109 protein-coding genes and 1 pseudogene (2 of these 110 cut by a window edge) are annotated in these 115,343 nt (G+C 43.7%); 62 read left to right on the forward strand and 48 right to left on the reverse strand.

What is annotated here, in order from left to right:
- The 3 genes from pruA to ACO067_RS09820 form a co-directional block, all read right to left on the reverse strand.
- Window positions 1-434 carry the beginning of an L-glutamate gamma-semialdehyde dehydrogenase gene (gene pruA / locus ACO067_RS09810; RefSeq protein WP_421873540.1) on the reverse strand. Its footprint begins 1,198 nt before the window's first position, so only the first 434 of its 1,632 coding nucleotides appear in the window; the start codon lies at window positions 432-434; the stop codon falls past the left edge of the window.
- 61 nt (window positions 435-495) lie between these two features.
- Window positions 496-1,188: a YjjG family noncanonical pyrimidine nucleotidase gene (locus ACO067_RS09815; RefSeq protein WP_421873541.1), complete on the reverse strand. Its 693-nt coding sequence runs from the start codon at window positions 1,186-1,188 to the stop codon at window positions 496-498.
- Window positions 1,185-1,568: an ArsR/SmtB family transcription factor gene (locus tag ACO067_RS09820; protein WP_421873545.1), complete on the reverse strand. Its 384-nt coding sequence runs from the start codon at window positions 1,566-1,568 to the stop codon at window positions 1,185-1,187. Before ACO067_RS09820 ends, ACO067_RS09815 begins: the two co-directional genes overlap by 4 nt.
- A gap of 134 nt (window positions 1,569-1,702) precedes the next feature.
- Between ACO067_RS09820 and ACO067_RS09825 the strand changes: the two genes are divergently transcribed.
- The gene (locus ACO067_RS09825) at window positions 1,703-2,326 is read left to right on the forward strand and encodes a carboxypeptidase-like regulatory domain-containing protein (RefSeq protein WP_421873547.1); all 624 of its coding nucleotides are present in this window, start codon (window positions 1,703-1,705) and stop codon (window positions 2,324-2,326) included.
- 57 nt (window positions 2,327-2,383) lie between these two features.
- On the opposite strand, the gene ACO067_RS09830 is transcribed toward ACO067_RS09825, so the two are convergent.
- Window positions 2,384-3,646, reverse strand: a complete 1,263-nt coding sequence (locus ACO067_RS09830; RefSeq protein WP_421873549.1) for a dipeptidase — start codon at window positions 3,644-3,646, stop codon at window positions 2,384-2,386.
- 23 nt (window positions 3,647-3,669) lie between these two features.
- A complete protein-coding gene (locus ACO067_RS09835) occupies window positions 3,670-4,599 on the reverse strand; it encodes a hypothetical protein (RefSeq protein ID WP_421873550.1) in 930 nt (309 codons plus the stop codon).
- Between the two features lie 115 nt (window positions 4,600-4,714).
- Between ACO067_RS09835 and ACO067_RS09840 the strand changes: the two genes are divergently transcribed.
- Window positions 4,715-5,659: a pyocin knob domain-containing protein gene (locus ACO067_RS09840; RefSeq protein WP_421873552.1), complete on the forward strand. Its 945-nt coding sequence runs from the start codon at window positions 4,715-4,717 to the stop codon at window positions 5,657-5,659.
- A 67-nt stretch (window positions 5,660-5,726) separates the two neighbouring features.
- Here ACO067_RS09840 and ACO067_RS09845 read toward each other — a convergent pair whose 3' ends face one another.
- A complete protein-coding gene (locus ACO067_RS09845; protein WP_421873554.1) occupies window positions 5,727-6,698 on the reverse strand; it encodes a hypothetical protein in 972 nt (323 codons plus the stop codon).
- Between the two features lie 373 nt (window positions 6,699-7,071).
- Between ACO067_RS09845 and ACO067_RS09850 the strand changes: the two genes are divergently transcribed.
- Window positions 7,072-7,806, forward strand: coding sequence for a hypothetical protein (locus ACO067_RS09850; RefSeq protein WP_421873556.1), 735 nt, complete (start codon window positions 7,072-7,074; stop codon window positions 7,804-7,806).
- Window positions 7,807-7,859: 53 nt separating this feature from the next.
- Here ACO067_RS09850 and ACO067_RS09855 read toward each other — a convergent pair whose 3' ends face one another.
- Window positions 7,860-9,284 (reverse strand): aldehyde dehydrogenase, encoded by a 1,425-nt coding sequence (locus ACO067_RS09855; RefSeq protein ID WP_421873558.1) that lies wholly within the window; start codon window positions 9,282-9,284, stop codon window positions 7,860-7,862.
- Window positions 9,281-10,054, reverse strand: a complete 774-nt coding sequence (locus ACO067_RS09860) for an SDR family oxidoreductase (protein ID WP_421873560.1) — start codon at window positions 10,052-10,054, stop codon at window positions 9,281-9,283. The genes ACO067_RS09855 and ACO067_RS09860 overlap by 4 nt, the downstream gene beginning before the upstream one ends.
- 98 nt (window positions 10,055-10,152) lie before the next feature.
- Here ACO067_RS09860 and ACO067_RS09865 point away from each other — a divergent pair, with 98 nt between their 5' ends.
- Genes ACO067_RS09865 through ACO067_RS09875 form a run of 3 tightly spaced genes read left to right on the forward strand, consistent with a single transcriptional unit; the run spans window position 10,153 to window position 13,273 of the window.
- The gene (locus tag ACO067_RS09865) at window positions 10,153-10,680 is read left to right on the forward strand and encodes a 3-hydroxyanthranilate 3,4-dioxygenase (protein ID WP_421873562.1); all 528 of its coding nucleotides are present in this window, start codon (window positions 10,153-10,155) and stop codon (window positions 10,678-10,680) included.
- Entirely contained in the window at window positions 10,681-11,961 is a 1,281-nt protein-coding gene (gene kynU, locus ACO067_RS09870) for a kynureninase (RefSeq protein ID WP_421873564.1), read from the forward strand.
- Window positions 11,903-13,273, forward strand: coding sequence for an FAD-dependent oxidoreductase (locus ACO067_RS09875; RefSeq protein ID WP_421873566.1), 1,371 nt, complete (start codon window positions 11,903-11,905; stop codon window positions 13,271-13,273). The genes kynU and ACO067_RS09875 overlap by 59 nt, the downstream gene beginning before the upstream one ends.
- Here the strand turns inward: ACO067_RS09875 and ACO067_RS09880 are convergent.
- Entirely contained in the window at window positions 13,245-13,712 is a 468-nt protein-coding gene (locus tag ACO067_RS09880; RefSeq protein WP_421873568.1) for a hypothetical protein, read from the reverse strand. The two genes, ACO067_RS09875 and ACO067_RS09880, sit on opposite strands and share 29 nt — an antisense overlap.
- Window positions 13,713-13,865: 153 nt before the next feature.
- Between ACO067_RS09880 and crtD the strand changes: the two genes are divergently transcribed.
- Window positions 13,866-15,329 (forward strand): 1-hydroxycarotenoid 3,4-desaturase CrtD, encoded by a 1,464-nt coding sequence (gene crtD, locus ACO067_RS09885; RefSeq protein ID WP_421873570.1) that lies wholly within the window; start codon window positions 13,866-13,868, stop codon window positions 15,327-15,329.
- Here the strand turns inward: crtD and ACO067_RS09890 are convergent.
- Both ACO067_RS09890 and dxs read right to left on the reverse strand, forming a co-directional pair.
- On the reverse strand, window positions 15,322-16,797 hold the full coding sequence (locus ACO067_RS09890) for a transglycosylase SLT domain-containing protein (RefSeq protein WP_421873572.1): 1,476 nt from the start codon (window positions 16,795-16,797) through the stop codon (window positions 15,322-15,324). The two genes, crtD and ACO067_RS09890, sit on opposite strands and share 8 nt — an antisense overlap.
- 46 nt (window positions 16,798-16,843) lie before the next feature.
- Window positions 16,844-18,763, reverse strand: a complete 1,920-nt coding sequence (gene dxs / locus ACO067_RS09895; RefSeq protein ID WP_421873574.1) for a 1-deoxy-D-xylulose-5-phosphate synthase — start codon at window positions 18,761-18,763, stop codon at window positions 16,844-16,846.
- Window positions 18,764-18,904: 141 nt separating this feature from the next.
- Here dxs and ACO067_RS09900 point away from each other — a divergent pair, with 141 nt between their 5' ends.
- Window positions 18,905-19,684 carry a segregation and condensation protein A gene (locus ACO067_RS09900; protein ID WP_421873576.1) on the forward strand — a complete coding sequence of 260 codons (780 nt, stop codon included), beginning with the start codon at window positions 18,905-18,907 and terminating at the stop codon, window positions 19,682-19,684.
- A gap of 42 nt (window positions 19,685-19,726) precedes the next feature.
- Here the strand turns inward: ACO067_RS09900 and ACO067_RS09905 are convergent, their stop codons facing one another.
- A complete protein-coding gene (locus tag ACO067_RS09905) occupies window positions 19,727-20,146 on the reverse strand; it encodes a nucleoside-diphosphate kinase (RefSeq protein ID WP_421873578.1) in 420 nt (139 codons plus the stop codon).
- Window positions 20,147-20,294: 148 nt separating this feature from the next.
- Here ACO067_RS09905 and ACO067_RS09910 point away from each other — a divergent pair, with 148 nt between their 5' ends.
- The 11 genes from ACO067_RS09910 to ACO067_RS09960 all read left to right on the forward strand — a co-directional run bounded on the left by ACO067_RS09910 (window position 20,295) and on the right by ACO067_RS09960 (window position 31,036).
- Complete coding sequence (locus ACO067_RS09910) at window positions 20,295-21,299, forward strand: DHH family phosphoesterase (RefSeq protein WP_421873581.1); 1,005 nt, start codon at window positions 20,295-20,297, stop codon at window positions 21,297-21,299.
- An 11-nt stretch (window positions 21,300-21,310) separates the two neighbouring features.
- Complete coding sequence (locus ACO067_RS09915; RefSeq protein ID WP_421873584.1) at window positions 21,311-22,234, forward strand: FKBP-type peptidyl-prolyl cis-trans isomerase; 924 nt, start codon at window positions 21,311-21,313, stop codon at window positions 22,232-22,234.
- Window positions 22,234-22,812: an FKBP-type peptidyl-prolyl cis-trans isomerase gene (locus tag ACO067_RS09920; protein ID WP_421873586.1), complete on the forward strand. Its 579-nt coding sequence runs from the start codon at window positions 22,234-22,236 to the stop codon at window positions 22,810-22,812. The genes ACO067_RS09915 and ACO067_RS09920 overlap by 1 nt, the downstream gene beginning before the upstream one ends.
- Window positions 22,812-23,390 (forward strand): non-canonical purine NTP diphosphatase, encoded by a 579-nt coding sequence (locus ACO067_RS09925; RefSeq protein ID WP_421873588.1) that lies wholly within the window; start codon window positions 22,812-22,814, stop codon window positions 23,388-23,390. The genes ACO067_RS09920 and ACO067_RS09925 overlap by 1 nt, the downstream gene beginning before the upstream one ends.
- Window positions 23,387-24,007, forward strand: a complete 621-nt coding sequence (udk, locus tag ACO067_RS09930) for a uridine kinase (RefSeq protein WP_421873590.1) — start codon at window positions 23,387-23,389, stop codon at window positions 24,005-24,007. Before ACO067_RS09925 ends, udk begins: the two co-directional genes overlap by 4 nt.
- A 93-nt stretch (window positions 24,008-24,100) precedes the next feature.
- Complete coding sequence (locus ACO067_RS09935; RefSeq protein WP_421873592.1) at window positions 24,101-24,415, forward strand: hypothetical protein; 315 nt, start codon at window positions 24,101-24,103, stop codon at window positions 24,413-24,415.
- A gap of 108 nt (window positions 24,416-24,523) precedes the next feature.
- A complete protein-coding gene (secDF, locus tag ACO067_RS09940; RefSeq protein WP_421873594.1) occupies window positions 24,524-27,514 on the forward strand; it encodes a protein translocase subunit SecDF in 2,991 nt (996 codons plus the stop codon).
- A 119-nt stretch (window positions 27,515-27,633) separates the two neighbouring features.
- Window positions 27,634-28,359 (forward strand): hypothetical protein, encoded by a 726-nt coding sequence (locus ACO067_RS09945; protein WP_421873596.1) that lies wholly within the window; start codon window positions 27,634-27,636, stop codon window positions 28,357-28,359.
- A gap of 57 nt (window positions 28,360-28,416) precedes the next feature.
- The gene (locus ACO067_RS09950; RefSeq protein ID WP_421873598.1) at window positions 28,417-29,175 is read left to right on the forward strand and encodes a carboxypeptidase-like regulatory domain-containing protein; all 759 of its coding nucleotides are present in this window, start codon (window positions 28,417-28,419) and stop codon (window positions 29,173-29,175) included.
- 77 nt (window positions 29,176-29,252) lie between these two features.
- Window positions 29,253-29,786: a hypothetical protein gene (locus ACO067_RS09955; protein WP_421873600.1), complete on the forward strand. Its 534-nt coding sequence runs from the start codon at window positions 29,253-29,255 to the stop codon at window positions 29,784-29,786.
- Window positions 29,787-29,890: 104 nt separating this feature from the next.
- Window positions 29,891-31,036 (forward strand): transporter, encoded by a 1,146-nt coding sequence (locus ACO067_RS09960; RefSeq protein WP_421873602.1) that lies wholly within the window; start codon window positions 29,891-29,893, stop codon window positions 31,034-31,036.
- 134 nt (window positions 31,037-31,170) lie between these two features.
- Here the strand turns inward: ACO067_RS09960 and ACO067_RS09965 are convergent, their stop codons facing one another.
- The 3 genes from ACO067_RS09965 to ACO067_RS09975 all read right to left on the reverse strand — a co-directional run bounded on the left by ACO067_RS09965 (window position 31,171) and on the right by ACO067_RS09975 (window position 32,550).
- Window positions 31,171-31,338 carry a hypothetical protein gene (locus ACO067_RS09965; protein WP_421873604.1) on the reverse strand — a complete coding sequence of 56 codons (168 nt, stop codon included), beginning with the start codon at window positions 31,336-31,338 and terminating at the stop codon, window positions 31,171-31,173.
- A gap of 69 nt (window positions 31,339-31,407) precedes the next feature.
- On the reverse strand, window positions 31,408-31,950 hold the full coding sequence (locus ACO067_RS09970; RefSeq protein ID WP_421873606.1) for a GAF domain-containing protein: 543 nt from the start codon (window positions 31,948-31,950) through the stop codon (window positions 31,408-31,410).
- A gap of 81 nt (window positions 31,951-32,031) precedes the next feature.
- Window positions 32,032-32,550, reverse strand: a complete 519-nt coding sequence (locus tag ACO067_RS09975) for a mechanosensitive ion channel domain-containing protein (protein ID WP_421873608.1) — start codon at window positions 32,548-32,550, stop codon at window positions 32,032-32,034.
- A gap of 133 nt (window positions 32,551-32,683) precedes the next feature.
- Here ACO067_RS09975 and ACO067_RS09980 point away from each other — a divergent pair, with 133 nt between their 5' ends.
- The 4 genes from ACO067_RS09980 to ACO067_RS09995 all read left to right on the forward strand — a co-directional run bounded on the left by ACO067_RS09980 (window position 32,684) and on the right by ACO067_RS09995 (window position 36,080).
- Window positions 32,684-33,367: a TonB family protein gene (locus ACO067_RS09980; RefSeq protein ID WP_421873610.1), complete on the forward strand. Its 684-nt coding sequence runs from the start codon at window positions 32,684-32,686 to the stop codon at window positions 33,365-33,367.
- A 148-nt stretch (window positions 33,368-33,515) separates the two neighbouring features.
- A complete protein-coding gene (locus tag ACO067_RS09985) occupies window positions 33,516-34,016 on the forward strand; it encodes a DoxX family membrane protein (RefSeq protein ID WP_421873612.1) in 501 nt (166 codons plus the stop codon).
- A complete protein-coding gene (locus tag ACO067_RS09990) occupies window positions 34,009-35,631 on the forward strand; it encodes a Gfo/Idh/MocA family protein (protein ID WP_421873614.1) in 1,623 nt (540 codons plus the stop codon). Before ACO067_RS09985 ends, ACO067_RS09990 begins: the two co-directional genes overlap by 8 nt.
- Before the next feature lie 98 nt (window positions 35,632-35,729).
- Complete coding sequence (locus ACO067_RS09995) at window positions 35,730-36,080, forward strand: hypothetical protein (RefSeq protein WP_421873616.1); 351 nt, start codon at window positions 35,730-35,732, stop codon at window positions 36,078-36,080.
- Window positions 36,081-36,127: 47 nt separating this feature from the next.
- Here ACO067_RS09995 and clpB read toward each other — a convergent pair whose 3' ends face one another.
- The 4 genes from clpB to ACO067_RS10015 all read right to left on the reverse strand — a co-directional run bounded on the left by clpB (window position 36,128) and on the right by ACO067_RS10015 (window position 41,581).
- A complete protein-coding gene (gene clpB / locus ACO067_RS10000; RefSeq protein WP_421873617.1) occupies window positions 36,128-38,743 on the reverse strand; it encodes an ATP-dependent chaperone ClpB in 2,616 nt (871 codons plus the stop codon).
- 115 nt (window positions 38,744-38,858) lie between these two features.
- Window positions 38,859-39,701 (reverse strand): hypothetical protein, encoded by an 843-nt coding sequence (locus ACO067_RS10005; protein WP_421873619.1) that lies wholly within the window; start codon window positions 39,699-39,701, stop codon window positions 38,859-38,861.
- Window positions 39,702-39,767: 66 nt separating this feature from the next.
- Entirely contained in the window at window positions 39,768-41,069 is a 1,302-nt protein-coding gene (locus tag ACO067_RS10010; RefSeq protein WP_421873621.1) for a TRAP transporter large permease, read from the reverse strand.
- Window positions 41,066-41,581 carry a TRAP transporter small permease subunit gene (locus tag ACO067_RS10015; RefSeq protein ID WP_421873623.1) on the reverse strand — a complete coding sequence of 172 codons (516 nt, stop codon included), beginning with the start codon at window positions 41,579-41,581 and terminating at the stop codon, window positions 41,066-41,068. The genes ACO067_RS10010 and ACO067_RS10015 overlap by 4 nt, the downstream gene beginning before the upstream one ends.
- A gap of 132 nt (window positions 41,582-41,713) precedes the next feature.
- On the opposite strand from ACO067_RS10015, the gene ACO067_RS10020 reads away from it, so the two are divergent.
- Genes ACO067_RS10020 through ACO067_RS10035 form a run of 4 tightly spaced genes read left to right on the forward strand, consistent with a single transcriptional unit; the run spans window position 41,714 to window position 48,458 of the window.
- Window positions 41,714-42,436, forward strand: coding sequence for a hypothetical protein (locus ACO067_RS10020; protein WP_421873625.1), 723 nt, complete (start codon window positions 41,714-41,716; stop codon window positions 42,434-42,436).
- Window positions 42,433-45,195, forward strand: a complete 2,763-nt coding sequence (locus ACO067_RS10025; RefSeq protein ID WP_421873627.1) for a TonB-dependent receptor — start codon at window positions 42,433-42,435, stop codon at window positions 45,193-45,195. Before ACO067_RS10020 ends, ACO067_RS10025 begins: the two co-directional genes overlap by 4 nt.
- The gene (locus tag ACO067_RS10030; protein ID WP_421873629.1) at window positions 45,196-46,350 is read left to right on the forward strand and encodes a DUF4249 domain-containing protein; all 1,155 of its coding nucleotides are present in this window, start codon (window positions 45,196-45,198) and stop codon (window positions 46,348-46,350) included.
- Entirely contained in the window at window positions 46,347-48,458 is a 2,112-nt protein-coding gene (locus ACO067_RS10035) for a hypothetical protein (protein WP_421873631.1), read from the forward strand. The genes ACO067_RS10030 and ACO067_RS10035 overlap by 4 nt, the downstream gene beginning before the upstream one ends.
- Here ACO067_RS10035 and ACO067_RS10040 read toward each other — a convergent pair.
- Both ACO067_RS10040 and ACO067_RS10045 read right to left on the reverse strand, forming a co-directional pair.
- Window positions 48,436-48,819 carry a hypothetical protein gene (locus tag ACO067_RS10040; RefSeq protein WP_421873633.1) on the reverse strand — a complete coding sequence of 128 codons (384 nt, stop codon included), beginning with the start codon at window positions 48,817-48,819 and terminating at the stop codon, window positions 48,436-48,438. The genes ACO067_RS10035 and ACO067_RS10040 overlap by 23 nt on opposite strands.
- Complete coding sequence (locus ACO067_RS10045) at window positions 48,819-49,373, reverse strand: hypothetical protein (RefSeq protein WP_421873635.1); 555 nt, start codon at window positions 49,371-49,373, stop codon at window positions 48,819-48,821. The genes ACO067_RS10040 and ACO067_RS10045 overlap by 1 nt, the downstream gene beginning before the upstream one ends.
- A gap of 122 nt (window positions 49,374-49,495) precedes the next feature.
- Here ACO067_RS10045 and rlmN point away from each other — a divergent pair, with 122 nt between their 5' ends.
- Together rlmN and ACO067_RS10055 are read left to right on the forward strand one after the other, a co-directional pair.
- Window positions 49,496-50,539, forward strand: a complete 1,044-nt coding sequence (gene rlmN, locus ACO067_RS10050) for a 23S rRNA (adenine(2503)-C(2))-methyltransferase RlmN (RefSeq protein WP_421873637.1) — start codon at window positions 49,496-49,498, stop codon at window positions 50,537-50,539.
- A gap of 34 nt (window positions 50,540-50,573) precedes the next feature.
- The gene (locus ACO067_RS10055; protein ID WP_421873639.1) at window positions 50,574-51,014 is read left to right on the forward strand and encodes a hypothetical protein; all 441 of its coding nucleotides are present in this window, start codon (window positions 50,574-50,576) and stop codon (window positions 51,012-51,014) included.
- Between the two features lie 4 nt (window positions 51,015-51,018).
- Here ACO067_RS10055 and ACO067_RS10060 read toward each other — a convergent pair whose 3' ends face one another.
- The 6 genes from ACO067_RS10060 to ACO067_RS10085 all read right to left on the reverse strand — a co-directional run bounded on the left by ACO067_RS10060 (window position 51,019) and on the right by ACO067_RS10085 (window position 57,018).
- Window positions 51,019-51,636, reverse strand: a complete 618-nt coding sequence (locus ACO067_RS10060) for a hypothetical protein (RefSeq protein WP_421873641.1) — start codon at window positions 51,634-51,636, stop codon at window positions 51,019-51,021.
- A 93-nt stretch (window positions 51,637-51,729) separates the two neighbouring features.
- On the reverse strand, window positions 51,730-53,091 hold the full coding sequence (locus ACO067_RS10065; protein WP_421873643.1) for an NAD(P)H-binding protein: 1,362 nt from the start codon (window positions 53,089-53,091) through the stop codon (window positions 51,730-51,732).
- Window positions 53,092-53,136: 45 nt separating this feature from the next.
- The gene (locus tag ACO067_RS10070) at window positions 53,137-54,051 is read right to left on the reverse strand and encodes a rhomboid family intramembrane serine protease (RefSeq protein WP_421873645.1); all 915 of its coding nucleotides are present in this window, start codon (window positions 54,049-54,051) and stop codon (window positions 53,137-53,139) included.
- Entirely contained in the window at window positions 54,051-54,845 is a 795-nt protein-coding gene (locus tag ACO067_RS10075; protein WP_421873647.1) for a rhomboid family intramembrane serine protease, read from the reverse strand. The genes ACO067_RS10070 and ACO067_RS10075 overlap by 1 nt, the downstream gene beginning before the upstream one ends.
- Window positions 54,842-56,680: a DNA mismatch repair endonuclease MutL gene (mutL, locus tag ACO067_RS10080; protein ID WP_421873649.1), complete on the reverse strand. Its 1,839-nt coding sequence runs from the start codon at window positions 56,678-56,680 to the stop codon at window positions 54,842-54,844. The genes ACO067_RS10075 and mutL overlap by 4 nt, the downstream gene beginning before the upstream one ends.
- Window positions 56,680-57,018, reverse strand: coding sequence for a hypothetical protein (locus tag ACO067_RS10085; protein WP_421873651.1), 339 nt, complete (start codon window positions 57,016-57,018; stop codon window positions 56,680-56,682). The genes mutL and ACO067_RS10085 overlap by 1 nt, the downstream gene beginning before the upstream one ends.
- 140 nt (window positions 57,019-57,158) lie before the next feature.
- On the opposite strand from ACO067_RS10085, the gene ACO067_RS10090 reads away from it, so the two are divergent.
- The 3 genes from ACO067_RS10090 (at window position 57,159) to ACO067_RS10100 (ending at window position 61,410) form a co-directional block, all read left to right on the forward strand.
- Window positions 57,159-59,528 (forward strand): serine hydrolase domain-containing protein, encoded by a 2,370-nt coding sequence (locus ACO067_RS10090; protein ID WP_421873653.1) that lies wholly within the window; start codon window positions 57,159-57,161, stop codon window positions 59,526-59,528.
- Window positions 59,529-59,568: 40 nt separating this feature from the next.
- Window positions 59,569-60,717: an N-acetyl-alpha-D-glucosaminyl L-malate synthase BshA gene (gene bshA, locus ACO067_RS10095; RefSeq protein WP_421873655.1), complete on the forward strand. Its 1,149-nt coding sequence runs from the start codon at window positions 59,569-59,571 to the stop codon at window positions 60,715-60,717.
- Between the two features lie 78 nt (window positions 60,718-60,795).
- Window positions 60,796-61,410, forward strand: coding sequence for a sterol desaturase family protein (locus tag ACO067_RS10100; RefSeq protein WP_421873657.1), 615 nt, complete (start codon window positions 60,796-60,798; stop codon window positions 61,408-61,410).
- 8 nt (window positions 61,411-61,418) lie between these two features.
- On the opposite strand, the gene ACO067_RS10105 is transcribed toward ACO067_RS10100, so the two are convergent.
- Window positions 61,419-61,571: a hypothetical protein gene (locus tag ACO067_RS10105; protein ID WP_421873659.1), complete on the reverse strand. Its 153-nt coding sequence runs from the start codon at window positions 61,569-61,571 to the stop codon at window positions 61,419-61,421.
- Between the two features lie 148 nt (window positions 61,572-61,719).
- Between ACO067_RS10105 and ACO067_RS10110 the strand changes: the two genes are divergently transcribed.
- The 4 genes from ACO067_RS10110 to ACO067_RS10125 all read left to right on the forward strand — a co-directional run bounded on the left by ACO067_RS10110 (window position 61,720) and on the right by ACO067_RS10125 (window position 66,438).
- On the forward strand, window positions 61,720-62,817 hold the full coding sequence (locus ACO067_RS10110) for a vWA domain-containing protein (RefSeq protein WP_421873661.1): 1,098 nt from the start codon (window positions 61,720-61,722) through the stop codon (window positions 62,815-62,817).
- A gap of 9 nt (window positions 62,818-62,826) precedes the next feature.
- A complete protein-coding gene (locus ACO067_RS10115) occupies window positions 62,827-64,347 on the forward strand; it encodes a magnesium chelatase (RefSeq protein ID WP_421873663.1) in 1,521 nt (506 codons plus the stop codon).
- An 11-nt stretch (window positions 64,348-64,358) separates the two neighbouring features.
- Entirely contained in the window at window positions 64,359-65,012 is a 654-nt protein-coding gene (locus ACO067_RS10120; protein WP_421873665.1) for a helix-turn-helix domain-containing protein, read from the forward strand.
- An 85-nt stretch (window positions 65,013-65,097) separates the two neighbouring features.
- The gene (locus ACO067_RS10125; RefSeq protein WP_421873667.1) at window positions 65,098-66,438 is read left to right on the forward strand and encodes a PhoH family protein; all 1,341 of its coding nucleotides are present in this window, start codon (window positions 65,098-65,100) and stop codon (window positions 66,436-66,438) included.
- On the opposite strand, the gene ACO067_RS10130 is transcribed toward ACO067_RS10125, so the two are convergent.
- A complete protein-coding gene (locus ACO067_RS10130; protein ID WP_421873669.1) occupies window positions 66,439-66,684 on the reverse strand; it encodes a hypothetical protein in 246 nt (81 codons plus the stop codon). It lies immediately after the preceding gene.
- Window positions 66,685-67,063: 379 nt separating this feature from the next.
- Here ACO067_RS10130 and ACO067_RS10135 point away from each other — a divergent pair, with 379 nt between their 5' ends.
- Complete coding sequence (locus tag ACO067_RS10135) at window positions 67,064-67,933, forward strand: DUF4382 domain-containing protein (RefSeq protein WP_421873671.1); 870 nt, start codon at window positions 67,064-67,066, stop codon at window positions 67,931-67,933.
- Window positions 67,934-68,058: 125 nt separating this feature from the next.
- Here ACO067_RS10135 and ACO067_RS10140 read toward each other — a convergent pair whose 3' ends face one another.
- On the reverse strand, window positions 68,059-68,832 hold the full coding sequence (locus ACO067_RS10140; protein ID WP_421873673.1) for an AMP nucleosidase: 774 nt from the start codon (window positions 68,830-68,832) through the stop codon (window positions 68,059-68,061).
- Between the two features lie 48 nt (window positions 68,833-68,880).
- Between ACO067_RS10140 and ACO067_RS10145 the strand changes: the two genes are divergently transcribed.
- Entirely contained in the window at window positions 68,881-69,180 is a 300-nt protein-coding gene (locus ACO067_RS10145) for a hypothetical protein (RefSeq protein WP_421873674.1), read from the forward strand.
- On the opposite strand, the gene ACO067_RS10150 is transcribed toward ACO067_RS10145, so the two are convergent.
- From ACO067_RS10150 to ACO067_RS10165, 4 genes are all read right to left on the reverse strand, one after another.
- Entirely contained in the window at window positions 69,164-70,060 is an 897-nt protein-coding gene (locus ACO067_RS10150) for a patatin-like phospholipase family protein (protein WP_421873676.1), read from the reverse strand. The genes ACO067_RS10145 and ACO067_RS10150 overlap by 17 nt on opposite strands.
- Window positions 70,061-70,163: 103 nt before the next feature.
- Window positions 70,164-70,559: a type VII toxin-antitoxin system HepT family RNase toxin gene (hepT, locus tag ACO067_RS10155; protein ID WP_421873678.1), complete on the reverse strand. Its 396-nt coding sequence runs from the start codon at window positions 70,557-70,559 to the stop codon at window positions 70,164-70,166.
- Between the two features lie 68 nt (window positions 70,560-70,627).
- Window positions 70,628-73,549: an FAD-binding and (Fe-S)-binding domain-containing protein gene (locus ACO067_RS10160; protein WP_421873680.1), complete on the reverse strand. Its 2,922-nt coding sequence runs from the start codon at window positions 73,547-73,549 to the stop codon at window positions 70,628-70,630.
- 13 nt (window positions 73,550-73,562) lie between these two features.
- Window positions 73,563-74,393 carry an endonuclease/exonuclease/phosphatase family protein gene (locus tag ACO067_RS10165; protein WP_421873682.1) on the reverse strand — a complete coding sequence of 277 codons (831 nt, stop codon included), beginning with the start codon at window positions 74,391-74,393 and terminating at the stop codon, window positions 73,563-73,565.
- A gap of 162 nt (window positions 74,394-74,555) precedes the next feature.
- Between ACO067_RS10165 and ACO067_RS10170 the strand changes: the two genes are divergently transcribed.
- From ACO067_RS10170 to ACO067_RS10185, 4 genes are all read left to right on the forward strand, one after another.
- The gene (locus tag ACO067_RS10170; protein ID WP_421873684.1) at window positions 74,556-74,759 is read left to right on the forward strand and encodes a hypothetical protein; all 204 of its coding nucleotides are present in this window, start codon (window positions 74,556-74,558) and stop codon (window positions 74,757-74,759) included.
- 70 nt (window positions 74,760-74,829) lie between these two features.
- Entirely contained in the window at window positions 74,830-75,960 is a 1,131-nt protein-coding gene (locus ACO067_RS10175; RefSeq protein WP_421873686.1) for a hypothetical protein, read from the forward strand.
- On the forward strand, window positions 75,957-76,676 hold the full coding sequence (locus tag ACO067_RS10180) for a hypothetical protein (RefSeq protein WP_421873688.1): 720 nt from the start codon (window positions 75,957-75,959) through the stop codon (window positions 76,674-76,676). Before ACO067_RS10175 ends, ACO067_RS10180 begins: the two co-directional genes overlap by 4 nt.
- Window positions 76,677-76,727: 51 nt before the next feature.
- The gene (locus ACO067_RS10185) at window positions 76,728-77,189 is read left to right on the forward strand and encodes a DUF4268 domain-containing protein (RefSeq protein WP_421873690.1); all 462 of its coding nucleotides are present in this window, start codon (window positions 76,728-76,730) and stop codon (window positions 77,187-77,189) included.
- On the opposite strand, the pseudogene ACO067_RS10190 reads toward ACO067_RS10185, so the two are convergent.
- Window positions 77,190-77,417: pseudogene (locus ACO067_RS10190) on the reverse strand (Txe/YoeB family addiction module toxin); the annotation flags it as partial.
- Between the two features lie 74 nt (window positions 77,418-77,491).
- On the reverse strand, window positions 77,492-79,507 hold the full coding sequence (locus ACO067_RS10195) for an alpha amylase C-terminal domain-containing protein (RefSeq protein ID WP_421873692.1): 2,016 nt from the start codon (window positions 79,505-79,507) through the stop codon (window positions 77,492-77,494).
- A 262-nt stretch (window positions 79,508-79,769) separates the two neighbouring features.
- On the opposite strand from ACO067_RS10195, the gene ACO067_RS10200 reads away from it, so the two are divergent.
- From ACO067_RS10200 to ACO067_RS10215, 4 genes are read left to right on the forward strand one after another with little or no spacing between them, the layout of a single operon-like run.
- Window positions 79,770-80,348: an RNA polymerase sigma factor gene (locus ACO067_RS10200; protein WP_421873694.1), complete on the forward strand. Its 579-nt coding sequence runs from the start codon at window positions 79,770-79,772 to the stop codon at window positions 80,346-80,348.
- 2 nt (window positions 80,349-80,350) lie between these two features.
- Window positions 80,351-81,136 carry a HEAT repeat domain-containing protein gene (locus tag ACO067_RS10205; RefSeq protein WP_421873696.1) on the forward strand — a complete coding sequence of 262 codons (786 nt, stop codon included), beginning with the start codon at window positions 80,351-80,353 and terminating at the stop codon, window positions 81,134-81,136.
- 21 nt (window positions 81,137-81,157) lie between these two features.
- On the forward strand, window positions 81,158-82,003 hold the full coding sequence (locus ACO067_RS10210) for a hypothetical protein (protein ID WP_421873698.1): 846 nt from the start codon (window positions 81,158-81,160) through the stop codon (window positions 82,001-82,003).
- A 32-nt stretch (window positions 82,004-82,035) separates the two neighbouring features.
- Window positions 82,036-82,851: a DUF4097 family beta strand repeat-containing protein gene (locus ACO067_RS10215; RefSeq protein WP_421873699.1), complete on the forward strand. Its 816-nt coding sequence runs from the start codon at window positions 82,036-82,038 to the stop codon at window positions 82,849-82,851.
- Window positions 82,852-82,887: 36 nt separating this feature from the next.
- On the opposite strand, the gene ACO067_RS10220 is transcribed toward ACO067_RS10215, so the two are convergent.
- Both ACO067_RS10220 and ACO067_RS10225 read right to left on the reverse strand, forming a co-directional pair.
- Window positions 82,888-84,072, reverse strand: a complete 1,185-nt coding sequence (locus ACO067_RS10220) for a carboxypeptidase-like regulatory domain-containing protein (RefSeq protein ID WP_421873701.1) — start codon at window positions 84,070-84,072, stop codon at window positions 82,888-82,890.
- Entirely contained in the window at window positions 84,065-85,255 is a 1,191-nt protein-coding gene (locus ACO067_RS10225) for a hypothetical protein (RefSeq protein ID WP_421873703.1), read from the reverse strand. Before ACO067_RS10225 ends, ACO067_RS10220 begins: the two co-directional genes overlap by 8 nt.
- Window positions 85,256-85,564: 309 nt before the next feature.
- Between ACO067_RS10225 and ACO067_RS10230 the strand changes: the two genes are divergently transcribed.
- From ACO067_RS10230 to ACO067_RS10255, 6 genes are all read left to right on the forward strand, one after another.
- Window positions 85,565-85,927: an STAS/SEC14 domain-containing protein gene (locus ACO067_RS10230; RefSeq protein WP_421873705.1), complete on the forward strand. Its 363-nt coding sequence runs from the start codon at window positions 85,565-85,567 to the stop codon at window positions 85,925-85,927.
- Between the two features lie 6 nt (window positions 85,928-85,933).
- Window positions 85,934-86,299, forward strand: a complete 366-nt coding sequence (locus ACO067_RS10235; RefSeq protein ID WP_421873706.1) for a hypothetical protein — start codon at window positions 85,934-85,936, stop codon at window positions 86,297-86,299.
- A 64-nt stretch (window positions 86,300-86,363) separates the two neighbouring features.
- A complete protein-coding gene (eat, locus tag ACO067_RS10240) occupies window positions 86,364-87,683 on the forward strand; it encodes an ethanolamine permease (protein ID WP_421873708.1) in 1,320 nt (439 codons plus the stop codon).
- A gap of 30 nt (window positions 87,684-87,713) precedes the next feature.
- A complete protein-coding gene (locus ACO067_RS10245) occupies window positions 87,714-88,856 on the forward strand; it encodes an iron-containing alcohol dehydrogenase (RefSeq protein ID WP_421873710.1) in 1,143 nt (380 codons plus the stop codon).
- A gap of 1 nt (window position 88,857) precedes the next feature.
- On the forward strand, window positions 88,858-89,616 hold the full coding sequence (locus tag ACO067_RS10250) for a gamma-glutamyl-gamma-aminobutyrate hydrolase family protein (RefSeq protein WP_421873712.1): 759 nt from the start codon (window positions 88,858-88,860) through the stop codon (window positions 89,614-89,616).
- On the forward strand, window positions 89,616-90,980 hold the full coding sequence (locus ACO067_RS10255) for an aldehyde dehydrogenase family protein (RefSeq protein ID WP_421873714.1): 1,365 nt from the start codon (window positions 89,616-89,618) through the stop codon (window positions 90,978-90,980). The genes ACO067_RS10250 and ACO067_RS10255 overlap by 1 nt, the downstream gene beginning before the upstream one ends.
- A gap of 2 nt (window positions 90,981-90,982) precedes the next feature.
- Here ACO067_RS10255 and ACO067_RS10260 read toward each other — a convergent pair whose 3' ends face one another.
- Window positions 90,983-93,169 carry an ATP-binding protein gene (locus tag ACO067_RS10260; RefSeq protein ID WP_421873716.1) on the reverse strand — a complete coding sequence of 729 codons (2,187 nt, stop codon included), beginning with the start codon at window positions 93,167-93,169 and terminating at the stop codon, window positions 90,983-90,985.
- Between the two features lie 234 nt (window positions 93,170-93,403).
- Between ACO067_RS10260 and ACO067_RS10265 the strand changes: the two genes are divergently transcribed.
- Window positions 93,404-94,315, forward strand: coding sequence for a bile acid:sodium symporter family protein (locus ACO067_RS10265; RefSeq protein WP_421873718.1), 912 nt, complete (start codon window positions 93,404-93,406; stop codon window positions 94,313-94,315).
- Complete coding sequence (locus ACO067_RS10270) at window positions 94,312-95,358, forward strand: 1-acyl-sn-glycerol-3-phosphate acyltransferase (RefSeq protein WP_421873720.1); 1,047 nt, start codon at window positions 94,312-94,314, stop codon at window positions 95,356-95,358. Before ACO067_RS10265 ends, ACO067_RS10270 begins: the two co-directional genes overlap by 4 nt.
- Here the strand turns inward: ACO067_RS10270 and ACO067_RS10275 are convergent.
- From ACO067_RS10275 to ACO067_RS10295, 5 genes are all read right to left on the reverse strand, one after another.
- Window positions 95,355-96,224, reverse strand: coding sequence for a toxin-antitoxin system YwqK family antitoxin (locus ACO067_RS10275; protein ID WP_421873722.1), 870 nt, complete (start codon window positions 96,222-96,224; stop codon window positions 95,355-95,357). The two genes, ACO067_RS10270 and ACO067_RS10275, sit on opposite strands and share 4 nt — an antisense overlap.
- A gap of 35 nt (window positions 96,225-96,259) precedes the next feature.
- Entirely contained in the window at window positions 96,260-98,809 is a 2,550-nt protein-coding gene (locus ACO067_RS10280) for a M14 family zinc carboxypeptidase (protein WP_421873724.1), read from the reverse strand.
- Window positions 98,810-98,823: 14 nt separating this feature from the next.
- Window positions 98,824-99,681, reverse strand: coding sequence for an aldose 1-epimerase family protein (locus ACO067_RS10285; protein ID WP_421873726.1), 858 nt, complete (start codon window positions 99,679-99,681; stop codon window positions 98,824-98,826).
- A 133-nt stretch (window positions 99,682-99,814) separates the two neighbouring features.
- Complete coding sequence (locus ACO067_RS10290) at window positions 99,815-100,690, reverse strand: M57 family metalloprotease (RefSeq protein WP_421873728.1); 876 nt, start codon at window positions 100,688-100,690, stop codon at window positions 99,815-99,817.
- 120 nt (window positions 100,691-100,810) lie between these two features.
- Window positions 100,811-101,647 (reverse strand): M57 family metalloprotease, encoded by an 837-nt coding sequence (locus ACO067_RS10295; RefSeq protein WP_421873730.1) that lies wholly within the window; start codon window positions 101,645-101,647, stop codon window positions 100,811-100,813.
- Between the two features lie 309 nt (window positions 101,648-101,956).
- Here ACO067_RS10295 and ACO067_RS10300 point away from each other — a divergent pair, with 309 nt between their 5' ends.
- Complete coding sequence (locus ACO067_RS10300; RefSeq protein ID WP_421873731.1) at window positions 101,957-104,506, forward strand: S8 family peptidase; 2,550 nt, start codon at window positions 101,957-101,959, stop codon at window positions 104,504-104,506.
- Window positions 104,507-104,571: 65 nt separating this feature from the next.
- Complete coding sequence (locus ACO067_RS10305; protein ID WP_421873733.1) at window positions 104,572-105,942, forward strand: hypothetical protein; 1,371 nt, start codon at window positions 104,572-104,574, stop codon at window positions 105,940-105,942.
- A gap of 57 nt (window positions 105,943-105,999) precedes the next feature.
- Here ACO067_RS10305 and ACO067_RS10310 read toward each other — a convergent pair whose 3' ends face one another.
- Window positions 106,000-106,749, reverse strand: a complete 750-nt coding sequence (locus ACO067_RS10310) for an SDR family oxidoreductase (protein ID WP_421873735.1) — start codon at window positions 106,747-106,749, stop codon at window positions 106,000-106,002.
- 87 nt (window positions 106,750-106,836) lie between these two features.
- Complete coding sequence (locus ACO067_RS10315) at window positions 106,837-107,403, reverse strand: TetR/AcrR family transcriptional regulator (RefSeq protein WP_421873737.1); 567 nt, start codon at window positions 107,401-107,403, stop codon at window positions 106,837-106,839.
- A gap of 143 nt (window positions 107,404-107,546) precedes the next feature.
- Between ACO067_RS10315 and ACO067_RS10320 the strand changes: the two genes are divergently transcribed.
- Window positions 107,547-107,849 carry a type II toxin-antitoxin system HigB family toxin gene (locus tag ACO067_RS10320; protein ID WP_421873739.1) on the forward strand — a complete coding sequence of 101 codons (303 nt, stop codon included), beginning with the start codon at window positions 107,547-107,549 and terminating at the stop codon, window positions 107,847-107,849.
- Between the two features lie 13 nt (window positions 107,850-107,862).
- On the forward strand, window positions 107,863-108,243 hold the full coding sequence (locus tag ACO067_RS10325; RefSeq protein ID WP_421873741.1) for a helix-turn-helix domain-containing protein: 381 nt from the start codon (window positions 107,863-107,865) through the stop codon (window positions 108,241-108,243).
- A gap of 106 nt (window positions 108,244-108,349) precedes the next feature.
- On the opposite strand, the gene htpG is transcribed toward ACO067_RS10325, so the two are convergent.
- Together htpG and ACO067_RS10335 are read right to left on the reverse strand one after the other, a co-directional pair.
- Window positions 108,350-110,242 (reverse strand): molecular chaperone HtpG, encoded by a 1,893-nt coding sequence (htpG, locus tag ACO067_RS10330; protein WP_421873742.1) that lies wholly within the window; start codon window positions 110,240-110,242, stop codon window positions 108,350-108,352.
- Window positions 110,243-110,476: 234 nt separating this feature from the next.
- Window positions 110,477-110,965 (reverse strand): DUF4293 domain-containing protein, encoded by a 489-nt coding sequence (locus ACO067_RS10335; protein WP_421873744.1) that lies wholly within the window; start codon window positions 110,963-110,965, stop codon window positions 110,477-110,479.
- Between the two features lie 25 nt (window positions 110,966-110,990).
- Between ACO067_RS10335 and truA the strand changes: the two genes are divergently transcribed.
- The 4 genes from truA to ACO067_RS10355 form a co-directional block, all read left to right on the forward strand.
- Window positions 110,991-111,785, forward strand: a complete 795-nt coding sequence (gene truA / locus ACO067_RS10340) for a tRNA pseudouridine(38-40) synthase TruA (RefSeq protein WP_421873746.1) — start codon at window positions 110,991-110,993, stop codon at window positions 111,783-111,785.
- A gap of 9 nt (window positions 111,786-111,794) precedes the next feature.
- A complete protein-coding gene (locus ACO067_RS10345; protein ID WP_421873748.1) occupies window positions 111,795-113,564 on the forward strand; it encodes an ABC transporter ATP-binding protein in 1,770 nt (589 codons plus the stop codon).
- The gene (locus tag ACO067_RS10350; protein ID WP_421873750.1) at window positions 113,561-114,106 is read left to right on the forward strand and encodes a hypothetical protein; all 546 of its coding nucleotides are present in this window, start codon (window positions 113,561-113,563) and stop codon (window positions 114,104-114,106) included. Before ACO067_RS10345 ends, ACO067_RS10350 begins: the two co-directional genes overlap by 4 nt.
- Window positions 114,107-114,210: 104 nt before the next feature.
- Window positions 114,211-115,343, forward strand: the 5' portion of a protein-coding gene (locus ACO067_RS10355) for a hypothetical protein (RefSeq protein WP_421873752.1). The gene runs 394 nt beyond the window's last position; the window shows 1,133 of its 1,527 coding nt (coding positions 1-1,133); the start codon lies at window positions 114,211-114,213; its stop codon lies beyond the right edge, outside the window.

Here is a 115,343-nt window from a genome sequence, read left to right on the forward strand (position 1 = left end):
AGCTCACAAGCCGCATCTATCTCTGCCTGGAAGGCATTTTTGGACTGAGCGAGCATGGTAGCGGCGTTAATCTTTGCCCGGTATGGACCAGCGATCAGGTCTGCAGCTTTCAAAAAAATACTTGCTCTGTGCTCCCAGGCCATGTCTTCCCAGGCTTGCTTCGCATTCATAGCGGCATCAATGGCCTGCCGCACATGAGATGCATCTCCTTCATGAAAATGTCCCAACAAGTGTTGGTGATCATATGGAGGAGACATGGGTATTTTGTTTCCTGTGCGTACTTCCTTACCACCAATGTACATCGGGATGTCCTTCTCCTCTTTGCGAGCTTCAGCAACCGCCGCCTTCAGAGCTTTTCTTTCTGATGTACCCGGTGCATAGGTCAACACCGGCTCATTGGATGGTGCCGGAATATAGTAATTTCCTTTAGGCATATTTTTCGTCGTTTATTTGTTTCTACTAGGCCAACAAAACTAAAAAAGCCATGGTTCTTTTTCAGAGCAAAGTCATTAATTCTGACAGACTTTTGATCTCCAGCTCACATTCAGACTTGATCCGACCGGTGGGATTGTAGAGCACAGGTGTGATTCCTGCATTGGTTGCTCCCTGAATATCCGTCTTAGGATTGTCACCAATCATCAATACCGATTCTTTGGGAATGCCTAGTACCTGCAATGCATATTCAAATATTTCGGGGTTGGGTTTTTTCACACCGATAGTCTCAGAGGTAAACACATGATCAAAGTAACCATGGAGCCCGCAGGCTTTTAACTTGACCTCCTGCACGTCATCAAAACCATTCGTAATGATGCTCATCGGATATTTCTTCTTCAGGTAATCCAGGGTCATTTTGGTTCCTGGCATCACTCCTGGTTGTCTGGGGCAATTGGTTAGAAAATAATCGCTCATCTCCAGTGCTCGGGAATGATCAGCCCCACCGCAATTACTCAATACCATTTTGAATCGATCATTGCGAATCACTTCTTTGGTGATCCTACCCTGGTTGTAATCGTGCCAAAGACCGTCATTAGTTTTGAAATAGATCTCCAGGAAGCGATCAGGACCATGTTTGATCTGGCTGTTCAGTTCAAACTCATGATACAGTGCCGTTAATACTTTACGGGCGTTGGTATCATAGTCCCATAATGTATGATCCAGATCGAAGAATAAGTATGAAAATTGTTTCAAGATCGATATCCTTTTGCAGCCAGCTTATTGGCAGCTAGTTCTCGATTGGAGTTCATGACATTACAGATTTGTTGATCTTTTTGGAGTTGTACATCCTTATTGAGAAACTCAAAAATCTGAGCTACCATATCATACACCTCATCTTTGATGCTATAAAAGATCCACTGATCCTTCTTGGTGGCGTTGACCAACCCAGAATTCTTTAGATAAGTGATATGGCGTGAAGTTTTTGTCTGGGTATAGTCCAGAATAGCTTCCAGGTCTGATACCGCTAACTCATCATTTTTGTATAATAAATGTATGATCCGTACCCTTGACTCATCGCCGAAGGATTTGAAGATTTGAGTTCCATAGGTTAAACTAAAGTTCTTAAGACGCATAGTTCCAAATTGGCTAGTCCTTTTTCGTGATTACCTTTGATCTTAATACAGACGTTAAAAAACGTTAGGAGGTCTAATTTATGAAAACTTTTTACGTTTATTGCGTCTTATTGTAATACAGGAGCAATATCATCTTGATTAGAACAATACTATATATAAGTCTTATCCTTTTTGGACTAGCTGCCAATGCGCAGGAATTTACAACCTCCAATGGCAAGCGAATCGTCCAGCTCACTGGAGTTATTTTCACCCCTGATAGTTCGTCGGTGATTCCCGGTGTACACGTCTACGTGCCCAAGGCAGGTCGTGGTACCACCACCAATCCCTATGGCTATTTTTCTATGCCAGTACTAGAAGGAGATAGCGTGATTTTCAGTTCTGTTGGCTTCAAAAGGCAGTATTACATCGTGCCGGAGCACAAGGACGACAACAGCCTGAAACTAATATTCACGATGGAAGAAGACGTCACTTTACTTAGTGAAGTGGAGGTATTTCCCTATCCAACCGAAGAGATGTTCAAAGCGGCCATTCTGTCCATGGAGCTACCCAATCAAAGAAACTACAACAACCTGAACGAATGGATCAGCGCGGACTATATGAAAAGTTCGTACATGCCCATGACTCCTGATGTGGCCAAACGCAAATACTATGAACAAATGCAAGGCCGTCAGTATCAGGATAATTACATGCTGCCTGCCAATAACCTCCTTAACCCCTATTCATGGGCTAGTTTCATTAGAAGTCTGAAAAAGAAATAAAAAAACCCTGACAGTGGTATCAGGGTTTTCTGGTATTTATCTCGTGTGCCGGGGGATTTAAGACCCTTGCAGTTTCTCTGCTGTGGCAATTACCTCATTCCACACTCTAAAGGTATTCTTGTAGCAGATTTTCTCGATATCCTCTTCAGTATATCCTCTTTTCAACAACTCAGCAATGACATTCGGGTACATAGACACATCTTTAAGTCCTACAGGAAGGCTGTTACCTACACCGTCAAAGTCCGAACCGAACCCTACATAGTCAATACCAGCCAGCTCTACCACCCTGTCGATGTGATCTGCCACGATCGGCACGTCAGCAAATACGTTGTTGTCCGCAGCAAACTTTTCAGCGTAAGCCTGATAAGCTGAATCTCTTCTAGACAGTCCGGTTTCTGCCCGGTAGTTGGTCATTACTGAATCCATCAAGTCAAACTTATCTCTAGACGCTTTAGACAAAAATGTGGAGCCAAAATTGATGTGAATAACACCGCCATCAGCTGCCAAATCCTTGATCATCTGATCAGACATATTTCTCTGGAAACCAGGAGTGAAGTGTCTGCATGAGGAGTGAGAGGCAATCACCGGTGCTTCGCTCAGTCGAATGGCGTCATAGAACGCACTGTCTGTCACGTGTGAGATATCGACCATGATACCGTACTTATTCATCTCAGCGATTACCTTTTCACCAAATGGGCTGACACCATTCCAGGTATAGGTGGTATCGTAAGAAGAGTCACTGATCTGGTTGTCTTTTGAGTGAGTCAAAGTAATGTATCGGATACCTCGCTCAAAAAAGTATTTTACATTGGCCAGATCGTCTTCAATAGGAGCACCGTTTTCCATCCCCATAGGAAGAGAAATCAGCCCCTTCTCGAAATTGGCCTTGATTTCATCTGGTGTGTTGGCAGGCGCAAATTTATCTGGAAAGGTGGTAGTCACATCCATAGTCATGGTGATCAATGAATCTGCAAACTCCTTAGCACCTCCATCAAAATAATATGACGAAGGAATATAGATGGACATAAATGGAGCATCCAGGCCTCCCGCCTTTGCTTTAGGATAATCGAAATTTCCTTCGGTCTCAATAGAAACATCTTCCACCTGCTTCTTCAGCATGAATCCTTTAACCTCCATTCGATAAGGTAGATCTACGTGACCGTCCACGATGATAAACTTGTCTGCCAGTTCCTTGGCGTATGCATTGAGTTCATCCTCGGTCATGGTGGAGACATCCTTTTTTTCTTTGGGAGTCTCCTTCGGTGTGGTACAGGCCACAAGCAAAGCAAGGGCCAGGCAAAAACTTAACGTTTTGTACATAATGATATGGTTACTGATTTTGGTTATTGTTCTATTTTAAGATCAAAAGTGATCAAGCGCTCCTTTCTCTTGTCCCCTACAATACTAGTGATGTGCATCAAGGCAAGTTTACTCCCTTTGGCGGCATCCAATTTCAGAGCGATTACCGCCCCTTGGTACAGGCCAGTCACTACACTGCTAGAAGTCCCTTCAAAAAAATCGGCCATTTGTGCGGCTGTGACAATCTCGTCAAACTTCACCGCACCAGTATCCAGCTCAATCATTCGAGTACTGTTGATCTCTAGAAAAGGCCAGGAAAAATTAACATTGTGATTCCAGATGCTATCTGCATTCACATCATTGGGTGAGTGAAGCAAATAGCCCGCTGCTGCATCATAGGCAAAAATGATGTCTACCCCTTTCTGATTATCTGTATTGCTTTTCACATTGATCGGAAAGTAGAGCGTGTCCGAGGATACATCGTATAAATTGCCGTAGGTCAGCTGATTATACGGTGATGCCACCTTACCCTGCCTTTGAACAATTGGAGATTCATTTACCTGAAGGCTAAAAACCTCCTCATCCTTGACTCCAAGTGTGTCGGTGAGAACAAAGGAGAAAGTGATCGTCTTTCCAGCCATGGTAAAGTCTACCGGAAACTGAAAAGTGGACATGATATAACTGGTGGTGATTGTATCTGGCTCGAAGATATCAATTGTTGTGGAAGCGTCATCGACAGTGTATTCAGCACGAAAAGAGCTAATACCTGCTGGAGCAGTCATGCTCGCATTGAACCTGACCACTGTATTGAGATCTACTGTCAACTCCCCAGGATTATCCAGACTATCTACCAAGACTGTTAGAGTTGGGTCTTCCGGAATTGGGTCTTCACTGGATCCCTCATCTTTTTTACACCCAGTGATCAGCAAGAAAATGACCAGCAGACTGGCCAGAAAGGAACTGGTAGTATTCATTGACTGAAGTTTAAGGAATTAAAAGTACATACAGTGGAGGGGAAATAAAAAAAGTGACTTATTGATATACAACTGATAATCACTAGATTTAAGTATCAGATAACCAACCTCAGCTATGAAAATGAGTTTTGACAAGTCTTCGATTACCAAAGGTATTCTTTACCTAGTTTTTATTGCAATTATCCAAAAGGCAAATGCACAAAATGATGGAGTAGGAATCGGCACCACCACCATTGAACCTGATGCAATCCTACAAGTGGAAGCCGAAGACAAAGGAATGCTTATTCCGAGAGTAACTACAACGGCAAGAACTTCACTTATTAACCCTTCTTCCCCAGGACTAATAGTTTATGATTCTGATATTAGGGCTTTTTATTATTACGACGGAAACAGCTGGATTAGACTGATTGCCTCTCCTTCAAAACTTGATCTGGACCTTAACTCTCAAAAGATTGTCAACTTAGCTAGTGGCACGAGCTCTTCGGATGCTGTCAATAAAGGACAGCTTGACACAAAACTCAATTTATCCGGTGGCACCATGACGGGCGATATTAATATGAACGGAAATTCCATCCTGAATAGCCCAGCAAGTGGTTCTCTAACTGGATCATTTCCAAGTCCGACCATTGCAGCAAATAGCATTGGTGCAAATCAATTGGTATCAGGATCAGTGGGGACCTCAGAACTTCAAACCGATGCAGTGACTACTGCAAAGGTTGCTGATCTAGCAATAACCAGTGCTAAAATCGCCAACGGAAGCATAGATGCAACTAAGGTATCAAAAGAGAGGAATGGAGGTGTTTTGACTACTGATTACGTCGTTGTATCAGGGTTAACAAATGGCTGGAACAATACCTCTATTTTTCAGGAACCCGGATTGATGGGAGTCTTTCAGACCAATACCACTCCAAATCGACCCCCTGGAACAGATTCCAACAGTAATATGCTCTCAATAGTTTATCAGGTAACTTCTTCAATTAGATATCAAGTGGTATTCGTTCTGGATAATGGAAATTTATATACTAGAGTGTATAACGGAAGCTGGGGTGGATGGCAGTAACAATTCAATAAAAAATCCCACCCAAATCGAGTTTGGGTGGGGTTTCAAATTTTCTTGTGAGAATATTTTACTCTTGAATTTTAACAAGGATAGTGATCGTTCTGTCAGCACCAGCAGTTCCGCCAGTAGATACCACTTTCACAAGTCCTTTCTTAGAGCTTCTTCCTTCTGCTAGTTCGAAAGCAAATACAGCATCCGTTGCTAGCTGATTCACTTTAGTCGATGAAGCGGAAACGTCTCCATAAGCATCTAATAAAGCGGACTCATTGCTGATCGCATCAAATTCTTCAGGACTCAACGCTGTAGTGACAAATCTAGTTTCGTTTCTTGTTTCAATGATACTTGCACCAAGTGCGTCATCAGTTCCATCAATAGCAGATGAGAAAGCTGTGTTAGCATCAGCATCATCAACTGCTGAAATTGTGTATCCATTCGTATTTCCATAGAAGAAAAGGAAATCCGTACTTGCAGAGTTCTCATCTCTGAAGCTAGCATAACCGTAAGTCATATTGTCGACTGCATTATAGAAACTTTCCTCATCTGGATTCAATTGACCTCCAAGTAAAGTTTGCTCGTGTGTTACAATAGGGTTATAAGTAACTTCGAAAGTCCATGAGGCTGTGCCTAACTGATCCTGTTTATCAACTACTTCAAAATCAATTGTTACAGTCTTGCCTCCTAGTTCTTCAGAAAGAGCAGAAGAAAAAATGAAGTTGAAACCACCACTAACATCGGTATCAGTGTAACCTATGTCTGTAGGACCTTGGAATACTTTTGTTTGCACTGACTCATCGGCAGAATCTTTGTTAACTGTTACTTGGTAATTGAATCCACTTAACTCACCAGGAGTTGCGAAAGTAACAGCCACTGCTACTGAATCACCAACTTCAAAGGAAGTTTGAGATGATAATTCGCCAGAAAGAGTAAGTGAAGGCAAATCCGGTAGTGGTTCTTCTGTGTCATCATCACCACAGCTGGCTAGAAATGTCATTGACGCTACGGCCAATAAGATAAATGAGCTTTTAAGTAAATTTTTCATTTGTTTCGATTTTTGATTGATTATTAGTTTTAGACGATTTCGTATGTATTCAGCGCAAAATAAACACACCTTTCATTAAATTCTTCTAAAAAAATCTTAGAAAAACTAAATTTGATAAGAATAACGTTTTGTCAACAACGCAGGGTGCAAATAGTTTGATACACCTGCTTGACACCTTTTTTTTAAAAAGGGTTGGAATCACGTGGATTATTGATAAATTGATCTCTTAATTGCCAGAAAGTATTAATTTTCATATTTTAATGGTTGTTTTCGACTCAGTACGGTCTCTTGAAAAAGAGATATTGTATTTTCGTAGAATTATATCATTTTTGTAAACGGAGTATAACCGCTTAATCTAACAGAAAAAACTGCTATGACCGATCCAATTTCACCTAGTTTGCTCGAAGCCTGGAATACTTATGGGCAATACTTAGCTTATGCAATCGCCGGTGTTGGGGTGCTGATCTTAATAGGTCATTACCTAAAACTCCTGACAACCTCAGACTACAAATCACGATACGATTATATCAACATGCATGAAATCAACCTGCTGTGGTACGGTTTTGTGTTGATCATGATTGGTGCAGCTCTGTATGTCAATACATTCCACGACAAAACAACCTGGCTGTGGTTCTTTGTATGGGTGTTCGTGAGCATCATGGTGGCAATGATTGTGGGCGTAATTGTTCAAAACGTTCTCAAATTCTACTACCCATTCTTCATCGAAAAAAGATTGAAGAAACTAAGATATACACCACGTGTATCTCCTGAAGGTCGCAAAATGAAGCTTCTCAGTGAAGAAGAAGAAGATGTGTACCTCGATGAAGGGATGCAGGCAGAGGAAGATGCCTTCTCAGTGGATTACGATGTGTGGATCGACGAAGTGTCAGGTTACACCAAAATCGAGAAGTACAATGGTCGTCTTCACGCACTTCAGTGCCCTGAGTGTAACTACCAGACATTGAAAGTGGATAAGGAAGAAGTGGTTCAGGAAGCTACTGAAACCGAAGAAGGCGAATTGATGAAGTACTTCACTTGCGGGTATTGTGGACATAAGGAAAGAAAGTCCTTCAACATCGCTCGACTTAGAAGTCAAGAACCAGTCTGAGGAAGCAAAAAAGATATTTAAAAGCCTCTCCCTCTGAGAGGCTTTTTTTATGCCTAGAGTTTGATACAGATGTTTTGAGGCTCAGTAAAGAAGCGCAAAGCCTCCTCTCCACCTTCCCTTCCTACACCTGATGCTTTCATCCCACCAAATGGTGTTCGTAAGTCACGGAGCATCCAGCAATTGACCCAAATAATCCCGCTTTGGATCTGATGAGCTACCCGATGCGCACACTTGAGATCATTGGTCCAGATAACAGCGGCCAAACCATACACTGTAGAGTTGGCCTTGGCAATGGCATCTGCTTCATCTCGAAATGGAACCAATGTCACTACAGGACCGAAAACCTCTTCCTGGTTGATGGCGCAATATTCGTCCATTCCTTCAATGACCGTCGGTTCAAAATAATAACCCTTACGCTCAATTTTCTCACCTCCTGTTAAAATAGTAGCACCTTGCTTTTTGGCTTGATCTACATGATTTTTTACTTTTTGCAAGTGCTCGCGTGAAACCAAAGGACCCATATCTACAGTGGTGTTGGGGTCACCTACTTTGAGCTTTTGCACCTTGCTGACAAAGGCTTCCTTAAACTCATTATAGATGGATTCTTGCACAAAAATACGAGAGCCACAGAGGCAAATCTCCCCCTGATTGGTGAACGCACTCCGCACGCTCGTAGCCACCGCCTCTTCAAATTCACAATCATCGAAAACGAGCACCGGGTTTTTTCCTCCAAGCTCTAACGAGACCTTTTTGAACTGCTCTGCAGCAGATCTGGCGATGACCTTTCCGGTGGATGTACCTCCAGTGAAGGAGATTGCTTTGATGTCTGCATGGTCAACGAGCATCTGGCCAATACCAGCTCCACGTCCATGAAGTATATTCAGCACACCGGCGGGAATACCTGCCTCTTGTACCAGCTCACCAAGTAAATGAGCTGTATATGGAGTCACCTCTGATGGTTTAGCAATAACACAATTGCCAGTTGCCAACGCAGGAGCAATCTTCCAGGTGAGCAAGTACAGTGGCAGGTTCCATGGAGAGATACACCCCACCACACCCAGTGGAGCTCTGCGGGTGTAATTGACCGCCTGACCTTCCATGATGTGCGCACTGGTGCCATCATTTACTATAGCTGCGGCAAAAAACCGAAAATTAGCAGCTGCACGAGGGATATCCACCTTTCTGGCCAGACTAACCGGTTTGCCATTGTCCTGACTCTCAGCAGCAGCCAGCTGATCCAGATTGGCTTCTATCAAATCTGCAAGCTTCATCAGGTGTTTCGAACGTTCTCCAATAGGCAATTGACTCCACATTGGAAACGCTGCATTCGCAGCATTGACGGCAGCATGCAAGTCCTCTTGAGAAGAATCTGGAATCTGTGCGTAGACTTCACCTATGCTAGGGTTGTAATTGTCCAGATAGTTGCCATGTGCAGGATCGCACAATTCACCTCCAATGAAATTTTTAAGCGTGATCATAATGAACCTGTTCTTCCTCCATCCACTGGGATACTTACCCCGGTGATATAAGCAGCTCGGCTAGAGGCCAAAAAAGCAGCCAGATCTCCCAACTCCTCAGGACGACCAAACCTTCCGGCAGGTATGGTATTCATCATACTTTGCGCTGATTCCTCTTTGGTGACTCCCTTTTTCTTGGCCCCATTTTCAATGATGGCATCCAGGCGAGTGGTACTCACTGCACCAGGCAATATATTATTAACGGTGATGCCATAGGCTGCCACTTCATTGGATAATGTTTTAGCCCAGGAAGCCATCGCTCCTCGCGTGGTATTGCTTACTCCCAAACCATGAATAGGAATTTTTACACTGGTAGAAATAACGTTGATAAATCTCCCATAATTCTGCTGCTTCATATGGGGAAGAACCGTTTGCATGATCTGGTGACTCACAAAAAGGTGCATTTCCAAAGCCTTCTGAAATTCTTCTAAACCAGCTTCCACAATTGGTCCTGGAGGTGGCCCACCGGTATTGTTGACCACTATCTCCATTGGATCTTTTTTTAGGTAGCCCAAGAGTCTCTGGATATCCTCTGGTTGGCTCATATCCACAGCCAGATATTGATGACCTTGCCCGGATAGTTCTCCCAGATGATTGGCAAGTTCCTCTGCATTTCGTGCCACGATGGTCAAACGTGCTCCTTCATTTGACAAACTTTTGGCTATGGCACCTCCAATACCTTTGGAACCACCGCAAACCAATGCATGCCTACCTTCTAATTGTAAATCCATATCCTTAAGGTCAATTCGTTCTGGCGCCTGCCTTTGCAACACGCTCTTCGTTGTTTATTTTACATCACTAAAGTAATTCATTTAAAAAACAACATAACATGAGTATCAGCAGACCTTTCAATCTTCAGGAATGGATTGAGAACAACCGGGATTTACTAAAGCCACCAGTGGGAAATAAGAATTTATACGCAGATGCTGGTGATTACATTGTGATGATTGTAGGTGGTCCTAACGCAAGAAAAGATTACCACTACAATGAAACCGAAGAACTTTTCTATCAACTGGAAGGAGATATCAATGTGCGAATCCAGGAAGATGGTGAGGCTGTGGATATTCCCATACGAGCCGGGGAGATGTTTTTACTGCCAGCCAAAGTGCCTCACTCTCCAATGCGCTCCGCTGGTTCCGTCGGGTTAGTGGTGGAAAGAAAAAGACCAAATATGCAAGACGGCCTGCTATGGTTTTGCGATAATTGCAACCATAAATTACACGAAACCTATTTCCAGCTTTCCAATATTGAAAAGGACTTCTTACCCCGATTCAAAGAGTTTTACAATTCAGAGGAATTGAGAACCTGCGACAACTGTGGGCAAGTGATGGAAACAGACTCAAGATTTACCGATTAAATGAACTACGAAAACACCCCAACTTTTGCTGCAGCACAAGATCAAATAGACCCATTAAATACGTTTAGATCACAGTTTCACATTCCAAAGCGCAATGGTGAAGACTGCATTTATTTCTGCGGCAACTCACTTGGCTTACAGCCCAAACTAACCGAGCAGTACATACAGCAGGAACTAGACAACTGGAAAGCGAATGGTGTAGAAGGTCATTTTAGTGAGGATCGTCCGTGGGTCAACTATCACGATCTATCCAAAGCTTCACTCAGCAGACTGACTGGTGGCAAAGAGCACGAGGTGGTGTGCATGAACAACCTGACCACCAATTTGCACCTGTTGCTTGCCTCGTTCTACCAACCAAAAGGCAAACGGGTAAAGCTCATGATAGAAGGTGGTGCTTTCCCATCTGATCACTATGCTGCAGAGAGTCATATGAAGCGCATGGGTGTAGATCCCAAAGAGCACCTGATTACGCTCAAACCAGCCAAAGGAGCGATTTTTAGCACCCAAGAAATCGAGGATGCTGTCAGACAATATGGTGAGGAGCTAGCACTCGTCTTGTTTCCTGGGGTGCAGTATTATACTGGCCAGTTTTTTGACATGAAGGCCATTGCTAAAGCTGCACATGAGGTAGGCGCCTATGCGGGTTTTGATCTGGCACATGCTGTGGGAAATTTACCGCTTACCTTGCATGATGATGACGTAGATTTTGCGACGTGGTGTAGTTACAAGTATGTAAACTCAGGACCTGGTGGAATGTCTGGTATTTTTGTGCATGAGCGACACAGCAATGACCCTGACTTCCCCAAGCTCACAGGTTGGTGGGGCCATGATCGCAAAACCCGGTTTAAAATGGACAACCATTTTGTGCCAAACCAAGGAGTAGACGCATGGATGCTCAGCAATCAAAACATTATTTCCTCAGCTGCCCATCTAGCGTCATTGGCTGTATTTGATCAAACATCCATGCAGGAATTAAGGGCGAAGAGCATCAATTTGACAGGCTATTTGGAGCATCTCCTACTCACAGACCCCATCATAGCAGAGCACATAGATATTCTCACCCCATCGAACCCAGCAGAACGTGGCTGTCAGTTATCCGTTTTTATTGATCAAAATGGAAAAGCGATATTCGATGGGCTGATAGAAGCCGGAGTGATCCTGGACTGGCGCGAGCCAAATGTAATTCGGGTAGCTCCAACACCACTATACAATTCTTTCACAGATGTTTGGAACTTCTGTGACATTTTTAAGAAACTCATCCAACAACATGCCTCAAAATGAGATCTCCGTACTTGGTGCCGGCCTGGTCGGCTCCTTACTTGGTTCACTTATCAAAGAAAAAGGGTTTTCTGTTGATGTATACGAGATGCGCACAGACCCAAGATCCAGCGAGGTAAAGGGTGGGAGATCTATCAACCTGGCGCTCAGTCATAGAGGAATACGCGCACTGCAACTTGCCGGAGTATATGATCAAATAAAGAATGAACTGATCCCTATGAAGGGCCGCCGCATGCATGACCTGAATGGGGAACTCTACACTCAGCCATATGGCAAAGAGCATGAGTTTATCAATTCTGTTTCCAGAAATGGCCTCAATCAGCTGCTCATTAGTCATGCGGAAAATCGTGGTGTAAATTTTCATTTTGATCACAAGTGTACCGACATCAATCTGGATGAAACTATTATCTCATTTACCAACGGCAAATCGGTCCATTCTAAAGTACTCTTAGGGTCGGATGGTGCTTATTCCATGCTCAGGCAAAAAATGGAGCACAAGGATCGGTTTAACTTCCAACAGCACTACATAGAGCATGGGTACAAAGAGCTCCGAATGGAGCCCAGGAACGGAACTTTTGCCATGGAGCCTAACTTCCTGCATATCTGGCCAAGAGGTAATTTCATGCTGATCGCTTTGCCCAATCCAGACTGTAGCTTCACCTGCACATTGTTTTTCCCATTTGAAGGCCATCTTTCTTTTGAATCACTACGGGAACCAAATAAAGTTGAAGGTTTCTTCAAGCATTACTTTCCAGATGTCATCGACTTAATACCTGATTACCTGGAGCAATTCCAACAAAACGCTACCTCTTCATTGGTCACGATCAGGACCAGCCCCTGGTGCTACAACAATTCAATGTTAATAGGTGACGCAGGACATGCCATCGTACCATTTTATGGACAGGGAATGAATGCAGGTTTTGAAGATTGCAGACTGTTTATGGAATGGGGCGAAAAACTTGGTTTTGATTGGGACAAGTTACTGGTGTTTTTTTCACAGCACCGAAAAGCAGATGCAGACGCTATAGCAGATCTGGCACTCAATAACTTTATAGAAATGCGTGATCATGTGGCAGACGAGCGATTCTTGAATATCAAAAAGGTAGAAGCTCGCCTACAAAAGGCATATCCAGATATTTGGCTACCACTTTATAGTATGGTCACATTCAGTGATATGCCGTACAGTCAGGCTTATAAAATTGGAAAACTCCAAAAAGAGGTCATGAATACATTGGAAGAGGGATTTGATCCCGATCGAGTGGAACTTCAGCCCTTGATTGACCGATTCAATAATCTAATGCAAGACGCTCACTAAGGACGTGAATGGTTTCCTGCTCTACTTCTGAAATCCCATCTGCCGCATTAGCAAAAAGATACATGGACTCCAATACGAATTCCTTATCAGCCTTATTATTGCCGATATGATTCTTCAAGGCATTTAAGAATTTCTTTTGCCACTTTTCAATGTTATCCAGCAAGTAGCGAAACTCAGTCCGAAAAGATTGCTCCAATTGCTCCATTTCCTGGTCGTTCATGCCATCGCCATACTCCAGGGCAAGTCCCTTGGCGAGACGCAGCACTCCGTCCCATTCTTCCTTATCCAGTACTCCATCACACATACACACGATTAACGAAGGATATAGATTGAGCATGTAGAGAAATTGATCCAATGTGATTTCCACATTGCGCGTCTTTTTGTATTCCTCTAAAAGTTGTTCGGCTTGTGATTTCATTAACTTTTCGGCGTGTATCATGGGCGACTGATTAAATATACAAAAGCAATTACTAATTGCAGCTATGGAGTTACCCTCAGGCACTATCAAATATAACTATTCTGTCAATAAATGTAACTAATCGTTGATTTTAAAAAATTTAAACAGTGTGATGGCAAAAAAGTTTTTTATCCAATGTCATACAAGGTAGCAATTATCGGTAGTGGTATAGCTGGAATCGCTTCGGCTATTCGATTAGCTCGCAGGGGTCATCAGGTGGAAGTGTTTGAAGCAGCGTCACAGCCAGGAGGCAAGCTCAATGAAATTACTTTGGGCAAGTACCGATTTGATGCAGGTCCATCGCTTTTCACGCTTCCACAACTTGTCGACGAATTGTTCTCCCTTTGTGGAGAAAATCCACGCGAACACTTTCACTACTCCAAATTGCCGATCAATTGCCAATACTTCTTCTCTGATGGAACAGAGCTCACGGCTTTCGCTGATCATAAGCAACTAAAACAAGAAATTCATCAGAAGACCGGTGAGTCTCCAGAGGCAGTTGATCAAGCAATTGAAAACAGTCGGCAATTGTATGATACCCTGAGTGAGTTGTTCATGTTCAGTTCACTACAGGATATCCGGACCTTTTTTAATAAAACGGCTTTCAAAGCATACTTGCGAATTCCCCGGCTGGGTTTCTTCCAAACCATGGATGGAGCTAACAAAGCCTTGTTTAGGGACCCACGCATGGTCCAGCTCTTCAATCGCTATGCCACTTACAACGGATCTTCTCCGTACAAAACTCCTGCTACTATGAACATCATCCCTCACCTGGAGATGTCAATTGGTGCCTACTTCCCACAAGGTGGAATGTATGCGATTACAAAGGCTCTTGTTGCTTTGGCTGAAAGACAAGGTGTGGTGTTTCACTACAACACGCGAGTGGATAAGATTCTTATTGAGCGAAAGAGAATAGTCGGTATCAGAGTTGGAGATAATCGGCTCCCATATGATCGGGTAGTATCTAACATGGATATTGTCAACTCTTATAAGAAGCTGATGCCCCAAATAAAAGCACCTAGTTTTCTTTTGAAGCAACCTAAATCGAGTTCAGCGTTGATTTTCTATTGGGGCATCAAAAAGCAATTTAAACAGCTAGATGTCCACAATATTTTCTTCTCTGGAGACTACAAGGACGAGTTTGAACATCTATTCGAAAAGGGGACCATCTCGGATGATCCTACAGTCTATATTCATATCTCATCCAAATGCGAAGCGTCAGACGCTCCTACCTATGGTGAAAACTGGTTTACGATGATTAATGTGCCCAATAACCAGGGGCAGAATTGGGACCAGTTGATCACTGAAGCCCGGGTAAAAATCCTGAAGAAACTGTCCAGCCAACTCGGCACACCAATTGAAGACTTCATTGAATGTGAAGATTACCTGGACCCGAGACTAATTGAATCGAAGACAAGTTCCGCCCAAGGGGCACTTTATGGCAATAGCTCAAACAATCTATTCGCGGCATTTTTAAGACATGCCAACAAAAGCCGAAGGATCAAAGGACTGTATTTCTGTGGAGGCAGTGTTCATCCTGGCGGAGGAATCCCCATGAGTTTATCTTCAGCCAAAATCATGGCCGATTCTTTTAGTTAACAGCTTCTTTGGGTTGATTCGGGAACAAAGCAGAATAACTTTCATAAATGGCCTGAATGTTGGAAACATAGGTTACTGGCTCTATCCCTCTGCAATAGCCAAACTGCACTACTTCATCATTGAAGTATTTACTCGAAGATTTCTTAAGCAGAAAATCACTTACCTCGTTCCAGCTTTGAGGGTCTCCACCAAATTTATTAGTCAGTCGAATGGCATCCATCACATGCCCATGACCTACATTGTAAGCGGCTAATACAAACTTGGTTCGTTCCGAATCCTCTGGTATGTGTTTCTCAAAATAGTCCTGCAACCATTTGAGATGCATGGTCCCTGCATACAGGTTTTGTGCAGGGTTAGTTAAGTTTTTGACTCCATACTCTTCTGCAGTAGCCGGTAGCAATTGAAGTAACCCTATGGCACCTGCCCAGGATTCACTGGTAGGGTCAAACTTGGACTCCTTATATACCTGAGCAGCGAGTAATCGCCAATCCCACCCCAGAGTATCGGCATGTATTCTGAACAGGGAATCATATGGAGACAACTTACCGCCTCCCACGGAGAAGTATTCGCTTCTGGTTCTTTGCAGAGCACTTTTGCGGCTTTTGAAATACTTGTTGTAAATCGTATAGTAGTCCGGTTTTTTTCGCATTTCCAGAATCCACGCATTTAACGTGTCCAGAAGATCAGGAGCATTCTTGCGCACTCCCCATGCTATTTGTGTGGGAAAGCTGATAGCAGTTTCTACATCCAGGTTGGGGTGGTAAGTGGAGTTTACCAATGCAATGTCTTCTTCAGCTACTGTATAGTCTATCTCACCTTCTGCAACTTTTCTAATGATGGTTTCAGTCTCCACCTCTGGATCATCCTGAATGATCAGAATGTCTCCGCCTATTTCATTGGATAAGTTCTGCAGCCGATCCACATAGGAAGAGCTGTTTCTTACCACCACTTCCTTTCCAATGAGATCAACTGGATTCCTGATCAGTGCGTTTTCAATTTCGTGGAGTTTCATATCCCGCCAGTTTGCCGGCTTGCGCTGGACGAGAACCATTTCCACCAGATTGTGGTAGTGGGTAAATGCGATTCTCTTCTTACGTTCTTTGGTGACTGTCAGGTTATAGGCAAGAATATCACCCTCACCAGCGTTTAATTTCTCAAATCCCTCTTCTAAACCTGGAGTAATATTGATCCGCAACTCCACGCCCAAAGATTTAGCAAAAACCTGCAAAAGCTCGTATTCATAGCCCATCGTTTTGCCTCGGTAGATAAACAGACCAGTGGAGCTATTATCCATGATGGCTGTGATGTAACCTCTCTCTATGATATTGGCCAGGTCTAGTTCCACTATTTCTTCTGGCGGTTCTTCCTCAGGACTAGGGGACTTGCGACTACTACTTGTGGAGGTACAACTCTGCCATATCACAGCAGCCACTACCAATAACAATAAGGAGAGTCTTCTAAATCTCATGATTCATGGATCATCTTTGGAATCAGAAGATAATCAATAAGAAGGATTATTGAAATACAACTTGAGGGTCGAGCATTTTAATCGCCGCAGTTCTGATACCTTCAGCATCATAGCCACATTCGCTGTAAAGCTCATCTTGCTCACCATGCTCCACCACGCGATCCGGGATGCCCAATCTCACCACTTTAGATTGATATCCATGATCTGCCATGAACTCAAGTACAGCAGAACCAAACCCTCCAGGAAGACATCCATCCTCTACCGTAAGAACTCTGGAGTGTTTAGAGAAAACCTCATGAAGCAGTGCCTCGTCAAGTGGTTTTACGAAGCGCATATCATAATGTGCAGCACTTAAACCTTCCTGCTCAAGCTTTTCGCATGCTTGCACCGCGTAGTTGCCGATGTGACCAATTGATAAGATAGCCAGGTCATCACCATCATGTAGTTTTCTTCCTGATCCTACTTCCAGTTTTTCCAGTGGAGTTCGCCATTCGGTCATGACTCCTTTTCCTCTTGGATATCTGATGGTAAAAGGACCCTCTGTATGAAGGCTAGCAGTATACATCAAGTTTCTTAGCTCTTGTTCATTCATAGGAGCCGCTACCACCATATGCGGAATGCATCTCATGAAAGCCATATCATAGGCTCCGTGGTGTGTAGGGCCGTCTGCCCCAGCTACACCTGCTCTGTCCAGACAAAATACCACCGGCAGCTTCTGAATAGCCACATCGTGGATTACCTGGTCATAAGCACGCTGCATGAAAGAGCTATAGATGTTACAAAAAGCCACCATTCCCTGAGCTGCTAATCCAGCTGAAAAGGTAACGGCGTGCTGTTCGGCAATACCCACGTCAAATGCCCTATCAGGCATTTCTTTCATCATAATGTTCATGCTAGAACCCGATGGCATGGCTGGAGTGACACCCATGATGCGATCGTCTTCTTTGGCCATCTCCACGATTGTGTGGCCAAAAACCTCCTGGTACTTTGGAGGCTGAGGTTCTGTTGGAACTGATTTTCTTATCTCACCAGTGATCTTGTCGAACTTGCCTGGAGCATGCCATTTGGTTTGATCTAGCTCAGCTTGTTTGTACCCCTTTCCTTTGACCGTCACACAATGCAAAATCTTCGGCCCTGGGATGTCTTTCAGATCCTTCAAAACGTGAACCAGATGGTTTACATCATGACCATCTACCGGCCCAAAATACCTCAAGTTGAGTGACTCGAACAAGTTGCTTTGTTTGAGCAAAAAGGATTTGATACTATTCTCTACCTTACCTACTATTTCCTGAGCGTTTGGCCCGAATTTGGAGATTTTTCCTAGAACTTTCCAGACGTCATCCCGCAACCTGTTATAGGTATGTGAGGTGGTAATATCTGTTAAATAGTCCTTTAGCGCGCCCACGTTCGGGTCGATGGACATGCAGTTGTCATTGAGGATGATCAGCAGGTTCTTATTGCTGTCTCCGGCATGGTTCATGGCTTCAAAAGCCATCCCTCCGGTCATTGCTCCATCTCCAATCACAGCAATGTGCTGACGTTGCATTTCTCCTTTGTGAGCAGAACCATAAGCCATACCCAATGCTGCAGAGATAGATGTAGACGAGTGACCAACACCAAAAGCGTCATAAGGACTTTCTGTTCTTTTGGGAAAACCAGACAACCCACCATACAATCTATTGGTATGGAATTGTTTTTTTCTTCCAGTCAATATTTTATGACCATAGGCCTGATGACCCACATCCCATATCAACTGATCGTCTGGCGTATTGAATACATAATGTAGAGCTACAGTCAGCTCCACCACCCCAAGGCTGGCGCCAAAATGCCCACCATAGATCGATACATGATCGATGATGTATTCACGCAATTCCGCACTAACCTGAGCCAGCTGTGATTCGTTGAGCTTTTTCAGATCCTCAGGGCTATCTATCTGAGCCAGTAGTTTACCTTGGTTGATTTCCATACGCCAAATTATTGGGATGTTTGAAGAACGAATCTACCATCTAAATGTTTAATCCATTGCATCATTCACCTTGAAGTATTCTGCAAAACTACATGTTTTTACAGATTACTTTTAAGACTTTGTAGTAGCTTTGAAGTTACTGTGAGTGAATCAAATACATCCAACACCTACGAGATCAAGCTTCCCTTGTTTGAAGGGCCTTTTGACCTACTCTTGTTCTTTATAGAAAGGGACGAGTTGGATATATATGACATTCCTATAGCCAAGGTGACTGCTGATTTTTTGGACTATGTTCATCAGCTAGAAACCATGAATGTAGAAGTGGCTAGTGAGTTCATACTGGTAGCTGCCACGCTGATGCGAATCAAGGCTAAAATGCTACTCCCACGTCCAGTACTAGATGAAGAAGGTAATGAAATAGATCCACGTGAGGAGCTGGTCAAACACCTGCTTGAATACAAACGCTACAAATCAGTAATCGCTGAGCTGAACAAACTGGAGTCGGATAGACTAGACAGGGAAAGCCGTGGCAACCTGATGAAGGAAATCAAGAAGCTATCTTCCACGGTAGATGTGGAGGCGGAACTTCAGGATCTGGATCTGTACAAACTGATGAAAGTGTTTCAGAAGGTGCTCAAACGCTATGAGTACGAACAGTCCAGGCCTACTCATCAGGTAGTGCAGTATCCATACACTATTGGAGGACAGAAAGAATATGTTCTTGATCAGCTTAGAAAGAGCCGTAATCAACGAATTTCATTCAGCAAGATGGTGGAGGAAAAGCCGGAGAAAATTCTAGTGATTTACAATTTTCTGGCTATTCTGGAATTGCTCCAACTAAACCTCATCACCCTACACATAGGTGAGGGCTTCAATAACTTTTGGGTGGAGAAACTAGATACAGAAAAAGTCTCGGAGTAAGAACCCACGAGACTTTCCTAATACTTTTCCTGGTCTTATCTCTTAGAATCTCTCTGTTTGAGAGAAGAAGAAAGAACCTTCGATTGCTGCGTTTTCGTCAGAGTCAGAGCCATGGATAGCGTTTGCTTCAATTGACTTGGCAAATAGTTTTCTAATGGTTCCCTCTGCTGCTTCAGCTGGATTGGTCGCACCAATTAGTTTTCTAAAATCTTCTACTGCATTGTCTTTTTCAAGAATCATCGCAATGATGGCCCCTGAAGACATGTACTTCACCAAATCCCCGTAAAATGGACGCTCTTTGTGAACTGCATAGAACGCACCTGCATTCTCTTCAGTAAGCTTGGTCAGCTTCGCTGCATTAATTTTAAACCCTGCTTCTTCGATCATTTTGATGATCGCTCCGCTATTACCCGCAGCAAAAGCATCCGGTTTAATCATTGTGAAGGTCTTATTTCCTGCCATTTAGATTGTTATTTATTTGAGTTCCTAAAATCGGCTGCAAAAATAAGTATTATATCCTTGCTCACCACCAATTCTGCTATTTTGTATTTACTTGATTTATTGTGAGTTTTGCGATTCACTAATAGCCACGGTGAGGCCAGATTAGTCAATGAAGGAATTAAACGCTTTAAAAGCATTACTCGATTCTCCCCAGAAAATTGTGATTACAACCCATGCCAATCCTGATGCTGATGCATTGGGCTCTTCGTTGGGTTTGTATCATTTCCTGAAGGGACGTGGACATTCTGTGGAAGTGATTACTCCTACTGACTATCCGCAGTTCCTGCATTGGATGAGCGGTAATGAGGACGTGATAATCTATGATGATTCCAAAGCTGAAAGAATAGGCACACTGGTAAAAAATGCCGATCTCATATGTTGCCTGGACTTCAATGGGATGAAACGGATCAAAAGCCTGGGTCCTCTAGTGGAAGCGTCTGACGCAAAAAAACTCCTCGTAGATCATCACTTAAATCCTGAGGAATTTGCTGATTTTGCTCTCTGGGATAACAAAGCAGCTGCAACAGCCGAATTGATCTATGACTTGATCTTGCTGCTAGATGGCAAAAAAGAGATCACCGTTGGTATGGCTGAAGCTTTGTATGCTGGGATCATGACGGATACAGGATCTTTCAAGCACAACTCCACTTCCGCTAAGATTCATCGGACTGTAGCTGAACTGATGGATATTGGAGTAGATATTAATAAGGTGAGTCGACTGATTTATGATACCAACTCTCTGAACAGGCTGCGCTTTATTGGTTACGCCCTAATGGAAAAGCTAACGGTGGATGCGGAAAACAAAGTAGCCTATTTTGTGATCAATGCAGACGAGCACGAACGCTTTCACTTGAAATCTGGTGATACAGAAGGATTGGTAAACTATGCCCTTTCCATTCAGGGAATCATGGTGGCCGCAATAATCATGGAGAGAGATGGAGAAGTGAAAATGTCTTTTCGCTCTGTTGGCGATCATGCCGTGAACGATTTTGCTTCCGAATACTTTAATGGTGGTGGGCATAAAAATGCAGCGGGGGGAATATCTGACCTGCCGCTAGATGAAACAATAGAAAAATTCAAATCGCTGATACCAAACTTTCAGCAACAATCTTAAACAAAGAAATAATGAAAAACATCTGGATGGTAATCCTGGGATTGGCAGCTTTTGCATGTCAGGAAAACAATGATTTCATAACAGAATCAGGAGTAGAAGTAGCATGTGTAGTAAAAGGAGATGGTGAGGTTTTTGCTAAAGACTCCGTGCTTTTACTTCGATTAAAAGTGACCACCGCTGATGATCAGATCTTAATAGAAAGTGGGAAAGACCCTATGCCGTTACTCTATGATCCAGAGCGACCTGCCGGTGATATTCAGGAGGTATTGACAAACATGGAAGTGGGAGATAGCGTGGTGTTCGAAACTTCAGTGGAAAACCTGTATTCAGAAACCTATCAGACACCAATTCCTGATACGCTTAATGCAGCTGACAAAGTAAAAGTAATGATGAAAGCTACGGATATGATGTCCAGACAGGCTTTCCAGGCATACTCCATGGAGCAACAGCAAAAAGCAATGGCCTCTCAACTTACTGAAGATGTGGAAGCCATCGATGCATACCTGGCCGAGCAAGGTATTGATGCTCAAACTACAGAGTCAGGTCTTCGTTATGTAATTACGGACGAAGGAAACGGAACTTTTGCCCAGAGTGGTGACAGTATATATGTGAATTATGCAGGCAAAATATTGGAAGGAGCGTACTTCGATACCAGTATAGAAGAAGTTGCCAGAGAACAAGGCATCTACAACGAACAGAGGGCAATCCAAATTGGGTACAATCCATTTGGCTTTACTGTTGGCAGAGGCCAGGTCATCAAAGGATGGGATGAAGGACTTCTACTAATACCAGAAGGCGGTAAAGGAACGTTATACATCCCAAGTCCATTAGGTTATGGAGCCAGAGGTAGTGGGCCAGTCATAGGACCATACAGTATTCTGGAGTTTGATGTAGAAGTAATAAAAGTAAGTCCACAAGGGACAAGTGTAGACTAATGATGAAAAAAGTATTCGATCGAAAATTACTACTAATCCTGATTGTGTGTGTGGTAGTAGTGGCGTGCGGTGATGATGGTATAGTTGAGGTACCGACTCAAAATGACCGAATCGAAGAGGATCTGGTGAAAATAGAGGAGTACATTCAGGAAAAAGGTTATCAGAATGTAGACACCACTAAATCCAGAGTTCGGTATGTCATTTTAGATGAGGGAGATGGTGAGTTGATCGAATACAATGATATCGTTACACTTCACTTTGCCGGCAGGTATCTGGATGACTTATTGTTTTATACATCCATTGATACAGTGGACCTTAACAATGATTCTTACGACTCTACTAAAAACTACAATCCGGTAGTCTTTACACATTCAGCAAGTGGATGGGCAATGGGGCAGGCGACAACAGTGAGTGGATTTGTAGATGGAACTACCAGGTCACTGGATAAACTTCGAGTCAATGGTCATGCCCGGATTTTTATTCCAACGCTGCTATCCACTGGCAACCTGAATGGTCGTTCGATCCCAACCAATGAGCCCGTGGTATATGACATCTATCCGGTAAAAGTGAGAAAGTAATGACCATATACTTCGCCACTCACAATCAAAACAAAGTAAAAGAAATTGCGAAGCTCCTGCCAGATGGTATGGAGCTTCGCAGTTTAGATGAACTCAACCTCACTGAAGAAATCCCTGAAACAGCCGATACCATAGAGGGCAATTCTTTGATGAAAACCCAGTATGTCTACAACAAACATGGTGTGGCTTGCTTTGGTGATGATACCGGACTGGAAGTAGAGGTATTAGATGGTGCACCAGGTGTGTATTCTGCCAGATATGCCGGACCCCAAAAAAACAGTCAGGACAATATGGATCTGCTGTTGTCCAAACTTGAAGGTAAGGCATCTCGTAAGGCTCGCTTCAAGACGGTGATCACCTACATTAGCGAAACTGGTGCGACCCATCAATTTACAGGAATAGCCAATGGCATCATCACCGAAACTCAAAGTGGACAAGAGGGGTTTGGTTATGACCCGATATTCCAACCCGATGGATTCGACACTACCTTTGCTGAAATGAGTGCAGAGGCAAAGAATCGTATTTCTCACAGAGCTAAGGCATTTGAGCAGTTAGTCAACTATTTGAAACAACAATGAACAAACCTATAACTGTAGGCATCACAGGCGGTAGTGGATCCGGCAAAACCTTGTTTCTGAAACAGCTGATGGAGGCATTTGATGCCAGCCAGGTGAGTTTACTGTCCCTTGACAATTATTACAAACCACGACACGAGCAGCCTATAGACGAAAAAGGTATCGAGAACTTTGACATGCCAGAGTCACTGGATAGAGAGCGGTTCTCGGCAGATTTGAAAAAGCTCAAGTCTGGTGAGGATATTACCATACAGGAATACACGTTCAACAACGAGAATAAGACTCCTGAAATCATCCATATTAAATCCACACCAATCATTGTTGTGGAGGGTATCTTCACCTTTTACTATGAGGAGATCAATAACCTTTTGGATTTCAAGATTTTTATCGAAGCACCGGACTACCTGATGCTTACACGTAGGATCACCCGAGATGCAGAAGAGCGTGGATACGACCTCAGTGATGTACTCTACCGCTTTCAACATCACGTCACACCATCTTTTAAAAAGTACATAGAGCCATTAAAATACGATTCTGACATCATCATCCCCAATCACAATGGATTTGACAGGGCACTCGATGTGGTCATCACCTACCTGAGAAATCAGCTTCAAGAATAATTTCCTCATTCGTTCAGGTAATTAATTGTATTTCAGTAGTTTTGTCGCGCTTTGAAAACAAGCAGAAACAAAATATCGACTCTTACTTTCATCATGGCTACAATGATGGGCTTACTGGTGGGGATCACTTCCATCACGGTAAGTTCCACACCATTGCCAATAGCTAACGCTCAGGAGCAAGCTGAAAAAGGCGATGAGAACGAAGAGGCCGATGTGGCGTTAAAAGCCTTCGATGCGATCACCTCCAGTATACAGGTGAGTCTGGAACATTCGTTTACCTTAATTGACGTCCTCCCTGACGTGGAAGAGGTGAAGGAAGAATTTTCAGTAATCAAAGAAGGACTTCCTGCTAGTGACAAGGTGCTGAAGATACTATTTCGGCGGATCATATCCCCGAATGCTCCTTAGTATCCCCACATTTCTCCAACTATTTACACAATACCATTTATTTAAACCCAACCTTCAGTGATTACTGATCTCTGAAGCCAAATTCATTTTAGAAAACTTACTAGAATCATGAAAAACAAAGGATTTGTAGTTCTATTGACTATAGTCATTTCCTTGCTTTGTATCTACTATCTGTCGTTCACTTTTGTGGCACAGTCTATACAAAAGGAAGCTACAGCAGCTACCAAGGATAGTGATGGAAGCATCGATTATGCTGAAAAACAAAGATATCTGGACTCTGTATGGAACGAACCAGTATACAACCTCCTGGGCATGGAATATACCTACCAGGATGTGAAAGAAACCGAGCTAAACCTTGGGCTTGACCTTCAAGGTGGTATGCACGTGACCTTGGAAGTATCTCCAGTAGATATCCTCAAAGGATTGAGCGGCAACAATCAGGATCCCGATTTCCAGGCAGCACTTGCAGAAGCAAAAGCAAATATCAGAGGAACCCAGATTAGCTACGTGGATGAGTTTTATCGCTTATTTCAGCAAAAAGCACCAGATAAGTCTTTAGCGTATATCTTTTCTAATGCGACCAACAGAGGACGTATCAGTCTAAACTCATCGGATGACGAAGTATTGGATATCATCCGTACAGAAGTGGAAAGTGCCATAGACCGATCATTCAATATCCTCCGAACACGTATTGACCGATTTGGCACTTCTCAACCAAACATCCAGCGCCTGCAAGGAACTGGTCGGATTCAAATCGAACTACCAGGTGTGGACAATCCTGAAAGAGTCAGAAAACTCCTTCAAGGCGTAGCTAAACTAGAATTTTGGGAAGTATTTGAAATCAATGAGATCTCGCCTACCCTTCAGGCTATCAACGATCTGTTGGTAAAAGAGCAAAAGGCTAATCTGGATGTTGACGGTTTAACAGATGGTGAAACAAACCAGTCGGCCGATGACGACTTATCCAGCTTGCTTACCGAAGATGACAATGCATCTGATAGCACAGTCACTGATAGTCTCACGGCTGAAGAAGATTCTACAGACAGTCAACTAGACTCTGCGTTTAACTCTCAGGTTTCGCCATTGTTCTCATTGATTAAGAGTCAGTATGGTCTGGTCTACGATGTAAAAGATACCTCTTCCATCAACAGAATATTTGAGCGAGAAGACGTGCAGTCACTGATTCCTTCTAACATGAAGTTTTTGTGGTCTGTGAAGCCGATCAAAAACGAAGCAGTAAATGCGCCTGAGCTATTGGAGCTTCATGCCATCAAAACAACCCGAACTGGTAAAGCACCTCTTACGGGTGAAGTAATCACTGATGCACGCCAAGACCTGGACCAAAGATCTCGCCCGGCCATCAGCATGCAGATGAACGCTGCTGGTGCAAAAAGCTGGAGAAGACTTACTGGTAACAACGTGGGCAGGAGAATTGCCATCGTTCTGGACAACTATGTGTACTCTGCACCTAATGTGGAAGGTGAGATTCCTAATGGTAGCTCGTCCATCACTGGAAACTTTACCATGGAAGAAGCAAAAGACCTTGCCAACATCTTGAAGGCTGGTGCACTACCTGCTCCTACTACGATCGTAGAAGATGTGGTAATCGGACCGACGCTTGGAAAAGCTGCTCAGCAACAAGGTATTATATCTATTGTAGCTGGTTTGGCTATTGTGATCATCTTCATGGTCATCTACTACGCGAAAGGTGGCTTGATTGCCAACGTGGCTTTGTTCTTCAACATCTTCTTCATCCTGGGAATTCTGGCACAGCTAAGTGCATCACTGACATTACCAGGTATTGCAGGTATTGTATTGACCATCGGTATGTCCATTGATGCGAACGTTCTGATCTTCGAACGTATCAAGGAAGAACTCAGAAATGGATCTGGATTAAAAGCAGCAATTGGAAGCGGATATGCTAAAGCATACAGCTCCATTATAGATGCGAACGTTACTACCTTTATCACAGGTCTTTTCCTTTACACACTCGGTCAGGGACCAGTTAAAGGGTTTGCAATTACGCTGATGATTGGTATTGCCTGTTCATTCTTTAGTGCGGTATTTATCACTCGAGTGATCACTGAGGCCTTCTCTAAGAAAGGGGACAAAGCGAAGATCTCTTTTGCTAATGCATTCTCAAGAAATGCATTGACTGGATTGAGCATCGACTTCATCAGCAAGCGAAAAATGGCGTATATCTTCAGTGGTATTTTTATCACCATAGGTATTGTAGCCATGTTTATCAAAGGCTTGACTCTAGGAGTAGACTTCAAAGGTGGTAGATCTTTTGTGGTGTCTTTGAATGAGCCAGTAACACCAACAGAACTGAAAGCGGCGGTATCGCCTTATTTTGATAACGAAGGTACTGAGGTGAAGACTTATGGTGCCAACAATGTACTTAAAATCACTACTTCTTACCTGATAGGTGATGAAACAGATGAAGCTGATTCAAAAGTTAAGGAAGCTTTGATCGAGGGAGTTTCTTCTATGGGGCTTACCTATTCGGATATAACTACTGCACCAGAATCAGGAGAGTTCATTATCAGTAGTTCTTCGAAAGTTGGAGCCACCATAGCTGATGACATCAAAAACTCTTCTTACGAGTCTGCGCTATTTGCGCTGATCAGTATTTTCATCTACATACTTATCCGATTCCGCAAGTGGCAGTTTGGTCTAGGTGCGATCATCGCACTCTTCCACGATACATTGTTCGTTCTTTCAGCTTTCGCTATTGCCGGATTACTCGGTATTTCATTCGAAGTGGACCAGGTATTCGTTGCGGCGATTTTGACCATCATTGGTTACTCTATCAACGATACGGTGGTTGTATTTGATAGAATTCGTGAAAACCTGGGTATCAAAACAGGCACAGAGAAGAAGAAAGTATTCAATGAATCACTCAACAGCACCATAAGTAGAACCTTGATCACGTCTATTACTACCTTGATTGTAGTACTCGTGTTGTTCATTTTTGGTGGTGCGGCATTGAAAGGATTCTCATTCGCACTACTTGTTGGTATCCTCATTGGTACTTACTCTTCCATCTTCATTGCTACTCCAGTAGTGATTGATCTGGATGGCAGCAAAAAGGAGTAATTGATTTTCAGAATGAAAAAAGAAAAAAGCCCGGGCGAAAATTCATCCGGGCTTTTTTTGTTAGTAGAATTCAACATAATCAGATAATTGTTAAATTTAGGGAAACTCATCTCCAACTAATGAAGTCAAGGTTTCCAGTAAAACCCTTTTTGTATTTAGCATTCACCGTTGCATTTTTTGCTTCCCTCGTAGTTTTAGATCGTGTTTTTGGCTTTCATTATGAACCGATAGACCATGACCTGGCGAAGGAAGTAAATGAAGAACCTGAATTGGTAGACGATCTGGCATACGGCCATCAGGAGGCAGATACCATGCAGTCGACGGGTCACACCTCAATAGTCAGTGAAACGGCTTCCTCTGAAGAAACTACACAAGAGGAAACTAAGAAGCCTGCCAACAAAGAAGCTAAACTAGCAACCACCGAAAGCACTTCAACCAAAAGCTATTTTGAGAAACTACTTGCGACTTATCGTGAAGAAGTGGTAGCCAAACTGGATAAAAATAAAGCTCGACAAGATATTGTCATCCGATACTATCACCATGCACCTGATGGCAACAGTGCCTACACATTAGCCAAGCTGGGTTACTACATTCATGAGAGGGAGGTAGCTGCGGAATACCTGGACTATCAGTCCAATGCTATTTTTTATGGCGACAGTGTCGATTTGAAAGATCTTCAGATCGTATCCTACGTTCTGATCAACAATGGTTTACCAATCAAAGAAATTACTCCTTCAAAATTCCATGATTCGTGGAAGGCTCATGCGATCGAAATTGGGACTGACACCACCATGCTCAACCAACCTAGCATCACACTCGATCAGGTAAGAGCACTTTCTCTTTAAGTGTTAAAAAACCTTAATTCCTGCTTATTGAGCTAATTTCTTTTCACCTTTAAGGTTGTGAAATCACTATTACTATTCACGTTTATAACGATCTCTTCTACCCTTTTCGGGCAAACTAATGAACCGATCAAAGGTCAATTAGTAGACTCTCTATCAGGAGAGCCGGTGCAGTTTGCACATGTTAGTAATCTAAGCACTGAGCAGATGACGATTACTGATGTGGCAGGATTTTTTAAAATCCCAGCGACCATCGGTGACACCCTCGTGTTCTCCATAGTAGGATACCAAAAGGTAGGTTGGGAAGTGAAGGGCGACTGGTTGACGAAAGAACTCACCTTGAAATTACCCAAGGACACCCAGCTCCTCGATGAAATCACCATCTCCAGCTTGCCTTCTGAAGAAGTATTCAAACAGCGCATCATCAATTACGTGCCTGAGGATACAGGCTTTTGGTATCATGGAGTGCCAGAGCCTCAGCCGTATGACAACTCTCCGCTCACGGAAAAACAAGTGAATAATCCCCTATATGCCATCACTCAGCCCACAAACTTTCTCTATGAGAAATTCAGCAAGCAGGCCAAGGAAAAGAGAAAATACCATCAAATCACTCAGCGCGAGTCCATTACCAACCGTGTCAATCATAAGTTCACCAGAGATTGGGTGCAGAACGTTACAGGACTGGAAGGAGACAAACTGACGAGTTTTATTTACTTCTGTGATTATTCTCTCGATTACCTGGATCGTACACCTCTGTATCTCATACAGGAAGATATGCTCGCCAAATTGGAAAAATTTCAAAATCAAAGCCCAGGATAAGCTGGAATTGGCGAATTTGAGAATATTGATCACTATAATATTTATTATTCTCAATAATCCGATTTAACTTGGAGGCGATGAGAAAAGTGTTTTCCATATTTTTTCTATGTTTATTCCTCCTCTATCAGGTGGGATATTTAGGCTATTATTGGTATAGCTCAGAAAAAATCAATGAAAAATGGATGGCACATGTGGAGATCACTCCTGATATGAAACACGTGTCTATTCCCATCTCTTTGCCTTACTGGACCGCTCAGTCTGAGTACCGGGTTACCAATGGTAAAATAGTCATTAACGGCTCAGTTTACCGAAAAGTAATGCAGAAGTACGATCAGGAGGCTATTCACCTTATTGTCGCAAAAGATACCGATACTGAAAAACTCAATCATTCCATTGCAGATTGGGTTCGGGCTATGTCCGACGGTGAAGCTAATAGCGAAGGAGGTTCTGACCTGATCAAATCAGCCGTGAAAGATTACGTTCCTGTAGCTGCCAGCTCCTGGTCCTCCGAACAAGTCGCTCTTACGCTTGACAAAACCTTTGGGGTACAACCAACTGTTGCTGTGAGATCTCATTGCTCGGAAGTAACCACACCACCTCCACAGGCCTAAGCTCCCCGTTTAGGCTATACTCATTTTTTTATTATCCAGATCATGCGCAACTACTCATAAGTAGCACTGCCTGTGTGTCTGAACTTTTTTTAATCTATCTACTTATGAAACTATTTTACTTAAAAGCACTAGGTGCGGTATGCACTATTGTATTATCTACTACTCTGTCCACAGGACAAGGATGTGTAGCTATTCGGTCTGGCTGTGGAGCCAATGTAAATGGCGGAGGACTCCTCCAAAAAAACCAATGGCAGGCCGGTACCAATTTCCGTTACTTCCATTCTTACAAGCACTTTCGTGGCAAGCATGAAGAAACCTACCGTGTAGAGGAAGGGTCTGAAGTTATCAATGACTCATTTTTTCTCGACTTTCTAATTTCCTATGGAATTAGTGATCGTTGGTCCGCTAACCTCACCCTTCCTTTTGTTTATCACAACCGCTCCTCGATGTATGAGCACGGTGGCAATCCCGATCCGGATGACCCAAACACTCCTGAGAACGAGTTCTGGCCCGGAGATCGACATACTACTTCCAGCAGAGGTCTCGCCGACATCCGGCTGGGCGTGAGCTACTGGTTATTCGAAACCACTTCATCTAGTAACTTATCTGTGGGCTTAGGTGTGAAACTGCCAAGTGGTGACTATCGAGCACAGGACAACTTTTACAATCAGGGAGATGCCAATGATCAGACCATCCACTCTGGAGTAGACCAGTCCATTCAGCCTGGAGATGGTGGGCTGGGTGCCACACTAGAACTGCAAGGATTCCATCCCATCACAGATAATATCCTACTCAGTGGTAATTTCTACTACCTGGTTAACCCACGTGAATACTACACGCTGGAAACCAGAGGTAGGACAAGAGATTTTTCAGTACCCGATCAATATGCTGCAAGACTGGGAGCACTGGCAATGTTGCCAATACATGGACTGTATTTTTATGGAGGCGGTAGGTTAGAGGGGATCCCGTCCAGTGACCTCATTGGAGGAGACGAAGGATTCCGCAGACCTGGGTATGCCATTTCGCTAGAGCCAGGACTGTCCTATAACATCCGCAACACCTCCTTCAATCTCACAGTGCCAGTGGCCATCGAACGTAACCGCGTAAAGAGCTACTCAGACAAACAATCGGGAAGACATGGAGATGCTGCGTTTGCAGATTACCTGATCAACTTTGGATTGATCTTCAAATTTGGTGGTCAAAAGGGAGGCCAATTAGAGAATGTCGGTGACCCAATCAATTTGAACTAAGACTTACTATTACTATAACAATTGTTTCTAAACTTAAACCCTGAGGCCAATAGCCTCAGGGTTTTTCTTTGACCATAAAAAACCCTGACAAAACAAGTTTGCCAGGGTGGGTTTATATCTTTCCAACTAGGGTATTAGCTTCCGCAGCCCACACACTCAATCTGCTGGTTCATTGGTTTGGTACCACTAAGCTGCATCTTGAGGTTGTGAATCTTATCTCGAAGGTCCATGTCCTGAAACATGTCACCCGTCAATTGACCTTCCAGTGATTTGATTTCGACTTCTAGTTGTTCTTTTGTCATGATGAAGAGAGTTTATAGGGTTTAACGATCACTCAAGTTATTGGATTAGTTTCAAAAATGTATAGCCTATTAAGGCAAATTATTCAAAAGGATGTGGATTTCGTCATCAAACTGACAATCCACTTCCAGCAATTTTCTTTTGACCGTACGAGCATAAATAAGCTGCATGGTCACCTTAGCCAGGACTGTCAGACTAGCTCTTTGATCCATACTGAGCCTTCTAGGCTCGCCATCTATTACACAAACCGCTCCAATTGGCAATCCCTTATCGGTCACTATGGGCATACCAGCATAGAATCTCATTTTGGGATCTTCCTGAACTAATGGATTGTTTTTAAAACGCTCATCTTCCAATGCATTGGTCACTTCCATCAGCTCATCAGGATGGATGATCGCATGTGAGCAAAAACTATTGTCTCTGGAGGTTTCCAACAGACTGAGTCCATACCTCGACTTGGTCCATTGTCGGTCATGTTCGATGATGGTGATTAGTGAAATCGGGGTATCACAAATGTTAGCCGCTAACCGGGTTATGTCATCAAATATGGGTTCCTTAGAATTGTCAAGCCCAAATTGCAACAAAGCAGATAGCCTTTCACTTTCGCTGTACATGGTCTGTCTAATTTCAAAATACGTTGATAATTGATGGTTGGTCAATAAATGTACTAAATACGTTTGCCCATATCAAAAAGTTCATTTGAGCATAATAATTGCCTTTTGCAAAGCCACATTGTTAGGATAGGTCACCTTCTGGCCGTGCTCATTCTTAATCACAATCGAAAACATATTCAGATCAAAAACAATTCCTTCGATAGAGTTGTCACCATCCACTATACGAATGCGGTCACCAATGCGGTATGGAAAGTAAAAAAACAATATGATGGCTGAAGTCACATTGCTCAGAATAGACCAGGACGCAAATAAACCCACACCTGCCACTGTGAAGAAGGATAAGAAATACACAGATAACCCTTCAAATGAGATATCCCAGGTAATGCCCAACAGCAGTAGAATAAACACTAGCAGCACGAATCGGAAATACTTGATGGTATAGACCACACGCGGCAAGGCAATTTCATTTTTTCTCCCAAATCTTCGTATGATACGATCAGTCAACTTGGTTACTATTATGTAAACCACCACAAAGAGGAGCGTCAATGACAGCTGAATGGTCAAACTATCCGCCGATTTCAAGTATTCTATGAGATACATCCAATATTATTTTCCACAAAAATAGCGGGAGTGCGGACTCAATAGAAAACATCCAAACAAGATATCGCACAATAAAAGTAAGTTGACTCGTTATTCTTTCAAACAACCTTTATTCCAACTAATATTTTGCCTTATGGAACCCAAGAAAAATATACGATACGATTTAGAACGAAAATCACCACTATTCTACTCCATCGGTCTGGTAGTAGCGTTGATCTGCGTGACTGCTGCATTCGAGTGGAAGGCCGCATACGAACCCATTGAACTTCCTACAATAAAGGAGGAGTTTCCTGAAAGTTATATCGTGCCACTTACGGCTATCAGGGATCCAGAGCCACCCAAACCTGAAGCGATCAAGCCTATCGAAAAACCTAGTCTACAACCACCCATCTTTGTAGATGAAGCACCAGACAGCAAACCGCAGCCCAAAAGTGAGATCCCAGACATACCGTTTGATGATGTAATGGCTCCACCTCCTCCGGCACCCGATCCCGACCCAGGAGTCTTCATCGTGGTAGAGTCCATGCCAAAATTTCCGGGAGGTGACAAAGCCTTCTATCAGTTCATTTCAGATCACCTCAAATATCCAAAAGAGGCCCGCAGGCATGGTGTGGAAGGTCGAGTTATTCTGCAGTTTATCATTGACGAAACGGGTAAAGCAACAGACATCAAAGTACTTAAAGGCATAGGATTCGGATGTGATCAAGAAGCCATCCGAGTATTAGAAAAACTCCCTCTCTATGAACCAGGAAAACAACGAGGCAGGGCCGTGAAGGTGAAGCAAACACTCCCGATTGTTTTCAAATTACCTTACTAATTGCAGAACAGGTTGAGCCGCTATACCGCAAGGTTAGCGGCTTCTTTTTTCACTCTTCTGGCATAACAAAGGTTACATCTATCAGTGAGCTAGGTCATAGCATAAACCATTGACGTCTAGTAGTTTAACCTACAAATAAAATGACGTCATGAATTCATCTAAATTTTTCAATGAACAGCTGAATGCCATAGTCTTTTTAAGATTTTTGATTGGATGGCATTTCTTGTACGAGGGAGCGTTGAAGCTTTTCAACCCCACGTGGACCGCTCGAGGTTTTCTGCTGAGTTCGCAAGGACCATTTGAAAACCTATTTACCTGGATGGCAAGTGAAAATGTGCTGCCAGTAATCGATTTTCTAAATATGGTGGGACTTACCGCCATCGGCCTTGCTTTGATTGTAGGGTATTGGGAAAAACCTGCCGCACTACTGGGAGTAATCATCCTTACACTGTATTACCTATCACATCCTCCTTTTACTACCTTGACACAAGTAGGTACAGAAGGCAACTACTGGATCGTGAATAAAAACCTGATCGAGGCTGTGGCTCTTGTAGTCATCTACCGTATACCCACCGCCAACTATTTTGGGTTACAAATGCTCCTGAAGAAGTCGAAATCACCCAATAAAAACCTACAGAGTCATGGCTGAAGAATCTAACAACAAATGGTCTCGCCGATCCATACTGAAGGGATTGGCAGGTGTACCGTTCGCAGGAGGTGTGCTAATTGCCGCTGCTTCCGAAGGACTGGGTAGCCAGAAAGAACGCAATCAAATCCTGAAAAGTCTGAACATCAGCGCTGAACGACCACCAGCTACTGGCCCGATGAGTGGGGATCCTGTAAGGGTAGGAATCATTGGTTATGGTGGTAGAGGCAGTCATCTGTGTCGCGTGTTGGGATTTGCAGACAATGAGTGGCTAGCAGAGATGAAAGCACAGTCCGACAAAAACCCCAAAGACACTCGCCTGAAGGACTTCATGGATCAAGAGGATCTAAATGTGAAGTTAACTGCCATCTGTGATGTTTTTGATGTGCAAGCTGAGCTGGCTCTGAACTCTTTCAATTCTAATGATAACAAGATCACCAGGTATCGCACACACCAGGAACTGATAGATAGTGGAACAGTGGATGCTGTGGTGATCGCCACGCCGGATCATTGGCATGCTCCTATCTCCATCTATGCGCTTAATGCTGGGATCCATGTCTACGTAGAAAAACCGATGACACATAATGTGCAGGAAACCTACGACCTCCGTAAGGTGGCCATGAAATCCACCGCCGTTTTCGCCGTAGGGCACCAACACCGACAAACACAAAGCTTCCTGACCGCACAGAGTGTGATCAAGGAAAACGTACTCGGTCATGTGTCCCTGGTCCAGGCTAATACTAACCGCAATGATGACAATGGAGCCTGGCAGTATCACATCCATGAATTAGCCAGTCCTAAGACAATTGACTGGGAGCAATTCCTGGGCAACGCACCTTACCAGCCTTTCAACAAGGAGCATTTTTTCCGCTGGCGCAAGTGGTGGGCATATGGTAGCGGCCTATCAGGTGATCTAATGACACACGACTATGATCGCATCAACTGCGTGTTGAATATGGGAATACCTGCTAACGTCACTGCAAGTGGAGGGATATATACGCACAGAGATGGCAGGAATGTGCCAGATGTCATGCATATCAACATGGAGTTTCCTGAATTTAGTACGGGCAGTAGCCAAGTAAAAGGCAAAGAAAAGGGGATGACATTGGTCTACAGTGCCACACTTGGCAACCAGTTTAATAGAGGAACTCTGCTCATGGGACATGATGGCACCATGGAACTTGGCAACCGCATTACCATCCATGCAGATCCCCAGTCCACTCGCTATAAAGAGATGCTGGAATCCCGCCAGATGGACACCAACACCCCTATCTACCAATATGACTCGGCGGCTGAAGGTGTAGATGGCATAACCTCCGCCACTTCCAAATACTTTGCTGACAAAGGTCTCTTATGGACTTACAGAGATGGCAAAAGAGTAGACAGCACCTATCTGCATTTAAGGGAATGGCTCAGCTGCATTCGCAATGGTGGTGCTCCGAGCTGTGGCATTCAAGAGGGTTTTGAAGAAGCCATCACTGCACACATGGGTGGGTTATCCTACAAACTTGGCCGACGCATTGAGTGGGATCAGTCTTCTCAAAAAATTGTGCCTATTGACGGCATTAACTTTGATGAAGTACTGTTGCAAAACACTGAATTGTACCAGACCGCTTAACTCTGATTGGTGGTCAACTTACTGACCACCAATCTCTTTCGAATACACTAATACCGTAGGAATTGATTAAATTGTATATAACCTAACGTCTATATGCCATGAAAATCATTCACCTACTTATTATCCTTTTTGTCGTTTTATTGCTCGATGCCTGTAACGCTAACCGGCCCGAACCTCCTGACAACTGGGTGCAACGGGTCAACAACAAGTCCATCAACAAAATCACGCTTGCTGGAGGAATTCCCATCAACTGCGCATATACTTCTGGAAGACATGTCTTGTGTGGAGCGGAGCGAGACAGCATTCCTGAAAGCTGCCATGCCTACGTCACCTATTTAGACGGCACTCCCAGAGAAATGTGGAGCATGTCCTGCTCTTTCCGAAATGACACCTTGATTTTTGATGATGGAGAGTTTAGCTATTTCTACGGTACTAAAACCAAACCATAAAAAAAACCGGGACCTACATCCCGGTTTTTAGATCAACTCCAACCTGATTATTCTACTCGTACCTCATCGAGGTTGATAAATTCTATTTGCTTGTCGTCTGACAGAGTAACGCCTATTACAGCATCTTTAGAGATTTTTCCCGAAAGAATATCCTTAGACAGCTCATTGAGAATCTGACGTTGCAGTACACGCTTCAACGGACGTGCCCCGAACTGTGGATCAAAACCTATTGAACCCAAATAATCCAATACCTTGTCGTCTGCCTCGATTTTGATCCCATTTTCTTCCAGACGTCTCTGGATGACTTTGAACTGGATTCCCACAATTTTTCTCAAATCCGTTTTGCTCAAAGGTCTAAACATAATGGTTTCGTCTACTCTGTTGAGAAACTCCGGACGTACCGATTTCTTCAAGAGTTCAAAAACCTCTTTTCGGGTTTCTTCCACTAATTCATCGGCATTATCATCATTGAGTGCTTCAAAACGCTCTTGGATTAGACCAGAACCTATGTTGGTGGTCATGATGATGATTGTATTCTTAAAATTGGCCACACGTCCTTTATTATCGGTCAACCGACCGTCATCCAGCACCTGCAACAGAATGTTAAACACGTCCGGATGAGCCTTTTCGATTTCATCGAGCAATACCACGCTGTATGGTTTACGCCGTACAGCTTCGGTCAGCTGACCACCTTCATCATATCCTACATATCCGGGAGGCGCTCCTATTAGTCTGCTGACAGCATGACGCTCCTGGTACTCAGACATATCTATGCGCACCATGGCATTGTCATCGTTGAATAGATATTCAGCAAGTGCCTTAGCCAGTTCCGTTTTTCCTACTCCTGTTGTACCCAAAAAGATGAAAGACCCAATTGGACGATTAGGATCATGAAGGCCAGCTCTGCTTCTGCGTACTGCATCAGCAACTGCTGCAATCGCCTCTGACTGACCGGCCACTCTTTTACCTAGTTCCTGTTCCAAACTTAGCAGTTTGTCACGCTCACTTTGGAGCATTTTCGAAACCGGTATACCTGTCCACTTAGCTACTACTTCAGCTATATCTTCACTGTCTACCTCCTCTTTCAGCAAGGAAGCCTCACCTTGCATCTCTTCAAGCTGCTTTTTGAAACTCTCGAGTCTCTTCTCTGCCTCAGTGATCTTGCCATATCTGATCTCAGCCACCAATCCAAAGTCTCCTGAGCGTTCTGCTTGCTCTGCCTCATGCTTGAAGTTCTCAATGTTCTCCTTCTCCTGACGGATTCCCTGAATCACCGATTTCTCATTTTCCCACTTGGCTTTCAATTCATTGCGCTTACCAGTGAGATCCGCAATTTCTTTGCTCAGCTCGCTTTCTTTTTGCTTGTCCTTTTCTCTGCGAATGGCTTCACGCTCTATTTCCAGCTGCATAATCTTACGGTTGAGTTCATCCAGTTCTTCTGGTAGTGAATCGATCTCAATTCGCAATTTGGAAGCAGCCTCATCCATCAGGTCTATGGCCTTATCTGGCAGAAACCTGTCAGAGATGTATCGGTTTGACAACTCAACCGCAGCAATAACGGCATCATCCCTTACCCGCACACCGTGGTGCACTTCATACTTATCTTTGATCCCTCGGAGAATAGATATGGCATCTACAACGGACGGCTCATCTATGATTACTCCCTGAAACCGTCGTTCCAAAGCCTTGTCTTTCTCTATATACTTCTGATATTCCTTCAGTGTAGTGGCTCCAATGGCGTGCAACTCCCCTCTAGCCAGGGCAGGTTTGAGCAAGTTGGCAGCATCCATTGCTCCCTCACCACCTCCTCCTGCTCCAATTAAGGTGTGAATCTCATCTATAAATAAAATGATTTCACCATCACTGTCGGTCACTTCCTTGATGACCGCTTTGAGTCTCTCCTCAAACTCACCTTTGTATTTTGCACCAGCCACCAAGAGACCCATATCTAGAGAAATGAGTGTTTTGGTTTTCAGATTCTCGGGTACATCACCATCTACAATACGCTGTGCCAGCCCCTCTACAATAGCTGTTTTTCCTACTCCAGGTTCTCCAAGCAAGATCGGGTTGTTTTTGGTGCGTCGCGCCAAAATTTGCAGCACCCTGCGGATCTCCTCGTCCCGCCCTATGACCGGGTCAATCTTTCCTTTTTTCGCCAGTTCATTTAGATTCTTGGAGTATCGCTCCAGGCTTCTGTACTTAGACTCTGCATTAGGATCAGTTACTTTATCCCCACCGCGTAGTTCTTTGATCGACTGGATCAGACCCTTCTCTTCAAAACCAGCATCTTTCAAGATCTGAGCAGCCTTGTCCTTTCCCGCCAACAGACCTAAAATGATGTGCTCAACGGCAACATATTCATCTCCAAAATCCTTTAGGTACTTCTCTGCTTTTTGTAATGCTTGATGCGCATTAGAAGAAAGGTAAGGTTGTCCGCCGGAAACCTTGGGATAAGTGGCAATAAGTTCATCCAACTTGTTTGTAAGCAGCTCTTTAGAGGCTCCCAGTTTTTTCAAGAGGAAGGAGATCAGGTTTTGGTCAGACTGAAGTATTGCCTGCATCAAATGACCAGTTTCTATAACCTGCTGCTCTTTACTGCTGGCAATTTCTGTAGCCTTTTGTAAAGCTTCCTGAGATTTGATTGTATAGTTATTAAAATTCATTGTCGTCTTCTGATTTTCCCTTCATTCAAGGGTGTTCAAACGACAAGCCAATCTATTTATTCAGTCATTATGTCTGTATTTCAGGGGAATGCAGGGATCATTGCGTCAATTTGTCTTACTCTACACGCATGATGAAGGCCACTTTATACAATTGAGCGGCGGTTCGGCAGGCCTCATTATTGATGTAATAGTCTGGGTTGGGTATTGAGGAGCAACCAGATAATTCGTAGGCATCACATCTTATAGCAATTCTGAAGTTTAATTCAGTTATTACTGAAATATCGTTTATAAAATGATCACAACTATCCATGGCTACATTATCGATGGTATAGGTTTCACCAACTCTATCTCTCAGTGGCCCACATAAATCCTCAGGCTCTCCTGGCGCCGGCTCTGGAGGAAAGCCTCCAGGAGGTTCAACAATCGTGATTGTTCCTGAATAAAGAAATTCGTGAGGAGAGCATTCTGTGCCACTTTCCTGATAGTTATAGGTTGCCGTATCGGTAACTATTACCCGGGTATCCAAATCCCCTGCTGATGACCCACCTATTACAAACCTATCTGTCAGATCAGGTGTGCCATTGCCGCCATCGCAGAGTTTGAAGTTATCAGGTAAGTCAGCAATCTGTCCACTCCACATGATTATTCCTCCTACGGGGATGGTACCAAAACTATTTTCCTCCACCAGTCGCTTCCAGGTGACGTTGACCGAATCGTAATAAAAAAAAGCTTGAAAATTCTTGTCATAAACCAAAAGTCCACCGGACACAGCAGTCATGGACGACCTATCGGAGGTGCTAACCCTGGGAACTAAAAGACCTTTTGATTCAGAACTGACATCCAGAACGGCATCAGGACTAACTTGTACAGTTCCGATCCCAACTCCATCTTGAGCTAAAAGAGAACAGGGTACTGCAAAAATGAATACTATTAGTAATAGCTGAATTAGGTTTCTCATTACGGTTAGGTTTAAAATGGATAGTTCATAGCATACAGTCTAACTGCTCCCGCTATACCGAACTACTCACAAAAAAGAAACAATATCTGGAAAAATGAAAAGTAAGAGCAGAAATAATAACTGAATAACTACGAAAGGTATCACTCCCTGGTAGAGATGGATGGTTTTGACTTCCGGAGGTGCCACTCCTTTCAAATAAAAAAGAGCGAAACCAAAAGGAGGCGTTAAAAATGAGGTCTGCAGGTTAATAGCCAATAGAATACCTACCCAAATCAAATCAATATCCATTGCCACCATTATGGGCGCAACTACTGGCACGATGATGAATACTATCTCGATAAAATCAATAAAGAATCCAGCTACAAAAACTAATAACATCACTAACAGCAGAAATGCTGTAGGGCTAAGGTCAGCTGTTTCAATTACGCTCAAAAAAAGCTTGTCCCCTTCCAATCCTCTGAAGACCAGAGAAAAAGCAGTAGCACCAACCAATATCATGAATACCATAGAGGTGAGTAAAGTGGTTTCCTTCATGACTTCCTTGAGCATGGAGAGATTTAATTTCCCATCAGCCAGTGTCAGGACCATCGCTCCGAAGGCACCGACACCTGCCGCTTCCGTAGGTGAGGCAATGCCTGCAAAAATGGAGCCTAATACTGCCAATATCAGCAGAAAAGGAAAGACGAACGAATTGGCCACTTCACGAGTAAATCCCTTAGCTCTGAAAGACGCAATTTCTTCAGATGGCATGGCAGGAGCCTTTTGGGGGAACACTTTAGCATAAACCACTATATATAATAGATAGCAAGCCACTAAACCAAGACCGGGTAGAATAGCTGCTACAAACAAATCTCCCACGGAAACATTGAGTACACTACCGAGCAAAACCAACACTACCGATGGAGGAATGATCTGTCCTAGTGTGCCTGAGGACGCTATCACTCCAGTGCTCAGTCTGGGTCCGTACCCGCGCTTCAGCATAGTGGGTAAGGAGATAAGACCCATAGTGACCACAGTGGCACCAACAATCCCAGTGGAGGCTGCCAGCATAGCTCCTACTACCACGACGGAAATCGCCAGACCTCCTCTAAACCTACCAAACATTAGCGCCATGGTCTCGAGTAGCCGTTCTGCTATGCCCGATTTTTCCAGCATGATCCCCATGTAGATAAACAGCGGCACAGCCAGTAGCACAAAGTTCTGCATGGTCCCATACACCCTTAGCGACAACAAGTAGAAAAAGTCTACATCAAAAACGAATATGCCAACGATAACGGATAAGCCACCCAGTGTAAAAGCTACCGGAAACCCAAGAAGGATCAACAAAAAAACCAATGCAAACAGTATCAAGGGTAGGTATTCCATCATGGCTTTGATACCGATAAAATGGCACGAAAAGACTTGAGTATTTCACCAACTCCCTGTAGACCTAATAGTAAAAACCCAAGGGGAATCGCCGACTTAATCACAAAGCGAGCAGGCAACCCACCAGGATCGGGACTTGTTTCATTAAGGGCGTATGCATTGTATGCAAACTGGGCTCCCTCAGTCACCCCAATGTAACAAAGTGGCATCAACAAAACGAGACTCCCCAATCCATTGACCCATGCTTTCGTTTTAGGTGAAAACCTGTTGTAAAACACATCTACCCGAACATGTCGGTCCTGCTGAAATGTCCAACCGGCCGCAAGCAAAAAGATGGCTGCAAACAAGTGCCACTCCAGCTCGAATGAAGCAGCGGATGTAATGGCAAAAGCATAACGCATAAATACATCAAAAATGATAACCCCAACCAGTATGACCGTAAGCCAACTGGTAACCTTCCCAACAGCCTGGTTCAGCTCATCTATTCTGTTTTCGATATTGACAACCAACTTCATTCTACTGCTAATCTATCAATTTGTGTTTTTATAAATCAATATGGAACCATTTGTACAAAATATTTACACTTATTGTATAATCGACAATAGATAATATGGCAATTGAGGCTTTTGTCCAATATACTTGCGGCAATGAGATTAAGCAGCACCATTTTGATGGGCTTGTTCATATTGGCAGGTAACGCCATACAAGCTCAGTATTTGTTGGAGTCGGAGGAGCTGCTAGCAGATGCATCTGGCTGGTATGATGGTCAAATCGGGTTAGACCAATCTGGGCTTCTTAACGGACAATATGTAGAAATCAAACGAATATCACGAGGCACACATCAGTTTTTTGTCAGCGATGAGTGGCACATAGGTCAGCTGACTTACAGGGGACAGCACTACGACAGTGTATACATGAGCTATGACATAGACCAGGACTTGCTTCTGATTAGGCACCCGACCTCCTACATCTACCACAATCAAGCCATCAAGCCGATCCAATCGCAGGTATCAGCATTTAATCTAAGAGGTAGTCATTTCGAATATTTTGACGAGCAAATTGATAAATTTCGATCAGGATTCTTTGAGGTGATTGCATCTGGCGAGAACATCAAAGTGATTGCTAAAAGGCATAAAAAGACACTGGTGGAACGAACCATCGTATTCGAACAGGATGACTCTTACTATTTCCAATTAGATGGATCCTATCATCCAATCAAACGCAAAGGCTCCGTACTGAGAGTCTTTAGTGATCAAAAAGCAGAGATTCGATCTTTTATCAAAGATCAAGACCTTCAAATCGCTCCGGGCAATGACTCTGATATTGTTGAGTTGATGGCATTTATCGATCAAAAACTACTCACTCAATGAGAATTTGGCTTACCGTAAGCTTACTGATCCTGGGGTGTACATTGTTTGCACAATCCGAGCTGGTCTTAGCAGAAAGCTATGAAAATGAACCATTAACCCAGGTATTCGCTCAGATTTCTGAAAAACACGGAGTGGAATTCTTCTACCAGCAAAAGTGGATCGATACGGTGACCGTCAATCAGTCGCTTTCTGGACTTACAGTGAGTGAGGCGCTAGATGAGTTGTTTGCAGAAACCACTCTTACTTATTACAAGGATCAGGGAAAATACATTCTGCTAAACAATGTTGTCATCATAGATCAGCCAAGTTTTTTAAACAACTTTCGAAAGAAAAAACTCAATTCCCAATCTACGCAAGGCCTTGTTTTTTCAAGAGAGTACGCCGATCAAACGAGCGATCAAAGTGATCTGGAAAACTATGTATTTGAAATTGGCAGCCGATCCAACAAAACGGAGAATGCCACACTGGCCGGATATGTCAGTGATGTAGAGTCCGGGGATCCTGTAGAAGGAGCATTTGTCTATGTCCAAAACCCTACCATTGGCACTACCACCGATGCAGATGGTTTTTACTCTCTCACTTTGCCCACAGGCAAGCACCAGATCTTCATCCAGTTTCATGGAATGAAAACTACCACGCGAAATATCATCTTATTCTCTTATGGTAAGCTGGATGTGAAACTGGAGATCGACATCATTGCTTTGCAAGAAGTGACTGTGGAGGCTGATCGTGACAAGAATATCAGCAATGTGCAAATGGGCGTGAGCAAAATAAGCACCGAAGAAGTGAAAACCGTGCCGATTGTACTTGGAGAAAATGACATCATGAAAATTGCTACCACCAAAGCGGGGGTACAAAACGTGGGCGAAGGAGCATCTGGCTTCAATGTGCGAGGAGGTAAAACCGATCAAAACCTGGCCCTGTTTGGTGGAGCCCCTATTTACAACACCAGTCACTTTTTTGGATTCTTCTCTGTTTTCAACTCAGACGCCATTCAAAACATGGAGCTGTACAAAAGTGGCATTCCAGCCAAATACGGAGGAAGACTCTCCTCCATTTTTGAAATATCAACCAAAGCACCTAGCAAAACATCCTTCAAAGGTGAAGGGGGGATCAGCCCAATCACGACCAAATTGACTTTTGAAGTTCCGCTTCAGGAGGAAAAGACCAGCTTACTGCTCTCCGGCAGAACCACCTATTCCAACTGGATACTCAAGCGTGCCAAGAGCGCTTCTTTTAGCGAAAACAAAGTTTCTTTTTACGACGTGATTGCCAAAGTGGATCACAGCATTGATGATAAAAATGAACTCACTTTCTCCAGTTATCTAAGCAGCGATAATTTCAGACTCTCTTCAGATACGCTGTTCTCGTTTTCCAATTTTGGCTATACCAACTTTGCTTCCTCCATTAGCTGGGATCGAGAAATCTCCACTGTACTGGAAAGCAAAGTTTCTGGCACCTTCAGCAGATATAACTACGCCATCACCTATGATGAGTCGATACCCAATGGATTTAAGCAGGATTTTGGTCTCAATGAAGGATCTATCAATGCTGAAGTAGATTATTACCCAACAGAAGATCTGACCCTAAAAGGTGGAATCAGTAGCAAGTATTACCACATCAATCCGGGCAGCAAATCTCCATTGAGTGATGAGTCTATTGTCAAACCGGTCATATTGGAAACAGAACAAGGATTAGAATCTGCCATATTCGCTTCTGCACAATATCAGGCTCATGAAGATTTACTCATATATGGAGGACTAAGATATGGAGTGTTCAATGAACTGGGCCCTAAGACAGTGTACAATTATCTACCAAACAGTCCAAAAAATGGTGAAACGCTAACTGACTCCTCCAGCTATACATCTGGAGCCATCATCAAAACCTACCACGGGCCAGAGTGGCGATTTTCTGCAAGATATACCCTGGACCCAACCAGCTCTGTGAAAGCTGGAATTAGTCGGACACGTCAGTACATTCACAGCTTGTCCAACTCCGCATCGCTATCGCCTACAGACACCTGGCGACTATCAGGAACCTACCTCCAACCACAAACGGCAGATCAGTTTTCACTTGGTTATTTCAAAAACCTGTTCAGAAACACAGTTGAAATCTCGGTGGAAGGCTACTACAAATGGATGCAGAATCTCGTAGACTTTAAGACAGGCGCGGACTACCTGCTCAATGCCAACATAGAACGGGTAACACTTCAAGGCCCCGGCAAATCCTATGGACTGGAGGTGTCACTGAACAAGTCCGGGAGACTCAATGGCTGGATCAATTATGCCTATGCCCGTACGTTTATCCAACTGGATGGTAACTCTGCCGAAGAAACAGTCAATAATGGATTGTTCTTCCCTACGGCCTATGATAAGCCTCATACAGTTAATCTGGTGGCCAACTACAAGCTGACCAGACGCATCAGCTTTTCCATCAACACCACCTACAACAGCGGGCGCCCGGTAACCATACCTGTAGCCGGTTTTAACTTCATGGGTTCTCAAAACATTCATTTCTCAGATAGAAACTCTTACCGAATACCAGATTACTTCCGTCTGGATCTAGGGATCAACCTGGAAGGGAATCACAAAATTCAAAAGCTTTCACATTCGTTTTGGTCATTGTCTATTTACAACCTGACCGGCCGAGACAATCCATTTTCTGTGTTTTTTGATGTAAAAGATGGAGAGATAAAAGGTTCTCAACTCGTAGTTTTTGGAGATCCAATACCTACACTTAGCTATAATTTTAAGTTCTAGATGCGTCTTACCAACTATATCGCACCTTTGATCCTGGGTCTGGCGCTATCCTGCGTTAAGCCGTATGATTTTGATCCGGACAACTTTGACAGGGTACTGGTCATAGAAGGTCAAATATCCGATGAGCAAGGCCCTCATCGAATCTCCATCACCTATACCTATCCATTGGATACCTTGCTGAACGAGTTCGTGAGTGGGGCCACCGTGTGGGTGGAGGATGGCAATGGGGTCAGGACTCCTTTTGTTCAGATAGAGGGTGGTTTTTATCAATCTCCGGAAGCATTTGCAGGACAGGTGGGGCAGACCTACCAGCTCCATATTGAGCTGCCAGATGGGTCTGCTTATGAATCCAGTTCGGAATTACTACAGGCTGCTCCGGCCATTGATGCGGTCTATGGAAAATACACCGAACAGGCCAACAGCGCAGGGGATCAAAATACCGGAGGCATTCAGTTTTTCATAGACTCTGAAACAAGTGATCACGCATACTATCGGTATTCGTGGGAGGAGGGTTACAAGATTGAAACACCGTACCCGGCTCGCTATATGGTGACCGATGATTCGATGTTGGTTTTGATGGATACGAGTATCGGGATTTGCTACAAAGAGGGATTTTCTACTGAACTCATCTATGGCACCACCAATAACTCCACAGTCAATCGAATGGTCGAGTTTCCTATTCGCTATTTATCTGATGAGCAGCAACAGCTAAGGGTCCGATATAGTATTCTGGTAAAGCAGTATGCTATCAATGAATCCGCCTATCTTTTTTACAAACAACTTGACGAAAACAACGAATCTGGAGGATCACTATTTGATCAGCAAAACGGTACGGTAATAGGGAATATCAGCAGTACCAGCAACTCTGGTGAAAACGTACTTGGCTACTTCGAGGCGGCTGGAGTCTCCAAAAAACGGGCATTCTTCAACGACGAAGACCTGGACGAACAGTTTGATCGACCCAGATTTCCTTACGCCTGTCACTACAGTCTAACGATTGTCACATCAGCCGATAGCGCTCTTTATTATGTCAGGCAAGGAGGTAATGTTTTTTCGTACGATCCATTCCTGAACGAGGTGCAAATCCAAAGTATTAGCTGTACCGACTGTTCTTTTTATGCCGACACCACACCTCCAAACTATTGGGAAGAATGAGGTTTAGCCTAAGCACCATATTGCTGACACTATCCCTTTTTTGTTTCGGACAAACCGAAACAATAAGAGAGGAAGTATTTGTCCATACGAATAGTAACTATTTGCTATCAGGGGAGACAATGTATTATGCTGCGTACGTCAATCAAATGAATGCCGGAACTCCTTCCGAGTTAAGTACGCTCGTCTATGTGGAATTGATCGGAGCAGAAAATCAGCGTGTATTTCAACACAAGCTTAAGCTAACGAGTGGTAAAGCCCATGGCGAATTCTTTGTGCCCACACTGATCTCCACTGGCACTTACCAGCTTGTGGCCTACACTCGATGGATGAAAAACTTTGATAGTTACTTCAGCATGCCGGTTACTATCATCAATCCATTCGAAGAATATGACATCCCTTCATCTACTGGTATCACTGTTAGCTTAATGAATGAGCGGGTAGTGGCCAATCACCCTAATGACCTTAAAGCCTCTATTACAAAAGATGGGAAACCTCTGGAAATCACAGGAAGGATAGTAGATGAAACAGGAAGTAAAGTTGCTGATTTTACTTCTGATAAGTTTGGACTTGCGTCATTTTCGCTGATACCGAAACGAGGGAGCAGTTACCAGTTGATTGTAGAAAATGACCAAAAAGAGTTTGAGTTCATCAACCTGCCGCTGACATTTGTCCCCTCAGGCATTTCTATCACCGAATATCCTGGGTTTTTCCAGATGATTTTGATGAGTGAAAATGATCCCAGCGGGGTGCTGCAGATATATAACGGTACCAAGAAAATCCTGGAGCAGGAACATCCCACCAACGAAGCCTTTCGAATCTCAAAAGATCTGCTACCTGGTGATGGTCCCTACCTGGCGGCATTCGGCAATTCCTCACAGGTTTTCAGTACTGCCAGTCCTCAGACTGCTCCTACTTCCACTGGCACCTTTGCTACCAGATCAAAAGTAAGTGTCCCAATTAGTATTAGTGGAAGATTTTCCGTATCAGTGGCCCCAACCAATGAAACAGACCTGCCAACGAGTAAAGAAACAGGATGGTACAATAGAACATCTCAAACTGGACAAGTTCTTAACTGGCGGGGAGTAGACAAGTTGCCTTCTGAGGTCAGCCACCTTCCAGAAATCCGTGGAGAGATCATCTCAGCCCAGACAAGTAAGACTCATGCAGGTCAGACAGTGCTCTTTTCCACAATAGACACCACCTACCAATTAAGAACCGCAAGCGTCTCTGAAACCGGCAAAATTGATATCCAGATTGAGGCAATGTATGCGGATAAAGATGCCTATTTAAGCCTCTTGGATAGTGACAGTACATTTAGTGTAACGATAGAGGATCCATTTATCTCCCAATTCGATGACCTCACTTTTCCTGAAGTGATTCTGGATTCTGCCAAAGCTGAAGAACTTGCCGAAAGAAGCGTCAACAATCAAATAGAAAATGCCTACTACCGACCACCAGGCAACTCTATCACCCAACCCATACTACCATATCAGTTTGGTGAATTTGACAAAAAATATGAATTGGATGAGTTCAATAGATTTCCCGAAATGAACGCACATTTTGTGGAGTACATCCCAGAGGTAGTTGCACGTCAAAACAAGAACAGATCCAAGCTCAGAGTACTCCCAAAACACCTACTTGCCACAGACCTACCTCCTTTGATTCTAATTGATGGCTTACCTACTACTCCTGAGAAAATCCTCAGCTTCAGTCCATATAAAATCAAAAGAATAGCAATTGATCAAAATCGGTTATTTCTCGGAAGTTTAGTGGCTGATGGGCTCGTGTCCTTTGAGACTTTTACAGGTGATTTGTATGGTTATCAGCCTGATGCCAACTCCGTAGCGTTCAGCTATCAACATGTGGAGCCTACTCGGAACTATGTATTTCCAAACTATGAAGAGCAAAAAACTACTTCACCTGATTATCGGAGCACATTGTACTGGAATCCAAACTTAAGGGTAAATGGTAACGTACAGCTAGAGTTTTACACATCAGATTTGGAAGGTGATTACATGATTTCCATAGAGGGATTTTCTGATGATGGCCAGCCAGTATCCATAAGGAGGACCTTCACAGTTGTTACTAGTTCGCCAACCTCAAATTAAGCGTGATATCTTTGGCATAGTCACACCCACAGTCATCATCAGTCAACCGCATCCTCTTTCCATCCACTGCTGTTATTCTCCTGATTCCTTGGTTGTAGGTGACCACTGCAGAGTAATACCGGTCCGCCTCTAAATCGTAGTACACATTCTTTTCATTGACGTATTCAGAAATGACCGTGTCTGCTGACTCAATATTTCCCTCCATAATGGTCAATAATACCTCAGGATTGTCATCATTGATGGTGAGCTTGACTTGGAGTTCCCCAAAGAATGGTCCTCTATCACAATCACACAAGCCGTCATCACAAGCTGAAAGTGTAGTCAGTAATACTAGAAGTAATCCAATTAGTATGTTTTTCATCAATCTCCCGTTAAAAAGCCAGTAATTGCAAGGTAAAGATGGTGCTTGCTCAGTCTGTAAGAACGAGCATCGAGGTAAGAATACCCCATTTTCAACCATCCATAGCCCTTCAAATCAAGTGCGACACCTATCCGGGGCACAATTTCCCATCCATTATCTGGCCGGCTTTCGGTTCCAGCATATCGGCCCCAGGTATATACTCCATTGAGCTGCACAAACCCAGCCAGTGGGACTCGTTCAAACCCTTTGAAGTATTCCGCACCAGCTCCAATGAAAAAGCGCTCCTCTCTCCATTGATAAAAAAGATTATTTCCCTGGTATTCCAATATTTTCTTCCGGTAAGGCCGTGCATCAAACGTCACAAATCCAACGATATTTCTTTTCGCATTGACCATGCCCAGCTCCATGCCAAGTAGATAGTCTTCGTGGTTGAGATCGTTGCGTAAGGAGAGATAACCAGCCGGTCTTGGGGTGTATTCATCCCAGTCAGAGGTCTGACCAATAACCGGTAGGAACCAAATGACCATCAAGTTGCTTAATAGGAAAGTCTTCATAGTATTTAGGCAAGTGCTTGATTATCAACCACCATAAATCGGGCCAAAACCAAATCTGAGTGATAAAAGTAGCAGAATAGACGAATTATTGTTAGTGTATAAATTGGACTTAACTTTGCGTCATGGAAAAAAAGGACATTCGTAAACTCAATCTCGAAAAGCTCACCGAATACTTTACCCACGAAGGGGAAAAAGCCTTCAGAGCACGTCAGGTTTGGGAGTGGCTTTGGCAAAAGTCTGCCCGATCGTTTGACGAGATGACCAATCTCTCCAAATCTTTACGGGAAAAGCTGCAGGCAGAGTTCGAAATTCGTCCGATTTCCATAGCCACAGAGCAAAAATCATCCGATGGCACCATCAAATCTGCCTTCAAATTATTTGATGATGAATTGATAGAGGGAGTACTGATCCCGGCAGATGACCGGATGACAGCTTGTGTATCGTCACAGGTGGGTTGTTCACTCAGCTGTAAGTTTTGTGCCACAGGATACATGGATCGCAAACGCAACCTGGAAGCGGGTGAAATCTATGACCAGGTCGTAGCGATTGATAGTCAGGCTAAAAAATCCTTTAATCTCCCATTGTCCAACATCGTATTCATGGGAATGGGCGAACCTTTACTTAACTATAAAAACGTCCTGGAGGGAATAGACAGAATCACGGCTGAAGATGGCTTGAACATGTCTCCAAAACGAATCACAGTCTCCACAGCAGGTATCGCCAAAATGATCAAAAAGCTGGCTGATGATGAAGTAAAGTTCAATCTTGCCCTGTCGTTACATGCCGCAGATGACACCAAGCGAAACCAGATCATGCCCATCAATGAAACCAACACACTAGAAGCACTGAAAGAGGCATTGCTGTACTTCTACGACAAGAGCAGAAACAAGATCACTTTCGAATACATTCTATTTTACAACTTCAATGACACCATAGAGGATGCTGAGAAGCTGCTCAAGTTTGCTAAGCAAATCCCCTCCAAAGTGAACATCATCGAGTACAATCCAATCTCAGAAGCCAATTTTAAAAACACGGAAGCTGACCGACTGGATAAGTTTGCAGATCATCTGAAAAAGAATGGCATAATCGTGAACGTACGCCGGAGCAGAGGGAAGGACATTGATGCCGCTTGCGGACAGCTAGCTAATAAGAATAAAGCGGCCTGATCAACAAAATCTGTGTACAAGTGTTTCTTGCTTCATGAAAGCAATACTCACCTTAGCACTAATCCTTACTGCCTTCAACACCGGTTTGGTATGGCTGGTACAATTGGTCCATTATCCTGGGTTTGCCCAGGTAGGTAAAGATGCTTATCGGGTTTATCAGGAGTTTCACATGCGCACCATTAGCTATATTGTGGCACCCTCCATGCTCCTCGAACTATTCCTTTCACTCGGATTATTATTCTATCTGAAGGATATTGGCGCCACGTGGATTTACTATCTATCGCTGGCACTTCTAGCTGTGATTTGGCTGAACACTGCCTTCTGGGCTATCCCGGCCCACAACCAATTACTGCATAACGGATTGGATACTGATCTTATAGCAAAACTGGTAAACATCAACTGGTGGCGAACCGTCTGCTGGTCTATCAGGACTCTGGTGCTGGGTTACCTGGTATATAAAGTGCTCTGCCAATAATCATTTATGACCATCCTGAACTGTACCAGTACACAAGTACAACAATAAGAATCAATAGTAGTAATAGATAAAGGCCACTGAAGACTACCCCTAGAATTGCCAACACACGCTGTTCCTTGCTTTGAAGCTTCTCGTATTTTTTAAGTGAAAGAATACCTGTTACCAAACCCACTATACAGAGTGGAAAGAAAAGAAAACTGCCAATAGCGGAAATAAATGAGATCAACCCCAAAGTCTTGGCTTTTCGCAAAGTTTCTGGATCATCGCCCAGCTGCTTAGAATCCTTAACTGCCCGCCTGAGACTCTTCCTCAGGTCCTTTTTAGAAATCTTGCCTTGTGGTTTATGCTCAACCTTCAGTACTTCCTCATCATTAACTTGTTCAATGAGCTTACTGATTTCAGCCTTTTTGACTGGTGATAATTCTTTGATTAACGATGCCTCCGGAGTAATACTTGCCACAAAAGGTATCTCCAATGCAGTAGTATCCAAAGCAATATTGCTGGCCACAAGCTCATCTCCCTTCTGCGGCACTCGCTGTGAAGCATTGGTGACACGGCGATACTTAAAAGGTAGTTTTTCCTGCTTAGAGGAATACAGATCTGAACAAGTTTGGCGCGACACACTGCAACCAACCATTGATAGCAGTACAAAAAGTAGAAGGACCCTGGTCATTTGATCATACTGGAAGCTCCCACTAAATTTAATGATTTACTTTTACATCCTTGCCAAATGTTTGCCAAACCGTTTCATCACCCATAGATGAAGTAATGCCTGAGTATTGATGTAGACAAACCACGGTAGTCTGGGAACAAACTCATGGATAGCCGCAATGACATATTGGCCATCCAGTACAGATCTAAATTCCAACCAACCATAATCGGTACGCTTGGCTAACATTCCGCCAACAATAAAGAACAGTTGGCGCTTCTCATCACTGCGGTCACGAACATACTGCAGTTTCAAAAGTGACTTCCCCAAAAGACAAAAACTAACAAACTCTCCTTCTTCTGCTACCCGAATCAATGACCCAAATGATTTGGGTAGCCACCGGAGGTATTCTTCTGACACCTCTATGGCATTCATTCCTGACCTGTTGGGCAACCGTTGTACACTTCTCACCGTGTTTTTGATCCTTCTGGAAGCGGTGCCATGGGGCATTTTGGGTAAGTGATCCCGCTGTGCCAACACCTCATGTACCGATTCCTCGAAGGTCATGTACTGAAGATCTAGCCGCTCAATAAGTGGATGTGGACTCACGGTCATGGTATGGCGGAGACTCTCAATCAGAGGTGACACAAACGTGGTACTGCTATCTGAAAACAGTGCCACCCAAAGCTTGGACAATCCCAGAGAAAAAAAAGGAACGGAAACAATGGGTCGTCTTTTCCCAAGAATTGAGGCTGTTTTCTTGAGCATTCCCATGTAGGTAGTTTTCTCACTTCCTCCTATTTCCATGGCCTGGCCGTAAGTCTCTCCGTTTCCAATACAATGGTCGATGATCGTTAGGACATCTCTAAGTGCAATGGGCTGTGTTTCGGATTTGGTCCACTCTGGACACAGCATGGCTGGTAAACGCTGTACCAGCTTTTCAACAATCTGAAAAGAAGAGCCCCCAGGCCCGACTATTATTCCAGCTCTTAGTGCCGTGAGTGCAGGTTTTCGTGCTCCTAGCGTTTGTTCCACTTCATAGCGACTCCTCAGATGCCGCGAATATTTACTTTTTTCTTTTGGGAGAATACCACCAATAAATACGATTTGCTTGATTCCCACAAGTTCACTTGCCCTGGAAAAATTATCAGCAAGGAGTAGGTCCGTATCATCAAAGGTTCCCTGATTCAGTCGGGTAGATGGCTGCATCGAGTGTACCAGATACAAAGCAAAATCAGCTCCCTCCAATGCCTTAATTGTGCTGGAAACAGAGTACATATCCACCTTGCGCCACTCCACACCATCACGTAGGGATGATTTCATTTCACGCCGGCTCAGGGCTATGATCTCATACTTATCAGAGAAGCGCTCGATGAACCACCGACCGATAAATCCGGTAGCTCCGGCAATGAACACCTTTGGTTTCATGTGAACGAAACCGACTGTTAAGGGATAAGTTTAATGTGATTGGGCTTATTTCTTACTCGCATTGAAGAGTTTTTGCTTCTCCTCTTTGGTAAGGCTATCGTATCCCGAGTGAGATATTTTGTCCAGAATGGCATCAATCTCTTCCTGCTCCGTTTTGGAAGAACTTCCAGATGATTTACTACGTGGTTTGGATTTTTTAGGAGCTGATCGGTGGGTGACCTTGATTTTTGGTGTAGCCACAAAAAAGCTTTTGACCCAGTTGATGAAACCAATGACCCATGCACCGAGATCATTGCCATTGCGAAGCTGAGCTATGAACAGCCACCCCATCAGTGCTCCACCCAGGTGGGCAATGTTACCTCCGGCATTACCTCCCACACTTCCCAGAAATGAAATCACTACATAAAAAGCAGCAATATATTTGATCCTAACAGGACCTAGAAATAACAGGAAGAAGGTATAGTTGGGCATAAAAACTGCCGCCGCGACTACTATGGCATATACAGCTGCAGAAGCGCCTACCATGCCGCTGATAGCCGGAGCCTGCTCCTGATAAAAAGGAATCAAATTATAGACCATCAAATAGGCCAGACCACCGGCCAAAGCACCAAGCACATAGATACTGATAACCCGGTTGTTCCCTAAAAACTCCAGGATCAATTTACTGAACCAGTAGAATATCAGCATGTTGAATAGTATGTGAAATATCCCGGTCAGACTATGGGCGAAAGCATATGTAATGATGGTCCAGGGACGAAGAATAAAATCTCCAATCATGGGAGGAATGGAGAACTGATTGTACACAGCCTGAAAAACTGGATCAATCCCAGACACACGACTCACCACCATCAAAACTCCTAATACAAGGAAAATGATCACATTAATAATGATCAGCTGGGCTGGTGCATTATTCGGTTTGTTCCAGGCATTTTTAAAATCGTCCAGTATGCTATTGTTCATCAGTAAAAGCGTCTTCTATCTTCTTTCCACATCTTGAGCAGAATGTAGGCAATCAACATCCCACCAAGGTGTGCAAGGTGCGCCACATTATCCCCTGGCATCCTACTAAATTCGCTATAAAGTTCATATAGTCCATAAAAGAGAACTAAATATTTGGCTTTAATCGGTATGGGAGGAAACAACAAAAACAGTTGAGTGTTTGGAAATAGCATCCCGAATGCCATCAAAATACCAAACACGGCTCCCGAGGCACCAACCATAACACCATCTACATACAAGTGGTAGATCTGATTGACAAACTGAAGGGCCTGATCTTGATAAGACCTGCTATTTGGGGAGTCATAGTACTGCTCAGAAAACTCTGCAAGCATCTGCGTGTGTTGGCTACTGACCTTATACTCCACTATAAACATCTCAAAAGCACCCGGATCGGGGTTTTCCACGAAGGAATTGTAATCCTGCCTGATCTGATTCTTTTCAAAGAAATCTGCCACACCAAACAGCACTCCCGCTCCAATTCCGCAAATCAGGTAAAAGGTGAGGAAGCGCTTTGGGCCCCACACCTGCTCCAGTAATGGACCAAAGATGAAGACCGCAAACATGTTTCCCAGAATGTGTCCAAAATTTGCATGAAGCCACATGTAAGTGAGAAACTGATAAGGAGCGAACTCGTCAGAAAACACAACTCGCAAGCCGCCAAAGTGCTCAAGTGGAAGGTTCAAAAAAGATTGAATGATGAAAATCACTACATTGATCAGTAGGATGTTTTTCACCATTGGCGTTAATCGCATCATGAGCTAAACCAGCTTTTTATTTTGTCTAAACTAATTAATTTATAGGTCGGACTACCGTCCGGTGTGTAGTTGGGCTGCTTGCAGGCAAACAGCTGGTCGATCAGCTGTTCTGCTTCCTGATCTCCCATGCTCTTACATTTGATGGCTGCCGTTCGTTTTGCCAAACTTCTACACAAATTATCTTTTTGATGCAGTCCTAACTCTCTGCGGTTAAACTTATACTGCTCCAAAAGTTCCTCAAATATTTCTTTCTCATTACAGTTGGACAGTTCTGCAGGTACACCCTGGATCACAATCATGTGCTGCCCCATCTCCTCAAACTCAAACCCCAACTGTTGGATCTCAGATTTTATCTCCATAACGAGTGAATAATCAGATGGGTTTAGAGAAATCTGCTGAGGGAAGAGCGTACTCTGTGATGCCCCCTTGTCGGATTTTAGTCGTGCATCGTATCGTTCAAACAAAATCCGCTCAAAAGCCGCGCGCTCATCAATAATAGTCATCCCGGATTTTACCTGCCTGATCAGGTAGCGATTGTGCAGACGATAGATCTTGCTTGGCATTAACTGGTCCTCATCTACTTCATCATCTATGCGGCTACTGAATGTTACGGTAGGACTCGGCATTTCCTGCTCTAACTGATCATCCGGTATAATATCTTCTTTCCGAGCAAAATCATACAGCGACTCCCAGTTTTTGGCCATGTCGCGCTTGGCATCAATGTTTTTGAACTGGGCGTATTGATTGTCTTTGGTGCTGGATGTTTGTGAATAGCTTGTTGATCGATCCGGACTGGTAAACTGCTCGAAGTTCACATCTGTATTGAAATCCAGAGAAGGCGTTACATTAAACGAACCCAACGCCTGCTTTACCGATGAATTGATGATCCCATAGAGCATGCGATCATCATCAAATTTGACCTCCGTTTTTGTCGGGTGCACGTTGATATCTACATGGAGTGGGTCCATCTCTATAAACAGCACATAGAATGGATAGTAATCCTCTTTTAAAAGACCTTGGAAGGCGGTATTGACGGCATGGTTCAGATAATTATTTCTAATGTATCGTCCGTTCACAAAGAAAAACTGCTCCCCACGAGTCTTTTTCGCATATTCTGGTTTGCCTACATATCCTTCCACCTTCACATGTGGCGTCTCCTCCTGGCACGGGATCAATTGCTGCTGATAGTTTCGACCAAACAGCTGAACAATCCGTTTGCTGAGCTTTCCGGCGTCCAACTGATGCATTTCCAGATCATTATTGAGCAGGGTCATATTTACCTCAGCATTGGCCAGTGCCACTCGTTGAAATTCATCCGTAATGTGACGTAGCTCCACGGGATTTGACTTCAAAAAATTCCTTCGGGCAGGTACATTGTAAAAAAGGTTTTTCACGCTAATGGACGTCCCATCCTTGGTAGCCGTTGGTTCTTGTTTTTTGATCTCGGAAGCCTCCACCTGCAGCAGTGTACCAAGCTCATCATCACCACGCTTGGTTTTCATCTCCACCTGTGCCACGGCAGCTATGGAAGCCAGTGCCTCTCCACGAAAGCCCATCGTACGAATCTTGAATAGGTCCTCTGCTGTACGGATTTTAGAAGTGGCATGACGCTCAAAACTCATTCGGGCATCTGTCACGCTCATTCCTTTACCATTGTCAATTACCTGCACAAGTGCCTTACCGGCGTCTTTGACCACTAATTTGATTTCAGTGGCGCCTGCATCAATGCTATTTTCTAGAAGTTCTTTTACTACGGAAGCCGGGCGTTGGACGACCTCACCGGCAGCTATCTGATTGGCGATACTATCCGGCAGTAGGTGGACAATATCTTCCATTAATCTCGTCGGGGTTTTCTGAACCTGAAATAGAGATATGCAGGCACCCCTAACCATAAGGCATAAAATACCTCATTGCCGAAATACAACCAGCCAACCACTCCAGACCCCAAAATTGCCGCAATGAGCAATTGCAACATTGAGGTATTGGCTGTCTTCCTGGTTTTGCGGTCAAACGAGATGCGAGCACCAGTGTATTCTCCGCTATATTCCCCAGATATCTCACGTTTGATACGTTCTGTCCTCTCTTCAATCTCTTCTTTGATCGGATCGTAGTAGCGCGGTTCCATTTCGAACCTTCTGTAACGTGCTGTTTTGATGATAGAAGGGAATTTCATAAGCTTCTGTTAAGGGTTAAACATCAATTTCCAACAGATTGACCTGTAAAACGAGTCATTTAATGGGAAATTTCCTTTGATCAACCGATATTTTAACCGACTGACTACAGAGTCTGACAAAGTTAAATTAATTTGACACAATGCATTTCTTGAAAAATATTTTGTACTTGATTAGTTCCCTTAGCCTGACTGTGGGCTTTGGCGCAGGCAACTTTGCCTGGTCCAGGGTGGATAGTCTGTATTCAGAGATGTCGGATTTTCAGAAGGTCAGTCAGCTCATCTGGGTAGCTCCAGATGACCATCAGGATCTTCAAAAAACAGAATTTGGAGGTTACTACTTTGATCAGCCACTTCGTCATGAACCTGAAGATTATGACAAAACAATCGCTGTTCAGCTCGATGAGCGATTGAACCCCTTCACGGCAGACAGCCAAAATCTGCCTGACATGTTTACGCTATCATCGCTTACAAATGAGGAGTTACTGAGCACCTATTTTCACTTCTTAAAGAGCTACTCCAAAGGTCACAACATTGACTACCTTATCCTCCCCAGTGAAGGTCAGTACGACCGGATTAACTTGTTGATCCGAAAGATGCATGCCCATGATCCCTCTTTTTTTATTGAAAAAAACTCGCTCTCATTCGAAGAAACCAAACGGAGAAAACAGGTGGCCGAGCTGCTCGACAAAAACACCTTTTGGGTAATTCCTGAAGCCTATCGCTCGTCAGTATCCAAAAAATTGCCAAAATATGCTGATCGGCTAATGGATGAGGTGGCACTTGACCAAAGGATCAAACAAAACCTATTCAACGCACTGCATGATCTTCCACACCAGCAAGTTGCCCTTCCCCAAAAACTAGCAGTAGAGATTGGTCGCGAATCGGTGATTGCTTTGTCTAAAAAGCCAATACTCCCCCTACAGTTAGACACGGTTTGTTTCCTTACCAATGAGCCTTATGGAGAAATGTCCAACATGCTCCGCAAATACAGCTTTGTCATCACCGAATATGAGGACATTGCCAGGAGTGGGGCAGCTGTTATCATCGACAATGATGCATTCTTCCCATCTGAAATTGACCTGACTGACCGGGAGGTCATTTTTGCCGGAGAGCGTACTAACCTCGTTCAGATTGTGGATCAGGTAGATGCAGCACTGATCTACAGCATAGACAGTGACATATACAGTTATCTGCTGCCACAGCAACTGTTCGGATCACATGGAGCCAGTGGAGTACTGCCCGTTGAGGAAGCCTATTTGTCCGGCTTCCAAAACGTCCCATTAGCTGGTTTAAAAAAACTCGGCTATGCTCCAGCGGAGATGACCGGCCTGGACCGTAAAGCACGAGAGCGGATTGAGGAAATCGTGCAGGAAGCCATCAATTCAGGAAGTACGCCCGGTGCACAATTGGCCATAGCAGTGGATGGCTCCATAGTCTTGGAGGAGGCCTATGGATACCTAACTTATGACAGCCTGATACCTGTTCAGCGATCTACCCTATATGACCTGGCATCTGTCACCAAAGTAACCGCCACACTACTTGCCACCATGAAACTGTACGAAGACGGGTTGCTGGACCTGGACGCTACCATCGATCAATATTTACCCAACTACACCAAGTCCAACAAGAACTTCATTACGGTCAGGGCATTATTATCTCACAATGCTGGCTTGAAACCATATGTGCCTTTTTGGCAAAAAGCACTGAATGGGGATTTTGTGGAAGCGTTTGTTTACGAGACAGAAGAGGATCTGAAAAATGACAAACGCAGCTACGGATTAAAGCCAGATCAAATGCTTCTGGACTCACTGAAAAGCTGGATTGTGCATTCACCACTTCTGCAGTTTGACAGCATACCTTCTTATGCTTACAGTGATATTGGCTTTATGATCCTCCATGAGGTGGTAGAAACCATTACCCGGGAACCTATGGATAGCTATCTGCAAAGGAGTTTTTACGGTCCAATGGGACTCAAGCGGCTAACCTTCAATCCGCTGCAGCAGGGATTTGAGATGTTTGAAATAGCCCCTACTGAACATGACTACTACTTCAGAGACGAGCTGGTCTGGGGGGAAGTGCATGACCGGAATGCTGCAGTCTTTGGTGGCGTGGCAGGACATGCTGGATTGTTTGCGAATGCGCATGAGCTACTGATCCTGCTCCAAACGATCATTCAAGATGGCACCTATTCAGGTACTCAATACCTGAAGCCCGAGACTGTGGCATATTTCAATCAAAAGTTTTACCAGAACAACCGAAGAGCATTAGGCTGGGATAAGCCAGACGTAAGGGTAGGCAATGCGTCGATTCTCTCGTCTGAGCACAGTTTTGGACACACAGGATTTACGGGCACTATGGTATGGGCTGATCCGGCTTATGATTTATTGTTTGTCTTCCTATCCAACCGGATTCATCCAAATTCGAATAACTACCAACTTATTCGGCGCAACATCCGTACAAGAATTCAAGATGTCGTCTACGAGGCATTGTTAGCGAAATGGATGAATTGAGAACAAAAGGAAACCATGCAGGTTTACTTTTGCAAGAGTTATGAAAATAGGCATAGTTTGTTATCCCACTTATGGTGGTAGTGGTGTGGTAGCCACAGAATTGGGCAAGGCACTTGCTAAAGCTGGTCACCAGATCCACTTTATCACCTACTCCCAACCCACGAGGTTAGATTTCTTCAGTGAAAATTTGTACTACCATGAGGTAAACGTAAAGTCTTATCCACTGTTTGACTATCCTCCTTACGAGTTGGCGTTGGCCAGTAAAATGGTCGATGTAGTAGAGCATGAAAAAATAGATATTTTACATGTTCACTATGCCATACCTCATGCTTCTGCAGCCTATATGGCCAAGCAGATCCTCAAAACGAAAGGCATTACCATTCCTGTCATCACCACACTTCATGGTACGGACATCACCCTTGTGGGTAAGGATGCTACCTACGAACCTGTCGTAACGTTTTCCATCAACCAATCTGATGGGGTAACGGCCGTTTCCGATGACTTGAAAAAAGATACCAAAGACCACTTTGACATCACCCAGCATATTGAGGTGATCCCTAACTTCATAGATCTGGAGCGATTCAAAAAACAGAAGAAGGATCATTTTAAGACAGCCATCTGCCCAAAAGGTGAGCGATTGGTAGTGCATACCTCCAACTTCCGAAAAGTAAAACGAGTACAGGATGTAATTGAGGTGTTTAACAGAATAAGAAAGGTCCTACCCGCTAAACTACTGATGGTGGGAGATGGACCTGAGCGCTACCCAATGGAGGAGCTTTGTCGTAAACTATGCAATCACGACGATGTGCGCTTCCTCGGTAAGTTAGAAGCTGTGGAAGAAGTACTCTCGGTGGCCGATTTGTTTTTGATGACTTCAGAAAAAGAAAGCTTTGGGTTAGCTGCCCTGGAAGCGATGGCTTGCGAAGTACCAGTAATCTCCTCTAATGCGGGTGGATTACCAGAACTCAACCTTGATGGAACTTCTGGGTTTGTTTGTGATGTTGGGGATGTGGAAGACATGGCTAACAAGGCCATCCATATTCTGGATGAAGCAAATTTGGCCAAGTTTAAACAAGGCGCACTGAATCGAGCGAAGGATTTCGATGTGTCCAATATCTTGCCCATTTATGTTAAATTTTACCAACAAACAATGGAGAATGTTAAAAATAGCATCTCAACCATTGCTTGAATCATCTAGATTTCGGGTTTTTCCGTTTAACTTTGCAGCACTTAAAGCTTAGGCAACTAATAGAATTTTTCAATCAGTATGGAACTCAAGAATAAACCGCACACTAAAGGCACTAAAGCGCTATTTCAAAATCCCATTCTTGAAAAACTAACAAGAACTCACATTGCCATACCGTTAGTTTTATTTGGAGTGATCTCCACGGGATTGCTAATCTATGGCTTTCAGCATGGTTACATCAATGCAATCAATGCCCCTTTGTTGTTTCTAGGTGGATTGCTGACGTTCACTTTGATCGAATACATCATGCACCGATTTGTTTTTCACTTACAGCCGAAGACTGAAAAACAAGAAAAGTTTGCTTATACAGTGCACGGTGTGCATCATGATTACCCAAAAGACAAAGATCGGTTGGCCATGCCACCACCACTTAGTTTGATTCTCAGTGCCTTGTTCTTTGGGATTTACTGGGTGATCATGGGCAATTTTGTTTTTGGCTTTCTCCCTGGCTTCTTGATGGGCTATGCATCTTACCTATGGGTCCATTACATGGTTCATGCATTTAAGCCACCAAAGAATTTCTTTAAAGTACTGTGGGTACATCATGGTATCCACCATTACAAAGATCCACACAACGCATTCGGAGTGTCATCTCCATTTTGGGATGTAATATTCCGCACCATGCCAAAGAAATAATCAGAGAGTCATTCCTCTGCTTTTTTCTTATTTTTCTTCATGCGTTTGGCTCGTCTCTTTGATGCGGAGGCGGGCTCCAATAGTGCCTTGTATAAGCTATCTCTCAAAAATGTGTAGAGATCGACCACCAGTGAAGCGAATATAGGCTTGTGTCCAGGCATAACTTTAGTTGGTATAAGTCCAATTTAAAATGAAATTTTTACTTACGCAGATTCTTATCAGCCCAATCGAATAAAAATCTCCATCAATCCTGAAAAAGTGGAAATCATTCTTGGTATTTTTTAGTTTACTAAGACCAAAGACCACAACATGATTGGAAACCGATTTACAGAATTCATTCCAGAAAAGAACCCTGAGCAAAACACCTTCGATAATTTGCTCAATATTTTCCTGCAGTTGATGGTCATCACCTCAGGAGATGTGAGTGAAGCACTCAGCTGGCTCACCAATCTGGATAAAGAGTATAACATCTCCAATGAGGACTATGGTATTGGAGACTTCATAGAAGATCTAAAATCAAAAGGGTATGTCACTGACAAAACCCCTGGTGGTGAGTTCAAACTAACAGCTAAAAGTGAACAGTCCATACGCAAGAGCGCTCTGGAGGAGATATTTGGTAAACTAAGAAAATCAGGTCGAGGTGATCACCAGACCAACCACTCGGGCCGGGGCGAGGAGCTTAGCGCTGATTTTCGGGAATTCCAGTTTGGAGATAGTCCAGAGCAAATCGAACTGACTGAAAGCATTCGCAATGCCCAAATCAATCATGGGTTTGGAGATTTTACACTCACTGAAAGCGACCTGGAGGTGCGAGAGCGTGAAGTAAAAACCCAAACATCCACCGTACTAATGATCGATATTAGTCACTCCATGATACTCTATGGAGAAGATCGAATAACGCCAGCCAAGAAAGTAGCCATGGCACTGGCAGAAATGATCACCAAAAAATACCCAAAAGACACATTGGATGTTATTGTCTTCGGTAACGATGCCTGGCAGATAGAAATCAAGGATTTGCCTTACTTAAGTGTGGGACCATATCACACCAATACCGTGGCAGGACTAGAACTTGCCATGGATCTGCTTAGAAGGAGAAAAAACAAGAACAAGCAGATCTTCATGATTACAGATGGTAAGCCAACTTGTCTGAAACAAGGAATCAAATATTATAAGAACAGTTTTGGGCTAGACCCAAAAATTCTCAACAAAACCTTAAACCTGGCAGCACAGTGTCGCCGAATTAATATCCCAATTACCACGTTCATGATTGCCTCAGATCCATACTTACAGCAGTTTGTGAGAGAGTTTACCGAAGTAAATAATGGCAATGCATACTACAGCAGTCTCAAAGGACTTGGTAATCTGGTATTTGAAGATTATAGAAGAAATCGCAGAAAAAACCTCTAGAGGGAATCAATGAACTATTACGACATACCTACGGACAAGCTTTTAAAGATAAAGACGCTTGGAGAGCTGAAAAGCACCAGTTACGAACCGATCAGTATCAAAGAGGAGCTACGTAAGAACCTTATAAAGAACCTACAGGCTAAGAAAAATATATTTGAAGGTATCTGGGGCTATGAAGACACGGTAATCCCAGATATAGAACGTGCCATTTTAGCCAAACACAACATCAATTTCCTGGGACTAAGAGGGCAAGCCAAAACAAGAATAGCCCGGATGATGACACATCTACTGGACGAGTATATACCAGTATTAGCTGGTTCGGACCTAAACGACGATCCGTTCAAGCCACTTTCGCGCTATGGCAAAGACCAGATTGAGGAGCATGGTGATCAAACGCCAATTACCTGGATGCATCGTAGTGAACGCTATACCGAAAAACTAGCTACCCCAGATGTGACCATAGCCGATCTTATTGGTGATGTGGATCCAATTAAAGCGGCGAGTCTCAAGCTGCCCTACTCAGATGAGCGAGTCATTCATTATGGACTTATACCCAGGTCTCACCGTGCCATTTTTGTCATTAATGAGTTGCCTGATTTGCAAGCAAGAATCCAGGTAGCCTTGTTCAATATCCTACAAGAGGGAGATATCCAGATTCGTGGATTTAAGCTCAGGCTTCCGCTGGATGTGCAGTTTGTCTTTACGGCGAACCCGGAGGATTATACCAATAGAGGGAGCATTGTCACGCCATTAAAGGACCGAATCGATAGTCAGATCATCACACATTATCCAAAGTCAATAGATATAGGTAAAAAGATCACTGAGCAAGAGGCTAATCTTGAAGCGGTTCAAAAGGACACTGTAATTGTATTTGACTTGATGAAAGACCTCATAGAGCAGATCGCTTTTGAGGCTCGTGATTCTGAGTATGTGGATGCCAAGAGCGGTGTCTCAGCAAGACTGACTATCTCAGCATACGAAAACCTCATCAGTGCTGCCGAGCGCAGAAGATTGATCAATGCAGAAAAAGCTACCCATGTACGAATAGCAGACATGATAGGTGTATTGCCTGCAATAACGGGTAAAGTGGAGCTGGTCTATGAAGGCGAGCAGGAAGGACCAGGAATCGTAGCACAAAACCTAGTCGGAAAAGCCATCAGGAAACTATTTATCGAATACTTTCCTGATCCCGAGCAACTCCGTAAAAACAAGGAGGGGAAAAATCCTTATAAAGAAATTACAGATTGGTTTGAAAAAGGCAATATGATCGATCTGCTGCATGATTTCGATGCGAAAGGCTATGAGACGGAGCTCATGCAAATACCTGGGCTCAAAGAACTAGTCGTTGACCAGCATGGTAAACAATCCAAAGAATTCCAATTATTTTTGATGGAGTTCGCACTACATGGATTGGCAGAGTACAGCATGCTCAGCAAGCACAAACTGGAGCGTGGCATGCAATTCAAGGATCTTTTAAGTAGCATGTTTTCAATGCCGGAAGATGACGCGAACGATGAGGACATCTATTAACAGGAGGTTCAATGGAAATGCGCGAGATCAAACGGTTGATCTTTGGCGGTGAGAATGAATATGTAGAGTTCAAACGCAAAATCAACCACCCGGAAAAAGTTATCAGGGAAGTAGTAGCCTTCGCCAATACTAAAGGTGGTCATCTTTTGGTAGGAGTGGACGATGATGGCACCATAGCCGGATGTAAGTATTCAGATGAAGAGGACTACATCCTACAAAAGGCTATTCGGGAGCTCTGTAGACCACATATTGATTTTGATTTCACTGAATTCCCTTTGACAGAAAAAAGAAGCCTCCTCCATTATTACATCCGACCAGGTGAGAAAAAGCCCTATTATGCCTTCGAAAAGAAATTTCATCGGTACGGCAAAGCATTCGTCAGGGTGAAAGATCGATCCATTCAGGCCAGCCCTGAGATTCGTAAAATTTTGAAGTTCAACAACTCGCCTCATGATGTGCACTTCCAATACGGAACCAACGAAAAACTCCTGTTCAACTACCTGCATGACAATGAGCATGTGACGGTCAATGAGTTTCGCGAAATGAGCGGACTGGATTACAAAGCGGCCTCCTCCACCATGGTGCAAATGGTACTGGCAAACACGCTGAAAATCATTCCAAGAGAGCGGGAAGACTGGTACATGGCTGTGGATAATTTTTCCTGAAATTCTTGAGTGTTCAATGTGATATTATCCACAAATTGATAATATTACATAAGGCCACCTTTTTCACTGCAAAGACTTTTCTCATATGGCTAAAACCACCACCAAGGACAAAAAAATATTTGTTTTAGACACCTCTGTCATCTTATATGCTCACGACTCCATCCTCAACTTTGCGGAGCACGATGTGGGCATCCCAATCACTGTCCTGGAAGAACTTGACACCTTCAAAAAAGGGAACGATACTAAGAACTTCGAAGCTCGTGAGTTTACCCGCTTGCTCGACAAACTGGCCGCCGGCAAGATGCTGCAGGACTGGAACCCACTGAACGGCAAGACCAAGGGTAAGTTCAAAGTGCTCATGGAAACCGATAGTGAAGTCAATGCACATAAAGTGTTTGGTGAGCGTAAAAATGATCATAGCATCCTGAATGCAGCACTGGCTCTGAAAGCGGTAGAGAAGAAGCGACAGGTGATTCTGGTGAGCAAAGACATCAATCTGCGTTTGAAGGCGAAGAGTCTTGATATCCAGGCAGAGGATTATGAAACCGGCAAGATCAAAAACGTCAGCACTCTTCACACCGGAAAGTACGAGCTAGATGACGTTGCTTCGGATGTCATTGATGATATCTTCAAAAAAGGAGCCACTGATAAGAAGAATGTGCTGGCTCGCAAAAAGGCCGTGGCTAACTCTTACTACATACTAAAGAGTGAGAAAAACTCCGTACTCTCCCGATACAACTCGGAGGAGAAGACCATTGAGAAAGTGGAAAAGATGCCAGTGTATGGAATCAAACCTCGCAATGCTGAGCAAACCTTTGCCATACATGCCATGATGAATCCAGACATTCGGCTGGTCAGCATCAATGGAGTAGCCGGTACTGGAAAGACTTTGATCGCTTTGGCTTCTGCTCTGGAGCAGCGTCGAAACTTCAAACAGATTTATCTAGCCAGACCTATTGTGCCGCTAAGCAACAAAGACATTGGCTACTTGCCAGGAGATATCAAATCCAAACTAAACCCTTACATGGAACCACTTTGGGACAACCTGAAGCTCATCCAAAGTCAGTATAAAGAGAGTGACAAAGAGTTTAAAGCCATCACCGACATGGTGAACCAGGAAAAACTAATGATCACTCCTTTGGCATATATCCGGGGCAGAAGTTTGTCCAATATCTTCTTTATTGTGGATGAGGCTCAAAACCTCACTCCTCACGAAATCAAAACAATCATCACTCGTGCTGGTGAAAACTGTAAGATTGTATTTACCGGAGACATTTATCAGATTGATACTCCATACCTGGACTCTCAGAGCAATGGACTGTCATATCTTATCGATCGGATACAGGATCACCCTATGTATGCGCACATCACGCTGGAAAAAGGAGAGCGATCTGACCTGGCCAATCTGGCAAATGAGCTGCTTTAATTAGCTATCAGTACAGGTACAACCGCTATCCGTTTCCTGTGCATTTCTATTAGCTTCCCAGTCTGAGCGGTTGTCAAAACCGTCTACACAATACTCCCGACCGTTGAGGATGTTGGCAAATTGTCCGGTGCATTCATCACATGTGTAGCAATCTGTTCCAGAAGTGTCCTCGTCTTCCCCACATGCTATCAACGCCAGAGAAAAGATGAATAGCATTCCGAATGTTTGTAAATGTTTCTTGATCATGACTTTTTATTTTCAAGATGATCAATGGTAAGGACGCAATCAATACCGTACATCCGCAAACTACTCCGTGATAGATGGTAAAAATGAACTTATCTAACCAATTGATTTAACTATTCGAAGAATAAATAGAGATACTCATAGGCTGGCTTCTTCTCATTCTGACCTTTCCATTCTCAAAAAGAGAAAAAAGATCCCATCAGATGGCATTGTAATCCTCATTTAAGCTTGATTAGGGCACTTTCTGCTAAGTGGCACAACCATTGCCAAACAGAAAGCATCAAGGTGGTAATAGTAGCTCCGGGCAAAACTTGCTTAGGCAAGGCGCTCGGGGCTCTATTTTTTTTATCGCTTAGAGACATTAAATCAAAAACAACAAGCTATGAAATTGAAGTTATTAACCATTCTAATGGCAGCCGTAGTGGCACTGGCAAGCTGTGATGATACCAACACTGATTCAATGGACACTCCTGGAACTGCCACAATGAAAATCAGCTTGGTAGATGATCCGGCAACTTTCGACGCAGTGCTAATAGATGTCCAAGGAGTAGAATATAAACTCGATACAGAAGACCAGAACGATGAAGATGATGGTGAAGACAATGAAGATGAGACTGATAGCCGGATTTTAGATGATGAAGGAGAATGGGTTTATGTAGACATTGATCCAACCGTATATGACATCTTGCAACTTCAGAATGGGACAGAAGCTGTTCTGGCAGATGTAGACATTGAAGTAGGAGATCTTGAAGAAGTCAGACTTATTCTTGGTGATAATAATAAGGTGGTAGTAGACGGTGACACGCTGGATATGACCGTCCCTTCCGGTAAATCATCTGGATTGAAAGTAAAAGTAGATGGTGATATTGAAGAGGGAGCAGACTATGAGTTAGTTATTGACTTTGATGCTGCCAAATCAATTGTGCACACTGGCTCTGGTAAATACCTATTGAAACCTGTGATCCGAGTGAAACTGATGGAAGTAGACGTGCCAGAATATGGCGCAATTTCAGGTGTAGTGGCACCAGATAGCGTGTCATCTGTAGTATATGTCATTGATGCAGATGAAGACAGTGTATCCACCATGCCAGAAGACAATGGTTCTTTCCTGGTAGAGCGGCTCGACGCTGGCATGTACAGTGTAGTCGCCGTGCCAGCAGAAGAAAGTGGTTTAAATAGTACTTCTGCAATGGACGTGGAAGTGATGGTAGACATAACCACCGAACTAGACACTTTAAAATTTACTGAATAGACTTACATGTGTTATGTGAGCATACTGCTAACCCCGAGGTAGATTTATCTCGGGGTTTAGTTTTTTATACACCCACATCATTGCATGATACGATTGACCGACATTAATCTCTGTCCTTGTAGTACCTAATCGAATTTCAGATGCTTGACCGTTTGAGAGTTGTTGATCAGCTGTCGCAAAGAGTCGATCCCAATTTTGAGGTGCTGTTCCACAAACTGTGCACTCACTTTTTTATCACTTTCATCGGTTTTTACACCTTCCGGTATCATTGGAATATCTGAAACCAGCAATAACGCTCCCACAGGAATCTCATTGGCGAATGCGGCCGTGAACAAGGTGGCCGTTTCCATATCGATGGCCATTGCCCGGATTTTTTTGAGGTACTTTTTGAATTTATTATCATGCTCCCAAACACGGCGGTTGGTGGTGTACACAGTGCCTGTCCAGTAATCCTGGCCATACTCACGAATGGTGGTGGAAATTGCCTTTTGAAGCGCGAAAGATGGCAATGCGGGCACTTCAGGCAGCATGTAGTCATTGGAGGTACCTTCGCCTCTTATTCCGGCAATTGGGAGAATCAAGTCTCCCACCTCGTTCTTTTTCTTAAGCCCTCCACACTTGCCAAGAAATAGGACCGCTTTAGGATTGATCGCACTTAGCAAATCGCTAATAGTAGCCGCATTGGCCGAACCCATTCCAAAATTGATGATGGTGATGCCATCTGCTGTTGCACACTGCATTGGGTGACCTACACCTACCACCTCCACGTTGTTCCAGGAGGCAAACATGTTTACATAATTGCGGAAATTGGTAAGCAAAATGTATTGTCCAAAATCTTCCAATGCCTGACCGGTGTATCTCGGCAGCCAGTTTTCTACTATTTCTTGTTTTGTCTTCATAAAAGGCAAAGTTGGTGAATATTCTACAAATGCATTATCTTAAGAGTGATGGATGAAATCACACTTGTCAATTTGCTCAACAAAATCTGTGAGACAAATGATGACCTGACCTGGAAACTCAACTGCCAATATGATGACGGTCAAAACAATTCAATTATGCAGGTGAGCTTTGTGCGACTGTCCAATAAGGCGGAGGTAAGCTGTATTTCATTCCAGATGGAAACCGGCAAAATCCTACAAGGGCGCCATCTGGGGATGGTAACATTTCATAAGTCGATGTTGCTCACCGATGTACTACTAGACATCCTGATCTACGAGACCAGTAAATTGTCTATCTCTCAGAATTAAGCGCTGGCTTAGCTGTCTTCTGGTAGGCTTCATGGCCAGCTTCGATGAGTTCGCGGCACTTATAAAACTCAAAAGTACTACACGCTTCACGCGAAATATTGACTAAAACATCCGGTCGATGTTTTTCCATAAGTAAAGACGTCAACCTGTCCTGCATCAGGTCAATGGATTCATTGAGCAGGTCAAAAAAGCCTAGCTTCTTTTCAGTGCTTTCAGCAGTAGATCCAGGAAGAAATTTATTCCAGCCATTTAAAAAGGACTGAATCTTCTGGTTATAAGAAGCTTCCGCAGCTAAATCCTTTCTTTTGTCTTTAACCTTCTTTTGATAAGGGATAATGGCATTGACATTAGAGACCACCAGGAGGTCACCAGGAGTTCGCTTCACATGGTCTATGGGAATCGGGTTGGTCACTCCACCATCAATGTATTCCCGTCCGTTCCTCACCACTGGCTTGATCACCGTGGGTATAGCAACAGAAGCCTGAATAGCCTCATACATACTCCCCTTATCAAATACCTCCTCCTTCTTGCTTTTGATATCCGTGACCAGAGCCGCAAACGGAATGTTCATTTCCTCAATTCTCTGATCTGGAATGAACTCCTGCAAAGTCTTGAAAACCCGTTCCCCTTTGATGAAGCCTTGTACTGAAAAAGTAAAATCGATGAGTTTGAATACATCGTATCGGTCCAGGTTGAGCGCCCATTTTTTGTAATCATCCAGTCGGCCACACGCATAAAAGGCACCCACTACAGCACCGATAGAAGAGCCTGCGATGGAGGTGATTTCATAGCCATCTGCCTCTAATGCCTCAATAACACCTATGTGAGCCAGACCCCTGGCTCCCCCACTTGATAAAACAAGAGCAACTTTCTGTGACATGCGTGATTCAACTAATTAAGCTTAAAAAATACTCGGCATGCATACCTTTTACACGAAGATACCAATTTATTGGAATGAAAATGAAACGCAGGTTGTGCAGGTTTTAGATTCTTTTAACTGATTTGCAAAAATCTTCCAGGCAGCTTATTTCATTGATGATTATGGATTCTAACATAGTGGATTTGATGTTTTCATCATGTGAAATGAGTCCACGCATCGCCAACATTTTCTTCAGGCTGTTGACCGTGTCACCGCTTACTACGCCAATACTTTCGAGCATGGAAAAGCTTTCTCTCGGAAGTTTGGGCACCGTAAAACTCCTCTGTTCAATGATTTTCGCTGAGCAATCAATGGAGGCCTGACATGCTTTTTCAAGGTTGAGTAACAGCTCTCTCTTTACCAACTGATCTTCCTTCCATTCAGCTGATTGATTTTGCTTTTTGATCCAAACCAGGCAGCTTTCAATTGTCGCTACTTTGCCACTGATTACTTCATCCATCACTTTGAAAATTCTTTAATACCTCCGGCTTTCAAGGGTTGCTAAATTACGCCAATTTTGAGAATCCGCTATTTCAAAGCCCCCCAAAGAATCTCCACCGGATGCTTGGCCTTTCTGGAAGTGCCGTCTTTGATCTGGTGTCTACAGCTTGTTCCGGCTGCAGCTATGATCACCTCCTCTGGCTGCTGGCGTACAGTTGGGAATAATACCAACTCACCTATTTTCATTGACAGATCGTAGTGTTCCTTTTCATAACCAAATGAACCAGCCATGCCACAACATCCAGATGGTATCAGATGCACCTGGTTACTTCCCAATCTGGTCAATATCTTTTTGACTGGAATCAAAGAAGAAAGTGCCTTTTGCTGGCAATGGCCATGCAGCTTAATTAACTGATTCTGTTCGTTGAATAGCGAAAGATCAATGTTTCCAGCATCAAGCTCTTTGGCCAGAAATTCCTCGATCATATAAGTATTCTCGGCGATCGATTTTGCCGCTTCCTTTTCCTCCTCGCGTAGTAGATCTGGATACTCATCCCGAAACGTCAAAATAGCGGAAGGCTCTACCCCAACCAGTGGTACGTCCTGAGAAACGAGATCCTTGAAAACGGCCACATTGGCCTTAGCCAAATCTCTGGCTTGTTCCAAAAACCCTTTAGACAAAAAACTTCGCCCTGATTCCTGGTGCTTCACATATTCTACTTGATAGCCTAGCTTGTCCAGGAGTTTGACTGCAGTGATCCCGATTTCAGCCTCATTGTAGTTGAGCAACTCATCAATGAAGAGGTAAACTTTCTTGCCCTGAGTTGCTGAAGGTTTAAACTCCTTTTTAAACCATTGTTCCCAGGTAACTTTGGAGAGCTCTGGCATGCTGCGCTTTTTGGCAAAGCCCATGATCCCTTTGACCAGATTGCCGGTCACATCATTGCTAAATGCCAACCGATAGCCCCATGGCACCATCTTTGCCAATTTCATCCCTCCACTGAAATTCCCAATGAGTTTGTTGCGGAAGGGGACCCCTTTTTCCTTATAATATTGGTATTGCCACTCTTGCTTGAGTTTGCCCATATCCACATTGGACGGACACTCTGACTTACATCCCTTACAGCTGAGACAAAGGTCCATGACTTCTTTGATCTCCTCATGAGCAAATGGATTTGGACGCTCCGATCGAGTCAGCATCTCTCGCAGGATATTTGCACGAGCACGAGTGGTTTCTTTTTCATTGCGAGTGGCCATGTAGCTTGGGCACATGGTACCTCCAGAGATTTCTGATTTCCGGCAGTCACCAGATCCATTGCATTGCTCAGCGGCACGTAAGTAACCCATGGTATCTGAAAAGTCCAGGATCGTTTCAAACTCACGGGTCTCCTGATCTTTTTCGTATCGCAGGCTAGTGTCCATAGGAGGTGTATCCACAATCTTACCCGGGTTCATAATGTTCTTTGGATCCCAGGTTTGCTTCAGTTGCTTGAAGAGGTTGTAATTATGTTCACCGACCATCTGTGGAATAAACTCTCCACGCAAACGACCGTCACCATGTTCTCCTGAAAGCGAACCTTTGTATTTCTTCACCAGAGTGGCAATTTCCTCCGCTATGGTTCTGAAAAGAGCTACTCCTTTTGTGGTCTTTAAGTCGATAATTGGGCGCAAATGCAATTCGCCAGATCCAGCATGTGCATAGTGCACACAGAAGAGATCGTGTTTCTTCAGGATATCGTTGAACTCAGCAATGTAGGCAGGCAAATCCTCCACATCTACTGCCGTATCTTCTATCACCGGTGCGGGCTTGGCATCACCCGCCACGTTGGACAGTAGTCCCAATCCAGCTTTTCGCAAACCCCAAACTCTCTTGATGTCATCGCCTTTGATAATTGGAAAAGAATATCCCAGTTGGGCAGCTTTTAAATCATTGACCAATGCCTCAGCCGCCTGATCCGCTTCCTCCTCAGACTCACATGTTAATTCTGCCACCAGAATGGCTTGTGGATCTCCTTCTACGAAAAAGCGAAATTCGCGATAGGTTCGATTTCTTTTGGTTGCCTCCAGGATGAAATGATCCATCAATTCACTTGCCGTCGGTTTGTGTTTCAATACCACCAGGTTGGCACGAAGTGATTCATCTATGGTTTCACAATGGATGCACACCAACCGCTTATGTGGAGGCGCTATATTACTGAGTTTGATTTTGGCTGCAGTGACGAAAGCCAATGTTCCCTCCGAACCGGCAATCAGTTTGCTAAAGTTGAACAATTCGCCACTTTCATTGAATGGGATCATGTCCGACAGAATATCGAGTGCATAACCAGTGTTTCTTCTTGGTACTGAGGCTTTGGGGAAACCTTCCTGAATGGCTTGCCGATTCTCTTCGTTGGTCAACATCTCTCGAAGCTCATAATAGATGCTTGCCTCTAACAATCCAGAGGTATTCATCCCATTAGCCCGTGCTAAAAAAGCGGATAAATCCATAGGAGCAAACCTGGTCCGATTGCCATCTGCCAATACTACATCCACTTCCAGCAAGTGCTCACGAGTGCTCCCATAAACCACAGAGTTGGCACCGCAGCTGTTATTGCCAATCATCCCGCCAATCATCGCTCGGTTGGCAGTGGAAGTCTCGGGAGCGAAGAAATAGCCATATTGCTTTAGCTGAGCATTGAGGTCATCACGGACAATTCCCGGCTGGACAATGGCCCATCCTTCTTTTTCATTGACTTCCAGTATCTGATTGAAATGCTTGGAGACATCCACTACGATACCCCCGCCAACTACCTGACCGGCCAGAGATGTTCCAGCCGTTCTTGGAATGATGGAGGTGCTATACTCATCCGCAAATTGGATAAGTGCCACAATGTCTTCATTGGTTTTAGGTATGGCTACCGCCAAGGGAATCTCCCGATAGGCCGAAGCATCCGTGGCATACAATCTCCTGGTGGTCTCATCAGTGAACAGTTCTCCGTCCAGCTTTTTCCTTAGCGCTTCAAAATTCATATCTCGCAATATCTCAATCCGTCAAAGACAGGACACAAAAAACAGGGAAGTGATCGGAAATGTATTTTTGATCAAATGAGTCGGTTAGCACCGCATACTTGTTCACTTTGATTCCTTCACTGACCGCTATGTAATCGATCCTGCGCTGGGGTGCCTGGGTAAAGTTGAATCCATTAAAGGTCGCATCCGGACCGAATGCTAAATTAGCTGCTTCGCGCGAATCTTTCAGCACTTTTTTCATTTCAATAATCGGACCTTCGTCAGGAGTGACGTTCAAATCTCCGGTTAGTACTACGGGTAGGTTTTTAGAGTTCTTTGCCTTGATCTGAGACAGTATTAGCTTCATCGATTCCACACGTGCTTGCTTCCCTACATGATCAAAGTGCGTGTTGAAAAACCAAAACTGCTGTCCATCTGACTTCCTTTCAAATAATCCATAGGTGCAGATTCTTGGCAATGCTGCATCCCACCCTTTGCTTACTTCTTCAGGAGAGGATGATAGCCAAAATGTGCTACCCTTCACCAAGTCCACGATATCCTTTTTGTAAAACACCGCACTGAACTCACCTGCCCGCTTGCCATCATCACGACCCACACCAATGTAAGCATAAGCAGCGAGTGCTGAGTCCAGATAATCCATCTGCTGCGGTAAAGCTTCCTGTACACCAAATACGTCTGGTTCATAAAACTGAATCTGCCTGACCAGCTCATCCTTCCGGTGGTGCCAGTTGTTTTCATTATCCCCGGCATGGTCCAGCCGAATGTTGTAGGTCATCACTTTGAGGTCTTGAGCCATACTTGAAATGGTGACTATTAAAAACAAAAGAAAACTTAGTCTTTTCATAAACTGAAAATTTTAATTGAAGTCTGCAAACTACCTGAACAGCAACAAGCGTTGTTCATAATTTTTTAAAGACTGCTCTATTGCTTTTAAATCCAGTTTTTATTTACTTACAACGTATAGAGCTCTTTGTACTATTTTCTAATTTAAACCAAAATTAAAAAAATGAAACGCTTAAAAGTTACTCTGGCTATTGTTCTGCTTAGTGTTGGTGCTCTTTCCACTGTATCAGCTAATGAAGGTGCTACTTCATGTAGCCGTGAAATATCCATCCTGGGAATCGGATGGGGAACTTCAGTAGAATGTGCAGAAGGATATTACGCTAAGTGCGGAATTTTTAATGCCAAATGTGTTAAAAATCCAGAATAAACTAAACGAGATTTAGATAGAACTGTGTTCTATCTAAATCTTCTTTCATTTTGCGACAATGATTCTAGACTTGAAAAGGATTAAACTATACCCACTAGTCGGTGTGTTCATTTTCTGCATGTCTTGTGGCCAGACAAATCAGGATATTCCGAATGGATTAATCATTGACAATTCAAACCCTCAGGAATACTCAGTAGAAGACTTATTCAAAAGCAGCCAGCTTGTAAAGCTCAACTCATTTATAAATAAGGTGGATGACCTACTCGAACTAGATAATCGACTATTCATACTAGATAGAAGTATGGAGTTCGTTAAAATCTTCGATCTCAATGGCGCTTTGTTAAGCACACTCCAAGGTGACATTCTTCAAAATGGCAATTCCATTCAACCAGTTTGTCTTGCTTCCACAAATGACGGGTCAGTATTCTTCTATGATGCAGCCAATCAAATGTTCTTCTTTGTGGATGATGACGGGCAAATAATTGATAATCAATCAGCTGACTTTTACTGCAACAGAATTTACAACTATAAAGACGGATACTTAATCTTCAAAAATCAGCGGATACAAAACCATGAAGATTCTTCGTATCAATATGACGTTCTTGTCACCAATGATTTATTCGAGGTACAGAATAAATTCTTTCCATTCACTATTGTGCGAAATATTCAAAGAGTTTGGAGGTACTTTCCAGACCCAATCAGTATTCTTGAAGAGGGTTTTGATTACTATACACCTCTAACCACCTACTATTCACACGTCAATGAAGATGGCATTATTGAACGCATACCTTTAGGATTTGTGCAACAGGGATTAACACCGTCTAAGCTTGAAGGGATCGATCTGGATAATCCACAACAGGTTTTGGAGAATGTTTTGAATAAATATGCATTAATCAATAACAAGAGACTGGTGCATGGACCCACTTCTGGAACCCGTTTCATCATGAATGGGGCCACAAAATTTAGTTTCTCTCATGAAGACTCTATCAACTACACAATAGACAAACTGGTCATGAGCTACAACGACGAACAACTACTTCTTCCCTTTCCATCTATGCAAGGTACTGGAAAGTGGTACTGCATACTTGATAGTGAAAACTACAACATCTTGAATCTTCCAGATTATGAAAACCTTCATCCTATTATTGATAGTGTTCTAGCGGGGGATACTTATATTGTTTCAATAGATCTAAAGCCATGAAGCCACTTCTTACGATTATAGCACTGTTGTTGGTCATTCAAACTTACAGCCAAGATGACGAGGAAAAATATGCGTTGAAATCCTCAGATTCAATTGCTATTGTCCAACCTAAATTTCAGATAACATTAAAATCAGTTCTGGAAAATAATTATAACGACCATTTCTCAAGTATTGGACCTGAAATGATCGAGTTTGGTGGATATAGTCTGTCGGAAACACTTAAGAAACTTGGAAAATCAGCTAAGGCTTTCGTACAAATAGAGGAACTAAAAGCCAACCCTAAAATAGTGATCACTATTTCAGCTGAAATGAAAAACTTTCAAGAACTATGGCCTTTGATTCTGACTGAGTTAGCCAACCATTACCATTTCAGCTTTACGGAGGAGATCAGAGAGGTAAATCTGCTATGCCTCCATGTTAGTGACGAGAAAAAACTATTGAAGGCAACCACAAAATCCAACAACCCGGGAATGCTTAAGTCATCCAGTACCAAAGGAGGAGTTAGTTTCTTGGTGAAGTACAGCCTGAAAGATTTAGGTGATTGGTTGGAGGAACCACTCAGAAAATGGGTAACCATCTGTGACCAGGATCTACCAAACAAACGATTCGATTTCAAACTAGAACGATCTGGCAATCTCCGCTCTACGCTTCTGAACAGTTATGGGCTGGAGTTGAGAGAAACGCAGCAGCCTTCAAAAACATTTATCATTCGTTAATCAGTTATATTTCGGTTTTTTTGATTGATTGAACAATTGCTTATTTGCAGCATGTTTAGTCGGGAGGAAGCATCGCGCATTAAGGAGGAATTTTGGACTACTTTTGGTCAGTACATGAAACCCGTGCCTTCTGCGGACTTCCTATCTGTCAACTGGATCAACTACAACACCGGACTTAAAGATGTGTTTTTCCGAATGGATACCAAACGAAAATCTGCAGTGATTGCTATCACCATGGAGCATCGTGATCCAGAAATACAGGAGTTATTCTTTGAGCAGTTTCTCCAACTCAAGACACTACTTCATGCAGAACTAGAAGAAGAATGGGCGTGGGAACTTAATGTGCCCGATGAAAACGCTAAAATCATCAGTCAGATCTACAAAGAACTCCCCGGCAAATCGGTCTTTAATAGAGACCTCTGGTCGGACTTGATTTCCTTTTTCAAGCCACGTATCATCGCCCTCGATGCTTTTTGGGAGAATGCAAAGTACGCTTTTGATGGGTTGCGGTGATTATTCATAATGCGTCCACATGCGCAAAACTTTCACGACTTTTTCTTCTTGCACTACCTCGTAAACCAGTCGATGTTGAATATTGATTCTTCGTGAATATGCACCAACCAAATCGCCTTTTAAGCTCTCGTATGGTGGATAATCTTGAAAAGGATTTTCTTGAAGTATCACTAGTAGTTCCTGAACTTTAGACTTTAGGCCAGATGAAGCCACTTTTTTAGCGTTCTTTTGGGCTTGTGGTTGTTAGACTCTTCACAACAGTAAACGAACGTAATAACGAACGTTTTTACAAGAAAAAGGTTCTACTGCTTCTCCAACACCAACACCACTCTGCTCGGCAGGTACACGCTTAGAAAGTGCTCACCAAACAACGTTACCGTTGGGTAGACCATCTCGTCATCTATTCGGTCAAAGCCCCCATACTCTGCGCTATCAGAGTTTAATATGATTCTATACTTCCCCGGCTTTGGTACCTTGAAGCGGTAATCCGGTACTGAGTTGGTAGGTGAGAAATTGAAGGCAAAGTATAGATTGTTGCGTTCGAAAATGATGGTCTTATTGTCAGGGTCCATATTGACTTGCTGCGCTGGCAGTGCCGCTACGATCTCATGATTCTTGGCCATCTTCACCATGTCCGCTCCGAAGTTGTACAGGTACTGATACCTCAGATCTGGATGCTCCTGCAGGTTCCATTGTCGTCGAGCGTATTTATAGCTCCAACCATTGCCTTCTCTTGGGAAATCGACCCACTCCGGGTGACCAAATTCATTCCCAATAAAATTGAGCCAACCTTCACCCCCAAGTGCCAGCGTGAATAGACGAATCAGTTTGTGCAGTGCAATCCCCCGATCGATGATCATGCTCTCATAATCCTTGTGCATGTGGGTATACATCTCCTTGTCCATCAGCCAGAACGCGATGCTCTTGTCACCCACAAGTGCCTGATCGTGTGACTCTGCATAAGCGATCGTTCGCTCTCCAAATCGCCTATTGGTCAAAGTTCCCCACATCTCATGAATGTTCCACTCTTCGTCTGTTTTGTGTTTCAGCACCTTGATCCAGTAATCGGGAATTCCCATGGCTAATCGGAAGTCAAAGCCCATGCCTCCTTCCTTTACTGGCCTACATAGACCCGGCATCCCACTCATGTCTTCTGCTATGACTACTGCACTTTTATTAATCTCTTTGATTAGTGTATTCGCCAATTGGAAATAGGTGAGCACGTCCCAGTCAACATCTCTGAAGTACTTATCGTAATGGTCGAAACTGATATCTCCATGATGGAAATACAACATGGAAGTCACCCCATCGTACCGGAATCCATCGATGTGAAACTCTTCCAGCCAATACCTCACATTGCTCAGCAAAAACCGAAGTACCTGTTCCTTACCATAATTGAACAGCTTGGAATCCCACTGGGTATGGAAACCGCGTCCGCCAGGATGGAAGTACTGATCATCTGATCCGTCGAATTCATTGAGCCCTTCGGACAGGTTTTTGACGGCATGTGAATGAACAATGTCCATGACTACAGCAATACCCAAAGAATGTGCTTTATCAACCAGATACTTCAGGTCATACGGTGTGCCGAATCGGCTGCTCGGCGCGAAAAAATTGCTGACGTGATAACCGAAAGATCCATAATACGGATGCTCCTGGATAGCCATCACCTGGATGGCATTGTAACCCTGCTCATGGATCTTTGGCAAGATGATATCAGCAAATTCCTTGTAGGTTCCTACACCCTCTTTTTCCTGAGCCATTCCCACATGGCACTCATAGATGTACGGGTTTATGTAAGCATCAGACCCATCGTATTTTTTGTCGGTCCATTTATAAGGTTTCTCAGGATCCCATAGTCGCGCGGTAAAGTCATAGGTCTTTTCGTCCTGAGTCACATATTTAGCATAAGCTGGAATCCGATCGTGGATACCATTCGCTCCCTTGACCTGTACTTTCAGGGCTGACTCGTGCACGAGCTTGTCCTTAAAGTCTTTATCGGAAAGGAACACCTCCCAAATACCATCATCCCCTTTGGTCATCGGAGTGGACTCCCTGTTCCAGTCATTGAAATCCCCAATCAAATGAAGCGATTCGGCAGCTGGCGCCCATTCACGGTACCACCAGCCCTTTTTCTTTTTGTCATAGTTGAAACCGAGAAACTCGTATCCTTTGGCAAACTCATCCAACGAACCATATTTCTTTTCAAGTTCCTTTTTGCGGTCTTTGAAGCGTTTTAATCGATCATTGATTTCACCAACATAAGGTTCTAACCAAGGATCATTCTTAACAAGAATAGGAATGCTACTTGTTGCCATACTTCTTCATTCTTCAGATGTGATATGTAAGTTAATCACTGACCCAACTTCCACCAAATATTTTTAATGAAAGCGTCATTTTGTTAACATATTTTCAATTTATTGGCAATTCCATTTTTTCATTCGTATATATTTTCAATTAATCCATCAATTCCTTCAGTTGTCAGCCGATACTCCGCAAAAAGATTTTGCTAATTTTCTTGTAACCTCTCCCATAAGGCGGAGTTTCCCCGAATGATGACCATGCATAACCTGAAGACGATTGGACCAACTAGATGATCATGCACTCATGCTCAAGGTAAAGGCCGGGGATGTGGAGCAACTCGGACTCCTTTACAAACGCTACAGCAGAAGACTGTTTGGCTTCTTTTACCGGATGACCAACAGTGTAGCTATTAGCGAAGACCTGGTGCAAAATGTCTTCATGCGCATGCTCAAGTACAAGCACAGCTACTCAGAATCGGGAAATTTTGAAGCCTGGGCTTTTCACCTTGGCCGGAATGTACACAAGGACTTTCTCCGGAAAAACAAGCGGTATGCCTGGCAAGATGACATGAGCTCCTGGGAGGATCAGCTCGGGGAGGAACACAATAAGGAGGTTCATCTGCAACGAACAGATGAGCTCAATAATTTATCCAGAGCGATTCAGGCATTACCAGCTGACAAGCGCGAACTGATCGAGCTCACTCGATTTCAGAAGCTGCGCTATGAGCAGGTGGGACAGTTATTAGGTATTTCTGAAAGTGCTGTCAAAGTACGCGTGCACCGTACCATGAAAGAACTAAAGGAAAATTACCTGAAGCTTGATGGAAATATTTCTAAAAAGACAAATGGACTTTAAGGATGGAACTGAATGACCAATTAGCAACAGAATGGTGGATAGAACGCCTAGAGCGTCCGCTTACTGAAGACCGACAAAGAATGCTTGAAGCTTATCTCGAAGTACATCCGGTTTTGGCTGACGAGTTAGAAAAAGAAGAGGCGCTTTGGCAGCAAATGGCAGAAATCAGTACGCCTGAGCCTTCCTCCGAAATGGACCTACGATTCGAATCCATGCTCGGAAAGGCTATACAGGAATCCAGAAAACCGTCACTAGTAGATCAATTGACTACTTGGTTCGGTCTCCACTGGCAAGTCAGTCTTGGTTCGCTCGCAATGGGTCTGGTAATAGGAGTATTTCTGATCCCAAGAGAATCCAGCAACGTCCATGAACTTACTGCAGAGGTTCAGGACATGAAGGAGTTATTGATGCTCACTATGATTGAAAAGCCTCAGGCTCAGGATCGAATCAAAGCAGTCAACCTCACGAGGGAACTACCTAAAGTCGACTCCAGAGTAACTGACGCATTGATCTCCACCCTCAATCATGATGAAAGCATCAATGTGCGACTGGCTGCACTGGAGGCATTGATCTCCTATGGAAAACTTCCTGAAGTTCGGGAAGCTCTGATCAGCTCCATCAGCGCACAGCAATCTCCACTGGTGCAAGTCGCCTTGGCAGATGCAATGGTCGCTTTACAAGAAAAAGCAGCGGTGGACAAGTTTGGCGAAATGCTGGAATCCAGCGAAGTGGACGAAAGCATCAAACCCAAAATACAATCAACCATAGAGACGCTGCGCTCTATTTGATCAAAACTTAAAAGGACAAAAATGAAAACACTAATTCTCGTCCTGATGACCACCATGGGGTGGCCTCAGGAACATAAAAAGGAAATAAAAATCTCTGATGCAATCAGAATGGACGGAAAGCAAAAAACCATCATAGTTGATAACATCTTTGGAGAAATCAAAGTGAGCAACAGCTCTTCCAGTTCCATTCAATACAGCGTAGTTAAAACCATTGAAGCTGATTCAGATAGTGACTTACAGGAAGGCATCAATGAAGTCCAACTGAAAGTGATTAATCGAAATGATTCCATCATCCTTTACATCGATGCGCCATTTATGTGCAGCAAATGGAACGGTTGTCAGCGGAATGGTAGATGGTTTCATCGAGACAAAGAAGACTATGATTTTGTCTTTGATTTTGAACTGAAAATCCCTCAAAATTCTAACCTCAACGTACAAACTGTAGACAAAGGAGATGTGATAGTTGAAGGAATATCAGGCACCATCTCTGCCAATAACGTGAATGGTCATGTGCTAATCAAAAGCGCCCAACTGATAGAATCAGCCTGTACGGTGAATGGAGATGTCGACATCTATTTTGCCCGAAACCCAACATCGGATGGACGGTTCAAAACCATCAATGGGACCATCAATCTCTACTGCATGGACCGAATGAATGCCAGAGTCAAGGCTAAAACCATGAATGGCAACCTCTACACCGCTTTCGATTATGAGGCAACAAAACCTCAACTGACCAGATCAACTTCTTCTCGCGGAGAATCTACTGTGTACAAGATCGATGAGTCATTCGGTATAGAAATCGGCCAAAACGGCCCCTTACTATCATTCGAGACACTCAACGGGGACATTTACTTAAAAAGACAATAAACGAGCAACGCTCATCTTAATAGATAAAAGACATGAAAAAATTAGCAACAATACTACTAGGCATCTTCGTGGCAGCAGCAGCCATGGCTCAAGACAATGGCTTTGCAGAGCAATTTACTGTGCCATTGAGTAAACCAGGCGAAAGGGTCTCCATTAAACTGGATCAGGTACAGGGAGATATACGCGTGACCGCTTATGAAGGCAAAGAAGTCATTATCAACGCCAAATCAAGTGGTGAATCTGCCTTCCACCAATCGGAGAAAGACAGCAACGTACCTCCGGGGATGAAGAAGGTATCGGTAAACTCAGTTGGCCTCAGTGCCAAAGAGAGCGACAATTACATTCGCATCAATAGCGAATCCTGGAAACGACGCATAGACATAGACATGAAAGTGCCAGCCAACGCCAACCTGGACTTACACACCGTGCACGGGGTAGTGGAAGTCACAGGAGTGAATGGCGCAATGGAACTATCGGGTGTTAACGGGTCAATTACTTTGACTAATGTAAGCGGATCTGTTGTGGCCAACACCGTGAATGGTGAAGTGAAAGTGACCCTTGGCAAAGTGACTGCAGGGGAGCCCATGTCGTTCGTGACGCTAAATGGCAATGTGGATATAACACTTCCTGCTTCGACCAAAGCCACAGCAAAACTAAGATCTGATCAGGGTGATGTATATACAGACTTTGATATGGATATGGAGCGCTCCAAAACCAACGTGAAGCGTGCGAATGGAGAATATGAAGTGTCTATCAACAACTGGGTCTATGGAAAGATCAACGGTGGAGGTCCAGAGTATACCTTCAAAAACATGAATGGAAACATCATTATTAGGAAAGGCAAATAAGGAAACGGAGGGAGTTTTCCCTCCCTACTTCTAGCATCAGAAAAAACGTTTGAGCTCCTCAATCATTAAAAGGGCCGATTCGGAGTAATCCTCGTTTTCTATATAAGATTTTCCTTCTCTCCTCTTATCCACCTTTTCCCAAAATGCATCTGGGTATCTCCACAAATCTTCCGAAGTGTCATCCGAACTAATAAAAGGGTTTCGGGCATATCGTTGCAACGCGCCAATCTGTTCATTTGTCACGTCGAATTCATCTAGTTTTTGAGCCTTGTTTTCGTATTTGATGTAATGAGTTAATCCACCTTTTTTGTAGGTTAAAAATATGGAGTGTGCTACTGGAACGTCATCAAAATAGGCATATCGAATGGTTATCGCTCCACTAGATCTTTTGTTGAAGACAGAACTCCACAGATCATTGGTTCTGAAAAAACGGATTTCTTTCAATTGAAAATGATCATTGACCAAAAGGAGACCTTTCTCCCTTTCTCCAGAAAATAGAAGTGCATAGCCATCTCCATCATAGCTGTCATCAAATGCAACTTGATAGTCGCGCCAATGATCCGAAGATAAAATGCCGTAATTCTCCACAACCATCAGGTAATTCATCGGAACATAGTTACCCATTGGGGGTTTGGTATTATTCTTACCCAGACTCATCCATTCATCATGATAACCAACCCTGGTAATGTCACAGTAAAAATTTTGTCGGGCAAGGGAGGCCCAATTGCTGCTATCACCGCAGAAAACGCTATACCCTACACTTTCAGCAATAAAAATGAGTTCATCCGACCGCTTCACCTCTTCAGCGTAATAAGCCTTGGCCACATGTGGCGATGTACGTCTACTCCTCCTATAGTGAGATACTACCTTTTCCAGTATCAATTTTGGATCAGAAACTGCGGTCACCACCACCTGATCCAAAACCTGATCATTGTATATCAGCTCAATCACCGGTTCATCTTTTATGGCATCAATAGTGGTCACCACTGGCTTATAGGCTACATGGGTGATTTTAATACTATCCTGATTTTCAAGATCACCAGTCGTGAATACTCCATTTTCATCCGCTATCATTCCAATTTGTTTCTTCAATACAACCACATGAACATAAGGCACTGGCTCTTTGCTTTGCTGATCTACTACATGCACCGAATAGGAACTGGATTGAGCTGTGACCCAGTTAACATTCAGAATAAGAACGAATACAAGTAGTCTACTCATTTTTGATTTTGAATCTATAAATACCCAGTATTTCATTTTCTTCATCTCTGATTCCATCAGCGTAATAATAGTCACCTATTTTGCCAATTACATTAAACCTGAACGGGACTTTTGAGTCAATGATCAACTCTCGTTCAGCATTGTAAGCCTGCAGGCCCCACGGACCAGTATCCTTGATGTGATAGCTTCTAAAGAAAATAGAGTTGATCGAGTCAACATGAATGTGAGTATAATAGCTAAACCCAATTTGATATCCACTCCCCAATGCCGATAAAAAATCCTCATAAGAATCATACCTATCAAGATCAGGGTTAGCATATTTTCCAGGCTGACCAAAAGTCTCTACCAATTGAAGATTGTCAGGATCATAAACCTCGATTTCTGGACCCAATCGATCGGACACATAAATGAACTTCGCATCCGTAGCTCTATAGGGATAGTTGTAAAAATAGAGCCACTTATTCTCAAGAAATCCCTTGGGATGCTTTCTGAAAACAGTCTCCAATTCTCCTGTTTCTAAGTCTACAAGACCTATGGTATTGGCATGGCCAAAGAATGCGTCTGGCTTTTTGGTGAGGTTTGCGACAGGATTGACATAATCATTGATAGTGACTGGAACAACTGCTTTGTTATTAATCACAGGCAACCACTGGCTATCAATAAATGGCTCATCCCGATAATGAAAATCATACATTCCAGGATCCTCAAGATCGGAAGTCTCATAAATGCCCAATCTGGAATGCCAGTTAAATCTGAATTTATCAGTGACGGTACTAAATTCCGAATCAAATAATCTAAAATCATACCCACTACCAAAAACCAGATGCTGGCCATCTGGCAAATGTCCGTGATACCAAAGCAAGCCATTCGATTCGTCTGGACCTTCTCCTGGTCCGAGGGTTTGCTTAATCCAGGTTCCGTCAGCTTCAAAACAAAGAACACTGGCCAGATCTGATTGGATATAAGCTATGTTGTTTCCGATAACCCGAAAATACCCTTCCATTGAAAACAGCTCCGCTTCACATAGAACAGTGTCAATAACTATTCTGTGACTCCCAACAAAAGAGGTAGTCGTATTGGAATCTGTAGTTTCCTTCGGAGAACAGGAAACCAAAACTGCAAGCCATAAGCTTGCGTTTCTAAGCGCTTGGATATTCCCCTTTTTTAGTTCCGATTTGAACATTCTTCTTGATAGATTCTCCTCCAGCTCCCAGGTTATCCAGGAGCCATCTGCTAAAAAACCTCAAAATAATACTTATCACGATTTACTCCTAACTGTATCTGTCATAATCCCAATGATTCATTCTCTCAAGCACAGTAATGGTAAGGCAGTGGATCTATGAGTATTCCTTAAACGACAACCTGCATGACACGCCGTGGCCTAACTACTATAGCCTACCATCCGCTAAGAGCTATCAGTGTAAATGCATCGTAATCCGAATGACATTTTTGGGTTTTTGAGTTAACTTATTATCGATTAAACCTTTACCTCATGTCATTACCTAAAGGTCTTTATAAAAAAATGCTCAAAGGCAAGGAAATAATCGTTCAGGATTATCGCGGTTTATCCGATGAGGAAATGCTGGTGATGGTGCAAGCACTAGAAGAATTGATTCTTTCGGAAAATAAACCTACTTCTCGGCTGATACAGGCCAGAGGTGTAGACCTACCTATGGCAGTGAGAGTACACCTCCGCCGAATAGGACCCAAAGTGAAACATCTCCAATCCAAAATTGCCGTAGTAGGGACCTCAACTGCTAAAAAGTTACTACTGCAAAGCTATAACCGAATAGTAGGTGGCACCATGAAGTTTTACGATGATGAGCAAGAGGCTATTGAATATTTAACTAATTAAGTCAGCATGAGCTACCCAGATGGTCTGATAAAACAAACAATAGAAGGACAAGAAATCATAGTAGTGGACTACCGCAACAAACCAGAAGAGCAGCTATTTGCCATTGCAGAAGCTCTCCAGGAAATGCTGCTGGCAGAGAACAAGCCTAATTTGCGTCTGGTCCACGTAAAAGGTGTAGACCCCTCGTCTTCCTTTCGTGTATTTCTAAGAAAAATGGGCAAAACCATTGGGCACATCCCGTCAAAAGTGGCGGTAATTGGTCTAAGTCCAACCAAAAGAGTGGTCATGCAAGCGTACAACAAAATGCTCGGTGGCTCCATGCGATTTTATGATGATGAAAAGGATGGTATCCATTATTTGCTAACCGATTAAAACTTTCATCGAATAGCTAAGAGTTTTGCATTAATGGTGGTTATTTTTAGAAACAAAAGCCACTATGCCTGAGCCTTCCTCTAATACCACGCTGAAGAAAACCCTTGGCCCACTAATGCTCTGGGGCCTTGGTGTTGGATATGTTATTTCGGGCATGTATTTCGGATGGAACCTTGGACTGGCAGAGGGTGGTACGCTGGGATTGGCTATCGCTACCTTCTTTATCATCATTATGTACATCACCTTTACCTTCAGCTACACCGAGCTGGCCTGTGCCATTCCAAAGGCTGGTGGTGCATTTGACTATGCCGATCGAGCACTAGGAAAAAACCTGGGGTTTCTGGCCGGAATGGCTCAGAATGTGGAGTTTATCTTTGCCCCTCCAGCCATTGCAGCGGCGATTGGCGCTTACTTCCATATTTTCCTACCAGAAATAGACACCATTTACATTGCCATAGCCGCTTATCTTTTATTTACTGGGTTAAACATCGTCGGGGTAAGAGCTGCCGCCATTTTCGAACTGGTGATTACCATCCTGGCGGTGATCGAGCTGCTAATATTTGCTGGTGTTTGTCTACCCAGTATGGAGTGGAAAAATTTGGAAATGAATGCACTCCCCAATGGATTTCAGGGAGCCTTTGCAGCCATTCCATTTGCCATCTGGTTTTTCCTTGCTATAGAAGGTGTGGCCAATGTAGCCGAGGAAGCTCGCAATCCACAACGCAGCGTCTTGATCGGGTTCGGATCGGCTATTATGACCCTGGTGGTATTGTGCCTGCTCACTTTTGTCTCTGCAGTGGGAGTGGATGGCTGGGAGTCGGTAGTGTACCCACCAGGCAGTTCAGAGCCCTCTGACAGCCCTCTACCTCTAGCACTAGCCAAAATCGTGGGAGATGGACATTTCCTGTATCATCTATTAATCACTGTTGGGCTATTTGGGCTGGTGGCTTCCTTTCATGGGATCATACTTGCAGCTGGCCGGTCCACGTTTGAGTTTGGGAGAGTTGGCTACCTGCCTAAGGGTATGGACAAAGTACATCCCAAAACCAGCACACCCGCCAATGCATTGTTGGTCAATATGGTTATTGGGATCATCGCCTTGCTTTCCGGAAAAACGGGTGAAATCATCACCATTGCTTGCTTTGGCGCCCTGACTTTGTACATCATTTCCATGATTGCCTTTTTCCAACTGAGAAAAAAAGAACCCGACATGGAGCGTCCTTTTCGAGTGCCTCTTTATCCACTGTTTCCTGCACTAGCGCTAATCATTGCTACCATTGCTCTTATTGCCATGACCATCTATAATCTCAAGCTAGCTGGGATCTATGCATTGATCATGATTGGCACCTATTTATGGTTTCAGTTTACCAACAAAAACGGCTAACTTAACTAGATATTATTTGCTCACTATGAGATGAACGCACGACTCAATTTTAACTTTCCATGTCCGATCAGATTTGGACCTGGAGTCATTGACGAACTCGCCGATCATTTGATCAATCAGGGCTTAAAGCATCCGCTCGTAGTTACTGACCCTGTCATAGCTGAATTAGACTTTTTCATTGACATCCTGGAAAAGCTCAGAGCCAAAAACCTGGCTGTGGATGTATTCTCAGAAATGCACAAAAACCCTGTCAAATCAGATGTATTGAAAGGTGGAGGCCATTACCATGACTCGGTCTGCGACTGCATAGTGGGAATAGGTGGTGGCGTAGCTTTGGATGTCGCACGTGCCATTGTACTCAGGGTAAATCATCATCGTGATTTATTTGACTATGACGACCTGATAGGAGGTGACAAATACGTAACAGAGGATGTTCCCTATTTTGTGACGGTACCCACTACAGCTGGCACAGGAAGTGAAGTAGGCCGAAGTGCCATTATCTCAGAAGACGAGAGCAAAAAGAAACGAATTCTATTTGCGCCAAAACTCATGGCCAGGCAAGTATTTGCAGACCCAGAGCTCACTATGGAACTACCTCCTCATGTGACTGCAGCTACAGGAATGGATGCGCTGACACACAACATGGAAGCCTATCTAGCCAAAAACTATCATCCCATGTGCGATGGCATTGCTCTCGAGGGGATGGCACTCATTGCCAAATCAATCGAAAAAGCAACACATCACCCGGATATCCAATCAAGGTCAGATATGCTACTCGGCTCCATGATGGGCGCCGTGGCTTTCCAGAAAGGTCTTGGAGTCGTGCACAGCATGGCACACCCACTGTCCAGCCTTTTGGACACTCATCATGGACTGGCCAATGCCGTCAACCTTCCTTATGGAATGGCATTCAACTATAAAGGATTTGAAGCTCGATTTGATAAGATGGCCGAATTTCTAGGAGTGATCGATGGGGATGGCGAGCGGGTGGTAGATTACTTATTCGAGCTCAACCAACGCCTGAATATCCCCACACAGCTGCGTGAAATAGGAGTCAAAGAGGAGCATTTGAACCCGCTTTCTCAACTTGCCATTGAAGATTTCGCTCACCCAAACAACCCCAAACCAGTGACCCTGGAAGACTTCAGATCACTTTACCACAAGGCTTTCTAATATGCTGAAAATTGGTATTTCCGCATGCTTCTTGTATCCCGACTCCAACAGACCGGTATTTGGGCCGAAGACACTGAGTTATATTGAAAACGACATGGCGCGCTACGTCTCTCGACAAGGAGTGCTGCCCGTATTGATTCCAGACTTACAGGATGAGTTATTACAGCCCATTATCGATCAGATGGACGGGTTCGTGTTTCAGGGTGGTACGGACGTGGCTCCTGAGGCATATGGCGAGAAACCGATTGGACGCTGGAAAGGTGATCCGGTGAGAGATGCTTATGAGCTTAAACTATTTGACCTGGCTGTGAAAAGTAAAAAACCTATCCTGGCTATCTGCAGAGGCATGCAGCTCATGAATGTGTACTTTGGTGGCTCACTCTATCAGGATACCGACACACAACTGGAGGATGTACTCACACATCGAGACGCAGACACCTATGATTATCTCTATCATGACATCACATTCACCAAAGGGAAAATTTTGGAAAAGATCTATCAGGATGATCCAAACCGACGAATAAACAGTGTTCATCACCAATCAGTTAAGGCATTAGGGAAAAATCTGGAAATACTAGCTGAGAGCCCAGAGGATGGAATTATCGAAGCTATCGGATACACCAAGGCACCAGACGGATGGGTGATGGGGGTGCAATGGCATCCGGAGTTTTCAGATACACTGAAAGAAACAGTGGTTAATGCGGACAAGCTTTATGAGTTTTTCCTAACCCAGGTTAGATCATTAAAATCAGACGTATAATGCAGGTAATCAACCCAGCCACCGAAGAAGAAATAGCCGAACTAACCGTGGATACGGCCGAGTCGGTACATCTAAAATTAGCCCGGTTACGAAATGGGCAACAGAAATGGTCCTCCAGATCAATTGCAGAGCGTCTGGAAATCATCGTGGGGTTTGGTGAGTTGGTCAAACAGCACAAAGAGGAACTCGCACAAGTACTGACGAAAGAAACCGGTAAACCCATCACTCAATCCAGAGGCGAAGTAACGGGTTCACTTAATCGGATCGAACACCTGAAAACTCACGCTGATAAATGGCTGCAGCCTGAACTAATGGCCGAAGGAGCTGTCAAAGAATCCATTGTCTACGAACCACTTGGCGTCATTGCCAATATTGGGGCGTGGAACTTTCCATACAACACTGGTTACAACGTGTTTTTATATGCTTTGGTAGCTGGAAACTCCGTTTTGTACAAGCCCTCTGAATATGCCAGTCTCACTGGTTTGAAGTTCAAAGAACTGCTGCACAAAGCCGGAGTACCTGAAGATGTTTTTGAGACCGCCATCGGGCCAGGCCAGGTGGGACAATACTTATTGGAAGCTGATCTGGACGGGTATTTTTTCACAGGCTCCTACAAGACCGGAGTACACATTGCCAGGTCGATCGCACACAAACTGGTGCCTGTACAGCTGGAACTTGGCGGCAAAGATCCACTCTATGTCATGGATGATGTGGCAGATGTGAACCAGGCAGCTATCAATGCTGCAGATGGAGCATTTTATAACAATGGACAGAGCTGCTGCGCAGTGGAGCGCATCTACGTGCAAGAAAGTATCTACGATGACTTTGTGAGGCACTTCGTGGATGAGGTGAAGAACTACATTCCTGGTGACCCAACCAATGATGCTACCTACACCGGGCCACTGACTCGATCACAGCAACTACAAGTAATCCTAGAACAAATCAAAGACGCCACAGCAAAAGGAGCCGAGGTACTGATAGGAGGCAACCAACCGGATAGGAAAGGATATTATCTGAACCCAACGGTGTTGGTAGATGTGAACCATACTATGGAGCTCATGAAGGAAGAATCCTTCGGACCCGTGATAGGCATCCAAAAAGTAGCATCAGATGAAGAGGCCCTCCGGTTAATGCAAGATACGCCTTATGGACTGACAGCCGCAGTATTCTCCTCCGATGAGCAACGAGCCAGAAAGATTTTGGATCAGATGAATGTAGGCACCGTCTACTGGAACTGCTGCGACCGGGTGAGCCCTAATACGACCTGGTCAGGTAGAAAAAACTCTGGACTCGGATCAACTCTGTCTTATCAGGGCATCCGTACCTTTACTCAACCGAAAAGCTATCAAATGAAGGGGAAGTAATCCTACACAAACTCTCTCAACTTAGCGATCAAATCGTCTGGACTAAACGGCTTGGGTAGCATGCCATCAAAACGCCTGGATCTCAGTTCTTCACCCGTTACAGAAGCTGCAGTCAGTGCGATAATCGGACCGTCATAGTTCAGTTCTCTTAGCTTTTTGGTCGTCTCAAAACCATCCATACCAGGCATTTGGAGGTCCATTAGGATTATGTCAAATGCCTCTGACTGAACACTGCTAATTGCCTCGGGACCACTGTAAGCCACTGCAACATGTACTCCATGTTTTTGAAGCTGACGCCTGGCTATGAGAACATTCATTTCATTGTCTTCCACCAACAGCACTTTTATTCGAGATAAGTCCACAGATGCCGAATATTCGTTTCTCTGAAAATCAGGAACCCCATTTTTAACCTTAAGAACAAACGAAAAATAGGACCCCTCTCCCAGTTTACTCTGCGCCTTAATGGTGGACCCCATAAGCTCTACTAATTTCTGACTGATGGCCAATCCCAGACCAACACCTCCGTATTCGCGCGAAACACTACTATTGGACTGCTCGAAAGCACCAAATATCTTGCTGAGATCAGATTCGCTAATTCCACTGCCGGTATCCTCTACACTAAATTGTATAACGAACTCCTCATCCGTCTGCTCCAGTAATTTGATGCCGAAAATCACATTCCCTTCACGGGTAAACTTAATCGCATTCCCGATCAGATTGGTAAGAACCTGACCAAGCCTCACTTTATCTACCATCACGTGTTCAGGAAGTGCGGCATCATACGCTAACTCAAGTTTGATCCCTTGCTGATCTGCAAGTGGTTGGAGCAACGAAATCTCGGTCTCACAGTACGACTTTAGCGAAACCGCTGTGAAGTCCAGATCAATCTTACCCGCCTCAATTTTATTGTAGTCTAAAACGTTGTTGATCAAAAGCAACAGATTCTCAGAAGAGGCTTTCAAACGCTCAAGATCATCTACCTGATCCTCTTTTGGGCCGCTTTCTATTAAGTGATATGCCGTACCAATCACCGCGTTAAGAGGTGTTCGAATCTCGTGGCTCATTACCGATAGGAAATCAGATTTTGCCCGCGCCAGTTCTTCTGCATCTTTTTTAGCCTGCCGCCAGTTTTCGGTAAAACTTCTGGATAGTATAAGTGCCTGAAAAGTGAAGAAAATCATTTCTCCAGCAATGCTAAAAAACCTATTTTCATCAATGACGTCCAGGTAACTTAGGGACTTGAAGGAAAACACCAAAAGAATTCCTAACACACTAAATATGGAGTAGCCGGAACCAGGCCTTTTGTTGATGGACGCTCTGGTGAAAATCCAAATCACTAATAAGATACCAAATAGTAAAACGTATAAATAAGTTGTGTTTAGCTGGGTAAACAAGTGAACTGGAAACAGGATAGGCGGTAAGGCCCAGGCCAATGAAAAATAAGCAAATGATCGGGTGAGAATCTTCGGTGCATCCTCAGGAAACAACCGCTCCAGATACAAGGCGAAAAAGGCACCACTAAGGTAGAAGGTACTGTACTCCAGAGCCAGCCCTATTCTGTAAGAAATACTGACCATGTCATGAAGAATGTAATTGTGCCAGCCAACTATCCGATACGAATAGCAAAGTGTAAACAGGGCAAAAAAGAGAATGGCATAATCCTGCTTACCATGAAAAAATAACCCTAGAAAAAAGAATGTGGCCAGAACGAGAAATCCAGTAAGAAAGGAATCATAGGAATCATCCAAAAACTTCTGATGCAAGATTTCCTGCTCCAGCCCAAGGAATATGGCTCCACCAATACCTCTTTTACTGTGACTAAAATTAGAAATCGGGACCGTAATTCTTAAGGTATCACTTTGCAGGCCATGCAGTGGTATGTAGAGAACCTTACGACCTGGTCTTGTGGTCTCCCTTGTCTTCCCAGGACTTCCAACTTCAGCCACCATTCTGCCATTTACATAAATCGTATAAGCGCTGAACTGATCCAGTACTTTGAGCATAAATGAATGCTGATGGTCAAGTAGAATGGTCACACTATAGGTTCCATATCCATAGCTACCCAGACCTAGCTCATCCAGCCGCTCATGAGGTACATCGACCAGCTCCATGGATTCACATACATCCGGATATAAGCAACCTTCCGAGTAAGCCCATTCCCCGCTCAGTTCCAGGATTGGATCATCCATAAAGTCGTGATCAGAAATGTCAATAACCGCTTGGGGTGCAGGACTCCGTGAAAATGTGCTTAGGGACAAACACAAACTTATAATGAAAAGGTAAGCTGGTATTCGCATGATTGATAGATAAATATATCAATTACTCCGTTATCAAAGATGAGAATACGACCAACACCCTAATTCCCAATATGAATAAACAATACACTGGAAATATGAAGAAACCATTATCTTTCAGGGTTAGAAATGGAATCAATAGACAACATCACCCTCAACTTCTCTGATGAGAATATTTTCATTCTGAATATCAGTCTGGGGATTATCATGTTTGGTGTGGCACTCAAACTGACTCCAGATGACTTTAAGATGGTACTTGCAAACCCTCTCGGCACCTTCGTGGGAGTACTCTCCCAGTTTGTTGTTCTCCCTTTTCTTACATTTTTGATTATCTGGTTATTAGAGCCGAGGCCTAGCTTCGCATTAGGCATGATGATGGTGGCGGCTTGTCCAGGAGGCAACATTTCTAACTTTTTCTCTGCATTAGCGAAGGGCAATATTGCTCTTTCGGTGAGTTTAACGGCGATTTCAAGTGTACTGGCCATCTTCATGACACCTATCAATCTGGCATTTTGGGCCAGCATGTATCAGCCTACAGCTCAGTTACTCACTGAGGTTAGCTTGAACTTTTGGGATGTGTTGAAAACCATCGTAATCATCTTAGGTATCCCGATTATTCTAGGCATGACCTTTCGGCATAAGTTTCCCAAAACCTCACAGAAACTTCACCCTTACATGCACTATGGCTCCATTTTGATATTCGCAGCTATCGTCATTCTGGCCTTTACTGCCAACATCGATATCTTTCTTAGCTACATTCACATGGTGGTACTGCTGGTATTTCTACACAATGCAGTTGCCCTTACTTCCGGATACCAGTTAGGCAAAGTCTTTGGGCTTACAGAGCCTGACCGAAGATCGCTTGCCATCGAAACGGGAATTCAAAACTCAGGACTCGGATTACTCCTTATATTTGCCTTCTTTCAGGGACTTGGCGGAATGGCCATAGTGGCTGCATGGTGGGGCATCTGGCACATCATCTCTGGCATGTCTCTAGCATATTGGTGGAATTATAGAGTCTCGACAGTTACCGCAAAATGAATGCACACTGGTTTTATTATCTGGTAAAGATCACTGGTTGGATTGGTCTGAAAATATTTTTTGGTGGGATTAAAATTATAGGCCTGGACAAAGTCCCGAAGGATGGGGCCATTCTCCTGGCTCCAAATCATCAGGGAGCTTTCATGGACGCTGTGGTGTCTGGTGTTTATTTCAAAAAGCCCGTCTCATTTCTCACCAGAGCGGATGTATTCAATAAATGGAGCGATCCAATACTCAAGTCATTGAACATGATGCCCATTTATCGGATCAGAGATGGTATCCAGTCCCTCTCACAAAATGATGCAGTATTTGATACCTGCTTTAGAATGCTATCAGAGGAAAAGGCTATTTTGATTTTCCCAGAAGGTAATCACAGCAAAGAGCACTACCTCCGACCGATCTCCAAAGGCACCTCCAGACTTGCCCTGGATGCCAGAGATCAAATAAACCCTAGTACCAAAATCTACATTATCCCTACTGGTATCAACTACTTTTCCCATAGTAGACCTTTGGCTAAAATATTCCTGGTATACGGTGACGCCATCGAGCTGGAAGACTACATGAAGCTCTATCGGGAGCACAAACAGAAGGGGTACAACAAACTGAAAGAAGACCTGACTCAGGCAATGAAAGACACGCTCATCCTTCCTGAAAAGGACGAACATTATGAAAAAAAGCAAGCCTGGATCTTTCAACCAAAGCATGAGTCTCTAAGCTTTGAAGAGCTCAAAGCCATGGGCAGAAGTGATCAATATGAAGAGGTCAAACCAAGAAACCGAAATTTCCTGTCTCGAATATTTATTGTGTTCTTCACCTTGTTCAACCTATTGCCTCTTCTTGGAGTACGGAAATTGTTGCAAGTGGTGAAGGACCCGGTGTTCAAGGTCTCGTTAAAATATATTGGTGGCGGAATTTTCCACCTGCTGTGGTGGATCATCTTCTATCTGGTAGGCGCCATTTGGATTGGATGGGAGGCAGGATTGTTATTCGTGGCTACTGCGGTTCTAAGCATGTTCGCTCGTCAATCGCTCATCAAGTACTAGTTTACTCGGGCATTGTACTGCTTCCGGTCATAGATGAGATGACCCTCTTTATCCCATTCTTTGCTGATATATGGAAGGGTCTTATCAAACGGCTCTAGCGGATAAACCACCTCACGTTTCACACGTCGGTTGTCATAATATTCTCTCCAGATTCCTACTTTGTTGTCGTATTGGTAGTGACCTACCACAGCCAGGTTGCCATTTTCATGATAAGCATAGTACTCTCCCTGGCGCTCACCAAAATGAACTGGTATAATTTCCTTTAGCCGCTCACGCTCAAAATCATAATAAGCCAATCGGGATTCTTTCGGCCAACCTTTCCAATATATTTCTTTCTCCATCAGAATATCCGAGCTGTTGTATCGGACCCAGCGACCATGCTTCATCCCCTTGTAGAAGTATCCTTCTTCCAGCAATTGATCTCCCATCTTTTTCTCATAGTGACCATGAAGCACACCAGCATAGTCTTCTTTCACTCGCAGTGAATTCACTATTTGTTTTTTCTTAAAATCGTACCAGTAGAAATCTCTGGCATATGGGTCAGGGCCTACATAGTCTTTGTCCTTTAGGTAATGGAAGAGCTCCACAGTCTGTCGATTACCAAATCCTTTCTTGGCAAAGCCCCGTTTCGTTTTAATGCCGTAGTAGATCTTGGGGTTGACTTTTTTTTCTTTCTTTTTGCCCTTTTCTTCATCATCATCTTTGTCGGTACGCTCCAAATCCTGCTCCGCGTCCATGGATAGCGGAGTTTCATATTTCGTCTGAAACAACTCATCTACAGAACTAACCTCTTGTGCAGCGGCTACAAAGCCTGCTAGTAAAAGAGAAACCAACAACACAAGATTCAATTTGACTTGATCAATCATAACCACTTAACGCAATTATCCACGGAAAAATTTTATCATTCTGCAGCTGCAGAACTAATTGTCTGCCCAAAAAACAACGCATTCATGAAAAGCTTATTGGTGCCATACCAAAATGCCCTGAAATTGGGATTATCTGCAAAGTTAATGACTCTCCCTCTACCTAGCTGAGAGACCGTGACGGCAGGTGTTGCCTCCAGTTCTGCCAGCCTTTCTTCAGACACGTAGCCACTCATCAGAGGCGATGCGGTGTATACCAATGGATTAGCGTACTGATTTGTTGATTTTTCCATCATGTAAGAGTGGTTTCTAAACAATGGCATGGTGGGTTGGTCCAGCCCGTATGTCAACGGATGACCCAGATCTAGTTTAGCTTCGAAGATGGCTCCACCAATGACCTGTGCCCCACGGGTTTGCTCCAGATCTACGTAGCGTTTGTACCCGTCTGTATCATTTTCTGGCTTCAGGTATTTAGCTCCTGATATGTCATTTTCTGCAAGCCACTTGCCACCGGACTTCCAGGCAACAATGACTCCACCTGAGGCCACCCATTTCTTTAAGTTGTCTATTCCTCTGGATGATATGTCTCGATAAGATCCACTAGGAAATACAAGCTTGGTATACCTGGAAATGTCTTGATTAACAGCAGAGGCAGGCAGTAAGGTAACCTTCATTCCATACCGCTGGTCTAGCAAGTGCCAGGTTTCACCGGCCTCATAACTACTCACTCCATCTCCCACCAGAATGGCTACTTCTGGCTTTTCAATCACTTCGAGCTCTCTACTGCCCAGGTCTGAACCAGTAGTAGATAACCCTGTACCAAGAGCATAAACATCAATACCGTCTTTAGTGGCAATCGTCTGAATCTCCTTTTCTATAATCGATTGCTTATCTCGCTGTATACCCACAGGAATGATCACTGAGCCCCGAACGAAGGTTTTTTGCGAAGTGCCATGCGGATTGTGGGCTACCTCCACCAGCACTCCAGCATCGAGCAAACGCATGATGGCTCGCTGTGTATAGTAGCCATAAGGCTCGAAAATGTAGGCATAATCTGATGTACCATGCACCTTTCTTACAGGAGCTTTAGGCTCTTCGATCAGTGAACCCAAACTGGATGAGCTGTAGTCCTTGGCCCCAAGTTCCGCATAAGCAAGATTGTAAGCCAGAGGCAAAGTCCATGTAGATATATCGTAGAACAAGCTGTCCTGAAACTCCGTGCGCTTCTCGAACATCGACTTGATCAATCGGTACTGAGGTTGATTCAAAGGGACAAGGTAGCTTCCTTCGCTAAAAGTTTGACCATTCTTCCTAATGGGGGTTCTCACAGGATAAATGTCTATATCATGCTGATTGATCAAGTCCATCAAGTGATATGAACGCATGGGATCTTTCTCTGACCCAAAAACGATTGCCTTGACGGCATCATTACCTGCCATACTTAGTGATTCCTTGTAGAACTCATTTTGCATAACCAAAAGATCATCTCTCAAGTGATGTACTGCCCGAAGTGTAGAAAGCGATGTAGTAAAATGATTGCGAATAGCTTGTGGAAAGGATAAAGTACCAAACTGATTTTCCTGAAGATGTCCTCGGGCACTGGCTTGTTCGAATAGGATTCCTACACTGCCATTCAGATCTGGATAAGTAGATCCTTTGCCTACGTAGTAATCGTCATATCCTTCCTCCGAGTAATACAGTGACCCAATACTATCCAACATGTCGGCATGATACGCAGCTATACGTTCGGTCATGACCACATTAGCCATAGGCGTGAGCGGGTTTTTACGAGACAAAATTCCTGGTTGAAAGAAAAATGTACTGTTCGTCCCCATCTCGTGGTGGTCTGTCAGCACATTGGGTTTCCATTTTTGAAACTGTGCAATTCTAGCCTTGGATTCTGGCAGTTGTACTGGCATCCAGTCCCTGTTTAGGTCAAACCAGTAATGATTGGTTCGGCCGCCAGGCCATGCTTCATCAAACTCTCTAGCCGCTGGATCTGATACCAGATTGGCCGATTTATGCATGTTGACCCAGGTACTAAAGCGCTGCAGTCCATCAGGATTGTAAGAAGGATCAAAGATTATCACCGTGCTCTCCAGTATATCGTCGATAACTGGCCCCCGAGCTGCTGCCAGGTAATAAGCTGCTATTAGTGCCGCATTGGACCCACTTGCTTCATTTCCATGAATGCTATAACCCATCCAATGCACAACTTTGGCATCAGAAGGATTTACACCGGAGTTTGGATTGGTCAACGCTACATGTGTCTTTCTGATTTCCTCCAGGTTGGCCCTGTTTGCCTGTGCAGTGATGACCAGGTGCATCAACTGGCGGTTTTCATAGGTCTTACCGATCTCTTCAATCTCAATTCGGTCTGAGGCAGCGGCAAGAGTGCGCATGTAATAAACGAGCTGATCATGACTCACATGCCATTCGCCCACCTCATAGCCCAAGACTTGTTGTGGGGTAGGGATCGACTCGTCATACGTGACATCTGTTGGCAAATAATAAGAAAGGTCCACCTGGCCATAGGACATAAAGCCGACCCAGGTAAGCAGAGTTACTAATTGGAGTTTTTTAAGCATTGAGTTAATGGGTTTTAATGCAATTGGATGACATAGTTACAACTAAAGGATTCCTTTTGTTTGAGTTGCAATATGCCTTCTTTTTCGGCCAACTGTTGGTTGTGGTTTGCCGGATCAGCATGACCATACCAGGGTTCTATGCACACAAATGGCGAATCTTCACTTTTGGACCAAATCCCTAAATAAGGGAATCCCTTCATGTGGAAAGTAAGCCACTTACCCTTTGCACTGCATAGGCTTATCTCGCTGGATTTAAAGTCTTTGATCACCAGTGCGTCTTGATCAAACAAGTGATCTCCAATAACCAGTTTGTTTTCACTCATTGCTATAGGCTCCTTCTGGCCGGATAGAAGGCCACCTTCTATAAGATATGCTTCTAAGTTTTCGGCATATTCAAACTCCAGCCAATAATCTGACCTTTTCTCTTGGTCAGTCATGGGACAATTGAAAGCTGGATGGCCACCGATCGAAAACCACATGACATCCTTCCCATGATTGATCACAGTATAGTTTGTATTGAGGCCGAGCTCATTTAGTTCATAGCGGATAGTTAACGAGAACTTGAAAGGATATACTCTTTGTGTATCCTGGTCTGCAGTCAACCTAAATGTCACCGAATCCGAATCATGGGCCACAATCTCAAACTCCCGATCCCGAGCAAAGCCATGCTGGCCCACAGAAAACGTATGACCATTGTGTAAGTATTGGTCGCGCTTTAGCCTTCCTACGAATGGAAAGAGTACTGGAGCGTGACGCCCCCAGTGATCAGGGTCAGCTTGCCAGATGTATTCCTGATCGTCCTTTTGTAAACTGGTAAGCTCCGCTCCCCTGCTCTTAAAAGCAGCAGTAACATTCTTATTGGCAATTTTCATTACCTAAAAATAGTCAAAGCCAAACAGCTCATGGTTTTCATAGCGAATATTTATATAAGCGGAGGCCAAACGAACACCATAAAAAAAGGAGCGCACTTGGCGCTCCCTTTGGCTAGATTAACAATTAATACGGTTAGTACAAGTAGTCCAGTGCCGTTCTGTCATCGTTGTTGAACGGACGATCACTACCATCAGTACAGGCGAGCATCCATGACGCAGCAGATGCTGAAGCACCAGTTGGGGTACCTGGTATATGGTTCGCTCCTACTCCGCCATCACCTTCATTACTAGGGCTACCCCCACATGAAATACTTCTATCAAAGTAATCAGTGTGACGAAATCCAATGCAATGACCCATTTCATGAGCAATAATGGTTGCAATTCCAGAAGTGCTAAGTCCGTAAGAAGACTCTAGTACACCGCTCATTTTGATCTCACCATATGGGTCCCCAGAAGCAGTAGGGAAACCGGCAGATCCTAATACACCTCTGCGCTCATCTCTTTTACTCAGTCTGGTCATCACAATATCGGCATTACTAGAGTTGGTCACTCTCTGAAAAGAGATCTCCAGATTTCTCGCATTGTATCGGTCGATAGCCAGGTCAAGTCCGGCAATCATAGCAGGGCTATATCCACCGGATCCACCGCCACCTTTTTTGCCTTTACCATTACCGCCACCACCGGAGCCTTCTTCGGGAGCATAGACCGTAATGGTCCGACTACCATTGGTGCTGACCAGGTTGTCAGTGCTATACTGCTCTTCCACAGGCAGTCGCTTTCCCGAATTCATATGAGCAAGGTCATAATCGGTCAGGTAAATGTCACCTTCCACCAGGTAGCCATCCTCAAATGGAATAGGTGCCTGGTTTTCTACATCGAATCCCAGGTCTGTTAGTCTGGTTAGAACCTCTTGGGAGATAGTTTCCTCCTCGATCACTTGATTTGATTCACAAGCAAAGAAGCCCATGCTAATTAACATTAGTCCTGAATAATAAGTCAGTCTTTTCATGGTATTATTTGTTTGGGTTATAAAATACAAAAGCAATAAAGCTGGTCTTAGACGATGAAATGAGATAAAACAAAAAGACATCCACTAGCGGATGTCTTTTTGTATGCCGTTTTAATCTAGTTAATAGAGATAATCCAGTGCTGTCTTATCGTCATTGTTGAATGGCCTGTCTCCACCATCAGTACATGCAAGCATCCATGATTTAGCAGAAGCGGAAGCTCCGGTAGGAGTACCTGGGATGTGGTTTGCACCTACACCTCCATCACCTTCATTGGATGCACTACCACCACATGAAATGCTCCTGTTGAAGTAATCCGTGTGACGGAATCCAATACAATGGCCCATTTCATGACCAATGATGGTCGCAATACCAGCAGTGCTGAGCCCGTAGGAAGACTCAAGAATACCACTCATTTTGATTTGGCCATAAGGATCACCAGAGGAAGTTGGGAAACCAGCTGATCCTAACACGCCTCTTCTCTCATCTCTTTTGCTCAACCTGGTCATTACTATGTCCGCACTGTTGGACGATGACACTCGTTGAAAAGAAATTTCGAGGTTTTCAGCATTGTACCTTGCTATAGCCAGGTCAAGTCCAGCAATCATACCAGAGCTGTAACCATTTCTTCCGCCCACAGGAGCGTAGATAGTGATCACTCTGTTACCATTGGTGGAAACCAAATTATCTGTGCTATACTGCTCCTCTATTGGTAGTCGTTTACCTTCCTTTAGATTGGCAATATCAGCATCTGTCAAATAGATATCCCCTTCTACCAGATATCCGTCTTCAAATTTGATTGGAGCCTGATTTACAACATCAAACCCGGCATTGGTTAGTGCTGAAAGTACAGATTCGGAAACTTCATCTTGATTAACTACATCACTTTCATTGGAACATGAAGCGAATAGGACGCACGCAGCTACGGCGAGCGAAGCTAAATAGCTAACTTTTCTCATTTTACAGTCGTTTGAATTAGGTTATACATATCCCCGAAAACTTCCGAGAATGCACCGAATGTATTTGAAAAATCTTATTGAAACAAAACATTATTCGCATTCGATATGAATTGAGGAAATTTGTATTTTTCAAAATAGATTATTTGGTAAAAAATCGATTTCACTTTTGTTTTTTACCCAATCAATCTTCAATTATTCCTGATCAGTGCAGACATCAATCTGATTGACCGTAGAACATTTCATTGCGGGATCATTAACTGTAAAGTTTTGCTCCAAAGGGACAATACTGATTTGATTTATATTCGCTGAATGCGTATGACATTGGGAGCCATGTTCTTGCTTTTGTCCCTGGAGATTGTTCTGGGCCAAAGTACTATGTCTCCAAATTTTGAAACATCGCTAAAGAACCGGGTAGATCTGCAGGAAACAGATACTTTTTTGATAGCGACTCAACTCGATTGGTCACCAGATGAACGCATTATCCAAGTGAAAAAGATTAGTGACCAGGGTCATTACACCATCGTCACATCCTGGGCGCAGGCTCGCCAACTGCCCCTCTCAGGAAGCATCAAATACATCGACCTACACCGAAGGCCATCAGAGGAATCTGCCCTTGACGACCCAAACTTTGCGTATAATAACATTCGCAAAGCTCAAAATGAATACCCTAATGTACTTGGTGCAGGGTTAGCCGTTTCAGTCAAAGAACGACGGTTTGATAACGAAGACATTGATTTGTCTGGTAAGTATTTAGACCTTGGCTCAGCCAGTGAAGACCAATCTCAGCATGCCACAGATATGGCTACAATTATTGCCGGCATGGGCAATACCACCTCTTTTAATAAAGGAGTCGCTCCCGGTTTGGCGATAAGCAGTTCCGACTTTAACAACCTGTTGCCGGACAACTCCAATCGTTTATTACAGAATCAGATCTATACTCAGAATCACTCCTATGGATTAGGTATCGAAAACTACTACGGGATAGAGGCGGCTGCTTATGACCAGGAGGTCTATAATCACCCAAAAATCATGCATGTCTTCTCAGCTGGCAACGCTGGGAGAGTGCTCCCTTCAGATGGTACCTACTCTGACTTACCTTTTGCCAACCTCACGGGTACTTTCAAACAGGCAAAAAATATTCTCACAGTGAGTGCTGTCGATACTTCATTGGTCGTGAGTGATTTAAACTCGCGAGGGCCCGCCTACGATGGTCGCCTCAAACCTGAACTGACGGCTTACGGTGGTCGTGGTACCTCTGATGCAGCTGCAATCGTGAGTGGCATAAGCACTTTGGTTCAGAACAGCTTCTCAAACACCTATGATTCCATACCAGATGCCTCCACCGTCAAGGCCATTTTGATCGCTACGGCTGACGACATTGGAGTAAAAGGACCTGACTACTACACGGGATATGGCAGTGTGAATGCCAGTAAAGCATTGGCTTGCGTTCAAAAGGGGCAAATAATGACCCGCCGACTATTTTCCAACCAAACGGTAAGTTTGGACCTGGATGTGTCACAAGAAGTACAGTCTGTTCAAATAGCTATTAGCTGGGCGGATCCGCCGGCTACTGAAGGCTCGTCAATAGCACTCATCAACGACATAGATACCAAACTAATCAATGATACTCAGGAATGGCTACCATGGACACTGTCCACCACTGCATCAACAACTGAATTAAACAAACTGGCTGTTCGAGGTGAGGATCATTTAAACAACGTGGAATACATCACTCTGGCTCAACCCACTGCTGGGACTTATCAGCTACAGCTCAGCACTCCTGACCTGGCTACTTCCTCTCAAGTAGTGAGTATTGCTTGGTGTTTCACTTATCTGAATGAATTCGAATTTGACTTCCCAAGCAGTTCAGATCAGCTAAGGGCAGATAGCTTCCAGTCCATCTACTGGTCACACAGCCTCAGCCAAAGTGTGGGTAAACTAGAGTACTTTTTCGAAAACAAATGGAATCTGATTACGAATAATTTTAGCCTCAATGATCCCCGCTATGTATGGCACAATCCAGAGGCATCCGGCACCTACCAGCTGAGAGCGACAATTGGAGGGCAGGAGTTCCTATCGGATGAGTTTTTGATCTCAGAAATACCTGAAGTCTCCGTAGCTTTTAATTGTGAGAGCAACTTTGGACTGCAATGGACTACAATAGCTGATGCCGAGGAATACCATGTGTATGAAATGCAAACCGATAGTCTTCGCCTCATCGGTTCCACTTCAGATACTTCTTTTGTCATCAACAAGAATGAAAGCACCTTCTATTCGGTGGCTCCAGTATATTCCAAAGAAGAGGGGTTAAGAAACCTCGCTTTCAACTACTCGTTTCAAGGTGCCTTTTGTTACGTTAATTTTTTCTCAGCCCAAAAACTGGAAGTAGATGCCGTGATTAATCTGGAGCTGAGCAGTGTTCTCAATGTTGAGTCTGTCACTTTTCTAAAAGAGTATAATGATACGTTAGAGATTCTCCGTGAAATTCCAGTTACTTCCAGCACCTCATTCACTATACGTGATCCTGATCTGGATCCAGGCACAATTGATTATTTTGCGGTCCTGAACTTAAAAGATGGAACATCGATTCAATCAAATTACAGTTCGATACTAGTGGACAAGCCCGGAAAAGTGACTTTCTTCCCAAACCCCACAGCTGATATTTATATATACACCGTGTCGAATGGCGATAAAATGCAAGTCAAAGTTAGCGATCGTTCCGGTCGCCTGGTATTGGAAGAAGAGCTACTGGATCGAGTCAACAGCATTTACATAGAAGAGCTAGATGCTGGGGTTTACCTCTATCAGGTGTTTAAAGATGGAGAAGTAATTGATTCGGGTCGCTTTGTGAAGTTGTAAATTAAAAAGTACATGAAGTGATTCGGAGATACTGATTATTTTTAATCAACTCAATTGCCTAATCTATGTCTGAAGCATCAGAAAATCCCAACAAACCTGGCTGGCTCACTGAGCTCCAGCAAAAAAGCTGGGAGCCCGAAATCCTCCTCTCGGGGATTGTATTATACGGTCTCTTTCAAATACCTGACATGCTGGACAGTTTCCTGGAGTATGGCAATGCCAACCTATTCGGAGAAACTACAGACTTGGACAACCTCGTCAATTCGCTAAAAGTAGCTCTATATTGGCTCACCTGTGGATTGATCCTGCATCTAATCAGCCGGGGTATCTGGGTAGGAATGGTCGGTCTTAGTTTTACTTTTCCAGAAGGAGTCAATAAAGACAACCTCAAAATGTCTGGCAGATTTTCTCGAGTGCTGGAGCGAATTCCTACCATCGAGCAGATCATTATCAATCTGGAAAAGATCAGTAGTTCATTGTTTTCGGTCTCCTTCATGCTCTTCATGGTCATGATCGGCGCCTACTTGTACATCTTGATTTTGCTCGTGTTTCCATTTGTAAGCATAGCGTATCTTTTTGATACCGAATTTGACAATGAAATCGTCGAAATCATGGTAAGTACTTACGCCATTACCATTTTGCTGATTGGTGCATTTTCTATGCTAGACTTTGTGACACTTGGATTTTTAAAGCGATTCAAATGGTTGAGCAAAATATATTACCCCTTATATTGGCTGGTCAGCACTATCACTTTGTCTCGATTCTATCGGCCCATTTACTACACCATAGTCAGTAATTATGGAAAGTGGAAAATAGGAGTATTCCTCGCATTTTTTGCTTTTACAAGCATTGTAGGTGTAGGATCCCTACAGGAATCAGCTATCCCAGGGGAGTCACTTACTCAGCTCGAACTCTGGAACAATTCCTTCGGAACCAGTTCTTTTAGTGGCTATTATGATGATCAAAATGAAGGCTTTCACTCAGTGCAAGCACAAATCCAATCAGACATCATCTCCGAAAATACACTTCGCCTTTTTGTAGCACTACAAGTCGGGCGAGAAGAAACAATCAAAGCATACTGCCAGTACGATTCTCTAGTGGATTCTACTGAGGTGCCCAAAAAAGAAATTGAGTTGAACTGCGCTTCTTCTTATTATCACATTTACTTGAATGATAGTCTCCTTCAGGAGATGAATTGGCGGTTTCACTTTAAGCAACACACCAAACAACGCGGACTCCTGGCTTATGTGGATATTACGGATTTGCCAGCAGGTTTGCATTCCATACGTGTGTCCAGCCCACCCGAACACAAGAGAAGCTATGCGGACATCCCGTTTTATCGGGAATTAAGTCCTACAGGATATTACCAACCTAAAGATGACCCAAAGAAAGAAGATGAAAGTTATTTGAAACTGAAGGGAATACTGCCAAAATAAAAAAACCACCCTGACGCTTCGGTCAGGATGGTTTCATGGAATCAAAACATCCAATAATTAAATCTGACTCAATCCACCATCTACGGCTAGTTCCACTCCATTGACAAATGACGAATCATCTGAGGCTAGGAATAAAACGGATTTAGCCAGCTCTTCCGGAGAGCCAAATCGACCTAGCGGCACCTGACCGGCAAAGCCTTCGCCCATCGCCTTCACGGCATCTTCTGGCAAGCCCAGCTTATCATAAATCGGTGTAGCGATTGGTCCGGGAGCCACACTCACGGTTCTAATTTTTCTTGATTTCAGTTCACTGGCCAGTACTCTGGATAGCGATCTGAAAGCGGCTTTGGTAGAAGAGTAAACCGATGTGCCATCAAATCCTTTAGAACCTACCACAGACGTATTGCCGATGATTACGGCTCCATCATTCAAATGTGGTAAAGCGGCCTTGATCAAAAAGAATGGACCTTTCACATTGATGTTAAATTGCTGGTCAAAGTGCTCTTCAGTAATGTCCGAAATTGGCAAGAAATAAGCCACGCCCGCATTCAAGAATAATATATCAATCTTGCCAAAGAAGGCCACTGTTTGCTCTACGACTGATTCACTGGTGGAAATATCTCCAGCATCTGCCAGGATAGTCTTTACTGAAGATCCTAATTGAGCAGCAGCTTCATCCAGCGCCTCTTGTCTCCTGCCCGTGATGACCACCTTAGCACCTTCTTCTATAAAAAGCTTTGCTGTTGCCAAGCCTATACCGCTGTTACCCCCTGTGATCAGCGCTACTTTTCCGTCTAATTTTCCCATTGTTTAGTTGTTTTAAGGTTTTATTTGAAACGATTAGTTCAAATAAACGACATATTGAAACGAACGTTTCAAATAATGAGAAAAAAATTATAATGATCCTAAAACCTGATCAACTACCTCCTCTAATTGCTTGTCTAGAATGGAAGTAACCCGCAATCCCTGCAAAGAAGAAAACAAGTACAAAGCCAGGATATCTGCATTCTTGTCGGCACTGATTTCACCGGCTTGCTGAGCTGCAAGAATAAGTCCTGAAAAAAGCTGAACGACATGCGACATGTTCTCTGATAAGAATGACCGAACTCGCTCATCCTGGCCTGCCAGCTCCGAAGTACAGCTGGTAAGCATGCAGCCCTTTTGATTGCCCCCGGTGATATCGCTACTGATCCCTTTGAATAAAGCAACTATCGCCCCCTTAGGTGATTGGGCACCATTGACAAAGCCCTGAAGCATTTCATCCTGACGTTTTTGATAATGCTTCAGCGCCTCTTTGAACAAGGAAAACTTATCTCCAAAGGTGTTGTAAAAACTGGATCGGTTGAGCCCCGTCACATCCACCAGGTCTTGCATAGAGGTGCCATTGTAGCCTTTTTGCCAAAAAAGCTCCATGACGTCTTCAATGACCTGATTTCTATCAAATGTGATGGTCTTAGGCATATTGAAACAAACGTTTCAGAGCAAAGATAGTTCAAGAAATAAATCTTAATAGTTTCCGTTTTGGAAACTTTTTAGCATCTTTGGAGTAAGTATGCTCTAAACCTTGACAACTCTAGTTCGAAGAACTATGAAGGAATGCACCAATGCGAATCATTGCTGAAAGCACCTTAAAAAAATACTATCAAAAACATCCAGAAACTGAGACTGGAATCAAAGTTTGGTTACAAAAAGTCAAAAAAGCTAGTTGGAAACAACCTGCAGATATAACGAAAGATTTTAATCATGCGAGACCAATTGGAAATGGACGCGTGATTTTCCATATTAATAAAAATGACTATCGACTAATTGTTCAGGTAAACTATGACCTTGGTCAGGTTTTCATTTGTTTCATAGGAACTCACAGCGAATACGATAATATAGAGCCAATGACTGTGTGGGACTATTAAATTAATAAATAAAGTGGCAACAGATATAGCAATCAAACCAATCCGGACAGAAGAAGATTATCGACATGCATTGGATAGTCTCAGGGAGCTATTTAATGCTCAAAAAGGCACTCTTGAATTTGATCAGGCTGAAATATTGGGATTGCTTATTGAAAACTATGAGAATGAACACTATCCAATAGAAGCTCCAGATCCTATTGAGGCCATTAAGTATTTAATGGAGGAGGAAGGATTGAATCAATCGGACCTGGGAGAAATTATTGGAGATAAATCAAAGGCTTCACTCATTCTCAACCGAAAGCGAAAACTGAGTCTCTCCATGATTCGCAAACTTCAAGAACGGTTCAAACTTCCTGCTGAAGTTCTCATTCAGGATTATCCACTCGCCAAATAAAAAGCCACCCTGACGCTTTGGTCAGGATGGCTTTACTTAATGGGTGTCCCTGACCTTGAGCGTCAGGGGATCTATGTAATTCCGACCACAACGGTCGGGATTGAAATTACTTGGAGGCCAGCTCCACACTTCTGTTGATGAAGTCTGTCAGACGCTTACCGCTGAGCATTCCTTGTGACAGCATGGCCCAGTCGTACGCCTGCTTCGCCATCTCTACTTGTGCTTCTTCTGTTTCAGCTGCCAGAATTTTCTTAGTATATGCGTGATTCGCATTTACAGCGATCGACAGGTTCATTGGAAAGTCACCGAACATCATCGGTCCGCCACCGCCTTGCGCCTGCATGTCTTTCATTCTGCGGATAAACTCTGGTAGCGTAATGGTCACCGGCATGTCGTCAGTAGCCATCGGCTCCACAGTGATGGTGTTTTTGTCATCATTCACTGCTTTTTTGTACGCTTCTTCAACCTTCGTTTTCTCATCATCCGAGAGTACCGACTCCTTCTTCTCATCTTTATCGATCAACTTGTCGATCACATCTGAGTCTACTCGCTTCAGCGTGACTCCTTCGTACTTCTGCTCTACGTGATTGATAAAGTGGCTATCCACAGGACCATCCAGGATCAGCACGTCGTAGCTGCGTTTCTTAGCGGTCTCGATGTACCCGTGCTGTTTGTCCTCATCGGTGGTGTACAGGAAGACCACATTTTTATCCTTGTTGGTTTGATTGGCCTCAACCTGCTTCTTGTACTCATCGATGTTGAAATACTTGTCGTCAATGTTTTTCACCAAAGTGAATTCCTTGGCTTTCTCCTCAAACTTGTCTTCAGAGATCATACCGTACTTCACGAACACTCCGATATCCTCCCACTTACTTTCGTAAGCAGCTCGGTCTTTCTTGAACAGCTCACCCAGCTTGTCAGCCACCTTTTTCGTGATGTAGCCGTTGATTTTCTTCACATTGCTGTCAGACTGCAAGTAGCTACGTGACACGTTTAGCGGAATATCCGGTGAGTCGATCACCCCGTGTAGCAACTGCAAGAAATCTGGCACAATGTCCTTAACTTCATCGGTAATAAACACCTGACGAGAGTAGAGCTGGATTTTGTTGCGCTGGATTTCCATCTCCTTCTTCAGCTTAGGGAAGTACAGGATACCTGTAAGGTTGAATGGATAGTCCACATTGAGGTGAATCCAGAAGAGTGGCTCCTCCGCAAATGGATAAAGTTCTTTGTAAAATTCCTTGTAATCGTCATCAGTCAGGTCACTAGGAGACTTGGTCCAAAGCGGCGCGGTATTGTTGATGATGTTGTCTTTCTTAACCGTCTTCCACTTCTTCTTACCGTCTTTGTCCTCGCCATCTTCCTCCTGTTGCTCTTTCTCTCCAAATCGAATCGTGATTGGTAAGAACTTGGAGTATTTATCCAGAATGCCCTGGATTCTGTGCTCTTCCAGGAACTCCTCAGAGTCTTCTGCAATGTGCAGGATGATGTCCGTTCCGCGATCTTTCTTCTTGCCTTCTTTGATTTCAAACTCGGTATCTCCTTTTCCGATCCAGATGGCTGGTTCAGCACCTTCCTGATGCGAAAGCGTGTGGATTTCTACCTTCTTCGCCACCATAAAGGCCGAATAGAATCCCAGACCAAAGTGACCGATGATCTGCTGGTCTTCGCCCTTGTCTTTGTATTTTTCGATGAACTCAGTAGCTCCTGAAAAGGCAATCTGGTTGATGTATTTCTTGATCTCCTCCTCAGTCATACCAATACCCCGGTCGGATATGGTAATGGTCTTTTTCTTCTTATCAACCTTCACGTCTACGATCAGGTCGCCCATCTCTCCTTTATATTCACCCAGCTGAGCCAGTCGCTTCAGCTTTTGGGAAGCATCCACTGCGTTGGATACCAACTCTCTTAGGAATATCTCATGATCGGAGTATAAAAACTTCTTGATGATCGGGAAGATGTTCTCCGTGTGAATTGAAATAGTACCTTTCTCTGCCATTGCTTTATATTCAGTTTTTTGATTTCAACTGATGCCAAAGAACCAAATACTATTCCAGAGGTGAAAAACTGTCAAAGTGTCACGGTATGTGGTCATTTAGACTTTGCCTACTGACATATTTCCATTTTAATGGACATTACAATACAAAAGCCAATACCATGCTTCGAGTGCCTCAGTATGACATTGGCTCACATTTAATGTTGGAATCGGCTTTATTCAGGAATAATCGTTCCTTTACCTAATCCGATCCGCACTTCTTACCAGCTTCTCGTCTTTGCGGATGAAACGGTTACCCAATGAGTTGAAGAGCAGGGCGACCGCAATGATGTAAAACCCAATCTGGAAATTGCCTACGGTCTCTGGATTCAGCATTTGATCGCCTTTGGTAGAATACCAGTAGGTCATAAACAGACAGCCACCCATCACCAGGGAATTCAAAGTATTCAACTGCATCTGGCGCAAGCGGTTTTTGTAAGAAAAAATAGAAACCAAAGCCACAGCAGCTGCCAGAATGGCCAATACAGAAATCCAATAAGTATCTACGGTGGCCATGGGTGTGAATTCTCCCGACTCATCGAAAGAAGAGTAGACCAATTCGAACGCATTCAGCTCCACTACTTCCTTAGCGGAAACGTCTACTTTGTTCCACATCGGTAAAAACAAGATGGTCACCATCACGATCGCCACGATCAATAAAAAGACAGACTGGATTCTCTGTAACATAGTTTTGAAGATTTAGGTCGCAAAATTGGCCATCCTAGACCACATTGACAAGCAAGTGCTTACTTTTGCAGCCTTGAGGTATTTTCTGGACATAGCTTATAGAGGAACGTCGTTTCATGGATGGCAGATCCAACCCAATGCCATTACGGTGCAGGAAGAGATTAATCGTGCGCTTACCACACTACTGCAAACGGAAACTGAATGTCTGGGGAGTGGACGCACGGATACTGGTGTGCATGCCTCACAGCAGATTGCACACTTCGATACGGATAGTGAATTGGACAATGACCAGTTGCAATACAAGTTGAATGCTTTATTGCCTTATGAAATAAGCATCAATGCGGTGAGACGGGTAAAAGACGAAGCGCATGCCCGATTTGATGCGACCAGCCGCTCCTATGAATACCACATTCACAAGCAAAAGAACCCCTTCAAGGCAGGTCTTTCTTACTTATTTACAAGAGAGCTGGACATTGAAAAAATTAATGAAGCCACTCAAGTTCTGCTAAACTGGCAAAACTTTCAGGCTTTCAGTAAGGTTCATACGGACGTGAAGACGTTTGACTGTACCATTCATCAGATTCGTTGGCAGGAACCGAACGACAGTCACGTGTTTTCCGTAAGTGCCAATAGGTTTTTGAGAGGCATGGTACGGGCAATGGTTGGGACCCTGCTGGAAATAGGTCAAAACAAGATGAGCATATCCGACCTGGAAATGGTGCTTAAAAGTGGCGTGAGGTCCAACGCTGGCAGGTCTGCACCTCCAGAAGGACTGTTTTTGACTGCCGTGGAATATCCAAAAGACATTTATCTAGACTAGAGCGAGACGTTGGAAAAAGAACAAAAGATTAGTGGGAAGATCCTGGATGTGCAAATCCTAAAAAGGCTTTTTGTATTTGCGCAGCCCTACATCAAACAATTTTACCTGGTGACCTTCCTGACCATTGCCCTGGCACTATTAACGCCACTGCGACCCAAGCTGATCCAGATGACCATCGATGATCATGTGGCTTACAATGATTATCAGGGACTGGTCAAATGGATCATTGTTTTAATAGTACTACTTGTGGTGCAAGCTGTCGTTCAGTACTACCACACTTTCTTGTCCAGTTGGCTGGGTCAGTACATTATTAAAGACATTCGGATAAAGCTTTTCAAACACATCCAGGCACTCCGCTTAAAATTCTTCGACAATACACCAATCGGCCGACTGGTCACTAGAAATGTTTCGGATATAGAGACGCTCTCTGAAGTGTTCAGTACCGGAGTAGCAGGGATCATTGCCGATATTTTACAACTGGTGGTCATTCTGTCCTTCATGTTTTATGAAAGCTGGCAGCTCTCCCTGGTGAGTTTATCCTTATTGCCAGTATTACTTTTTGCTACTTACATTTTCAAGGAGAAAGTTAAAGTTTCATTCAATGAGGTACGAACTGCCGTCTCCAATCTGAATGCCTTCGTGCAGGAGCACATCACGGGGATGAACATCGTGCAGATCTTCAATGCCGAAAAACGCGAACACGAAAAATTCAAAGAAATCAACCGGGAGCACAGACGAGCCAACATCAAGGCAGTTTTTTACTATGCGACATACTTCCCTGTGGCGGAGATTATCCAGGCCGCAGGTATCGGGTTGGTGATCTGGTATGGAGCTGGAGGAGTCATACGGGAGGAACTAACCCTGGGAGTGTTGATCGCCTTCATCATGTACATTCAGATGTTTTTCCGCCCGATACGAATGATCGCTGATCGATTCAACACCCTTCAGATGGGAATTGTTGCTTCTAACAGGATTCTGGACCTCATGGACAGTGATGAGCACATACCCGATAATGGGGACCATGCTCCCGAGCAGATTGAAGGCTCTGTAAAGTTTGAAAAAGTCTGGTTTGCGTATAATGACGAGGATTGGGTACTCAAGGACATCAACTTCGAGGTGCAAAAAGGACAGGCTTTAGCATTGGTTGGCGCCACAGGAGCGGGCAAGTCTTCGGTGATTAACCTGCTCACTCGCTTTTATGAAATTAATAAAGGAGACATCTATATCGATGGTACATCGGTGAAGTCATATGAGCTATCCAATCTTAGACAGCACATTGCAGTCGTATTGCAGGATGTATTCTTATTTTCAGACACGATTTATAACAACATCACGCTACGAAACCCGAACATCAGCAAGGAGAAAGTGATTGAAGCGGCTGAGTTGGTTGGTGCGCGCACCTTTATCGAAAAACTGCCAGGGGGTTTTGACTACAACGTGATGGAGCGAGGATCTACGCTTTCTGTGGGTCAGCGTCAGTTGATCTCCTTTGTGCGGGCCATGGTCTACGATCCTAAAATCATCGTGTTGGATGAAGCGACTAGTTCCGTAGATACCGAAACGGAGGAACTGATCCAGGGAGCCATTCAAAAACTGATGAAAGGGCGCACTTCCATCGTGATTGCTCACCGATTGTCTACCATCCAGAATGCGGATAAGATACTCGTTTTAGACAAAGGGGAGATCGTGGAAAAAGGTACCCACGATGAATTACTTGACTTAGATGGCTATTATGCACAACTTCACCAGATGCAATACAAAGAAGTAGCAACCTCATGAACATCAAATGGCAACGGATTCTCTATCTAGGACTAATTGTGGTTTTTCTGGGGGCCATCGGAACATCCATTTATTATCTGCTGGGAGGTTTTGAACCCATTGTCATCTATCGGGTAGAGGATGGCAAACGAACCATCGTAGGGAAGCAGTTTGTCACCTCTGTCACCAGTGAAAAGCCCGGCCTCTTTTTTGAGCGCTGCAGGACACTCCTGGAGGAAGATAAAATCGATGGGAAACTCACGGTGATCACCTTCAACAGCGATACGCTGGAGCGCGCTGAAGTGGCGCAGTTCATCGGGATCGAACTCAACCAAGATATGGCTGAGATCCCGAGAGAATTTGAAATATTGAAACTCGACTCTGCAGTCTACTACAAAATGTACCTGACCATGCACCCACTGGTGCAGCCCAGAACCAAAAACCATCTCCCCATGCTACAGGATGAAGCAGACAAATACAACGAAAAAATCATTGGTAACCTGCTGACTACTTACTACCCCGACAACTCCAAAGTAGCTGAGAGTTGGGTGGGGGATGAATGATTGAAACCTCTCCACTTATAGGTCATTGAAACTATTATTTTGATAAATAATGGTGGGTCGTTGTAATTGTAGTTAACTAACCTAGTTAAATTCAAATTGCCACAATGAAAAAACTAACGATTATCACCGTATTTTCCATTCTCACACTTTGCTTTTCATGTTCAGAGGAAATCGACCCTCTTGAAAACCTTGAAGAGATAGAGAAAGTAGACTTGGAGGATGAATCCAAATTATCTAGAACCTTATTGGGTAAAGGCACTACTAGTTCAGGACGAATAAATGAGTCGAATTTTGGGGGCTTAGATTTTGACAAGATCTACAAGCGCAAAGCTGATGAGAACTCTGAATATTCTAACTACATGATTCGCTTGTATCCTCCTAAAGAGGTTAAAAACAGTGTTGAATACTTGGTTCTCATAGAATTAAAAGAAGGTTTTCGAACCTACATTCTTCAATATCAAACGGAAGATAAATTTCTGAATAAAATTTATGACCCAACCATATACACAGGGTACGTGAATATTTTAGATCTGAATAGAGAGTTGCTTGCTCAGAACTATTTTGTAGATGGTGAAGACGTTCCTTTGGAGGATGCATCTAATGGAAGAGTAGCGGCACAGAAATGTGATTGTGAATATGAATATACTTTAATACAACCAGGAACTACATATGGTGAAGGCGGAGGATATTTAGTTCCAATTGGCCTTGTTTGCACTTGCGCTGAAGTAGCAGAAATATCAGATCAAGGCGTAGAAGACAGTGGAGGAGGTGGAATTGGAGAGGTCATCTACGATCCGTCAAATCCAGATGGTAGTGGTGGCGGAGGCTCCGGTAACGAGAATCCCGAAGATGGTATTACCAGGGATAGGGTCGGCACGGTAAAAGATATAGACTGTGATGTTGAAAATCATATATTCTACAATAATGAATGTGTTCCTCTTGAAGAATACCTAGCTGATAAATGGGAGCCGTGTCTCATGGAAATCTGGAATGCTGCCACTGAATCAGATGCTGCTTTCGCAATGCTTGCTGGATTTCTGGAAGAGTATCCCATGGCAGAGTTGAAAATTGATGTTGTAAATTCGGATATGGAGATCTATGAAGAGTTTGGAGGAGATAAAGTTTACGAGTGGGGTGATCTTTTGGATACTTATGGTTTTTCAATCGATTGGTTTCAAGAGCAATATGTTTACCTGACCATGCATAACATGACTAATGCTAGCCAAATATTTATAGG

It is taken from the genome of Marinoscillum sp., from assembly GCF_965229915.1.
Taxonomy (GTDB): domain Bacteria; phylum Bacteroidota; class Bacteroidia; order Cytophagales; family Cyclobacteriaceae; genus Marinoscillum.

What these genes read in the sequence shown, in the direction of transcription:
- ACO067_RS09820 (WP_421873545.1), bottom strand. Translation starts at nt 1,568, where the DNA reads ATGCGTCTTAAGAACTTTAGTTTAACCTATGGAACTCAAATCTTCAAA.
- ACO067_RS09830 (WP_421873549.1), bottom strand. Translation starts at nt 3,646, where the DNA reads ATGTACAAAACGTTAAGTTTTTGCCTGGCCCTTGCTTTGCTTGTGGCC.
- ACO067_RS09835 (WP_421873550.1), bottom strand. Translation starts at nt 4,599, where the DNA reads ATGAATACTACCAGTTCCTTTCTGGCCAGTCTGCTGGTCATTTTCTTG.
- ACO067_RS09840 (WP_421873552.1), top strand. Translation starts at nt 4,715, where the DNA reads ATGAAAATGAGTTTTGACAAGTCTTCGATTACCAAAGGTATTCTTTAC.
- ACO067_RS09845 (WP_421873554.1), bottom strand. Translation starts at nt 6,698, where the DNA reads ATGAAAAATTTACTTAAAAGCTCATTTATCTTATTGGCCGTAGCGTCA.
- ACO067_RS09850 (WP_421873556.1), top strand. Translation starts at nt 7,072, where the DNA reads ATGACCGATCCAATTTCACCTAGTTTGCTCGAAGCCTGGAATACTTAT.
- ACO067_RS09855 (WP_421873558.1), bottom strand. Translation starts at nt 9,284, where the DNA reads ATGATCACGCTTAAAAATTTCATTGGAGGTGAATTGTGCGATCCTGCA.
- ACO067_RS09860 (WP_421873560.1), bottom strand. Translation starts at nt 10,054, where the DNA reads ATGGATTTACAATTAGAAGGTAGGCATGCATTGGTTTGCGGTGGTTCC.
- ACO067_RS09865 (WP_421873562.1), top strand. Translation starts at nt 10,153, where the DNA reads ATGAGTATCAGCAGACCTTTCAATCTTCAGGAATGGATTGAGAACAAC.
- kynU (WP_421873564.1), top strand. Translation starts at nt 10,681, where the DNA reads ATGAACTACGAAAACACCCCAACTTTTGCTGCAGCACAAGATCAAATA.
- ACO067_RS09875 (WP_421873566.1), top strand. Translation starts at nt 11,903, where the DNA reads ATGTTTGGAACTTCTGTGACATTTTTAAGAAACTCATCCAACAACATG.
- ACO067_RS09880 (WP_421873568.1), bottom strand. Translation starts at nt 13,712, where the DNA reads ATGATACACGCCGAAAAGTTAATGAAATCACAAGCCGAACAACTTTTA.
- crtD (WP_421873570.1), top strand. Translation starts at nt 13,866, where the DNA reads ATGTCATACAAGGTAGCAATTATCGGTAGTGGTATAGCTGGAATCGCT.
- ACO067_RS09890 (WP_421873572.1), bottom strand. Translation starts at nt 16,797, where the DNA reads ATGAGATTTAGAAGACTCTCCTTATTGTTATTGGTAGTGGCTGCTGTG.
- dxs (WP_421873574.1), bottom strand. Translation starts at nt 18,763, where the DNA reads ATGGAAATCAACCAAGGTAAACTACTGGCTCAGATAGATAGCCCTGAG.
- ACO067_RS09905 (WP_421873578.1), bottom strand. Translation starts at nt 20,146, where the DNA reads ATGGCAGGAAATAAGACCTTCACAATGATTAAACCGGATGCTTTTGCT.
- ACO067_RS09910 (WP_421873581.1), top strand. Translation starts at nt 20,295, where the DNA reads ATGAAGGAATTAAACGCTTTAAAAGCATTACTCGATTCTCCCCAGAAA.
- ACO067_RS09915 (WP_421873584.1), top strand. Translation starts at nt 21,311, where the DNA reads ATGAAAAACATCTGGATGGTAATCCTGGGATTGGCAGCTTTTGCATGT.
- ACO067_RS09920 (WP_421873586.1), top strand. Translation starts at nt 22,234, where the DNA reads ATGATGAAAAAAGTATTCGATCGAAAATTACTACTAATCCTGATTGTG.
- ACO067_RS09925 (WP_421873588.1), top strand. Translation starts at nt 22,812, where the DNA reads ATGACCATATACTTCGCCACTCACAATCAAAACAAAGTAAAAGAAATT.
- udk (WP_421873590.1), top strand. Translation starts at nt 23,387, where the DNA reads ATGAACAAACCTATAACTGTAGGCATCACAGGCGGTAGTGGATCCGGC.
- ACO067_RS09935 (WP_421873592.1), top strand. Translation starts at nt 24,101, where the DNA reads ATGGCTACAATGATGGGCTTACTGGTGGGGATCACTTCCATCACGGTA.
- secDF (WP_421873594.1), top strand. Translation starts at nt 24,524, where the DNA reads ATGAAAAACAAAGGATTTGTAGTTCTATTGACTATAGTCATTTCCTTG.
- ACO067_RS09945 (WP_421873596.1), top strand. Translation starts at nt 27,634, where the DNA reads ATGAAGTCAAGGTTTCCAGTAAAACCCTTTTTGTATTTAGCATTCACC.
- ACO067_RS09955 (WP_421873600.1), top strand. Translation starts at nt 29,253, where the DNA reads ATGAGAAAAGTGTTTTCCATATTTTTTCTATGTTTATTCCTCCTCTAT.
- ACO067_RS09960 (WP_421873602.1), top strand. Translation starts at nt 29,891, where the DNA reads ATGAAACTATTTTACTTAAAAGCACTAGGTGCGGTATGCACTATTGTA.
- ACO067_RS09965 (WP_421873604.1), bottom strand. Translation starts at nt 31,338, where the DNA reads ATGACAAAAGAACAACTAGAAGTCGAAATCAAATCACTGGAAGGTCAA.
- ACO067_RS09970 (WP_421873606.1), bottom strand. Translation starts at nt 31,950, where the DNA reads ATGTACAGCGAAAGTGAAAGGCTATCTGCTTTGTTGCAATTTGGGCTT.
- ACO067_RS09975 (WP_421873608.1), bottom strand. Translation starts at nt 32,550, where the DNA reads ATGTATCTCATAGAATACTTGAAATCGGCGGATAGTTTGACCATTCAG.
- ACO067_RS09980 (WP_421873610.1), top strand. Translation starts at nt 32,684, where the DNA reads ATGGAACCCAAGAAAAATATACGATACGATTTAGAACGAAAATCACCA.
- ACO067_RS09985 (WP_421873612.1), top strand. Translation starts at nt 33,516, where the DNA reads ATGAATTCATCTAAATTTTTCAATGAACAGCTGAATGCCATAGTCTTT.
- ACO067_RS09990 (WP_421873614.1), top strand. Translation starts at nt 34,009, where the DNA reads ATGGCTGAAGAATCTAACAACAAATGGTCTCGCCGATCCATACTGAAG.
- ACO067_RS09995 (WP_421873616.1), top strand. Translation starts at nt 35,730, where the DNA reads ATGAAAATCATTCACCTACTTATTATCCTTTTTGTCGTTTTATTGCTC.
- clpB (WP_421873617.1), bottom strand. Translation starts at nt 38,743, where the DNA reads ATGAATTTTAATAACTATACAATCAAATCTCAGGAAGCTTTACAAAAG.
- ACO067_RS10005 (WP_421873619.1), bottom strand. Translation starts at nt 39,701, where the DNA reads ATGAGAAACCTAATTCAGCTATTACTAATAGTATTCATTTTTGCAGTA.
- ACO067_RS10010 (WP_421873621.1), bottom strand. Translation starts at nt 41,069, where the DNA reads ATGATGGAATACCTACCCTTGATACTGTTTGCATTGGTTTTTTTGTTG.
- ACO067_RS10015 (WP_421873623.1), bottom strand. Translation starts at nt 41,581, where the DNA reads ATGAAGTTGGTTGTCAATATCGAAAACAGAATAGATGAGCTGAACCAG.
- ACO067_RS10020 (WP_421873625.1), top strand. Translation starts at nt 41,714, where the DNA reads ATGAGATTAAGCAGCACCATTTTGATGGGCTTGTTCATATTGGCAGGT.
- ACO067_RS10025 (WP_421873627.1), top strand. Translation starts at nt 42,433, where the DNA reads ATGAGAATTTGGCTTACCGTAAGCTTACTGATCCTGGGGTGTACATTG.
- ACO067_RS10030 (WP_421873629.1), top strand. Translation starts at nt 45,196, where the DNA reads ATGCGTCTTACCAACTATATCGCACCTTTGATCCTGGGTCTGGCGCTA.
- ACO067_RS10035 (WP_421873631.1), top strand. Translation starts at nt 46,347, where the DNA reads ATGAGGTTTAGCCTAAGCACCATATTGCTGACACTATCCCTTTTTTGT.
- ACO067_RS10040 (WP_421873633.1), bottom strand. Translation starts at nt 48,819, where the DNA reads ATGAAAAACATACTAATTGGATTACTTCTAGTATTACTGACTACACTT.
- ACO067_RS10045 (WP_421873635.1), bottom strand. Translation starts at nt 49,373, where the DNA reads ATGAAGACTTTCCTATTAAGCAACTTGATGGTCATTTGGTTCCTACCG.
- rlmN (WP_421873637.1), top strand. Translation starts at nt 49,496, where the DNA reads ATGGAAAAAAAGGACATTCGTAAACTCAATCTCGAAAAGCTCACCGAA.
- ACO067_RS10055 (WP_421873639.1), top strand. Translation starts at nt 50,574, where the DNA reads ATGAAAGCAATACTCACCTTAGCACTAATCCTTACTGCCTTCAACACC.
- ACO067_RS10065 (WP_421873643.1), bottom strand. Translation starts at nt 53,091, where the DNA reads ATGAAACCAAAGGTGTTCATTGCCGGAGCTACCGGATTTATCGGTCGG.
- ACO067_RS10070 (WP_421873645.1), bottom strand. Translation starts at nt 54,051, where the DNA reads ATGAACAATAGCATACTGGACGATTTTAAAAATGCCTGGAACAAACCG.
- ACO067_RS10075 (WP_421873647.1), bottom strand. Translation starts at nt 54,845, where the DNA reads ATGATGCGATTAACGCCAATGGTGAAAAACATCCTACTGATCAATGTA.
- mutL (WP_421873649.1), bottom strand. Translation starts at nt 56,680, where the DNA reads ATGGAAGATATTGTCCACCTACTGCCGGATAGTATCGCCAATCAGATA.
- ACO067_RS10085 (WP_421873651.1), bottom strand. Translation starts at nt 57,018, where the DNA reads ATGAAATTCCCTTCTATCATCAAAACAGCACGTTACAGAAGGTTCGAA.
- ACO067_RS10090 (WP_421873653.1), top strand. Translation starts at nt 57,159, where the DNA reads ATGCATTTCTTGAAAAATATTTTGTACTTGATTAGTTCCCTTAGCCTG.
- bshA (WP_421873655.1), top strand. Translation starts at nt 59,569, where the DNA reads ATGAAAATAGGCATAGTTTGTTATCCCACTTATGGTGGTAGTGGTGTG.
- ACO067_RS10100 (WP_421873657.1), top strand. Translation starts at nt 60,796, where the DNA reads ATGGAACTCAAGAATAAACCGCACACTAAAGGCACTAAAGCGCTATTT.
- ACO067_RS10105 (WP_421873659.1), bottom strand. Translation starts at nt 61,571, where the DNA reads ATGCCTGGACACAAGCCTATATTCGCTTCACTGGTGGTCGATCTCTAC.
- ACO067_RS10110 (WP_421873661.1), top strand. Translation starts at nt 61,720, where the DNA reads ATGATTGGAAACCGATTTACAGAATTCATTCCAGAAAAGAACCCTGAG.
- ACO067_RS10115 (WP_421873663.1), top strand. Translation starts at nt 62,827, where the DNA reads ATGAACTATTACGACATACCTACGGACAAGCTTTTAAAGATAAAGACG.
- ACO067_RS10120 (WP_421873665.1), top strand. Translation starts at nt 64,359, where the DNA reads ATGGAAATGCGCGAGATCAAACGGTTGATCTTTGGCGGTGAGAATGAA.
- ACO067_RS10125 (WP_421873667.1), top strand. Translation starts at nt 65,098, where the DNA reads ATGGCTAAAACCACCACCAAGGACAAAAAAATATTTGTTTTAGACACC.
- ACO067_RS10130 (WP_421873669.1), bottom strand. Translation starts at nt 66,684, where the DNA reads ATGATCAAGAAACATTTACAAACATTCGGAATGCTATTCATCTTTTCT.
- ACO067_RS10135 (WP_421873671.1), top strand. Translation starts at nt 67,064, where the DNA reads ATGAAATTGAAGTTATTAACCATTCTAATGGCAGCCGTAGTGGCACTG.
- ACO067_RS10140 (WP_421873673.1), bottom strand. Translation starts at nt 68,832, where the DNA reads ATGAAGACAAAACAAGAAATAGTAGAAAACTGGCTGCCGAGATACACC.
- ACO067_RS10145 (WP_421873674.1), top strand. Translation starts at nt 68,881, where the DNA reads ATGGATGAAATCACACTTGTCAATTTGCTCAACAAAATCTGTGAGACA.
- ACO067_RS10150 (WP_421873676.1), bottom strand. Translation starts at nt 70,060, where the DNA reads ATGTCACAGAAAGTTGCTCTTGTTTTATCAAGTGGGGGAGCCAGGGGT.
- hepT (WP_421873678.1), bottom strand. Translation starts at nt 70,559, where the DNA reads ATGGATGAAGTAATCAGTGGCAAAGTAGCGACAATTGAAAGCTGCCTG.
- ACO067_RS10160 (WP_421873680.1), bottom strand. Translation starts at nt 73,549, where the DNA reads ATGAATTTTGAAGCGCTAAGGAAAAAGCTGGACGGAGAACTGTTCACT.
- ACO067_RS10165 (WP_421873682.1), bottom strand. Translation starts at nt 74,393, where the DNA reads ATGAAAAGACTAAGTTTTCTTTTGTTTTTAATAGTCACCATTTCAAGT.
- ACO067_RS10170 (WP_421873684.1), top strand. Translation starts at nt 74,556, where the DNA reads ATGAAACGCTTAAAAGTTACTCTGGCTATTGTTCTGCTTAGTGTTGGT.
- ACO067_RS10180 (WP_421873688.1), top strand. Translation starts at nt 75,957, where the DNA reads ATGAAGCCACTTCTTACGATTATAGCACTGTTGTTGGTCATTCAAACT.
- ACO067_RS10185 (WP_421873690.1), top strand. Translation starts at nt 76,728, where the DNA reads ATGTTTAGTCGGGAGGAAGCATCGCGCATTAAGGAGGAATTTTGGACT.
- ACO067_RS10195 (WP_421873692.1), bottom strand. Translation starts at nt 79,507, where the DNA reads ATGGCAACAAGTAGCATTCCTATTCTTGTTAAGAATGATCCTTGGTTA.
- ACO067_RS10205 (WP_421873696.1), top strand. Translation starts at nt 80,351, where the DNA reads ATGGAACTGAATGACCAATTAGCAACAGAATGGTGGATAGAACGCCTA.
- ACO067_RS10210 (WP_421873698.1), top strand. Translation starts at nt 81,158, where the DNA reads ATGAAAACACTAATTCTCGTCCTGATGACCACCATGGGGTGGCCTCAG.
- ACO067_RS10215 (WP_421873699.1), top strand. Translation starts at nt 82,036, where the DNA reads ATGAAAAAATTAGCAACAATACTACTAGGCATCTTCGTGGCAGCAGCA.
- ACO067_RS10220 (WP_421873701.1), bottom strand. Translation starts at nt 84,072, where the DNA reads ATGAGTAGACTACTTGTATTCGTTCTTATTCTGAATGTTAACTGGGTC.
- ACO067_RS10225 (WP_421873703.1), bottom strand. Translation starts at nt 85,255, where the DNA reads ATGTTCAAATCGGAACTAAAAAAGGGGAATATCCAAGCGCTTAGAAAC.
- ACO067_RS10230 (WP_421873705.1), top strand. Translation starts at nt 85,565, where the DNA reads ATGTCATTACCTAAAGGTCTTTATAAAAAAATGCTCAAAGGCAAGGAA.
- ACO067_RS10235 (WP_421873706.1), top strand. Translation starts at nt 85,934, where the DNA reads ATGAGCTACCCAGATGGTCTGATAAAACAAACAATAGAAGGACAAGAA.
- eat (WP_421873708.1), top strand. Translation starts at nt 86,364, where the DNA reads ATGCCTGAGCCTTCCTCTAATACCACGCTGAAGAAAACCCTTGGCCCA.
- ACO067_RS10245 (WP_421873710.1), top strand. Translation starts at nt 87,714, where the DNA reads ATGAACGCACGACTCAATTTTAACTTTCCATGTCCGATCAGATTTGGA.
- ACO067_RS10250 (WP_421873712.1), top strand. Translation starts at nt 88,858, where the DNA reads ATGCTGAAAATTGGTATTTCCGCATGCTTCTTGTATCCCGACTCCAAC.
- ACO067_RS10255 (WP_421873714.1), top strand. Translation starts at nt 89,616, where the DNA reads ATGCAGGTAATCAACCCAGCCACCGAAGAAGAAATAGCCGAACTAACC.
- ACO067_RS10260 (WP_421873716.1), bottom strand. Translation starts at nt 93,169, where the DNA reads ATGGATGATCCAATCCTGGAACTGAGCGGGGAATGGGCTTACTCGGAA.
- ACO067_RS10265 (WP_421873718.1), top strand. Translation starts at nt 93,404, where the DNA reads ATGGAATCAATAGACAACATCACCCTCAACTTCTCTGATGAGAATATT.
- ACO067_RS10270 (WP_421873720.1), top strand. Translation starts at nt 94,312, where the DNA reads ATGAATGCACACTGGTTTTATTATCTGGTAAAGATCACTGGTTGGATT.
- ACO067_RS10275 (WP_421873722.1), bottom strand. Translation starts at nt 96,224, where the DNA reads ATGATTGATCAAGTCAAATTGAATCTTGTGTTGTTGGTTTCTCTTTTA.
- ACO067_RS10280 (WP_421873724.1), bottom strand. Translation starts at nt 98,809, where the DNA reads ATGCTTAAAAAACTCCAATTAGTAACTCTGCTTACCTGGGTCGGCTTT.
- ACO067_RS10285 (WP_421873726.1), bottom strand. Translation starts at nt 99,681, where the DNA reads ATGAAAATTGCCAATAAGAATGTTACTGCTGCTTTTAAGAGCAGGGGA.
- ACO067_RS10290 (WP_421873728.1), bottom strand. Translation starts at nt 100,690, where the DNA reads ATGAAAAGACTGACTTATTATTCAGGACTAATGTTAATTAGCATGGGC.
- ACO067_RS10295 (WP_421873730.1), bottom strand. Translation starts at nt 101,647, where the DNA reads ATGAGAAAAGTTAGCTATTTAGCTTCGCTCGCCGTAGCTGCGTGCGTC.
- ACO067_RS10300 (WP_421873731.1), top strand. Translation starts at nt 101,957, where the DNA reads ATGCGTATGACATTGGGAGCCATGTTCTTGCTTTTGTCCCTGGAGATT.
- ACO067_RS10305 (WP_421873733.1), top strand. Translation starts at nt 104,572, where the DNA reads ATGTCTGAAGCATCAGAAAATCCCAACAAACCTGGCTGGCTCACTGAG.
- ACO067_RS10310 (WP_421873735.1), bottom strand. Translation starts at nt 106,749, where the DNA reads ATGGGAAAATTAGACGGAAAAGTAGCGCTGATCACAGGGGGTAACAGC.
- ACO067_RS10315 (WP_421873737.1), bottom strand. Translation starts at nt 107,403, where the DNA reads ATGCCTAAGACCATCACATTTGATAGAAATCAGGTCATTGAAGACGTC.
- ACO067_RS10320 (WP_421873739.1), top strand. Translation starts at nt 107,547, where the DNA reads ATGCGAATCATTGCTGAAAGCACCTTAAAAAAATACTATCAAAAACAT.
- htpG (WP_421873742.1), bottom strand. Translation starts at nt 110,242, where the DNA reads ATGGCAGAGAAAGGTACTATTTCAATTCACACGGAGAACATCTTCCCG.
- ACO067_RS10335 (WP_421873744.1), bottom strand. Translation starts at nt 110,965, where the DNA reads ATGTTACAGAGAATCCAGTCTGTCTTTTTATTGATCGTGGCGATCGTG.
- ACO067_RS10350 (WP_421873750.1), top strand. Translation starts at nt 113,561, where the DNA reads ATGAACATCAAATGGCAACGGATTCTCTATCTAGGACTAATTGTGGTT.